75 protein-coding genes and 4 pseudogenes (2 of these 79 only partly in view) are annotated in these 115,343 nt (G+C 69.8%); 37 read left to right on the top strand and 42 right to left on the bottom strand.

The features are described 5' to 3' along the window. Nucleotides 1–2,215: the 5' portion of a LamG-like jellyroll fold domain-containing protein gene (locus tag K1J60_RS11105; RefSeq protein WP_220646075.1), read on the bottom strand. It extends 1,439 nt beyond the left edge of the window; only the first 2,215 of its 3,654 coding nucleotides appear in the window; it begins with the start codon at nt 2,213–2,215; its stop codon lies beyond the left edge, outside the window. Between the two features lie 505 nt (nt 2,216–2,720). On the opposite strand from K1J60_RS11105, the gene K1J60_RS11100 reads away from it, so the two are divergent. The 5 genes from K1J60_RS11100 (at nt 2,721) to K1J60_RS11080 (ending at nt 8,893) form a co-directional block, all read left to right on the top strand. Next, complete coding sequence (locus tag K1J60_RS11100) at nt 2,721–3,737, top strand: LacI family DNA-binding transcriptional regulator (RefSeq protein ID WP_220646074.1); 1,017 nt, start codon at nt 2,721–2,723, stop codon at nt 3,735–3,737. Nucleotides 3,738–3,977: 240 nt separating this feature from the next. Next, nucleotides 3,978–5,225, top strand: coding sequence for a sugar ABC transporter substrate-binding protein (locus K1J60_RS11095; RefSeq protein WP_220646073.1), 1,248 nt, complete (start codon nt 3,978–3,980; stop codon nt 5,223–5,225). Nucleotides 5,226–5,246: 21 nt separating this feature from the next. Then, nucleotides 5,247–6,230: a carbohydrate ABC transporter permease gene (locus tag K1J60_RS11090; RefSeq protein ID WP_220646072.1), complete on the top strand. Its 984-nt coding sequence runs from the start codon at nt 5,247–5,249 to the stop codon at nt 6,228–6,230. Continuing rightward, on the top strand, nt 6,227–7,051 hold the full coding sequence (locus K1J60_RS11085; RefSeq protein ID WP_220646071.1) for a carbohydrate ABC transporter permease: 825 nt from the start codon (nt 6,227–6,229) through the stop codon (nt 7,049–7,051). Before K1J60_RS11090 ends, K1J60_RS11085 begins: the two co-directional genes overlap by 4 nt. Before the next feature lie 99 nt (nt 7,052–7,150). After that, nucleotides 7,151–8,893 carry an amylo-alpha-1,6-glucosidase gene (locus K1J60_RS11080; RefSeq protein WP_220646070.1) on the top strand — a complete coding sequence of 581 codons (1,743 nt, stop codon included), beginning with the start codon at nt 7,151–7,153 and terminating at the stop codon, nt 8,891–8,893. A gap of 121 nt (nt 8,894–9,014) precedes the next feature. On the opposite strand, the gene K1J60_RS11075 is transcribed toward K1J60_RS11080, so the two are convergent. After that, nucleotides 9,015–10,721 (bottom strand): TIGR04141 family sporadically distributed protein, encoded by a 1,707-nt coding sequence (locus tag K1J60_RS11075; RefSeq protein WP_220646069.1) that lies wholly within the window; start codon nt 10,719–10,721, stop codon nt 9,015–9,017. Nucleotides 10,722–10,876: 155 nt separating this feature from the next. Here K1J60_RS11075 and K1J60_RS11070 point away from each other — a divergent pair, with 155 nt between their 5' ends. Further along, nucleotides 10,877–12,532, top strand: a complete 1,656-nt coding sequence (locus K1J60_RS11070; protein ID WP_220646068.1) for an N-6 DNA methylase — start codon at nt 10,877–10,879, stop codon at nt 12,530–12,532. 20 nt (nt 12,533–12,552) lie between these two features. On the opposite strand, the gene K1J60_RS11065 is transcribed toward K1J60_RS11070, so the two are convergent. Genes K1J60_RS11065 through K1J60_RS11055 form a run of 3 tightly spaced genes read right to left on the bottom strand, consistent with a single transcriptional unit; the run spans nt 12,553 to nt 17,800 of the window. Then, entirely contained in the window at nt 12,553–14,697 is a 2,145-nt protein-coding gene (locus K1J60_RS11065; protein WP_220646067.1) for a DEAD/DEAH box helicase, read from the bottom strand. Beyond that, the gene (locus K1J60_RS11060; protein WP_220646066.1) at nt 14,697–15,965 is read right to left on the bottom strand and encodes an McrC family protein; all 1,269 of its coding nucleotides are present in this window, start codon (nt 15,963–15,965) and stop codon (nt 14,697–14,699) included. The genes K1J60_RS11065 and K1J60_RS11060 overlap by 1 nt, the downstream gene beginning before the upstream one ends. 11 nt (nt 15,966–15,976) lie before the next feature. Then, entirely contained in the window at nt 15,977–17,800 is a 1,824-nt protein-coding gene (locus tag K1J60_RS11055) for an AAA family ATPase (RefSeq protein WP_220646065.1), read from the bottom strand. A gap of 573 nt (nt 17,801–18,373) precedes the next feature. On the opposite strand from K1J60_RS11055, the gene K1J60_RS11050 reads away from it, so the two are divergent. The 6 genes and pseudogenes from K1J60_RS11050 to K1J60_RS11025 all read left to right on the top strand — a co-directional run bounded on the left by K1J60_RS11050 (nt 18,374) and on the right by K1J60_RS11025 (nt 29,085). Then, entirely contained in the window at nt 18,374–19,576 is a 1,203-nt protein-coding gene (locus K1J60_RS11050; protein WP_259407673.1) for a sigma-70 family RNA polymerase sigma factor, read from the top strand. 58 nt (nt 19,577–19,634) lie between these two features. Then, nucleotides 19,635–22,784: a helicase-related protein gene (locus K1J60_RS11045; RefSeq protein WP_220646063.1), complete on the top strand. Its 3,150-nt coding sequence runs from the start codon at nt 19,635–19,637 to the stop codon at nt 22,782–22,784. Next, nucleotides 22,781–24,664 carry a DUF1998 domain-containing protein gene (gene drmB, locus K1J60_RS11040; protein WP_220646062.1) on the top strand — a complete coding sequence of 628 codons (1,884 nt, stop codon included), beginning with the start codon at nt 22,781–22,783 and terminating at the stop codon, nt 24,662–24,664. The genes K1J60_RS11045 and drmB overlap by 4 nt, the downstream gene beginning before the upstream one ends. Nucleotides 24,665–24,669: 5 nt before the next feature. Beyond that, a complete protein-coding gene (locus tag K1J60_RS11035; RefSeq protein ID WP_220646061.1) occupies nt 24,670–25,782 on the top strand; it encodes a DEAD/DEAH box helicase in 1,113 nt (370 codons plus the stop codon). Between the two features lie 46 nt (nt 25,783–25,828). Then, nucleotides 25,829–27,139, top strand: a pseudogene (locus K1J60_RS11030) (hypothetical protein). Nucleotides 27,140–27,429: 290 nt separating this feature from the next. Then, nucleotides 27,430–29,085: a PspA/IM30 family protein gene (locus K1J60_RS11025; protein WP_220646060.1), complete on the top strand. Its 1,656-nt coding sequence runs from the start codon at nt 27,430–27,432 to the stop codon at nt 29,083–29,085. Nucleotides 29,086–29,161: 76 nt separating this feature from the next. Here the strand turns inward: K1J60_RS11025 and K1J60_RS45740 are convergent. Further along, nucleotides 29,162–29,269 (bottom strand): annotated as a pseudogene (locus K1J60_RS45740) (transferase); the annotation flags it as partial. A gap of 47 nt (nt 29,270–29,316) precedes the next feature. Here K1J60_RS45740 and K1J60_RS11020 point away from each other — a divergent pair. Next, nucleotides 29,317–29,682 (top strand): hypothetical protein, encoded by a 366-nt coding sequence (locus tag K1J60_RS11020; RefSeq protein ID WP_259407672.1) that lies wholly within the window; start codon nt 29,317–29,319, stop codon nt 29,680–29,682. Next, a pseudogene (locus K1J60_RS11015) lies at nt 29,679–30,332 on the top strand (nucleotidyl transferase AbiEii/AbiGii toxin family protein). Before K1J60_RS11020 ends, K1J60_RS11015 begins: the two are co-directional and overlap by 4 nt. 82 nt (nt 30,333–30,414) lie before the next feature. On the opposite strand, the gene K1J60_RS11010 reads toward K1J60_RS11015, so the two are convergent. Both K1J60_RS11010 and K1J60_RS11005 read right to left on the bottom strand, forming a co-directional pair. Next, nucleotides 30,415–31,878, bottom strand: a complete 1,464-nt coding sequence (locus K1J60_RS11010; RefSeq protein WP_220646059.1) for a hypothetical protein — start codon at nt 31,876–31,878, stop codon at nt 30,415–30,417. 24 nt (nt 31,879–31,902) lie between these two features. Then, nucleotides 31,903–32,187, bottom strand: a complete 285-nt coding sequence (locus K1J60_RS11005; protein ID WP_220646058.1) for a hypothetical protein — start codon at nt 32,185–32,187, stop codon at nt 31,903–31,905. An 832-nt stretch (nt 32,188–33,019) separates the two neighbouring features. Here K1J60_RS11005 and K1J60_RS11000 point away from each other — a divergent pair. Further along, the gene (locus tag K1J60_RS11000) at nt 33,020–33,274 is read left to right on the top strand and encodes a hypothetical protein (protein WP_317619707.1); all 255 of its coding nucleotides are present in this window, start codon (nt 33,020–33,022) and stop codon (nt 33,272–33,274) included. 63 nt (nt 33,275–33,337) lie between these two features. Here K1J60_RS11000 and K1J60_RS10995 read toward each other — a convergent pair whose 3' ends face one another. From K1J60_RS10995 to K1J60_RS10985, 3 genes are all read right to left on the bottom strand, one after another. Then, complete coding sequence (locus tag K1J60_RS10995) at nt 33,338–33,541, bottom strand: hypothetical protein (protein WP_220646057.1); 204 nt, start codon at nt 33,539–33,541, stop codon at nt 33,338–33,340. 144 nt (nt 33,542–33,685) lie between these two features. Then, on the bottom strand, nt 33,686–33,937 hold the full coding sequence (locus tag K1J60_RS10990) for a hypothetical protein (protein ID WP_220651998.1): 252 nt from the start codon (nt 33,935–33,937) through the stop codon (nt 33,686–33,688). After that, a complete protein-coding gene (locus K1J60_RS10985) occupies nt 33,937–34,293 on the bottom strand; it encodes a hypothetical protein (protein ID WP_220646056.1) in 357 nt (118 codons plus the stop codon). The genes K1J60_RS10990 and K1J60_RS10985 overlap by 1 nt, the downstream gene beginning before the upstream one ends. 158 nt (nt 34,294–34,451) lie before the next feature. Here K1J60_RS10985 and K1J60_RS10980 point away from each other — a divergent pair, with 158 nt between their 5' ends. Continuing rightward, nucleotides 34,452–34,724 carry a GntR family transcriptional regulator gene (locus K1J60_RS10980; protein ID WP_220646055.1) on the top strand — a complete coding sequence of 91 codons (273 nt, stop codon included), beginning with the start codon at nt 34,452–34,454 and terminating at the stop codon, nt 34,722–34,724. A gap of 347 nt (nt 34,725–35,071) precedes the next feature. Here K1J60_RS10980 and K1J60_RS47120 read toward each other — a convergent pair. Next, nucleotides 35,072–35,654, bottom strand: a pseudogene (locus K1J60_RS47120) (hypothetical protein); the annotation flags it as partial. A 223-nt stretch (nt 35,655–35,877) separates the two neighbouring features. On the opposite strand from K1J60_RS47120, the gene K1J60_RS45735 reads away from it, so the two are divergent. Next, the gene (locus tag K1J60_RS45735; RefSeq protein WP_259407670.1) at nt 35,878–37,245 is read left to right on the top strand and encodes a NucA/NucB deoxyribonuclease domain-containing protein; all 1,368 of its coding nucleotides are present in this window, start codon (nt 35,878–35,880) and stop codon (nt 37,243–37,245) included. Between the two features lie 51 nt (nt 37,246–37,296). On the opposite strand, the gene K1J60_RS10965 is transcribed toward K1J60_RS45735, so the two are convergent. The 9 genes from K1J60_RS10965 to K1J60_RS10925 all read right to left on the bottom strand — a co-directional run bounded on the left by K1J60_RS10965 (nt 37,297) and on the right by K1J60_RS10925 (nt 56,341). Next, complete coding sequence (locus K1J60_RS10965) at nt 37,297–37,755, bottom strand: hypothetical protein (RefSeq protein WP_220646054.1); 459 nt, start codon at nt 37,753–37,755, stop codon at nt 37,297–37,299. Between the two features lie 158 nt (nt 37,756–37,913). Beyond that, nucleotides 37,914–38,282, bottom strand: a complete 369-nt coding sequence (locus K1J60_RS10960) for a hypothetical protein (RefSeq protein ID WP_220646053.1) — start codon at nt 38,280–38,282, stop codon at nt 37,914–37,916. 33 nt (nt 38,283–38,315) lie between these two features. Then, nucleotides 38,316–39,413, bottom strand: coding sequence for a PASTA domain-containing protein (locus K1J60_RS10955; protein WP_220646052.1), 1,098 nt, complete (start codon nt 39,411–39,413; stop codon nt 38,316–38,318). Nucleotides 39,414–39,493: 80 nt separating this feature from the next. Beyond that, complete coding sequence (locus tag K1J60_RS10950) at nt 39,494–43,618, bottom strand: Eco57I restriction-modification methylase domain-containing protein (RefSeq protein WP_220646051.1); 4,125 nt, start codon at nt 43,616–43,618, stop codon at nt 39,494–39,496. Beyond that, a complete protein-coding gene (locus K1J60_RS10945; protein WP_220646050.1) occupies nt 43,618–46,575 on the bottom strand; it encodes a DEAD/DEAH box helicase in 2,958 nt (985 codons plus the stop codon). The genes K1J60_RS10950 and K1J60_RS10945 overlap by 1 nt, the downstream gene beginning before the upstream one ends. A gap of 52 nt (nt 46,576–46,627) precedes the next feature. Then, nucleotides 46,628–52,915, bottom strand: a complete 6,288-nt coding sequence (locus K1J60_RS10940) for a protein kinase domain-containing protein (RefSeq protein WP_450167239.1) — start codon at nt 52,913–52,915, stop codon at nt 46,628–46,630. Nucleotides 52,916–53,685: 770 nt separating this feature from the next. Beyond that, entirely contained in the window at nt 53,686–55,215 is a 1,530-nt protein-coding gene (locus K1J60_RS10935; protein WP_220646048.1) for a helix-turn-helix domain-containing protein, read from the bottom strand. Between the two features lie 105 nt (nt 55,216–55,320). Beyond that, entirely contained in the window at nt 55,321–55,518 is a 198-nt protein-coding gene (locus K1J60_RS10930) for a DUF4236 domain-containing protein (RefSeq protein ID WP_012999948.1), read from the bottom strand. A 100-nt stretch (nt 55,519–55,618) separates the two neighbouring features. Then, on the bottom strand, nt 55,619–56,341 hold the full coding sequence (locus tag K1J60_RS10925; protein ID WP_220646047.1) for a VOC family protein: 723 nt from the start codon (nt 56,339–56,341) through the stop codon (nt 55,619–55,621). 341 nt (nt 56,342–56,682) lie between these two features. On the opposite strand from K1J60_RS10925, the gene acnA reads away from it, so the two are divergent. Then, nucleotides 56,683–59,400, top strand: coding sequence for an aconitate hydratase AcnA (gene acnA / locus K1J60_RS10920; protein WP_317619706.1), 2,718 nt, complete (start codon nt 56,683–56,685; stop codon nt 59,398–59,400). 76 nt (nt 59,401–59,476) lie between these two features. On the opposite strand, the gene K1J60_RS10915 is transcribed toward acnA, so the two are convergent. From K1J60_RS10915 to K1J60_RS10900, 4 genes are all read right to left on the bottom strand, one after another. Further along, nucleotides 59,477–60,418 (bottom strand): helix-turn-helix transcriptional regulator, encoded by a 942-nt coding sequence (locus K1J60_RS10915; protein WP_259407669.1) that lies wholly within the window; start codon nt 60,416–60,418, stop codon nt 59,477–59,479. Nucleotides 60,419–60,570: 152 nt separating this feature from the next. Beyond that, a complete protein-coding gene (locus K1J60_RS10910; protein ID WP_220646044.1) occupies nt 60,571–64,257 on the bottom strand; it encodes a S8 family serine peptidase in 3,687 nt (1,228 codons plus the stop codon). 1,044 nt (nt 64,258–65,301) lie between these two features. Further along, nucleotides 65,302–66,759 carry an IS607 family element RNA-guided endonuclease TnpB gene (tnpB, locus tag K1J60_RS10905; protein WP_220646043.1) on the bottom strand — a complete coding sequence of 486 codons (1,458 nt, stop codon included), beginning with the start codon at nt 66,757–66,759 and terminating at the stop codon, nt 65,302–65,304. Next, on the bottom strand, nt 66,756–67,340 hold the full coding sequence (locus tag K1J60_RS10900; RefSeq protein ID WP_220646042.1) for an IS607 family transposase: 585 nt from the start codon (nt 67,338–67,340) through the stop codon (nt 66,756–66,758). The genes tnpB and K1J60_RS10900 overlap by 4 nt, the downstream gene beginning before the upstream one ends. Nucleotides 67,341–67,637: 297 nt before the next feature. Here K1J60_RS10900 and K1J60_RS10895 point away from each other — a divergent pair, with 297 nt between their 5' ends. Both K1J60_RS10895 and K1J60_RS10890 read left to right on the top strand, forming a co-directional pair. Beyond that, nucleotides 67,638–68,126, top strand: coding sequence for a hypothetical protein (locus K1J60_RS10895; RefSeq protein ID WP_259407668.1), 489 nt, complete (start codon nt 67,638–67,640; stop codon nt 68,124–68,126). Between the two features lie 489 nt (nt 68,127–68,615). Next, complete coding sequence (locus K1J60_RS10890) at nt 68,616–69,689, top strand: lytic polysaccharide monooxygenase auxiliary activity family 9 protein (RefSeq protein WP_220646041.1); 1,074 nt, start codon at nt 68,616–68,618, stop codon at nt 69,687–69,689. 255 nt (nt 69,690–69,944) lie between these two features. Here the strand turns inward: K1J60_RS10890 and K1J60_RS10885 are convergent, their stop codons facing one another. Beyond that, complete coding sequence (locus tag K1J60_RS10885; RefSeq protein ID WP_220646040.1) at nt 69,945–73,742, bottom strand: GH92 family glycosyl hydrolase; 3,798 nt, start codon at nt 73,740–73,742, stop codon at nt 69,945–69,947. A 471-nt stretch (nt 73,743–74,213) separates the two neighbouring features. Here K1J60_RS10885 and ngcE point away from each other — a divergent pair, with 471 nt between their 5' ends. The 9 genes from ngcE (at nt 74,214) to K1J60_RS10840 (ending at nt 86,568) form a co-directional block, all read left to right on the top strand. Continuing rightward, nucleotides 74,214–75,689, top strand: a complete 1,476-nt coding sequence (gene ngcE, locus K1J60_RS10880; protein WP_220646039.1) for an N-acetylglucosamine/diacetylchitobiose ABC transporter substrate-binding protein — start codon at nt 74,214–74,216, stop codon at nt 75,687–75,689. Nucleotides 75,690–75,824: 135 nt separating this feature from the next. Then, entirely contained in the window at nt 75,825–76,754 is a 930-nt protein-coding gene (locus K1J60_RS10875; protein WP_220646038.1) for a carbohydrate ABC transporter permease, read from the top strand. Nucleotides 76,755–76,773: 19 nt separating this feature from the next. Next, on the top strand, nt 76,774–77,706 hold the full coding sequence (locus K1J60_RS10870; RefSeq protein ID WP_220646037.1) for a carbohydrate ABC transporter permease: 933 nt from the start codon (nt 76,774–76,776) through the stop codon (nt 77,704–77,706). Between the two features lie 203 nt (nt 77,707–77,909). After that, nucleotides 77,910–79,109: an ROK family transcriptional regulator gene (locus K1J60_RS10865; RefSeq protein ID WP_220646036.1), complete on the top strand. Its 1,200-nt coding sequence runs from the start codon at nt 77,910–77,912 to the stop codon at nt 79,107–79,109. A 137-nt stretch (nt 79,110–79,246) separates the two neighbouring features. Further along, complete coding sequence (locus tag K1J60_RS10860) at nt 79,247–80,332, top strand: sugar ABC transporter substrate-binding protein (protein ID WP_220646035.1); 1,086 nt, start codon at nt 79,247–79,249, stop codon at nt 80,330–80,332. Nucleotides 80,333–80,586: 254 nt separating this feature from the next. Continuing rightward, entirely contained in the window at nt 80,587–81,378 is a 792-nt protein-coding gene (locus K1J60_RS10855) for an ATP-binding cassette domain-containing protein (RefSeq protein ID WP_078853670.1), read from the top strand. Next, the gene (locus K1J60_RS10850; protein ID WP_220646034.1) at nt 81,375–82,694 is read left to right on the top strand and encodes a sugar ABC transporter permease; all 1,320 of its coding nucleotides are present in this window, start codon (nt 81,375–81,377) and stop codon (nt 82,692–82,694) included. The genes K1J60_RS10855 and K1J60_RS10850 overlap by 4 nt, the downstream gene beginning before the upstream one ends. A gap of 213 nt (nt 82,695–82,907) precedes the next feature. After that, on the top strand, nt 82,908–84,827 hold the full coding sequence (gene dxs / locus K1J60_RS10845; RefSeq protein WP_220646033.1) for a 1-deoxy-D-xylulose-5-phosphate synthase: 1,920 nt from the start codon (nt 82,908–82,910) through the stop codon (nt 84,825–84,827). 217 nt (nt 84,828–85,044) lie between these two features. Further along, on the top strand, nt 85,045–86,568 hold the full coding sequence (locus K1J60_RS10840) for an amino acid permease (protein ID WP_220646032.1): 1,524 nt from the start codon (nt 85,045–85,047) through the stop codon (nt 86,566–86,568). Between the two features lie 177 nt (nt 86,569–86,745). Here K1J60_RS10840 and K1J60_RS10835 read toward each other — a convergent pair whose 3' ends face one another. Next, on the bottom strand, nt 86,746–87,120 hold the full coding sequence (locus tag K1J60_RS10835; protein WP_220646031.1) for an NTP pyrophosphohydrolase: 375 nt from the start codon (nt 87,118–87,120) through the stop codon (nt 86,746–86,748). A 159-nt stretch (nt 87,121–87,279) separates the two neighbouring features. Here K1J60_RS10835 and K1J60_RS10830 point away from each other — a divergent pair, with 159 nt between their 5' ends. Beyond that, on the top strand, nt 87,280–88,401 hold the full coding sequence (locus tag K1J60_RS10830; protein WP_220646030.1) for a hypothetical protein: 1,122 nt from the start codon (nt 87,280–87,282) through the stop codon (nt 88,399–88,401). Between the two features lie 185 nt (nt 88,402–88,586). On the opposite strand, the gene K1J60_RS10825 is transcribed toward K1J60_RS10830, so the two are convergent. From K1J60_RS10825 to K1J60_RS10810, 4 genes are all read right to left on the bottom strand, one after another. Further along, nucleotides 88,587–90,716 carry a 3-hydroxyacyl-CoA dehydrogenase NAD-binding domain-containing protein gene (locus tag K1J60_RS10825; RefSeq protein ID WP_220646029.1) on the bottom strand — a complete coding sequence of 710 codons (2,130 nt, stop codon included), beginning with the start codon at nt 90,714–90,716 and terminating at the stop codon, nt 88,587–88,589. Continuing rightward, entirely contained in the window at nt 90,713–91,939 is a 1,227-nt protein-coding gene (locus K1J60_RS10820) for a thiolase family protein (protein WP_045559888.1), read from the bottom strand. The genes K1J60_RS10825 and K1J60_RS10820 overlap by 4 nt, the downstream gene beginning before the upstream one ends. Nucleotides 91,940–92,165: 226 nt before the next feature. Then, nucleotides 92,166–93,233 carry a LacI family DNA-binding transcriptional regulator gene (locus K1J60_RS10815; RefSeq protein WP_220646028.1) on the bottom strand — a complete coding sequence of 356 codons (1,068 nt, stop codon included), beginning with the start codon at nt 93,231–93,233 and terminating at the stop codon, nt 92,166–92,168. Continuing rightward, on the bottom strand, nt 93,230–95,626 hold the full coding sequence (locus tag K1J60_RS10810) for a glycoside hydrolase family 2 protein (protein ID WP_220646027.1): 2,397 nt from the start codon (nt 95,624–95,626) through the stop codon (nt 93,230–93,232). The genes K1J60_RS10815 and K1J60_RS10810 overlap by 4 nt, the downstream gene beginning before the upstream one ends. A 161-nt stretch (nt 95,627–95,787) precedes the next feature. Between K1J60_RS10810 and K1J60_RS10805 the strand changes: the two genes are divergently transcribed. From K1J60_RS10805 to K1J60_RS10795, 3 genes are read left to right on the top strand one after another with little or no spacing between them, the layout of a single operon-like run. Next, on the top strand, nt 95,788–97,104 hold the full coding sequence (locus K1J60_RS10805; RefSeq protein ID WP_220646026.1) for an ABC transporter substrate-binding protein: 1,317 nt from the start codon (nt 95,788–95,790) through the stop codon (nt 97,102–97,104). Next, a complete protein-coding gene (locus K1J60_RS10800; protein WP_220646025.1) occupies nt 97,104–98,075 on the top strand; it encodes a carbohydrate ABC transporter permease in 972 nt (323 codons plus the stop codon). Before K1J60_RS10805 ends, K1J60_RS10800 begins: the two co-directional genes overlap by 1 nt. Further along, nucleotides 98,072–98,929, top strand: a complete 858-nt coding sequence (locus tag K1J60_RS10795; protein ID WP_259407667.1) for a carbohydrate ABC transporter permease — start codon at nt 98,072–98,074, stop codon at nt 98,927–98,929. The genes K1J60_RS10800 and K1J60_RS10795 overlap by 4 nt, the downstream gene beginning before the upstream one ends. A gap of 108 nt (nt 98,930–99,037) precedes the next feature. On the opposite strand, the gene K1J60_RS10790 is transcribed toward K1J60_RS10795, so the two are convergent. From K1J60_RS10790 to K1J60_RS10780, 3 genes are all read right to left on the bottom strand, one after another. Next, nucleotides 99,038–100,339, bottom strand: coding sequence for an HRDC domain-containing protein (locus K1J60_RS10790; RefSeq protein WP_220646024.1), 1,302 nt, complete (start codon nt 100,337–100,339; stop codon nt 99,038–99,040). A 176-nt stretch (nt 100,340–100,515) separates the two neighbouring features. Then, on the bottom strand, nt 100,516–101,175 hold the full coding sequence (locus K1J60_RS10785) for a helix-turn-helix transcriptional regulator (RefSeq protein WP_033529424.1): 660 nt from the start codon (nt 101,173–101,175) through the stop codon (nt 100,516–100,518). 319 nt (nt 101,176–101,494) lie between these two features. Continuing rightward, nucleotides 101,495–102,166: a DUF3000 domain-containing protein gene (locus tag K1J60_RS10780; protein ID WP_220646023.1), complete on the bottom strand. Its 672-nt coding sequence runs from the start codon at nt 102,164–102,166 to the stop codon at nt 101,495–101,497. 186 nt (nt 102,167–102,352) lie between these two features. Here K1J60_RS10780 and hemE point away from each other — a divergent pair, with 186 nt between their 5' ends. After that, the gene (gene hemE / locus K1J60_RS10775; protein ID WP_220646022.1) at nt 102,353–103,432 is read left to right on the top strand and encodes a uroporphyrinogen decarboxylase; all 1,080 of its coding nucleotides are present in this window, start codon (nt 102,353–102,355) and stop codon (nt 103,430–103,432) included. A gap of 10 nt (nt 103,433–103,442) precedes the next feature. Here hemE and K1J60_RS10770 read toward each other — a convergent pair whose 3' ends face one another. Then, complete coding sequence (locus K1J60_RS10770) at nt 103,443–104,252, bottom strand: rhomboid family intramembrane serine protease (RefSeq protein ID WP_220646021.1); 810 nt, start codon at nt 104,250–104,252, stop codon at nt 103,443–103,445. A gap of 122 nt (nt 104,253–104,374) precedes the next feature. Here K1J60_RS10770 and K1J60_RS10765 point away from each other — a divergent pair, with 122 nt between their 5' ends. Continuing rightward, on the top strand, nt 104,375–104,725 hold the full coding sequence (locus K1J60_RS10765) for a hypothetical protein (RefSeq protein ID WP_220646020.1): 351 nt from the start codon (nt 104,375–104,377) through the stop codon (nt 104,723–104,725). Between the two features lie 118 nt (nt 104,726–104,843). On the opposite strand, the gene K1J60_RS10760 is transcribed toward K1J60_RS10765, so the two are convergent. Both K1J60_RS10760 and K1J60_RS10755 read right to left on the bottom strand, forming a co-directional pair. Continuing rightward, entirely contained in the window at nt 104,844–106,244 is a 1,401-nt protein-coding gene (locus K1J60_RS10760; RefSeq protein ID WP_220646019.1) for an FAD-dependent oxidoreductase, read from the bottom strand. A 36-nt stretch (nt 106,245–106,280) separates the two neighbouring features. Further along, nucleotides 106,281–107,279 (bottom strand): DUF4349 domain-containing protein, encoded by a 999-nt coding sequence (locus K1J60_RS10755; protein ID WP_220646018.1) that lies wholly within the window; start codon nt 107,277–107,279, stop codon nt 106,281–106,283. 193 nt (nt 107,280–107,472) lie between these two features. On the opposite strand from K1J60_RS10755, the gene hemG reads away from it, so the two are divergent. After that, nucleotides 107,473–108,978 (top strand): protoporphyrinogen oxidase, encoded by a 1,506-nt coding sequence (gene hemG, locus K1J60_RS10750; RefSeq protein WP_220646017.1) that lies wholly within the window; start codon nt 107,473–107,475, stop codon nt 108,976–108,978. Nucleotides 108,979–108,983: 5 nt separating this feature from the next. Beyond that, nucleotides 108,984–109,715 (top strand): hydrogen peroxide-dependent heme synthase, encoded by a 732-nt coding sequence (gene hemQ, locus K1J60_RS10745; RefSeq protein ID WP_220646016.1) that lies wholly within the window; start codon nt 108,984–108,986, stop codon nt 109,713–109,715. Between the two features lie 30 nt (nt 109,716–109,745). On the opposite strand, the gene K1J60_RS10740 is transcribed toward hemQ, so the two are convergent. The 5 genes from K1J60_RS10740 to K1J60_RS10720 all read right to left on the bottom strand — a co-directional run. Then, nucleotides 109,746–111,344, bottom strand: coding sequence for an alpha/beta hydrolase (locus tag K1J60_RS10740; RefSeq protein WP_220646015.1), 1,599 nt, complete (start codon nt 111,342–111,344; stop codon nt 109,746–109,748). A 90-nt stretch (nt 111,345–111,434) separates the two neighbouring features. Then, on the bottom strand, nt 111,435–112,202 hold the full coding sequence (locus K1J60_RS10735; RefSeq protein WP_220646014.1) for a TIGR04222 domain-containing membrane protein: 768 nt from the start codon (nt 112,200–112,202) through the stop codon (nt 111,435–111,437). Nucleotides 112,203–112,371: 169 nt separating this feature from the next. After that, a complete protein-coding gene (locus tag K1J60_RS10730) occupies nt 112,372–113,163 on the bottom strand; it encodes a DUF4142 domain-containing protein (RefSeq protein ID WP_220646013.1) in 792 nt (263 codons plus the stop codon). Between the two features lie 251 nt (nt 113,164–113,414). Next, nucleotides 113,415–114,836 carry a DUF692 domain-containing protein gene (locus K1J60_RS10725; protein WP_220651409.1) on the bottom strand — a complete coding sequence of 474 codons (1,422 nt, stop codon included), beginning with the start codon at nt 114,834–114,836 and terminating at the stop codon, nt 113,415–113,417. A 156-nt stretch (nt 114,837–114,992) separates the two neighbouring features. Then, nucleotides 114,993–115,343, bottom strand: partial view of a DUF4142 domain-containing protein gene (locus tag K1J60_RS10720; protein WP_220646012.1) — the 3' portion only. It continues 456 nt past the right edge of the window; only the last 351 of its 807 coding nucleotides appear in the window; the start codon falls outside the window, past its right edge; it ends in the stop codon at nt 114,993–114,995.

Raw genomic sequence — 115,343 nt, 5'->3', positions numbered from 1 at the left:
AGACCGTGCCGTCGTCGGCGACCTCCAGGTCCGTCTCCGTGAGCAGCTTCGGGCCGGAGCTGTCGCCGAGCTGCCCGCTCCACTCGATCTCGCGGACCCAGGCGTGGACAGCGCTGCCGAAGATCTTCTTCGGGACGCCGGCGAAGGTGATGTGTCCCTTGCCGGTGGAACCGCCGAAGATCAGCCGGGCCTGCTTCTTCCTCTCGTCGAGCGTGCCGACGCCCTGCATGGTGTAGTTCTCGCCGGGGAACGGCGGGTCCACCTTCACCGTGTGCCCGCTCATCGAGGCGTACGCGTTGAGCAGCCACCACTGGCCGTTGCCGCGGCCCGACTGCACGGCGGAGTCGGAGAGGTTGCCGTCGATGTTCCAGTACGCGATGTCGGCGTCCACCTTGGACTCCTCGATCGCGGACACCCACTGGATCATCTGGCCGGGGACCGAGGTGTGGTAGTTGAAGGCGTACTCGTTGATGTTGATGGGCAGTTCGGTGCCCTCGCGCGAGGTGCCCTCGAACAGGTCCTTCTCCCATCCCCGGTACTTGGCGACGCTGTCGCGCACCGCCTCCGGGTGGCTCAGCTCGTGCCAGGTGACGACCTCGGGGAGGGTGCCTTCGGCCAGGGCGTGCGCCATGAAGCCCTTCACCTGGTCGTACAGGACGCTGGTGTTGGGGCCCGCGATCCGGGCGTCCGGCATCTTCTTCTTGATCAGCCTGTACGCGGAGTCCCAGGCGGCGAAGAAGGCGTCGGGGTCGTCGAGCCAGCTGACCTTGTCGTAGCTCCACTCGCCGGTGCCGAACATGTTGCCTTCGGGCTCGTTGAACGGCACGAAGACGATGTTGTCCTGGTACTCCTCGGGCAGTCGGAGAACCTGGTCGACCTGGTGGGCGATCTTCTCCTCGTAGAGGCCGACCTTCTCGGCGGGGGTGTCGCCCGGCCACTGGTACGGGAAGCCGCGGTGGATGTCGGTCATGTAGATGTACACATCGCCGTCGGTGGAGTCCGCCAGCGGCTTCACCACCTCCAGCGCGTCGGCGCCCGGGTGCTGCGGGCCGTCCTGCGCCTTGGTGGAGACCGTGCGCAGCCCCATGCCCTCGATGAGGTTGTTGGTGGGCACGTCCGGCCCGTACACGCCGTAGAGGGTGCCGGAGGCGCCGCCGTGGAACGCGCCGGTGTCCGAGGCGAGGTCGACGGTGAGCTGACCCTCCCGCACCACGGCCACGGTCGCCCTCACCTCCCGTCCGGCCGCGAGTCCGGCCACCGTGAACGTACCGGGCCGGGCGTACTTCTCCTCGGGCACGGCGTCCCAGACGATCGGTGTGTCACGGTCGTAGTCGTCGGAGTAGGAGGAGCGGACCGACGCGGGCAGGGACGGAGCGGTGCCGGTGGTGGTGCGCACCTCGAAGGACGTCCGTGACAGGGCCCGGAGTGCGGGGACGTCGCCGACCACCTGCGCCACCTGCTCGGCGCTCAGCGCCGAGTGCCACACCGTGAAGTCGTCGATCACGCCCTTGAGCAGCGGGTCCGGCCAGAAGGACTTGCCGATGTAACCGGCCGCGGTGGCCGAGGCGTCCAGCAGCTCCTTGGCCTTGATACCGGTCTTCGCGGAGGAGACGGCCACACCGTCGAGGTAGGTGGTGACCCGTCCGGCGGCGGTGTCGAGGGTGACCGTGACCGTCCGCCAGGCATCGGCGGGGAGCGCCGCGTACCCGGAGACCTGGGACTCCGCGCCCCCGCCGCCGGTGGTCACGGCGGTGCGCAGCACGCCGCCGTTGTTGGAGGGGGTGGTGAAGAGGTACTTCGTGGTGTCGGTGCCCAGGTCGAAGATCCGCTGCCAGGACGAGTTGTCGCCGCCCCATTTCAGGCGTGCCGACACCGTCAGGTCGGTCGCGTCGCCGACCACGCCCCGGGGCAGGCGCACGTACGCGCCGTCGGAGGTGGGCGCTCCGCCGGGCAGGGCGAGCGCCTTGCCGCCGCCCGTGCCCTCGACGGACCGCGCGGTGGAGCCGTTGACCAGGCTCGCCGTCAGACCGTTGCCGGAGACATCCGTGATCCTCCCGGACGTGAGGTCGTCCTCGTCGAAGGTGTAGCGGGCCGTGGGCTCGGGCGCGTCGGCCGCCTGGGCGGGGACGGCCGGCGCTACCAGCACGCCCGCGCCGAGGGCCAGTGCCACGGCGGCCGGGGCCCGGCGCCGGGCAGATCTGTCAGCGGATGACATGGAGTGCTTCCTCGATCCTTTGAGTGACGGGGTCCGGTCGGCCCGCCTCGGCCCGGCCCGGCTGTTCGTGCGCGCGCCGGGGCGGTGAGGCGGGTTCGAGGGGCGGGCGATGCGGAATCGGTTCGATCGGCCACGCTCCGCGGCGGGGCTGCCGGCCCGACTGGCCGTGACGGCGCTCCGCACACCAGGAGTTGTGCGGAGCGGGGCCCCGGCCGCCGGAGGATCACTTCGTCGAACCGGTTCGCAGGAAGTTAGCACCGGAGAAATCGCGCAGCAATACCTTCGACACGGGCAAGGCTGCGGCGGCGCAGGGGACGTCCGGATTGCCGCGCTGTGATGCGAAGTGCCGTGCGAGGTGTTGACAGCCGCCCGGCCTGTTCCTACCTTCACTTCACGCGAACCGGTTCGACAACCGGGGAGCGCGCCCTCCTCGGCCCACCCATCCACGCGGTTCGCGAGCTCCGCTACCGTGGAGCGCCGAACCGGTTCGAGCAAGGAGCCCTCCGTGAACATCGGTGAGATCGCCCGGCGAGCCGGTGTCTCGCGGAGCACCGTGTCCTACGCGCTGAGCGGCAAACGCCCCGTGTCGGACGACACCCGCCGGAAGATCCAGCAGGTCATCGACCAGCTGGGCTACCGGCCCAACGCCAGCGCCCGGGCCCTGGCCAACGGGCGGACCAGCACGATCGGCCTGGTCTTCCCACCGGCCGGCAACCACTACACGGGCATGCAACTGGACTTCATCGGCAGCGTGGTGGAGGCCGCCGCGGCCCACGACTACGACGTGCTGCTGTCGCCCAGCGGCGTCGACAGCGACCGTTCCTTCCAGCGGCTGCTGGGGGAGCGGCGGGTCGACGGCGCGATCCTCATGGAGATCAGGCTGGAGGACGACCGGGTCGATCACCTGGCCGACCTGGACTTCCCCTCCGTCGCCATCGGCCGCACCGCACGGCCGGAGGGCGGCTGGTGGGTGGGCCTGGACCACACCGCGCTGGCGGAGGCGTGCGTCCATCACCTCGCGGACCTCGGCCATCGCAGGGTCGCCTTCGTCAACCGCCCCGAACAGCTCCTGCGGGCCGGGTACGAGTCCGCGCACCGCGGGCTGGACGGGTTCACCAAGGCCGCGGCCGAGCGTGGACTGACCGTGCGGTCGTACACCTGCGGGGACGACGCCCGCTCCGGGCAGGCGTGCCTGGAGCGGATCCTGCGCGACGACCCGGCGACCACGGGCCTGGTCACGCTGAACGAGGCGGCGCTGGGCGGCTTGTACCGGGGGCTCGCCCAGGCCGGCCGCCATGTGCCGCGCGACTTCTCCGTCACCGGGGTGGTCGCCGGCCGGTGGGCGGAGACGGTGACCCCGCAGCTCACCGCGGCGGACGTACCGGCGGAGGAGATGGGCCGTCTCGCCGTCGACCTCCTCGTCGAGCGGCTGGACGACCCCGAGGCGTCACCCCGTAACCACCTGCTCGTACCGCCGATCTCCCTGCGGGCCAGCACCGGCCCCGCCCTCGGCCTCACCTGAACCCGACCCGACCTCCCGCCCGCCACCGGCCCTGACCTCCCGCCCGCCGCAGGCCCCGACTTCCCGCCACGCCGGCCTCCTGACCTGCCGAAGGCCTGCACCTCCTGACCGGCCCAGGGCGTCAACCTCCTGACGTACCGAAGGCCCCACCGGCCCCACCGCCGCCGTTCGGCGTACCCCGGTTCCCCCGTCATCCCTCCCTCTCACGGCACACCCATGCCAGAAACTAAGGAACCCGCCATGCACAGCACCTCCAGACAGCGCCGTCTGACCGCCGCGGCGCTGACGGCCCTGGCCGTGGCCGTCAGCGCCACCGCCTGCTCCTCCGGCTCGGGCAGCACCGGCGCCAAGGACGCGGACAGCGGCACGTACACCGTCTGGGACCCGTACCCGCAGTTCGCAAAGGGCTCGGCGTGGACGAAGCTGCTGGACAAGTGCGGCACCGACGCGGGCGTGAAGATCAAGCGGACCGGCTTCGACACCAGCGACCTGCCCAACAAGACCCTGCTGGCGGCACAGCAGGGCAACTCCCCGGACGTCCTCATCGTCGACAACCCGGTGGTCTCGACCCTGGCCGAGGCGGGCGTGCTCACCACGACCGACGACAACAAGCTCGACACCTCGGCGGTGGACCCCAACCTGCTCGCGGCCGGCCAGTCCGGCGGCAAGACCTACGGCATGCCGATCGGCGCCAACACCCTCGCCCTCTACTACAACAAGGAGGTGCTGAAGAAGGCGGGCGTCGACATCGCCTCGGTCAAGGACTGGAAGTCGCTGACGGCGGCGCTGGCGAAGGTCAAGAAGGCCGGCAAGAAGGGGATCACCTTCTCGGCGATCGGCACGGAGGAGGGCAGCTTCCAGTTCCTGCCCTGGTTCTGGGGCTCGGGCGCACAGCTCACCGCACTCGACTCCGCCGAGGCCGCCTCCGCGCTGTCCCTCTGGAAGGGCTGGCTCGACAAGGGCTACGCCCCCAACTCGGTCATCAACAACACCCAGACCACCAGCTGGCAGGAGTTCGCCACCGGTGACTACGCGTTCAGCGAGAACGGCACCTGGCAGCTCGCAGGCGCCGACAAGGCAGGCTTCGACTACGGCGTGATACCCGTCCCGGCCGCCACGGGCGGCAACGCGGCGGCCCCGACCGGTGGCGAGTTCGTGACCGTCCCGGTCCAGAAGGACGCCGCCCGCTACGCCACCTCGCAGAAGCTGGTCACCTGCCTCACCAGCACCGACAACCTCTACGACACCGACACCACCCTGTCCTACGTCGCTCCCACCACCGAAGTCCAGGACAAGCAGGTCGCGGCGAACGCCGACCTGAAGCCGTGGGTCGAGGCGGTCAAGGCGGCCAAGGGCCGTACCAGTGACGACCTGGGCACCAAGTACCCCAAGATCTCCGAGCAGATGTGGAAGGCCGTCCAGTCCGCCCTCAGCGGCGCCGAGTCGCCGAAGGACGCGCTGGCCAAGGCCCAGTCGGCCGTCAAGTAACCAAGGATTCGCGGGCCGACGATGAACGACACGAAACAGCTCTCGGACCGCCGGTCCGCGCACGACCTGAGCGGGGCGGCCACCGCCGCCCCGCCACGGGCCCGCGCGCGAGAGAGGCGCCGTCCGACCTCCTCGCAGTGGGCCGCCTGGGCCTTCCTCGCCCCGGTCACCCTCTACCTCGCCCTCTTCTACGCCTATCCCCTCTACCGCAACCTCGACCTGAGCCTGCGCGACTACACCGTCCGCTCCTTCGTCGAGGGCGACGCGCCCTTCACCGGCCTGGCGAACTACCAGAAGGTCTTCGACGACCCGACCTTCGCGTCCGCCCTGCTGCACACCGTCGTCTTCACCACCGTGTGCCTGGTCCTCCAGTACGCCATCGGCCTGGCCCTCGCGGTCTTCTTCAACCAGCACTTCCGGCTCTCCACCACCCTGCGGGCCCTGTTCCTGGTGCCCTGGCTGCTGCCGCTGATCGTGTCGGCCTCCACCTGGTCGTGGATGCTCAACAGCGACTCCGGCATCGTCAACACCGCCCTGCACGCCGTCGGTATCGGCCCGGTGAACTGGCTGACCTCACCGGACTGGTCACTGCCCTCGGTGATCATCGCGAACATCTGGATCGGCGTCCCGTTCAACCTGGTGGTGCTCTACAGCGGTCTGCAGTCCGTCCCCGGATCGCTGTACGAGGCCGCGGCCCTTGACGGGGCGAACGCCTGGCAGCGCTTCTGGCGCATCACCTTCCCCCTGCTGCGCCCGGTCTCCGCGATCACCCTGCTGCTGGGCCTCGTCTACACCCTCAAGGTCTTCGACATCATCTGGATCATGACCAAGGGCGGCCCGGCGGACTCGTCCACCACCTTCGCCACCTGGTCCTACCAACTCGGCTTCGGCAACCTTCTGCCCGCCTTCGGCCCCGGCGCGGCCGTCGGCAACCTGCTCGTGGTCGCCGCCCTGGTGTTCGGCCTGGTGTACGTCCGGGTCCAGCGGAAGCAGGCACTGTCATGAACCGAAGCGCCGCACGCTCCTGGTGGAAGACGGCCGTCGGCCTGCTGCTGACCGGGGTCATGCTGTTCCCGGTCTACTGGATGGTCAACGTGTCCTTCACCCGCGACCAGGACATGCGCAAGAGCCCACCCGACCTGTTCCCGACCCACGGCACCCTGGCCGGCTACCGCACCGTGCTCGACGAGCAACTGCCCTACCTCGGCACCAGCCTTGTCGTCGCCCTCGGCACCGTCGTACTGACCGTGGCCCTGGCCGCGCCCGCCGGCTACGCCCTGGCCAAGCTGCGCCCACGCGGCGGCGGTCTGCTGAGCTTCGTCCTGCTGGCCGCCCAGATGATCCCCGGCATCATCATGGCGATGGGCTTCTACGCCATCTACCTCCAGCTCGGCCTGCTCCAGTCCGTCCCCGGCCTGATCGTCGCCGACTCCACCCTGGCCGTCCCCTTCGCGGTGCTCATCTTCACCGCGTTCATGTCCGGCATCCCCGGCGAACTGCTCCAGGCCGCGCAGATGGACGGAGCACGGGCACTGCGCACCTTCTGGTCGATCGTCCTGCCGATGAGCCGCAACGCCGTCGTCACGGTCTCGCTGTTCGCGTTCCTGTGGTCCTGGTCGGACTTCGTCTTCGCCAACACCCTGGTCAACGGCGGCGCCCACGAACCGATCACCCTCGGCATCTACCACTACATCGGCAACAACAACCAGGAGTGGAACGCCATCATGGCCACCGCCGTCGTGGCGTCACTGCCCGCCGCGGTCATCCTCGTCCTCGCCCAGCGCTATGTGGCGGCCGGTGTCACCACCGGCGCCGTCAAGGACTGAGCCACCGTCAAGGACTGAGCCCCCCGACCCGCCATGACGACCGGCGCCCTCCCGCGCCGGCCGGTCGGCACCCCCTGCTCCAGAAACGAGTCACGCCACATGACCGCCGCCCGATCCGGCCCGGCCTTCTCCGTCCACGACATCCCGTTCAGCGCGTACGGATCCTGGTTCGACATCTCCCCCGTGGTGGCGGAGAAGACCTACGCCGAGGACCTCCACCTCGTCTCGCACCAGAACGGCATGCACGGCGTCCTGCGCCTGGTCCCCGTGGACCCGGCGACGGGCGAGCGGGCCGAGACCCGCGTCGAGGCGGTACCGGGCCTGCTCACCTGGACCGACGGGAAGGGACGGGTCGAACTCGCCTACGAGACACCGGACACCGTACGCCTGCGGGGCAGCGGCCCGGACTTCGCCGTCCTCGCCGCCGCGCGGACCCTGACCCCGTTCAGCGGCACGTACTTCTTCCACGACCCGGCGGCGAACGCGCACGTCTTCACCTCGTACGAGACCGGCCGCCGCTACCGCGTCACCCTGCTGTCCGGCGTCCTCGCCGACACGGTCGGGGCACAGGCCCTGGGCGGCGCCGACCGAGGTGTCACCGTGTCCGCGCGGGGGGACGGCGACTGGGAGATCGCGATCGAGGAGTTCGACACCGCCCGCCCCCCGTACGTGTCCTCGGCGCCCTTCGACGCCGTCGTGGCCGCCGCGCGCACCGCCTTCGCGGACTTCGTCGACGCCGTGGCTCCCTGGCGTTCGGATGACACCCCGGCCGCGGAACTCGCCGCCTACGTCGTCTGGTCGGCGACCGTGGCGGCGAAGGGCCTGGTCACCCGGCCGGGCGTGCTGATGTCCAAGCACTGGATGGACAAGGTCTGGAGCTGGGACCACTGCTTCAACGCCCTTGCCCTCGCGCCCGGTCGGCCCGAGCTGGCCCGGGACCAATTCCACCTGCCTTTCGACCACCAGGACGAGAGCGGCGCCCTGCCGGACTCGGTCACCCACTCCGAGGTCCTCCACAACTTTGTCAAGCCACCCATCCACGGCTGGGCCTTCGGCCGGCTGCGCCGCACCCTGCCGACACCTCCGGACCGCACCGAACTGACCCTGACGTACGAGCGCCTGGAGCGCTGGACCGGCTTCTGGCTCACCGCCCGGCGCGTCCCCGGTGCCGATCTGCCCCACTACCAGCACGGCAACGACAGCGGCTGGGACAACGCCACCACCTTCGACCCCGAGCGGGTCGTCGTCACCGCCGATCTCGCGGCCTTCCTCGTCCTCCAGCTCCATGAACTCACCTTTCTGGCAAAGGAGTTGGGAATGGAAAACGAGGCCGCACGGTGGAGGCGCACGGCCGCGGAGATCCAGGCCGCGCTGTTGGACCAGCTGTGGAACGGGGACAGGTTCGTCGCCCGCTCGGCCGTCACCGGGGACACCTGGAGCAGCGCCGGCCTCCTCGACCTGATGCCCATCGCGCTGGGCGAGCATCTACCCGCCGAGGTCGCCGGCGCGCTCGCCGACCACATCAAGGCCCACCTGACCCCGTACGGTCTCGCCACCGAACTGCCCACCTCACCGCACTACCTCGCCGACGGGTACTGGCGCGGCCCGATCTGGGCCCCTGCCACCGTCCTCGTCGAGGACGGCCTGCGCCGCGCCGGCCACGAACGCCTCGCGGACGACGTCAGCGCCCGCTTCCGCGCCCTGTGCGAGACCCACGGGTTCGCCGAGAACTTCGACGCCCTCACCGGCACCGGCCTGCGCGACCGCGCCTACACCTGGACCGCGAGCAGCTACCTCCTGCTCGCTCGGGAACACCACCTGCGCGGCACCGACGAGGACTGAGCCGACCGGCGACGGCTCAGGAGAGCCGACGCGCCGCCCCGCCCCGTCCGGCCGGGGTGGGGCGACACCCGCACATGATGTGAACGGTCGCTCTGGCGTGCGGAGGGGTGGTTTGTAGGACTCAGCCAGGGACTGCCGTACGCATTCCCGCGTCGTGCAAAGGTGGAGAAAGTGGGTCAGTATCGACTTGCGGGATGCCGACGACCTCGACAGTCACTCCGCGTGCTGCCAGGGCCTTCGAGGTCTGGGCGATGGTGATCTGGGAGAACCCGAAGACGGAATCCGGGGTCAGGTTCTCGCGCTTCTTGAGGAGCATCGCAAGGACGATCCGCTTGGGCGTGTAGTCATTCGGAAGCAGGCGTGCGCCGCCACTCAGCCCGGCCACCTTCGCGGTGAAGTCCGCGCGGACCTGGGCGGACTCCTGGAGCAGTTCCACCGCCACCCTGGCCTGGCTGAACAGGTGACTCAGCGGACCGGAACCGCCTGCGCGCTTGACGAGGATCAGGGTGCCGTCAGGCGTGAGCAGATCGCAGATCTCGACCTGGTCCCTGGGCCGGAGAGGATTGGCGACGTTCTTGGTGTCGAGGCAGAGCCAGTCGGGCCGGTCGGCAGCCACCCTGTTGTTGTAGGTGTTCTCCGACTCACCGTCCGCCCAGGAGGGAAGGGAGACGGAGGGTGAAGGTGAGAACAGCGCCCGTACGGCGGCCTGGCACTCTTCGACATAGGCGGCCCCTGCCTCGTACCACTCGCCGTCCATCAGGAAGAACCGTCTGGGGCCGAGCGAGACGCCGGTCTCCAGCCACGTCAGCGCGCTGGTGACGGCGAGAGTGTCGGCGGCCCTCACTCGGCGGTCCCTGGCAAGGGTCACGGTTCCCTCGCGCAGCGCCTTGAGGCGTTGCCCAGGCTGTGCGAGGCGGGCCCGGGTGAGTACGTACCCGAGGTCGAAGTCGTCGGAGCGCAGGGCACCGTTGCTGCTGTTGATCTGCGTCATGTACGTGGTGGCCTCCGCGTAAGCCATGTGATGTTCGGAGGGGACACAGACGGAGATGCTTCCGTCGGCGGGTCGGCCGAGACGGTCGTCCAGGGCCTCGTCGAGCGCGTCGAGGGTCGTCGGAGCGCTGACCGGGACGATGTGGTCGACGAACTCCAGTTCCTGGTTCGGGATGTCCTCGCGGCAGATTCTGGTGATGGTCCGCAGGTCGGAGAGCAGGGCCTCGGGCTCGACTCCGAGGGCGATCCGCAGTCCGCACCCGCCCTGGGCACTCACGGCCTTTCCGCGCGAGTAGCGCGACCGGGTGAGCGGCAGGTCGTCGAGGTATCCGCCCAGGCTGCGCACGATGCGCGAGTGGTCACGGATGCCCAGCAGCGGGACCGGGGCGCCGCCCGGAACCAAGGAGATGTCGGTGCGTGCCTGCCCGAGAGACCTCGACACGGCTCCGCGGATCAGGCTCGGGTCCATCTGCCGGATGGCGAACGAGAGGCCGAAGCGCCTGTCCTTGAGGTGGTCGGGGATCAGCCGGTACCCCTGGTCACAGCCGATGGCGTACACCGTGTCGTCGACGGCGAGCAGAAGCACGGCGGCGGTGCGCCGGACACTCTCGCTGACCGTGATGCCGGTGCTGCGCGACATGGGTTCGCACCAAGGGGCCTCGGTGTGCTCCATTCCGCAGGTGATGTACACGGCCGGGACCCCGAGCGCCTCCGGTAAATGCGGATCGGCACCGAGTCTGTCCAGAAGTTCGAGGTCGAGGGCGTACAGCATGGCTTCCGTGGTGGGGGTGACGCCGGACAGTCGGTAAACGGTGCGTACTGCGGTGTTCGATGCCAAGGGGTGCCTCCGTGGACAACTGTGACCGGGACACGCTCTGCGGCGTGCGGGTTCAGGGGCGAATCAAGTACACGGATGAGAGTGGCATCGGCATGTGTACATTGTCAACGTAGTCGACTCTGGAAAGAAGGTGCCGGTCCGTGTACGCTGAGGCTATGACGGACAATGCCGCTCCATCGGTCGGCCCACTGGTCACCGGCGCCGAGATCGCCCGGCTGGCCGGAGTCACTCGGGCCGCTGTCTCCAACTGGCGTCGGCGCTACGACGACTTCCCCGCGCCGGCGGGAGGTGGCGCGAACAGTCCGCTCTACGCACTCGCGGAGGTCCAGGAATGGCTGGACCGGCAACGCAAGGGCCAGGAGGTGTCACCCGAGGTCGAGTTGTGGCAGGCCATGAGGGCCGCCTACGGGGAGCAGATGGTCGCGGGCCTGGCGCAGGTCGCCGCGGCGCTGGCCGACCGAACCGGACCGGAGCTGCCGGACGACGTCGCCGCCCGGGTACGCGAGCTCGCCCGAACCGGATCGCCCGTCGACCTTGTGAACGGACTGACCGAACGGTTCATGGACTCCGCTCGGCGCGCGGGGTCCGACCAGGTGACTTCCGAGCGTGTGGTGCGTGCCGTGTGCCACTTCGCTCCCGAGCTGCCGTCCGATGCCACGGTCTTCGATCCGGCCTGTGGAATCGGGGTGCTGCTCCTGTCCGTCGCTTCCGAGGCCGGGATTCTCTGCCGCGGCCAGGAGCTGGATACCGACAGTGCCCGCTTCGCGCAGCTCCGCGCCGACCTGCTGGGCCGATCGGGCGTGCGCATCGTGGCCGGCGATTCCCTGCGCGCGGATGAATGGCAGGACCTCAAGGCGGATCTGGTCGTCTGCGACCCTCCGGCCGGCGTGACCGAGTGGGGGCGGGAGGAACTGCTGCTCGACGCCCGCTGGGACCTCGGCACCCCGTCCAAGGCCGAAGGTGAGCTCGCGTGGCTTCAGCACGCTTACGCCCACACCGTGGCCGGCGGCCAGGTCCTCATGGTCATGCCGGCTTCGGTCGCCTACCGCAAGGCAGGTCGCCGCATCCGATCGGAACTCGTGCGCCGGGGCATCGTGCGCCAAGTGGTCGCCCTGCCGCCAGGTACGGCGACCTCGCACGCCCTGCCTGTCCATCTGTGGTGTCTGCAGCGTCCCGAGAGTCCGGGAGGGGCGGACACGCAGCACACGGTGCGCATGGTCGACCTGACGGACAACAGCCCCGACGGGGACCTGGAACCACGCCCCGACCAGGTTGCCGACGTACCGCTGATCGAACTCCTCGACGACACCGTCGACCTGACACCCGGGAGCCATCTTCGTTCCCGGCATCGCGACTACCCCGGTGAGTACGCTGCTTTGCGCAAGGAACTGGAGGACCAGATCCGTCGACTCGCCGCCCTTCTGCCCGAGCTGGCGACGGGCGGCGGGCCGGGGTCACTGGACGGAGCCACCACCAGCGTCGCGGATCTCGCCCGCGCCGGGCTCGTGGCGTACGACGGTCCGGAGCCGGTCTCGGCGAGCGAGCAGCTCGACACGGACTATCTGCAGGGCTTCCTGCGCAGCTCCGCCAACGTCCGCAGATCCACGAGCGCGAGCGGGACCTACCGCTTTGACGGCAGGGGCTCACGCATCCCCCGTATGGGCATCGACGAGCAGCGTCGGTACGGCTCTGCCTTCCGGGCCCTGTCCGCGTTCGAGGAGGGAATGCGCAAGGTCGACGAGCTGAGTCGGCAGCTCGCCGAGGTCGCCCGTGACGGTCTCGCAACGGGCGCCCTGACGCCGGAGGAATGAGGACCGAGCCGGGCTGCCGATCAGACGACGGGCGGAAGGAAGGGACTCGCGGTCCCGCTCCACGTGACACTCAGGGTTTCGCGAGCACGCGTGCAGGCGACGAAGAGCAGACAGCGCTCACGGAGCAGGTCGGCATTGTGCTGGAGCGGGTCCGCCTCACGCGGAGTGATCTCACGGGCGAACGGGACGGTGCCCTCGGCGACACCTAGCACGGACACCGCCCGGAACTCCAGCCCCTTCATCGCGTGCATGGTCGCCAGCCGCACCCCCTCGGATCCCTGAGTGACCTGCGTGACCTGCCCTTTGACCCGTAGTACCGGGATGCCCGCGGCCTTCAGTTTCTCCTCCGCCGTGTCCAGGGCGAGGTTGAAGCGTGCGCACACCCCGATCTCGTGCGGTGCGAGGCCCTCGGCGAGCAGGGTTCGGACCCGCTCCACCAGCGCTTCGGTCTCCTCCTGCCGGGTGGCGTAGCCCCGCACCCGAGGGCGGCTGCCGTGGAGCAGGGAGCGGTAGCCGGCCAGCGAGTCCGTTCCCTCGCCCTCCAGCGCGTCGACGGTGACGGATGCGAGGAGCCGGGCCGACCAGGCGAGGATCTCCTCCGTGGAGCGGTAGTTGACGCGCAACCGGAAGCTGCGGCCGACCGTGGCGATGCCCAACGAGCCCAGCGACACCCGGGAGTCGTAGATCCGCTGATGCGGGTCGCCGGTGACGAACAGGTCGTCGGGGCCGGGGGAGACGGCGGCGCGCAGCACCCGCCACTGCGCGGGATGCAGGTCCTGTGCCTCGTCGACGACGACATGGGCGTACGGAGTCGGCGCGTCGGCCAGGAGCTCGGCCGCGCGGGAGCAGATGCGCAGGTGTGTGGTCTCGCCGCGGTCGCGCAGCAACTGTTCGAACCGTTCCACGCCGCTCCACACCTCCCGCCGGCGCGCGGGACCGAGACCGGTACCGCGGCCACGGCGGCTGGCGCCGAGGTAGGCGTCGAGGTCGCGGAGGTTCTGGCCGAGCACGACGTGCCGGTACTCCTGGGCCAGGAACTGGGCGGTGAACGGCAGGTCGAGTTGCCTGACCGCCTTCTCCCACAACTGCCGCTGTTCCCGGTCCCCGATCGGTTTGGGCACGGCCGCCGAGTGCGCGCGCACGACGCCGTTCGCACAGGCGTCGACCGTCGTCACATCGACCCGCGCCAGCAGCTTCTCGTCCTCGTCGAGGAGCAGGCCGAGCATCTCGCGCAGTCCGGCGGCGAGCGCGTTCGTGTACGTGGTGAGCAGGATGCGGCCGTCCTCGGAGCGGTCGAGCAGATGCCTGACCCGGTGCAGGGCAGCCACGGTCTTGCCCGTGCCGGGTCCCCCGGTGACCTGGACGGGACCGCCGTACGAGGTGCGGTAGGCGACGCGCCGCTGGGAGGGGTGGAGGAAGACGCGCCAGGCAGCGAACGGTTTCGCCAGCATCTCCTCCAACTCCCGTGGCCCGGTGACCAGTCGGATGCGGGCGGACGTGTTGGTGATCACCGTGGCCAGGTCCTCGACCGGTTCGGCGGGCGCGTCGGCGGGGCGACGTACCGCCACGACATCCCGGTAGACCTCTTCCGGGCTGAAGCCCTCGGCGAGGTACTGGAGCACCTCCAGCTGGTCCTCCGGCAGCAGAGTGGAGAAAGCCTCCAGTTGAGCCTTGTCCACCAGTGAACGCGCGGCGCGCAGTACCTGGTCGTCGATACCGAGTTCGCGCAGTGTGCCGTCGGAGACGTCCGCGAACAGCAGCCGGGGAGCCGTGCGTGCGGCCGTCTCGTACAGCGGTGTCAGCTCGTCCAGGGCGACGGCGTTGCGCACCTCCAGGGCCCGTGTCGCGGAGTTCGCGCTGTACAGACGCTTCGCCGCCCAGGTATAGGCATCGTCGTGCGGCAGGACATTGACGAGGAGGAACATGTCGCTGCCGTCGTCCGGGGCGAGAACGACCCCGCGCCAGAAGTCGGTGATGCGAATGGTGCGCATCCGCGGGTCACGGGCGTTCTGGACGGACTCCAGGTGCAGTCCCTTGTCCGCGTTGAGTTCGGCGGCGCTCATGGCCTGGAATTTCGCCATGGCCTTGCGCACTCCGGCCCGGACCGGCTTCTCCAAGGTGTCGTAGCCGTCCCAGAAGCTCTGGGCGAAGGCGAGCCGGGGCATCAGGTCCCTTCCTTTCTTCCGGACGCCAGTTGTCCGGCGATCTCCCGGAAAGCTGTGAGGAGTTGTTCCGGTTCGCGAGAGATGTCGAGGCTGTGCTGGTGGATCCGCACTCCCCGTCCGTCCGGTCCCGCCGCCGTTCCCCGCACCTCGTGGAAGCGCACGGGCTGTCGTCCGGCCGCGTACACCAGGTGCGCCTCGCGCAGACCGAGCACGGTGGCGTACGCGAGCGCCTGGTAAAGGTCGGCGTTGAGGAGTCCGTCTGCCTTCTCGACCTTGTACTTGGCATCGACGACGGCGAGCGGGGTACGGCCGTCGCCGGTGCGGACGACCAGGTCGGGACGCATGCCCACGAGACCCGCGATGTCGAGGTGATGGGGGTCCTGGAGGCGTGCGGTCAGGCCGTGCTCCCTGAGCGCCTCGCGCAGGGCGACGGTCACGAAGTCCTCGAAGAGCTTGTTCATGTCGAGCAGGAAGCCGTCCATGGCGAGCGGCTCGGCCCCGGCCGGCCGGTGCTCCGGAGAGGTTCCGTGCAGGACTGCTTCGGCGAGCCGCAGCGCGGGATGGTAGCGGGAGTTGAGGCGTGAGGGCTGCCAACGCGGCAGTTCCTGCCCTCGTATCAACGGCAGCGCGTCGGCCAGACGTACGCGCTGATGGGCGAGGCGCCGCCGGACGGGACCGGGAACGTCCGGCAGCCGCAGCAACCGCTCGGCGGCGGCGCGCAGGATCCGGTTCTCGGCCGTGTCGGCGGTGTACGCGTCGTAGGCGATCTCCACGGGCGGCGTACGGCCGAAGTGTCGCCGGATTTGCTCGGCCTCTCGCAGTCTGCCGCGCACGACCAGCGCGGACTCCTCCACTTCCCGGTAGCCCTGGAGGACCCCCCGCCGCAGTGCCCCGTCCATCTGCCGCTCCACGGCGTGGGCGAGTGCGGGGACGACGTCGGCGTACGCGCCGGTGTCGATGGTGCCTTCCCGGCTGTCACGCCAGGCGCGGGCGGGGTCGAGGCTGAAGCCGAGGAGGAAGAACAGCCGGCTCACCGAGGTCTTGGGCATGATCCGTACGACCGGACCTTCAGGCATGCGCACGGCGCCGACCCGGCTGCCCGCCCGCAGCAGCCAGTGCCCGTTCCGGCGCGGATCAGGGGTCGCGCTCTGGAGGATGCCGGAGGCAGCGAGGGCCTGTCCGGCTTCGGCGCCCAGGGGGACGGAGACGGCGGGCCCGTACTCGCGCAGCGACACCTCGGCCGCGGGCACGGCCGCGGACCCGGTCATGGACCCCCCGGTCACGGGTGCTGCTCGCGCAGCGAGTCGAGGCCGTAGCGTGCGGTGACGTCGAGGCCCTCGCCGTAGTGGTGTTCCTCCAGGAGCGGCAGGATCTTCGTGCGCCAGGTCCGTTCGAGGCCGCCGTCGCGGTACACGCCCGGCTTCATCAGGTACGACGGCCCGATGGCGAAGTCGGCGTCGTCGATACGGGCGTTGAGAGCGTCGAGAAGGCGGGCGGGCTCCACGTCCCGGCCTTCACGCTTCAGCCAGCGCGCGAGCAGGCCGGCGGTCGGTTCGGTGCGCGGGGACAGCTCCACGAACGCGAAGCGGCGCCGCATCGCCGCGTCCACGAGGGCGATCGACCGGTCGGCGGTGTTCATCGTGCCGATCACGAAGAGGTTGGGCGGTAGCGCGAAGTCGTCTCCGGAGTAGGTGAGACGCACCGACCGCGTCCGGTACTCCAGAAGGAAGTACAGCTCGCCGAAGACCTTCGCCAGATTGGCACGGTTGATCTCGTCGATGATCAGGAAGTGCGGGACGTGCCGGTTGCCCTCTCGGAGGGCGAGATCGGCGAGTTCCCTGAGCGGGCCCGCCGTCAGCCGGAAGGCCACCTCCCTGGTCTCGGGGTCCTCCACGGGCCGGAACCCCTCGAAGAAGTCCTCGTAGGCGTACGAGGGATGGAACTGCACGATCTTGACCTGCTCCGGGCCGCCACCGAAGTACTCGGCGAGTTTCATCGCCAGATACGTCTTACCGGTGCCCGGTGGGCCGTAGAACACCAACTGCCGCTCGTCAAGGAGGAGTTCGCGCATCTCCTCCAACCAGGAGTGATCGTGGACGAGGAGGTCGGTGGCGAGTTCCTCGGTGATGTGCGGCAGCGACAGCTCGCGTTGCCCCGGTCGTTCCACGGCGGGGTGCTCGCCGGTGTCGCCGGCCGCAGCCTGGTTCGGGGGGGCACTGCGCCCTGTGAGTCCGTCGAGCGCGTCCAGGACACCGGTCAGATCGACGACGTCGTGCTGGACGGACAGCTTCTGCTGGACCTCCTCCGGCAGCTCCTCGTACGCATGGCTCCGCGGCGTCCAGGCGACGGCCCTCCGCAGATTAGACAACCCGCCCGGCGACGAGGTCTGTACTGCATCCCCGGTGATCCGCCCGATGTGCAGCCATCCGTCGCCGATGGTGGCGACGGTGTCACCGATGCGCATCTGCGTCAGGAAGGCGTGCAGTTCGTCGACGAGGCCCCGCTTCTGGTTGTACGAGGCAGCCCCCTCGTACCCGTCCTCCACGAAGCGGCGCAGCGTGCTCTTGGTCGGGTCCGTCTCCTCCAGGGGTGGCAGATGCGCGGCCGTGAGAGAGACGAAACCCTCCGTCAGCCACAGCTGCCGTACCAGGTTGTGCCCGGAGACATTGGAGCCGCGCACCAGCCACGCCTTGCGCGGGGCGCGCCAGCCTGTGGACAGATAGTCGGCGAGCGGGTGGCCCTCCGCGGTGCGCCAGGACTCGGGACCGGAGGCGTCGTAGCCGTACACGAGCGCGGCGGCGGCCGAGGAAGAGTTGCACTCGATGTCCCGAATCGCCACCCAACGGCGCTCCGCCTGCGGCAAGCTGGGATCGGCGGGAGCGTCGACGAGGCCGCCGCTCGCGCGCAGCTCCGTGCGGTTGCGGCGGGCATGGTCGCCGAGCCCGGGCCAGGCGTGGGCGTCCAGCACGGAACCCTCCCGCAGAAGGAACTTGTGGGTGCCGTTGCCGCCGAACTCGGCGAGGAGGTGCCCGCGCGCCTCACCGCCCTTGGGCAGCTTGATACGGAACTCGGGTGTACCGGGGAGGAGTTCGGGCTGGGACACGGGTGACCTTCCGGGAGTCGCGAGGCCTGGGCCAACGCGCCCAGCCTACCTGTTGACGTCGTCAAGCGATCCTACGGTAAGTAAACAAATCAATGAAACGCGTTGACAGTGTAAACGTGCCGGTTCTAGAGTGTTTGTTGTGTCCGGCCAACCCTTCGAGGGAAGTCCGGGTGCTCGAACGCTCAAGTGGGGGGCACTATGGGTGGGGAGTCGACGGCCGAGGCCAGACGGCGCACGATCGAGGCGGAGTTGCCGTCGGTCATGGAGAGGTTGAGACGTTCCGCGTCTCGTTCGGGCCTGGTGAGTCATCGGGCCTTCGCCCTGGAGGCGGATCGGCTAGGGCTCACGAGCGACGAGCAGCAGCGAAGGCTGCGCAACGGGCTCGCCGCTGTTGGTCTTCACGTGAAGCCGTCGCGCCGGAAACCGGGTCGGACCTCCGCCGCGGCACTCGTCGCTGTGCCGGACACGGGAGCCGCCAGGCCCGTGCTGCCCCCAGAGCCGCGGGGGAAGGCCGTCCCTGATTCAGCGGCCGTCCCTAGTGAAGCAGCCCGACGCCTGGCCCAGGCCCGGCGGATGCTGTCCCGCTACGCCGACGCCGACGGCACCGTCAGCAAGCTCGCCCACGACGGTGTCGTACGGCTCCACGGGCTGAGCCCCGCCGAGGGGCGCGAGTTGTCCGCCGACTTCCCGATCACCCGTCCCCGCCCGCCCGTCGCGCCTGTCCGGGCGGTGACGGCCGGTCGCACCCGGCCCACGGCGCCCGCATCCGGTGCGTCGCCGAGCGCCGCACCGGCGAAGGCGCCGGCCGGTAGGAAGCCCGACCGCTCCGCTGTTTCCGCCGAAGCCCCGCGACTGGCCGAGGCCGTGCTCGCTGCCCGGGCGGTGCTGGAGGCGGATCGGTGGCGGCGGGGCGGGGCCAAGGTGCTGCTCAAGGCGGAAGAGGAGGTCGGCCTTGCCGTACTCCTGCGCGGCGGTGAAGACCGCCTTGGCCGTAGCGACCGCCTTGGCCGCGATGTTCCGGTCGAGGAGATCGCCGCCCTGCCCCGCGACGGCGAGCGGTGGCGTGCGTACGAGTGCCTCGTCCTGCACAACCAGCGGCTCGTCTGGAAGATCGCTCTCGGCTACCAGGGACGCGGACTGGACGCCGACGATCTGGTCCAACACGGAAGCATCGGACTCCTGCGCGCGGCGCGCCGGTTCGACGCCACCAAGGGCTTCAAGTTCTCGACCTACGCGACCTGGTGGATCAAGCAGGCCATCACGAGGGCCATCGCCGACGAAGGCACCCTGATCCGACTGCCCGTGTACATCCACGAAAGGGTCAGTAAGGTCGCCGTCGCCGAGCGCAAGCTCCTGAACGAAGGCCGCCCCAGGACCGTCGACAACGTGGCGTACGCCAGCGGCCTCACCTTCGCCGAAGTGGAGGAGGTGCGCCGGATCAGCCGCCCCACCGACTCCCTGGACCGGATCATCGGCGACGACACCGCGCTTGGCGACCTGATCATCGGGCCGAGCCGCCTGCCTGGCCCTGATGTCGTTCTGATCCGCAAGGAGTTGATGGCGCGGCTGCGCGTCGTCCTGGAGGAACTCTCCGAGCGCGAGCGGCATGTGCTCGTGCGGCGCACCGGACTCGACGGTGACGACCCCAACACGTTGGAGGAGATCGGCGTCGTCTTCGGAGTCACCCGTGAGCGCATCCGCCAGATCGAATCGAAGGCCAGGGCGAAGTTCTACGGTCACGCGGCCCGCCACGGATTGGTGCCGCCGCCCCCCTGAACCCGCGCACACACCGCCGCCCCCGTTCCACTCTCCACTCTCGTCCGAAGGAACGCACATGGACCCGCGCCAGGAGCTGGTCGACTACCTCACCCGCCAGCTCGTCGGCCCCGTCGGCGGTGACGACGAGGTGCTCGACGCGCCACCGGACCGGCAGTACCTGATGGGCACGCTCTACCCGCAACAGGCCGACCGCCGGCGCCGGCTCGACCTCGCCGCCGACGACCCCGAGGCACCCGGCGCCGAGCAGGACGCCCCCGATGTGGACCCGGCCGCCGACCCCGTGCCCGAGACGAACAGCTGGCTGCCCGCGTCGCTCGGCATCAGCTTCTACACCGACGCAGTGGACGTCGAGGTCAGCTGTGCTGCCGCCCGCTACGAGACGCAGCGAGGCGAAGCCGGGCGCGGACGGCGCTGGCAGCGCATCCCCCTCACGGCCGAGACACACACCATCGGCCCCGACCGGGAGGAGGTGCCCGTCTTCGACCGCCGCGCGAAGATCCAGCTGACCCGCCGCTCCTACGGCGCGGGCACGCTCATCACCGTGGCCCTGGTCAACGAGAAACGCCACGACGGTGCCGACGACAAGGCGCCGAACTGGGACGACATGCTGTTCCAGTGCCGTCTCAGCGTCCGCCCCGCCGAGGGCGCCGTGCTGCCGTATCCCAGCGTCCGGCTCGCCAGTCGCGATCCCGAGGAACGCGAACTGCGCCTTCAGTACCGGCACGTCGTCACCCATGCCGTCGGCCACGGCTGCGCCGTCCGCGAGGACCGCGGCGAGCACGGTGATGTCGAACTCCTCACCTGCGAAGCTCTGCCGCGCGCCGAGGTACCCGCCGTCCGGGCCGGCGGCCCGCTCGACGCCCCCGCGCTCACGATCGCCCACCTGGCCGACCCAGCCGTCGGCAGGGACCAACTCCGCGAGGAACTCGCCGAGTTCGCCGCCTCGTACCACGCCTGGTACGTGGGCCAGCGATCCGTCGAGGTGCCGCCCTGGGGGCGCGAGGCCGCGGAGCGGATCCTCGACCGCGTCCGCCAGGCGGTCACCCGCATCGAGGCCGGTGTGCGTACCCTGTGCGACCCCGACCGCCCCGAACTTCTCGACGCCTTCCGTATCGCCCAGCGCGCCATGCTGCTGCAGATGCGGCACTCCGCCCCCGACCAGGCCGGGCAGAGATGGCACCGCTCCGACCCCGTGGCACTCGACCCGCCCGTCGACCCCGAGGCCACCTGGCGTCCGTTCCAGCTCGCCTTCTTCCTCCTCGCCCTCGACGGCGTCGCCGAACCCGGACACCGCGACCGTGAGACCACCGACCTGATCTGGTTCCCCACCGGTGGTGGCAAGACCGAGGCGTATCTGCTCCTGGCCGCCTTCACCATCGCCCTGCGCCGGATCCGCGGCGAAGGCGGCGGGACCACCGTGCTCAGCCGCTACACCCTCAGTCTGCTCACCACCCAGCAGTTCCAGCGCGCCGCCACCACGATCTGCGCCCTGGAGCACCTTCGCCGCACCGAACCCCAACTCGGCCTCGGCGGCGAACCCATCACCATCGGCCTGTGGGTCGGCGACACCACCACCCCGAACAAGTTCGAGGCGGCCAAAGTCGCCTTCGACGAGCAGCGCGAGGCCAGCCACCCCGAGGACGTCTTCATTCTCGACCGCTGCCCGTGGTGCGGCACCCGCATCCTGCCGCCCACCAAGTCCAGCGTCCGCTCCGACTACGGAGTCCGCGCCGAGCCGGGCGAGTTCGCCTTCCACTGCACCCGTGACGAGTGCGCCTTCCACGACCTCCTGCCCGTCGCCGTCGTCGACCAGCACCTCTACGAGGATCCGCCCACCTTCGTCCTGGGCACCGTCGACAAGTTCGCCCGGCTCGCCTGGGAGCCCGACTCCGGCAGCCTCTTCGGCGCGGGCACCGGCCACCGGCCCCCGTCCCTGATCATCCAGGACGAGCTGCACCTGCTCACCGGACCGCTCGGCACCACGGTCGGCCTCTACGAGGCGGCCATCCTGGAGATGTGCACCGGCCCGGACGGCCGCCCGCCCAAGATCGTCGCCGCCACGGCCACCATCCGGCGCTCCGCCGAACAGGTCCGAGCCCTGCACCACCAGGACGTCCAGCTCTTCCCGCCGTCCGGGCTCGACGCCCGCGACAGCTTCTTCGCCGTCCCCGACACCGGAAGCCCCGGCCGCCTCTACCTCGGCGTCATGGCACAGGGCCACACCGCCGGCCGAGGCGCCGTCGCCACCACCGCGGCCATGCTCCAGGGCGTTCACCAGCTCCCCGAGGAACACCGCGACGACTACTGGACCCTGGTCGCCTACCACCACAGCCTGCGTGAGCTCGGCCGTACGGTCACCGCGGCCGGAGACGACATCCCCGCCCAGCTCCGGGGCCTCAACGAGGGCGCGGGCACGCGCGAGCTGGTCGGCGAACAGGTGCAGCAGCTCGACAGCAGCGTGAAGCGCGCCGATCAGCCCATCCTCCTCGACCGCCTCGAAAAGCCCTGGACGGACCCCCGGTCGGTGTCCTTCCTGCCGTGCACCAACATGCTCTCCGTCGGCGTCGACGTGAAGCGGCTCGCCTACATGCTCATGCAGGGGCAGCCCAAGACCACCGCCGAGTACATCCAGGCCACCAGCCGCGTCGGCCGCCACCAGGTGCCCGGACTCGTCGTCACCTACTTCAACGCCACGCGCCCGCGCGACCGGTCCCACTACGAGACCTTCATGGACTACCACCGGGCGCTCTACCGCTACGTCGAACCCGCCAGCGTCACCCCCTGGTCCCTGCCCGCCCGCCGCCGTGCCCTGCACGCCGCGCTCGTCATCCTGGTCCGCCACCGGCTCGGCCTGGCCGCCGAGAACCGGGCCGGACGGATCACCGACCACAAGGACGAGGCAGGGAAGATCGCCGACGCCCTCGCCGAGCGCGCCGCGACCGCCGAGCACGGCGCCACAGGAGCCGACGCGGACGCCGTACGCACCGACGTACGAGCGGAACTCGGCTACCTCCTGGACGACTGGTACCGGCAGGCCGACACCGCCGCCGCCGAGGGCAAGGACCTCTACTACCGAAGTCAGGGCAAGGGCCAGCACAACCTGCTCAAGGGCTTCGAGCAGCGTTACGGCCTGTGGGAGACCCTCAACTCGATGCGCAGCGTGGACCGCGAGTGCCAGATCACCGTGACGGGAGCAGGAAAGTGAAGCGCAAACTCCGGGTCCGCCAGGCGCAGACCGTGCTGCCGTTCGGCGTGGGCGCGGTACTCGACGTCCAGGGAGAGTCGTTCGTCGCCACCGGTATCGAGAGGTGGCCGGACCTCAAGACCTCGGTCCCTTCTGAACGGCTCGCCACCCGTCTCGGCGTCAAGGGCTTCTACGCCGCGCCCCACACCCTCAACGACCGCTACGACAAGGCTGATCGTCCCGGCGTGCCCTATGTGCGCTTCCCCGGCTGGCTGTTCTGCGGCTCCTGCCGGGCCATGGTCCGCTTTCTGCGCGAGCACGAGAAGCCGGGCGAGCCACCCGTCTGCACGTCCTGCGCCGCCGCACCCCGTCTCACCCCGATGCGGTTCGTCCGCATCTGCCCGGACGGACACCTCGACGACGTCGACTGGTGGTACTGGGCCCACTTCAAGCTCGCGCCCGAACTGCGCGACTCCTGCTCCGAGTCGAAGCAGGCATGGAGGGCGCGCCGGCTCAGCTTCCGCGTCGCCGACCGCGCCTCCGGACTCGAAGCGCTCTCGGTGCGCTGCGACGCGATCAGGGAGGGCGGCAAGCCCTGCGGCGCCGAACGCGACCTCCTCGACATCCTCGGACCCCAGGGCGGACGCTGTTCCGGCCGCAACCCCTGGCAGCACTGGGACGCGAGGACTTCCTGCGGCCAGCAGGTGCACAACGTGCAGCGCACCGCCGGAAACGTCTACTACCCGGTCGTCTACTCGGCTCTCGACATCCCGCAGACCGCCGAAGCCCCGCGCGCGGAGCGGAACCTGGCGGAGGCCGTCCTGGGCCACGACTACTGGCCGCTCCTGCTCGACGCACTCGGCAAGCCCAGGGCCGACATCTTCCGCGACATGATCAGGGAGGACACCGAAGCCCCGGACAGCCTTATCGACCAGCTCGTCGCGGAGGCCACCGGCGCCTCGGCGCAGCCGTCCCCCGACCGGCACGAGTTCGGGAAGTCGGGAAAGGTCGACCTGAGCCGCGACGAGTGGTACGCCTTCGACGCCGTACAACTCCCCGAACCCACAACGGAGTTCGCGATCCGCCGCGGCGGACTCGGCCTCGACGGCGAGAAGGAGGAGCCCTGGGCCACCCTCGACACGCACATCGGCGGCATCGTCCTGGCCGACCGTCTGCGCGAAGTCCGGGCGCTGACCGGTTTCCGGCGCCATTCCCCGGGCGGCACCCTCGTACGAGCCGACACCAGCGGCCGTCTGCGCTGGCTGCCCGCGACCGAGGTATACGGCGAGGGCATCGTCCTCACCCTCGACGAACAGCGCCTCACCGCCTGGGAGAACGACCCCCGCGTACGGGCCCACGTCCACGGTGTCCGTACGGACCTCGACGCGTCGTTCCGCGACGAACAGCTCGCCGAGACGACCGGCAGCGAGCTCTCGCCCCGCTTCTTGCTCCTGCACACCGTCGCCCACCTCCTCATCCGCCAGCTCTCCTTCGACTCCGGTTACACCACCGCCAGCCTGCGCGAGCGCGTCTACGGCCGCCCCGAGTACGGCCAGCACGGACTTCTGATCTACACGGCCGCCGGCGACGCGGAGGGAACGCTCGGCGGCCTGGTCCGGCAGGGTGAGGCACCGCACTTCGCCGAGACGCTCATCCGGATGCTGGAGGCGGCCGCCTGGTGCTCCGCCGACCCGCTGTGCGCCGAGCACACCGGCCAGGGCTTCGGCAACCTCAACCGAGCCGCCTGCCACGCCTGCACCCTGCTGCCCGAGACGAGCTGCCAGACCGGCAACACCCTGCTCGACCGTGCCCTGGTCGTCGGCTCCGCCCGGGTCCCCGGCTACTTCACCGACGTCCTCACCGCGAGCCGCGAGTCCGCCGCCGCCATCGCCCAGGGATGACACCCATGACCACCGCGAACACCCCCGTGCTCCACCCCGACCTCACCCCGGCCCAGCGCGACTGCCTGGACGCCCTGCCGCTGACCGGCAACTACGTCGTCAGCGGCCCGCCCGGCAGCGGCAAGAGCCTGCTTGCCGCGCACCGCGCCGTGCACCTCGCCCTCACCGGCCGCCACACCTTCCTGATCTCGCGCTCCAACCTCCTGCGCCAGCTCCTGCGCGGAACCCTCCAGGGCCTCGCTGTCCCGGGCGCGCCCGTCGACGCCGCCACCGGACACACCTGGATCCATCGCCGCTTCGGCCACGACGCACCGCGCACCGAGGACGGCTGGTTCGACTGGGCGGAACTCACCCGTCGAGCCGCCGCCACCCTCGGGGAGGACGACGCGGCGACCCCCCATCTCGTCATCGACGAGGGCCAGGACCTGCCGCCGGGCTTCTACCGATTGGTCCGCCTCGCCGCCGCCTCCGTCACGGTCTTCGCCGACGAGTGCCAGCGCCTCACCGAGACGAACTCCACCCTCACCGAGATCACCGACAACCTCGGCCGCTCCACCGCACGTGCCGAGATCTCCGGCAACCACCGGAACACCCGCGAAATCGCTTCCCTCGCCGAGTACTTCCGCACCGGCGGCGCCCGCCCCGACCTGCCCTCGCGCGGCGGCTCCCTGCCCGTGGTGCGCCATTACATGGGCAACAAGGATCTCGCCGACGACATCGTGACCATGGCCGCCCGACAGCCGCGGCAGCGCATCGGCGTGATCGTCAACCATCTGCCCACCGCGGCCGATCTGATGAGGCGCCTCGAACGGGCCGGTCTCGCCCGCGAGCCCCAGCTCTACAGCTCGGCGGCCTCCTCCGGCCGCTACCGCGACCTGGACCTGGCCCGCCCGGGCGTCGTCCTCGTCCATCGCGCCAGCGCCAAGGGCCTCGACTTCGACACCGTCGTCGTCGCCGACGCGGAATCCGACTCCGCCACCGACCCCACGTCTGCGACGCTGCGCATGGCGTACTACGTGATGATCACCCGTGCGCGGGAGCGGCTGGTGTTGGGTTGGCAGGGAGGCCGGTTGCCGCGGCATCTGGAGGGGCTGCACGGCTGGGTGCAGATGCGGTGACGACGCCACCGAGGCTACGAACATGTGGGAAGAACAAGGGGAGACGATGACTGACGACAGCAAGGCGATCGTGCCGGTGTGGACGCTGGCGACCGGCGATGTCCGGGTGCCCGCACTGATCGGGGACGAGCCGATGACGCCTGAGCGTCTGACTGAACTCCGCGGTGTGCTGGCCGCCCTGGCCGACCAGCCGATCGCCACACTTGAGGCACATCCGCTGCCCGAAAAGGTCGACCGCAGCCGAGGCATTTCGCTCGATGCCGCGAGTCCGTTGGCGCAGCACCTGTCGCAGCTCATCACGCAGACGGCACAAGGTTCTTCCGCCGCTGCCAAGGCGACCGCCTCCGGCGAGTGCCTGTATCGCATGGTGATTCCGGCGAAGGTGGCCGCCCAGGTCGCGCAGGGCGTCGTGCGCCCGATGGCGGTGAAGGGGGCGAACGGTGAGGTCTATTCGGCACTGGTGAACTCGACGGGGTGCATCGTCAGCCAGGCGAAGCTCGTGCCGGTCGGTCCAGCGGCAGCCGCAGGCGCGGCCGGTGGCGCCGGTGCCACCGCCGGCGTCGCGGTCGCCGGCAGTGCGGCGCTCACCGTGGCCGCGCCCCTCGTGCTCATGGCCGTGGCGGTGGGGGTGAGCGCGCATGCCGACCGACAGCGCCAGCAGGCCATCGAACGCATCACGGAACTGCTGGAGCAGCTGCAGGAAGACAAGCTCAAGGATGAGCGCCGCGAACTCGACGGCTGCCGCTTCGCCATCGACAAAGCCACCGCCATCCTGCTCGACTAGGGCAAGCTCGGCGTCTCGCTGGGACTGGACTCGGCGGCGCATGCCATCGGCAAGGCGCTGATCGACGCCGCCGACCGTCTTGGTGGATGGCAGGACGCACTCGACGAACTGCCCGACGGCAAGGCCGTTGAGATCGCGACGCTGGTGAAGTCGTTCCCCGGCATCGACGACCACGGTGGCACGTTCCGCACGCATCTCGAAATCGCCGCCTTGGCCATCGCGCTGCAGCGTCGGGTCATCATTCTGCAGGCTGTCGAGCATGCCCAGAGCGACCCCGACAACGTGTTCGAGAACTTCACCCGCGAACTCAAGCGCGACCAACAGCGCCTCGATGAACTGGAGTCGGGCATCGCCGGTGTCCTGGTACGCCTGTCGGCGCTGGAGCTGGCACGCCCGAGCGGAAGGCGCCCCGTCTTCACGAGCAACGAAGTGGACCGCCTGATGCGCGTGGCACACCAGATTCGCCAGCTGGGCGACGGTGTTACGACCACCGGCCGTGCGACGGACGTGGCGATCGAGATCGCACGCGACACGGACGGCTCGGTGGTCGTGTTCCCCGCGCTGCCCGTGTAGGGGTTGTCGCGCTCGCACTCACTCGGTGAGCGGTGTGAGGCTGCCGGAAACCTCGAAGGTTGCTGTGGCTCTCAAGCTCGCGAATCACTGGTGTGCGGGGTATCGCTTCCATTCGTCGATCAAGCCGGAGGTCAGCGTTGAGACCCACTCCCTTGGTGATGCCCAGCCGCAAGCCCGCGCCGCAGGTTCCGCGATGGGGTCGGAGCGGGTTCGTCCGAGACGAGCCGCGTGCTGAGAACCCGCTGGTCTACCGGGCGGTACTACCGATCCCCGAGGACGAGCAGGAGCAGATGTTCGCCGGGGCCCGCTCGTGCTTCACCTCCTGGCTGGAGAGCAAGGACCTGGCGACGCAACTCTCTTCGGGCGTCCATCGGCTCACGGACACCTACACCCTCACCGTGACCGACTCCTACGACACCGACGGCCACCAGACCGCGCTGCGGCTTCGTCTACGGGAGAGCAAGGAGGACAAGCAGGAGGGGACTTGGCAGACGACACTCACGTCCGCAGTCGACCGTGAGTCGACAGCGGCGTACGTCGGTGTCGACCTGGAGCACTACCCCAGCCCGGGCAGACGGCAGTCCACACCGGTCCCTCCTCGGCTTGTCCGTGAGATTCTCGATCACTTCACCGTGCCGGATGGGACGATTCGGCTCTCCACGGCGCCTCACCTGATCGGCCCCGACTCGGTCGGCCAGCTCACGTCCGCCCTCACCGATCCCACGCGACAACTGCCACTGGTCCTCGTGGCGGAGCCGTCCCACGACGATCCGGCCTGGGAGGGACTGCTGACCAGGGTTGTCAGGAATCTGGTCGGAATCGCCTCAGTGTTCCGGTTGGAACGGGAGGCCGTCCCCGCCTTCCGCGACGCGGCCGGAGACCGGCACGACGTGTTCCCCGGCCAGATACGCACGTATCTTCCGGGCGTCGTCCTCGGCTCCGCCGAGGACAGTCGGCGGCACCGCCTGCTGACGTACCGGCGGCTCAGCGACCCGACCTTCCGTAACGCGGACATCCGGATCTCCAGGTACCCGCGCCAGCACGCTGCCACCACACCGCAGCCCGCCCTGCTCGCCGAGCCCGCGTTTCCAGGTATCGAGGAGGTCCTCAAGGGTCTGCGCGCGGCGCGGTCCCAGACGGCTGAGTCCTTGGGGAATGAGACCGTTGACTCCCTGCGTGCTCAGCTGAACACGGCGAACGAGACGATCGACAAAGCGCTGGAAGAGCTGAGCGAGGCTGCCAGTGCCCGGGACCTGGCGGAGCGCGGCAGACGCGCGCTCGATGAGCAGCTGAGGGACGCGACCGACCGCTACGAGGACGAGATCGCCGACCACGATGCCACCCAGGCGCAGCTGTCCGCCCTGCGCCATCAAGTGGCGTTTCTTCAGCAGAGACTGGTGGAGGCCGGCCGGGCCGAGGACGCCTACACACCTCCCGTCGAAGAGTCGACACCGATGTCCTTCGCCGAACTGAACGAACGCGTGCACGAGCGGATGAATCATCTCGTTCTGACCTACGACACGAGCAAGGCCGAGGATCTCGACGACGACATGAAGAGCTCGACCTGGGCGTCGAAGGTGTGGGACGCGCTGCTGGCGCTGGATTCCTACGGGTCGAGCAGTGCCAGTGACCAGGGATTCGACGGAACCTTTCGCGATTTCTGCGAGGCTTCCCCACAGGGCATGCGTACCTATCCGGTGACGCGTGTGGCCATGGTGGAGTCCGATTCCGTGCGCAACGACAAGAAGTTCCGGCAGCAGCGAATGCTCCCTGTACCGGCGGAAGTCGATACTTCGGGCATGGTGTTCATGGAAGCCCACATAAAGATCGACAACAAAGGAAGGATTGCGCCTCGCGTTCACTTCTATGACGACACAGCGGGCGCCACGGGCAAGGTGATAATCGGCTACGTGGGGCCGCATTTGTCCAACACTCGTACGAACTGAGTACCTTTCTCTCAGCCCGAGTGGGTTTGTCGAGTCGGCGGCAGGCGCTCCTTGGCCGTGGAGCGCAGCGCGCCGCTGCCCTGACACCGGCCGCTCGACGGGCCAGCTCCCCGTCACGCTCCACGGTCACCAGGCGGGCACCGGCGCCGAGGCCACTGTGCAGCCAAGCAGTGCCCACTCCCGAGCGGCCTGGCGAAGCTTCCCGGTCAAAGCACCTAGGAGCGATACTGGATGCATGGATGCGACGACCACCGCCCCCGCGCCCAGGTGCTGAGGGACCGCTACCGCAGCCGGCTGCCCGAGCGCCTGCAGGAGCTGGCCGGCCCCGTCGAGGGCACCGTCGACCTGCCGCTTCACATCGCCTGGTCAGGGCGGACGAGCTACAGCCTGGACCGCCCGAAGTCCCGCATGACGCTCTACCGGACCGTCCTCGCCGAGGGCCTGCGCGAGGACCTGGCGGCTTTCCTGCACCACAGGCTGCTCACCGAGCAGTGGCCCGTGCTACGTCGCTTGGTCAGCCCCTACATCCGCGAGGTCTGGGAAGATGCCTTCCCGGAGCTCCCCCGCACCGCTCCGGCTGACGCGACCGCCGCGTGAAGCTCACGCCGCTCCACGAGCGTTTCCTCTCCGACATCCTCGACCTCGGCTCCCTACCCTCTGCTCCTCACCGGTGGATACGCCGTGCAGGCCCACGGCCTGGTCGAACGCTTCAGCCGCGATCTCGACGTCGCCACCGAGAACCCCGCCCCGATGGACGAGATCGTCGCCTCCTCACAGCAGGTCTCGTAGCGCGCGGATGGCGGACCACGCATGTCCAGACCGACCCGCTCAGTGGACGGTTCCTCGTCACCGACCCGGACACTGGCGAGGAGTGCGAGGTCGACATCCTCAAAGAGGCGTTCTGGACCCCACCCGCCCAGACCCCCTACGGTCCCGTCCTCCTCCTCGACGACGTGATCGGTACCAAGGCCAGGGCCCTCGCCGACCGCGGTACCGTCCGCGACCTCATCGACGTCCAGGCGGCCTCCCGCCACCGGTCCACCGCCGACCTCGAATCTCTCGGCCGCCGCCGTGACCACGAGTTCAGCCTTGAGGACCTCTATGGCCGGCTCACCGGTGCGGACTGGTACGAGGACGAGGACTACGCCGCATACGGGCTCACCGCCCAGCAGATCGAAGAACTCAAGATGTGGGCGCTGGAGTGGGCGGAGGACCTGGGGGCGCGGATCCACGACGACCACGCCTGACAGGACTCAGGGTCGTGACGGACCCCCTATCCCGATATGGGGTAGGAGTCGCGGGTGATGTCCCGGGCGGAGTTCGTTCGACTTACGTCCATCCGATATTCACTCCTAGGTGATAGCGGGCCATGTCGTTCAGCGCTGCGGTTTCATCTGGGTCACGAAATGGGGCCGCCGGTAGGTGATCGCGGCCGAGAGGGCCGACGCCGTGCACGACGTCGTCGTATGCCGATGAGATGGCGGAACCGATGAGTAGGTCAGAGGCTTCGTCGAGAGAAAGGCGCTTGGCAGGCCAGCCGTATACTCCGTCGTTGATGACTTTCAGGGGAGGGAAGAACCACCATGGGTAGTCCGGAGCTTCTGGGTCCAGCAGGCGATATCCGTCCATGTCGATCAACATGGAGCCGAAGTGAGATATTGATCTGACATCCGCGCGCCGCTCTCCGTGAAGTCGATCGGCTGAGAGAAGTGGGACGCCCATCATCCTTCGCGCAAAGGAGCGTCTGGGGTCCGCGATGTCACGCAGATCTGAGTCCTCTGTCAGTTGGCAATCGATCGACCCCACGCGGATATCAGTCTCTCGAGTGACCGTGCTGTAGAAATTGCTGACGTGGTCAATTGTGGGCCGTGCATTGACTGCCTCTGAATGCTTGTAGGTGCGTCGCTCTGCCATTTCTGCTGCGGCAAAGAGGAATCGATATGGCGGGTAGAGTTCGCGCCAGTCAATAGTGCTTACGCCCTTTTGTAGGCCAGGCAGTGGAGGGTTCAAGGCGAAGTCGATAAGGGTCAGGACTTCAGAATGAGAGAGGCTCCGGCCTGCCATGGATTCTGCGAGGCGGTAAGGTTTCCCGTATTCTCCTCTCCGGTTTATGTCCCACATTCTCTGGAGTCCTCGATCCATGATTCCTGGATGAGGCCCGCGGAAGAGATAGCCCTCGTCCAGTAGGCCCGCGCATTCAAAGAGGAGTCGCGTTGTGATCGGCTCGTCGCCTCCAAGGAGGGGTCCGAAACTGTGCACGCGGGCGTAGTCCTCACTTTCCAGAGGCAACATTCCCCTTCCAGTCCATTGGCTCCAGGTGGTATGGAGAGCCAAGGTCAGTGAGTCCTGCATGGCTTCCTGGTCAATGTTCGACCAGTTGAGAGGCTCGAAGCCCAGGAGGATCGTGTAGGCGCGGTGCAGGGAAAGCCAGGTGAGGCAGTTGTTCGCTATTTCACGTCCGAGTGAATAGGCGCTGGCCTTAGTATTCCAGGCGAATAGGGGAATGCCATCGTTGCGGTGCTTCTCGAAAGCGGCTCGGTCGTTACTGTCGAGGTTGCGGATCGAATAGTCGGCCAGGGTGTCACGGGTAGCGCGTAGAAACGTGAGAAGCACGCCGATGGTAGAGCCGTGAAATCGGACCCAGTGGCTCGTCTCGTGCGCGTGGACCAAGTTCCATGACATGAGCGACGTGACCAGGTCGTTGGGCTTGTCGCGCATATTGTCGTGGAATAAGAGCTGGCTTCTCAGATTGAGTTGAGCGCCAGTTGTGCTGTGCAGGACCGGAGAGCTCATTGGGAATCCTGTTCTCTGCTACGGCTACTCGCCGCCCTCGCGTTCGAGTGGATCGACGGGTTCTACAGAGCCACGGTCACGCGCTCGGTCAATGAGAGCCCGGATCGCTTCATACAGGCCATTGGTGGCAACTCCTGCCGCTACCGAGATGGCAATGTCCGCCAACTGCCCGTGGTGCAGTGAATCGCTCTGCGTCTCTTGGTACGTGATTTCGACCGTGCATTGCCGGCTCAGTTCTGGGGCTTCCCGGATCTCTTCGGCCAGGAGTTGCAGGTTGGCGGCCCCTCCGCGGTACATCAGCTTGATCATGAGTGGAGCATACGAGGGGCACGGATAGTGAGTCGGAGGATCACGAAATCCGGTGGACGGGCAATCCGGGTGAATCTGCCGATTTTGCGCTTCTTTGCAGTACGGCCTCAGGTGTGACAGTTGGCCCTGCTGCCATGCTCGCCCGAACCTCCATCTCCACGCGCATTCGACGCCGCGGCGTTCCGGAATCTGATCGAGCCCGGATGTGGCGCGGCGGCGAGGTCAATGCGTGATCGGGTGGGGTGGCTGGTTGTCGCGGGGTGGCCCTTCAGGCGGGACAGGCCAGCTCGGTCCGCACGGTCTGGCCGCTGGGCGGACAGGGGAGTGTCTCCTGGTGGTCGACGGGCGCGGCGACGAGCGAGAGGCCGTGTCCGTCGTCGTGAAGCGCTGCGCCAGGTACGGCGCTCGTGGGGCGAACCAACGGCCATCTGTCTCCACGTGCGTCGGTGACATCGACGCGAAGGCGACCGGTTGAAGCGTCGAACAAGAGAGTCAACCGAAAGCTGTGACCGGGCAGGCGCCCGGGGAGTACGGCGTTCGCGCAAGCTCCGCACCGACGATTTCAGGACGCTCCGTGAGGTTCTGCGGGCGTCCCAGGACTGGAGTTGGCTCATGGTGAGCAGCGGGCGAGCCGAGCGCCGCGCCGTAAGGAGGGGAACAGCTGCGTGAAGGTGAGCGGGGAGGCGGTGAGTTGGGGAGCGTGGCCGGCAGCTGACATGCGTCGCGCGCGCGTCATCCACGAGGGAGACCACCGGTTCGCGACCCTGGTCGAGGAGAACGTCCTCCATCACCGGATCGGCGATCAGGGCGTGATGGCAACCTGCTCGCCGCGATGTCCCTGCCGTCCATGTCGCTCGGCATCAGCCTGGCTGCGACCGCGTGGGAGGCGGTCATGTGGCCGCTGGAGCAGTTCACGGTCTTCGACGACTCGCGGATCCATGTGGAGTTGCTCGCCGCGAAGGTGACCGTCACGGCGCCGGGGGAACTGGACATGTACCTGCGGGCGTTCGCTCGGCTCACAGAACTGGCCGTGTACGGGGCTGATGCGCGGGCCCTGATCGTGCAGGCCATCGAAGCCCTGAGCTGACCCGGGGGCCCGTGGACGCTGTCCACGGGCCCCCGGCGGGCCGTCCGCAGGGGGCGCTAGGCGCTACAGGCCGCGTGGACCGTGGCCGGTCCGGCAGCGTGGGCAGCGGCACGGGGGCCATGCGAGGGACACCGGCGGGAGGGCGGCCGTGCCCGGGGCGTACGCGGTCGGCTCCGCCGCGCCGACCCGGCGCCCGTCGCCGTCGAGGTGGTAGGTGCTGATGGTCAGGCGGGACTTGCCCGGTTCGGGGCGGGTTCCGGCGATCATCGCTCACCGCCCGACGTGTGGGAGGGGCACAGGCAGTGCCGGATCGGCGGGAAGCCGGCCGAGCCGGGCCGGGGCGCGTCGCGGGTCCGGCGGCGTACCTCGTGCACCGGGGCGCGGTCGAGGGCCGGCGCCCTCACCGCGCGCTCACCGCTCGCCGCCGCTGGGGCGGGACGTCGGCGGCAGCGACAGCACATCCGGCACGCGCGGGAAGTGCGGGGCGCAGTCCCGGCACGCGTACACCGTGAAGCCGGGACCGGTGCCCTGGTGCACCTCGGAGACGACGACGGGCGTATCGGTGATCGCACAGCAGCGCACACACATACGCACCGGCGCACGCGTCCCACCCGGGACGGACTCGGGGCGCTCGCTCGGCTCACTCCGCTCATCCGTCTCCATCAGGCCACCGCCTCGGCGCCGACCACATGCCGGTCGAGGTCGATGCCGAAGTCGGCGGCCAGGACCATGGCGATACGGCGCTGCCGCTGCAGCGCCCGCTCACCCGACCGCTCGCGCTCCCGCTCAGCGAGAACGACGTACGGTCGGACCACGGCCGTCGCCTCGCCGGGCAGCGGCTCTTCGACGCCGTACGGCGACCGCCGCAGGGGAGGCCACGGCACCGTCGCACGGGGCGCCTCCGGCGTACGCGCGAGGGTCCGCCCGGCGGGGCGTGTGTCCGCCCGGCGCCTGCCGGTACCGGGCGCGAGCACGCCCAGGATCCACAGCGTGAGGGTGTGGATAATGCTCACTGTCATCAGCTCCTTGGAGGCTGGTGGCCATGCCCCCGGACGTTCGCCGCGTCGCGGGGGTCCTTGCGTCATGAGGACCGTACCGGCAACTTGTCTACCTCGTCTAGGACGTCTACAACGTTGCCAATATGCGCAGCGTATGGAACATATCTAACGTCCAGGTCATGGAAATTGATCGCTTCGATCCGACACCCATCTACAAACAGGTGGCGCGAGTTATCCGCGGCAGGATCGAGTCCGGCGAACTCCGACCGAAGGACCCGATCCCGTCTGAGTCGAAGATGGTCTCCGACTACGGCATCGCCAGGGACACCGCGCGGCAGGCCGTTGCGCTACTGCGCTCCGAAGGGTGGGTGATCACCCTTCCCCAGCGAGGCACGTTCGTTGCCCAGCAGCCGCCCGCCAGTGCGCCTGGGAGCGGTGAGTCCACCGACTGACGTACGGTGTTCGGCCCGGTCCGCACTGGCGAGACGGTATGGGCGGGGCCGACGTGGACCATCGGCGGGACGGGGCTCGCCGGGTTGAGGTGCGGCTACAGCGCATGGCGGCAGTCGTGTAGAGGTTCGCGGGGGCGCTGTTCGCCGCCGTCGTCTGGCTGGGCGCGGTTCATGCGGATTTCGCCGGGGCACTGAGCGGTGTGTGTCGCCCGCCGACTTCGGGGGTGCGGGCGGGGCGGGCGGGGCACCGCGTAGTCGCCGCCGAAGCCATCGGCGTCCGCTACCCCTCCACCTTGCGACGGTCACCTGTCTGTGGCCGCGCTTGTGGGAGGAGGCGTATGACGATGTCAGCCTCGATGGCAGCGACCTTGAAGCTCGGAGATGACAGCTCTCTCGCGTCCGTTGACGTCACCGTCCACGGCGGCCACCCGGTTGGCCACGTCGAGGAGGTCCCTCGTACCCCCTGACTCGGCGTCCAGGCGTCGCCACACCTCGGCGCGGTCGATGTCGAAAAGGTGAGCGAGCTGTTCGTCGACGACCTGATGCTGCTCCCGGACCAGCCTCACCAGATGGCGCATCAACAGCACCTCATTGTCGGCGGCCGCGAGGTCGAAGAAGGCATTGATGGCGCTGGTGCGGCGTTCATGACATACGTGTGAGTCGATTGACGGCGTTCTGTCAGGCATGGGTGCGCTCCGCGAGCCCTGGGCGGCCTGGATGAGGACTTTCTCGCCCTTGTACGTGATCCGGCCCCGTAGTCCGCGCGCGTGTCGCGGGTGTTGTGGATCCTGCCCGAGTCGTTGCCGGGCGGAAGTCGTCCAGCAGGTCCAGAGCCAGGGCGAGCAGCGGCGAGTCGTGGGCAGTTGGCTCCGGCCAGGACCACCCCAGCGGGATTCCGTAACCGTCCGTCATGCCCGCGCGAGGCTGCCCGCTCACGTAGATGGGGGCTACTGCTTGTGGCCTATTGCCCGTCAACCACGCCGCGGTGCGCAGTTGGCTCAAATCGCCTTGATTAGCGCGTGTGTTCGATGAGAGTGTGGCGCTCCCGGGTGGGCCTGAGCCCCCGGGGACTGTCGTCATCCTTTGCTGCGCGCCGGATGAGTCTCCGTGCCGACTGTTCCACGGGGGTGTTGCGGGTGTGCAGCCTCATCAGGTGAACGGGGACTATGAAGTGACGTTTCGTCGAACTTTTTCCGTCACTGCGGCGATTGGCGTTCTGGCGGCTGCTGTTCTGCCGGTGGCGTCACCGGCTGCGGCCGCATCGCAAAGCAGAGAAATGCACACGAGTGTCCTGCCGGTGGGAACGCGGCTTCCCTCACTGTCCGATCTTCAGCGGGCGGGGAGTAAAGACCTGCTCGTCAAGGAGCGTGAAGCGTTCGCTGGTTCCGAGCATGCGCCGGAGGTTGTCGGTCCGGCGGCCACGTACGGCCGCGTCAGCGACCAGCGATCCGCGGTGGCGGATCCGCCGGTGACCTATCCCGAGCCCGCCCGTACGATGACACCTCAGGAATGCATCAAGGGCTTGGGCACGGACAAGAAGTTCTTCTTCAAATCGCGTTTCGCTTCCTGCTCCGGTGCGGTGTTCTTCACCGTGTGGTCGCAGAACGGCCGCCCCGTGGGTGAGACCCAGTTCGTCTACCTGTCGGTCGGGACGATAGCGAAGGACAGCCGCGACGTACGCATCACCCAGTACTTCACCAAGATGCAGAAGACTGGTGCCGTGCCGACGTCGGCCATGATGATCAAGCCGTCGGTGAAAATACCCCAGGTGTGGCCGAAGACCGCGAAGGTCACCCAGACCGGTGCGGTGCCTGGGGCTCGGAGCTTCGATGTCATCGCCGCTCAGCAGCCTGCGGGATTCACGCGTGTCCTGAAGGCTGCCGCAGGACAAGGGTCCAAGCCCGCCGACGCCGTCGCCTCTGTCTTCGAAGCGTCGGCTGTGATCACCCCGCCTCCCGGCTATACGGCGGCAGGGGAACTGAGCGGAACGCTGTTCTTCCTGCCGCCGCGGTGGGACAAGGCTTCGTATCTCCCCAAGTCAGCCCAGGGTGGTGCGGTTTTCACCTATCTCGTCCCGCTCGTCTACAGCACCAAGGCGGGCTCTCCGGAGAAAGCAGTCGCCAACCACATAAAGACCGCTTTCACCAAACCGGGCAGCACCAAGCCGGCCAACGCCAGCAAGAAGGTTCCTGGGTCGAGCGCGCAGTCGCCTCTGCACCGGCTTTACCACGACAACGCACGACGCAAGAAGAACCGTTCGACCGCGGTGAGCGCGTGCAAGAAGGTGTTCGGCAAGGACTACGCCAAGGGCGGGAAGGAGTGCGACGAGTACCCCTTCGCAACCACCTATGAGGGCTGCGCCCAGAACACGTACGAGCCTTCCGCCCCGAAGAACAACTTCTCCGTCCGGCCCCTGGCGAAGAAGGACAACGGTAACGCCGGCAACCTTCTCGGTCAGTTCATGACGGTCAACCGCATACTCGACGGCGACGACGACGGCTTCTACGTCACCATCAAATAGCGGAGCGAGTGCCAGGCAAGGCCCTGGGGGCGAAGGCCCCCAGGGCGGTTCTCATGCCGACTGGGGCCAAAACTGCACGAGGTAGCGCTCGACGCCCTCGGCAATTCCTTCCTCCTCGATGACGCGAACCACCTCATCGCGGCCGGAGCAGTAGACCCGCACATACCAGTCCCGGTCGGAAGCCCCCAGTTCGATCACATCCTCGATCGGGCCGTACGCCACCGCCCACACCTGCAGGGTGCCCGTCGCGGACCGCACAGTGGTCTCGGCCTGTTGGTCCCACACGCGACTTGTGTCAACGGGCGGTTCACCGTCCCAGACCTGGGCGGTCATCGTCGGTGTGTGAGTATGACCAGCACTCTCGATATCAACCCGTCCAGGGTGAGCGGTCAAAAACACGCCCTCGTCCATGACTCGGCCGCCTGGATACGCAACCTGGACAGAATCCGCATCCTGTAGGCACATCCCGTAGAAATCCACCTCGGGTTCGAGTTCCTGCTCCTTCAGCATCCGGGGCCCAGACATAGCACTCCTATTCATCTATAGTCAGGCACTCACACCGGCTGATGCCGCGCCTCCTATGGGTCCTTCCGCGTAACAGCGTGCAACGAACACTGGCTACCGGCGAACCCTACGCGTACCCAATCGAGCTCTCTAAGGACCGGGAGTTACGGGTAGTACATGCCGATCCGCTGCACTGCTGCGACGGCATCGCGGACCTGGTGTCCCTTGGGCTTGTAGACGGGACGCACCGCCTGCTGCCCCTGCTGCCCCTGCTGCCCCTGCTGCTTCAGCCAGTCGGCGACAGCCCGCCCGATGTAGAGGTGATCGTTGCTGTCCTCACTGGTCTCCGTGCGGCGGCAGTTCACGGGTGGCCGGTGCGAGAAGCGGCCCTTCTTGAAGTCATCGCGCCTCCGACTCCGCATGAACCGGTCGAAGTCGTCAGGGTCGTACGGCAGGAACACCGGCCAGTCCGACTCGGCCCGGCCGACGACTGCGGTCTGTACCTTGCGCGAGTCTTCCTCTGCGTACGGCAACGGGGCTCCTGGTGACGGGGGACGCGACGAGGGTCAGGCGCTACGCCAGCGGTTGCGGCCGTCGGAGCCGGGGCCGCAGACCATGGGGGTTTCTGCTTCGGTGACGCCGGTCGCTCCGCGCGGGGAGCAGAACGAGCCGGGGTGGACCGTGCCTACGCTGCTGCCGCCGCCGGTGGAACCGCCGGAGGACGACGAGGAGCCACCGTCGGCCGAACCGCTGCCTTCGGTGGTGTCGTTGTCGTAGTCGGGATCGTTGGCGGTGATCTTGTAGGTCGTGTCCTTCGCCGACGGGCAATGCTGGATGAGGTCGGCGTCGGTCCACTCGCCCAGGTCGAGGCGGACCGTGGTGGCGGAGTCGACCTTGGTTCCTTCGTCCGGGGACTGGAAGCACACCCGCCACTCGTCGCCGTCCTCCGCGGCCTCCTCGGCGGTCGGAGTGTCGATGTCGAGGTAGACGTCGTCGAGCGTGACGCGGTCGAGGTCGATACCGGCCTGCTTCAGATCCTCGACGGCCGTGTTGTAGGTGGCTCCGACGACGTCCGGCATCTTCGGCCACGGGAGCGGGCCACCGTCCTTCGCAGGGCACGGCTCAGCACTCTTGACGGCCGCGAAGCCGATGTTCATCGCGGCCGTGTCGGCCTTCTGGAAGCACACGGTCCATCCGGACCTCAGGACGATCGTGCGATCCTCGTCGGCCGCGTCATGGTGGGCAGCGGTGTAGCCGGCGGAGCGGGCCTGCTTCTCGGCCTTGTCCAGTCGCTGGCCGACATAGTCAGCGGCCTTGGCGGGCTTGGACGTGGACGCGGCCGGGGATGCCGAGACGGATTCGGTGCTTGCCCCGCCCGCGCCCGCTGACTTGGCGTCGGACTTGCCTGTCCCGCTGTCGTCGAGCTGTCCACCCAGGGCCGCGCCGACCGTCAGGAGCACAAAGGCTCCGAACGTCGCGCCGAGCCTGGCGAACCAGCGCCACGGTGGCAGCACCCATACGGCCACCATGGCGGCGATCATCACGAGGAAACCCAGGGCGAAGCTGAACGCGCCGAGCAGGGCGACCAGTGCGAGGACGCCGAGCACGGCCGGTGTGGTCTTCCACCAGGGGCGGGACGGGGCTGGAGTGTTGTACGGGTTCATGTGGTGCTCAACTCCTCAAGTGCGGGCCCAGGCACGGTGGGCGGGCCCGCACAGGCCCTCGAACGGAGAGGGATCGGGCCTCAGGCGGGGTGCCTGGGGCCGTGGCCCGGGGGCGGGGTGAGGGTGGAGCGGTAGGTGCCGGACTCGCCCTCGGTGAGCGGGTTCTCCAGGGTGAGGCCGGCGGCGGCCATGCGGTCGTATTCGGCGAGGATCAGGTTCTTGGTGCGGTACTCGCCGTGCGCCTTGATGTCGTTGTCGCGGGTGACGTTGAAGGTGTCAAGGATGTACGCGGTGTCATCGCGGGTGATGCCGTAGAGGTGGAAGAAGAGGGCGTCCAGTTCGGCGCGGATGATGGCGCGGCGGTCCTCGTCCCACTGGAAGGGGGCGCCGGTGTCACCGAGGTCGCTAGCGAACGGGCGTATGTCGTTTGCGGTGTAGGTGAGTTCGAGGATGCGCGTGGTGACGAACTCTGCGTGGGGCGCGAGCTGGTCGGGAGTGGGGACCGGAACCTGCTGGACGTAGCCGTAGGTGAGGTGCGTGCCGCCGATCTTCTGGCGAACGGCGTAGTCGCAAGCCATGGACGACCAGACTGCGGAAAGCAGCGGAGCGTGGCTCGGCAGGGCGGGGAGGGCCAGAGGATAAGGGTGGCCGAAGCCGTGGGCCGGAGCAGCTGCCGTGATCAGGGTGCGTTCATCGCTGGCCCGGGCGATGTCACGCCAGCCGAAGAGCCACTCCCGGTTCCACCCCTTGGCGGCCAGACGGCTGCGGACGCCAGGCTCCATAACGGGCTTGCCGTTCTTGTCGACTTCGCCAGTCGGAACATCCTGTTCCGGCACCCAGTAGCGAGGCAGCGGTACGGCGGAGGCGTCCTGGTGCTGGTCCACGGTAAAGCGGGGAAGGGTGCGCTCGTTGAGTTGCTTCTCCGTGGCGTCCTCGTACGTGGAAAAGCGGTGGTCGTAGTGGTGCAGCATCTTCGCCTCGTACAGCGGGAGCAGGCGCTCATTGCCACGGGTGAGAACGTTGGCGTCGAGGGTCCATCCTGCTTTGAGGAGATCGTCGAAGGTCTCGCCGTTCTGGGCGGCGGGGCGGAACAGGTGGGAGTCGTTCGACATGTCGAGCATGCGCGTGAACGAGATGTCCCAGGGGTTCCCGCCCACTTCATTCGTCTCGTTGATCAGGACTGGTACTCGGCGGTAAATGCCGAGCGTGATGTCTGCATCCCGACGGGACGAGAAGATGGGACACGTCCCCGTGTTCGGGTTGACGCGGAGGATGTCGCGCGAGGTCAGGGTGTACGCGCGGTCGGCGATCTGCGCAACCTGGCGGACCTTGGCAACCATGGAGATGGGGGCGTCAGGGGCGCCCTGGCTGCGCATCGTGAGGAGGACGAAGCGCACGTAGTCCTTGACCGCGGCGAAAAGCTTTTCTTCGTTTCCGAACTCGAACAAGCTGGCCAAGGACCCTCGCTCGACCAAGTCCTTGAAGAAGAACTGCGTCGTCGCATCCGTAGCGATTCCCGTCGGAACGATCACGCCCGTCCGGCCGCGCGGCCCCGTCAGCATGCGGTCGGTTTCCGTGAACACGGCGTACGTGTTGATGTCACCCCGCCCCGTCAGCGGGAATCGGACGCTGGTGCGCAGGAAGTGACTCTCGCCCTCCGAGCGGCGCTTGGCAGCCTCGAACTCGGCGTACAGGCGCGCGCCGTCAGGATCGTCCCGCAGTTCGGCAATGAGCCTCTTCCGGGCCGCCGCGTTCTTGGCCTCAGCAATCCGCGGATCCCGCTGAGCAAAGAACTCTTGCTCCTGAAGCTTCACCCGCTCCCAAGGCGGATTCCCCACCACCGCATCGAACCCCCCAGCCCAGCCCGTACCCCGCTGAACCCCAACCCCCGACTCCGGGACGGAGAAAGCCTCCGGAAACTCCAAGTGCCAGTGAAAGAAGCTGTACTGATACCGAAGCCGCAGAATCTCCTCATGCGTACTGTCCGGCACCACAGACTTGTCACGACCACGCAGCGCCCGAAACACCTGGTCCGTCGGCGCCTCCGGCGCCCCCTCATGCTTGGGCCACACAAACGCGGCACACCACGCGTCAGCGGCATGCAGGTCCTGCACATACGCGCTCGACTCCACGTACGCCTGATACGCGGACTCCTGCGCCCGCACCTGCTTCAGGGAGTTGGCCGGAGCAGCGGTGATCCGGGCCAACTCAGCGGCGTAACGCTCGTTGCCGGGCAGAGCATCCGCATCAAACAGAAGCTCGTCCTGCCCACCCCGCTGGGCCTTGTTCCGCTTGACGAGCCCAGCCGCATACTTCCGGTCATCACCCTCGATCGGCTTGAAGGCGTCGTCCGGAACACCGTCCGCCAGCAGCTTCGGCGTCGCCCCGATCAAGCCGTTCCCGTGTTTGACATGGGCGTCCAGGAACCCGAGCGGCTTCCCCGGCTCCATGGCTTCGATCCACAGCGAGACCTTGGCCAGCTCCACGGCCATGGGGTTGAGGTCGACGCCGTAAATGCACCGCGCGACAACCTCGTGCAACGCATGCCGCATCGCATCGACCGTCGGCTCAGGGTTGCGCTCCCGCACCGACGCCACCCGCTTGGCGATACGGCGCGCCGAAGCAACCAGGAAGTGCCCGGACCCACAAGCCGGGTCGCACACCGTAAGCGACAGCAGCTCATCGACGATGTCGTCGGCCGGGTCGGTACGACCGGCCTCGGTCGCCCGCTGCTCGCCTCGCTTGACCGCGTCGTCTATGACCGGGTCGAGTGTCGTGTCCAGCAGGCACTCAATGAGCGAGGACGGGGTGTAGTAACTTCCCGTCGTCTTACGGCTGTTGCCCGCCACCTCGATCAACTCGAACGAGCGGTCCGTCGCCGAGTGCTTCGGCTCCAACTCCAGCAGGGACTCGTACACCGAGCCCAGTTCCTCGGCATCCAGGTGCCGGTAGTCCACCGCCCGCCAGCGCCGCGCGCCCGGGTCGCGGACCTGCGCGAGGTGCCGTACGGCAGCGAGCAGTGACTCGTTGGACAGCTTCAGGCCGTCCAGCGGCGCGTCGGCCTCCTTGTGGGAGAACAAGCCGCCGAGGCCCGGCAGGCCCAGCTCCGGACGGCCACCCTCCGTTCCCAGGGCGTCGAGGACGATCCGTAGAGCCTCGTACTGATCACCATGAGCCGTGCCCTGCCGCCGCCGGGCCCGCTCACGCAACCGCGCCGAGGAGAAGTACCGCTCGTACGCCTCCCGTTGCCGCTCACCGGCATCGGGGTCGAGCAGCGCATCGCGGTCCTCGGCCACGAAGACGAACAGCAGACGGTAGACGAGCCGCAGCAGAGCGTCCCGAAGCGCCTTCGGGTCGACGTCCTCCCGCAGCCGGACGTTCTCCGGATGCCGAAGGAACCCGGTACCAAGCACCGTCAGCGCGTTCTGCACCCCCAGCCGCAGCTGATCCAACGCCCGCGCCCCCGAAGTGACGGCCTCCGCACGCCACTTCTCCAGCCAGCACCCCGCAGCCGCCGCCCCCTCCGGCACCTCGAACCGCGACGCGTGCAGCAGGCTGTACAGCAGCACGAACTCGCTGAACAGCTCACCGTCGAACAACGCCTCCAGGTCGAACTCGACGTAGGCGGCCGTGGAGAAGGACGACGAGTCGCGCAGCAGGCGCAGGCGGCGGCCGTTGGTGAGGACCGCCCACAGGTGGGCCTCGGTGCGGTTGAGGCAGTCCTGGAGCATGGACTGGGCCGGGACCTGGCCGGCTGCCGGGCGCTTGTCCAACTCCTGGTTCCACGGCACCAGATGGACCAGCGCCGGGCCGTGGCGGTGGGAGACCGGGAACCGCTTCTCCGGGTCCGAGTCGGCCGGGATGCCCGCCGCCCCGACCTCCGTCAGCGCGCCGAAGTCCAGCTTGCGGAAGAGCTGGGCGAGCCAGTCCGTCCCGGCCCGGCCGGTCGGGTCGGCGGCGGGCGCCCCCGTCGTCGGGTCCGAGGGCAGGGCCGTGCGCAGGTCGCGCCAGAGCGGCTTGAGGTACTCCCAGGCGCGCTCGGCCTCGTCGCGCACGGGGACGGAGGCGGGCAGGCCGTAGTCGGCGGACTTGGTGCCGGGCAGGTTCCGCGCCTCGGCGATGCGCAGCAGCATGTCGGCGGGGAGCAGGCCGCCGACCGTGGTGACGGAGGTGAAGGCCAGGGCGGTGCGGGTGGCGGCGGACATCAGGCTTCGGCTCCGGTCATGGTGGGAACGGGCTGCTGCGGCAGGTAGACGTACACGCCGAGGACGTCGGCCGGCTCCTGCGGGACGACCTTCAGGCCGCGGACGATCTCCTCGTTGGCCTTGCGGACGCGGCGGTGCGAGGCGTCGAGCTCGGCGGCCAGGCGCGTGCCGTACTCGGTGAGGTGCGCGGACAGGTCCGGCAGGCCGTCCAGGGCGCGGGTGATCTGGTTGCGGGCGAGCTGCTCGTGGGTGTTGGCGGCGGCGCGGGCCGAGAGGAGCGCGGCGGCAGCGTCGTCGTCCAGCCAGCGGGCGCGCGACGGCATCCCCTCGTAGGCGAGCAGCCGGGCGTCCTCCGCGACCAGCTGCCGCTCGCCGGTACGGGAGGGCAGGGTGAGGTGGAAGCGGTAGCGGACCAGGAGGAGCGTCGTGCGGATGCCGACCGCGTTCGTGGTCACCACGCCGCAGCGGCGGGCCGGGCGGGGGCCCGGGGTGTTCGCGTCGAGCGCCGAGTCCAGGACGTACGAGGCGATGGCGCCGATCGCCGGGTCGGTGCGGACCAGCGCCGCCTCGCCGCGGGCGATCGCCGGTGTCGTACGGAACGGGATCTCCCGGTCCTCCTCGATCAGCCGTCCGCCGAGGGTGGCGGCCAGCGCGTCGCGCAGGCCGGCCGGGGCGCCGCCGGCCTGAGCGGTGAAGTCGCCGTTGCCGTCGCGAGGTTCGCGGACGAGGGCGTCCAGATCGCGCAGCGCCTCCAGGGCGAAACCGCGCACCTCGTCGGCGCCGCCGAGCGCGGCCCGTACGGCGGTGACCTCTCGGGCCACCTCCTCCGGGTGGATGGCGCGCTGGGCGTACTTGGAGCGGGAGGTCTTCTCCCGCTCGGCGGCCGAGTTCCACTCGCGCTCGATACGGTCCAACGACTCCTGGTGGCCGCCCAGGTCGAACAGGCTCTCCTGGCTGCCCTGCCGCCCGTGCAGCAGCAGCCACTCCACGACGGCGTCGGTGACACCGGAGGCGGTCTCGTCGGGGACGGAGACGGAGATGCCCAGGTCCTTCTTGATCTGCCGGTGCTTCTTGAACAGCACCTCCAGGACCTTGCCGTCGATGCCGTTGTCCTCGCCGTACATGGTGATGACACGGACCTGGTCGCGCTTCTGGCCGTAGCGGTCGACGCGGCCTTCGCGCTGGTCGTGGCGGGTCGGGTTCCAGGCGAGGTCGTAGTGGACCACGGCGTCGAAGTGGTGCTGGAGGTTGACGCCCTCGGAGAGGCAGTCCGTGGCGATCAGCACCCGGCGGACGGCCGGGTCGCCGGTCTCCGCGCCCGCTGCGGCGGACTCGGCGGCGAGCTGCTCGATGCGCTCCAGACGCTGCTGCGGGGAGAGGGTGCCCGTCACCGCGGCGATCTTCGTCTTCTTGCCGAGCTTGCCCTCCAGCTGCGTGGCCAGGTACTCGGCGGTGGGGATGTAACGGCAGAAGACGATCGGGTGGTAGCCGTCGGCGATCAGGCCCTTCAGATGCCGGGTGAGCGCCTTCAGCTTCGCGTCCTCGGCCGGACCCATCAACTGCGCCGCCCGCTGGGAGAGTTCGAGCAGCCGGGCACCCGCCTCCTCCGACTCGGCGGCGCCCGGCGCCACGTCCATGCCCTCCAGCCGGTCGTTCTCGGCGGAGTCGGCCGCCACCGGGGCACCAAGCGCGTCCGCCTCCTGCGCGGTGCGGGCGGTGGCGGACTCCGAACGCGTCTTCAGGGTCTGCGCGGCCGCCGCCGGGGAGGACACCATCGAGCGCAGCAGCGCGATCACCGACCACCAGGCGATCCGGGCCTCACGCTTGCCCTGCTCCCCGGCCTCCGTGACGCGGTCCCGCGCATAGGCGATGGCGTCGTCGAGCAGCGCCCGGTAGGCGGGCGTCAGCTTGTACGGCTCGTCCTTGGTCCAGCGGTCGGACGGGAAGGCGGTCCGCTCGGCCAGGGAGTCGTCGGCGAGGCCGTCCTCCTTGGTGAGATAGTCGCGGACGTCGGCGCGCTTGCGGGCCACGAAGTGCTCGGCGAGCTTCGCGCGCCCCGCCGGGGACTCCAGGTCCAGCGTGGCGAGTTCTGGACGCACCAGGCCGAGCAGGTTGCGGAACGCGGACTCCTTGCCGGAGTGCGGGGTCGCGGTCAGCAGGAGCAGGTGCCGGTCGGCCTTGGCGGAGACCCTGCGCAGCAGCTCGTACCGGAGCTGGTTCGCGGCGGACGACGTGCCGCCCTGCGTGGTGTCGTCGGCCGCCACGCAGGCGTGGGCCTCGTCGACGATCACCAGGTCGGGGCAGTTGCGTACGAAGTCCTCGCGGTGGCGGGTCGACTTGATGAAGTCCGTCGAGATGATCGTGCAGGAGTGCTTGTCGAACAGGGACTGGCCCAGCTCCAGGCCGCGCTCCAGGCGCGACACCGTGGAGGCCAGGACCAGTTCGGCGTCGATACCGAACTTCTCCCGCAGCTCGCCCTGCCACTGCTCGGCCAGGGCGGGGGAGCAGAGCACTGCCAGCCGGGTCGCCTCGCCCTGGGCGAGCAGCTCCTTGGCGATCAGACCCGCCTCGACCGTCTTGCCGATGCCCACGTCGTCCGAGATCAGCAGCCGTACCGTGCGCTGCCGCAGGGCCATCAGCAGCGGGACCAGCTGGTACGCCCTGGGCTCCACCGCTATTGACGCCAGTGAACGGAACGGGCCCGCACCCGAGCGGAACCCGATGCGCAGCGCCGTACGGAGCAGACCGGCGGCCCGCTGGTCGCCCAGGTCGGCCGGGCTCGGCGCCGCGAACTCGGCCGGCCGCACCTCCTCGAAGGTGGGGAACACGGCCGCGATGTCGTCCTCGCTCCCGCCCAGGGGGCGCAGCACCAGCATGTCGGGGGCGCTCTCGGGCAGCACCACCCATTCCCGGCCACGGGCGGCGACCAGGGAGCCGGCTGTGTACGTGAGGCTCATGGGATGTCTCAGTTCCTAGAGGTCGAGAGGAGGTCGAGAGGGGGCGAGGCGGTCAACGGAGATGGAAGTAGGCGGCGTTGCGGTCCGCGATGGCGTCCCAGTCAGTGTCCGCCGGGAAGCGCAGGACGTCCCAGCCCGCGTCCTCCAGGCGGTACCCGGCCTCGACGTCACGGGTGGAGTCGGCGGCGTGGCCGGGGACGTCGACGAACACGGCGAGGTTGGCGCCGTCCAGGCGGAAGACCAGGTCGGGGCAGGCCCCGGCCTCCGGGACGAGGACGTCCACCTCGTCCGGCAGCCGATAGCCCTTCGCCCTCAGCCAGCCCAACAGGTCACCCTGCGCGACCAGCTCCGCGAGGTCCGCCTCCACCGGGGTCGGCGAGGCCGCCGGGGCCAGCCTGCGGAACCGCTCGCTGCGGGACTCGCCACGGTCCTCCCGCTCGGTGCGGGAGGCGGCCAGCCGCACCAGCAGCGGCTGGGCGGCATGCCGGCTCAGCTGACGGTGGTGGGTCTGGTTGGCGTAGGTCAGCAGACAGGCGTAGCAGCCGCGGGCGCACCTCTCGCCGTCCGCCGGTCCGCCCTCGTCGTCGCCGGTCTCCGGGTCGAAGTGGCAGATGTCCAGGGCGGTTTCGGCGGCCTTGGCGAGAGCGTCCCTGTCGTGCTGGATCCGGCGCAGCACACCGGCGCCGCCCTCGGCGGCCTCCGTGAACAGCATGCGGCGGCGTGGCCCCTCGTCCGGCGGCAGCAGCTCCGCGGTCAGTTCGGAGTCCTCCAGCTCGAACGCCGCCTCGATGCCCCGCTCCAGCGCGTACAGGAACGACAGCGCCACCGGCTCGGGCAGCGGCTCCTCCAGGGTGACCACGAGGATGTTGCGGCGGTCCTCCACGAACGGGAGCACCCGCTTCTTGCGGCGCTTCTCGTTGCCGTCATCGTCGACCACCGGCATGCCGGTGCCCTCGATGGCGTCCGCCGCGGCCCGGTCGTTGAGCCAGCGGCCGTCGCCCAGGTCCAGCCAGTAGCCGTCCGGCTCGCCCTCCTTGTCGCGGACGCGGCCGAGGTTGGTGATGCGCACGGTCGCCGAGTCGCCGTAGTCCAGGTCGAGGACGGGCGCCCCGTCGGCGTCGGCGACATGCGAGGTGAGGCGTCCCTTGCGGGCGCCGTGGTCCTGGAACGCGTACGAGGTCTCCAGGCGGAAACCGGCCCGGCGGCGCTCCTCCTCGTCGGAGGAGATCCGCTCGCGCGGCGTGGTGTACACCGTGTGCAGGTGGAGCAGGCCCGTGCGCTTGCCGCGCAGCTCCTCTCCGCACATCGTGCACGTGTCGGAGCCGGGCTTGACGACGTAGTGGTAACCGCAGCCGTCGCAGCGCCTGGCCTCCGCCGTCGCCAGATCGCCCGAGGCGTCCGGCGGCAGCTGAACCCGCGTGACCTGATAGCGGGCGCCCTCGTGGTAGATGAGCGCGCCGGGGCCGAACTCGCGGATCGCGAGGAACCGCGGACGCTGGAGATAGTCGCCGTCGGCGTTGCGACGGTTGCCGGAGCGCGGGATGTACGCGGCCAGCGGCAGCCGCGGGAAGCTGTAGCCCGGCAGGAACCCCTCGGACGCCAGATAGCGGTACGGATTGAAGTCGCTCATCACCGACTTGTTGTCGGTGGAGCGGTTCAGCAGCAGGTTCGTCTGCGTCTCGGCCTCCCGGCGGCGGCTGCGCGCCCGGCTCTGCTCGCCCTGGGTGAGGGTGTGGTCGACGACGCGCTTGTTCTGCTCGTACTGGTCGATGACGGCCGCCCGGAACAGATCCCGCCACCGGTCGAAGGAGGCGTCGAACTCCTGCGGAGCCCGCTCGATCCGGTCCTCGATCCACTCGTCGTACCACCAGGTGGTCGACTCGAAGTCCGCGATCAGCGGGGCGAGGACGGTACGGGCGGTGGCGGCCGCGCGTGTACGGGCGTCCTCGTCCAGGGACAGGGTGAGGATCTCGGAGCGGAGCGGCAGCGGCATCAGCGGGTCGGGGCGGTCGTCGCCGTCGGGGTCGTAGGCGACATCGACGACCTCCGGGATCGCGGTGCCCAGCTTCATGCCGGTCTCCGCCAGCCAGATGCCCTGGAGATGCGAGCGGACCAGATCCTCGTTGGCCAGGTCCAGCCGCGGCGGGGCCACCTGGCCCGACACCATGTCCTGGGAGCGGCGGAAGTAGTACTGGTCGTGGCTGTTGCCGGTCGCGCAGTACGTCGTCACCAGCGCGGGCTGACCGGAACGGCCCGCCCGGCCCGAGCGCTGTGCGTAGTTCGCCGGGGTCGGCGGGACATTGCGCATCATCACGGCGTTGAGCGAGGAGATGTCGACGCCGAGCTCCATCGTCGGCGAGCAGTACAGCAGAGGCAGTTTGGCCTGCCGGAACTGCTCCTCGCGCTCCAGCCGGTCCTCCGGAAGGACCTGAGCGGTGTGCTCCCGTGCGAACAGACCGGCCAGCTCGGCCGCCGCGGCCCGGTACAGGTCCCGGAAGAACGGGTTGACGCGCGGGCCCTCTCCGCTGCTGTAGGTGCGCGCGAGCGGGTCGACCGCGCCGCGTTCACCGTTCCCCGCACGCCAGATCAGGTGGGCGGCGGACACCCGGTAGCCGGTGCGCTTCTGCGCCGCACGGCGGCGGTAGGCCGGACCGGAGGACTCGGGGGTCGCGTCCACCTCGCGCACCAGGTCGGCGTCGCGCAACACCTTCAGCAGGTCTTCGATGACGGACTGGACGTCGTCCAGGCTCACGGACGCCTCGCGCAGCTCGGGCATGTTGCGCCGCAGGTACTTGCCGAACTTGCCGCGGGCCGACAGGAACAGCGCGGAGCGTTCCATACCCGGTCGTGAGCCGTACGGGTAGGCGGTTCCGACGACCGGCCGGTCGCTCTCGCTCAGCACCCACGCCCCGGTCAGCCGCTCCTCGCTCGCCCGCTGAAGGGTGTCGAAGTCGTCGCGGAAGTACTGCACGTCGATGGCCAGAGCCCGGCGCATGAAGTCGAGCAGCGTACGGGCGATCTCCTCGCGCAGCGCCGGATCGGCGTCGCGCAGCACGGCGTGCGCGGACTGCCAGCGCTCGTCGGTGGCGGCGAGCCAGTCCAGGTCCTCGTAGTCGATCCGTAGCAGTCCCGTCTGCTCCAGGTTCGGCATCGTGATGCGCCAGCCGCGCTCCAGGTCGCGGTAGAGGCGGTATCCGACGACGTCCCGGAAGGCCTTCACCGCCCGGCGCTCCATGGCAGGAGTCAGGTCCGCGCCGTCCGTGTACTCGCGGGGTGTCAGGCCCATCACCTCGGTCACGGCCTCGGCGAGGTCGTCGTGGTTCAGCCCTTCCTCACCGGAACGCACAGCCGCCTGGTAGAGGGCGCCACGCAACTGGGTCACCTGAGCGAAGTCGTTGAAGTGCCCGGCCTGGAGCGAGGCGTCCTGTCGGTTGTCGACGAAGGTGAGAAGCTTGCGCGCTTCCTTGCTGAGGCTCTCCTCCGGCACGGCCCGCAGCGACTTCACGATCGACGCGGAGATCAGCGAGGTCGCCGAGGAACGGCCCTCCTGGTCCAGGGTGGCCAGCTTGGCGAAGTCCCGGCCGCGGGTCTGCTCGTAGGAGACCTGGCAGTGCACGCAGAACAGGAACGGCGCCGGGACGAACGCCGCCACCAGCCCTTCGCCCGCTTCGTTTCCGTGGGCGTCCACGACGACACGTTTGGGCAGACGCGGTCGGTAGGACTTCTTGACGACCGTCATGCCCTGCGCGTCCGGCTCCAGCCACGACTCCGGCAACCGCCTGTCGTCCACGGCCTTCTGCGGATCGGCCGGCCACTCGTAGTCCTCCCCGGGCATGCCCAGGTACAGGTAGCCCTCGCCCGCGCGGCCCCCGGAGGCGGAGGTGTCCCGTCGCGGCTCGTACCGGAACGCGCCGCCGTCCTCGGTGCGCCAGACCGTCAGGTACTCCTGGCCACACTCGCGGCAGAACGCCAGTGGGAACAGCGGCTTGCCGTCGCTGTCCGGCTGCTCCAGCTGGTAGGTGCGGGTCAGCGGCCGGGTGAGCGGATCCTCCAGCGTCGTGTAGACCGTGTCGCCCTTGGAGAGGAACTGGTGCAGCCGGAACGCGAACAGCGGCCGCTCCGTCACCGGGTGCTTGGCCTGTGCGCCCGCCTCCAGGGTCGTGCGGATCGCCTCGCGCACGCTCTCCTCGGGCACCCCGGACTCTTCGGCCAGCTCGGTCGCCGCCTCCTCGACAGTGCCCGGAGGGCAGCGCCGCAACCGCCCCGTGCCTTCCTCCTGCTCCAGGCCGAACCGGGACTCCACCCAGCGGGCCAGCGGATCCTTCGTCAGCGCCTCGTACGAGCGGGGCGCCGCCGGCACCCGCAGCCGCTCGGCGGGCACGGACTCGGGGGCCTCCCCGGTCGCCCGGACCAGGGTCTCCCCGATGACCCGCTTGGGCAGCACCGTCGTACCGAACAACCGGCCCGCGACCCTGGCCACCTCACGCCGCTGGTCCTCCCAGGAGCCTTCGGTGGACATGGTCGCCGAGGTACCGATGCACTGCAGCGTCGTGGACGCGCGGCAGGCCTCACGTACCCGGCGGATCAGGAACGCCACGTCCGCGCCCTGTCGGCCCCGGTAGGTGTGCAGCTCGTCGAAGACGAGGAACTGGAGCCCCTCGGCCATGCGGATCAGGCTGGACCGGTCGTCCGGCCGGGTCAGCATCAGCTCCAGCATCACGTAGTTGGTCAGCAGGATGTCCGGGGGGTTCTTGCGCAGCTGTCGGCGGTCCTCGTCGGACTCCTGCCCGGTGTAGCGGGCGAAGGTGACCGGCTCGCGGCCCTTGCCGAATCCGTGCCGCAGGTACTTCTCCAGCTCCCCCAGCTGCGAGTTGGCCAGCGCGTTCATCGGGTAGACGACGATCGCGCGCACCCGGCCGCCGGCGCCCGGCCCCGCCGCCTGACGCTCCTTCAGTACGTGGTTCACGATCGGGACGATGTACGACAGGGACTTCCCGGAACCGGTGCCGGTCGTCAGCACATAGGAGTCGCCCGCCTGGGCGGCCTCGATCGCCTGCCGCTGGTGGAGGTGGAACGTCAGCGGCCGGCCGTCCGGGCGCTGCGAGGTCTCCTTCTTGTCGGCCTGGAAGATCTCCGCGCACTTCGGGTGCAGCATTCCGTCGCGCACGAGGTCGGTGACCTGCCCACCGTCGGCGAAGAACGGATTCAGCGACAGCCACGGGTCGGGCCATTGCGACTTCGCCGCCAGGTCCTCCTCGACGAAGTTGTCGATCCGGGCGTCCCGGATCACCGTCGCGCTCTTGGTGAAGTTCTTGTACTCGCTGATCAGGTCGGCATGGATGCCGAAGACGTCCATCGCCTCGGGCAGGCGCGGTTCCCTGCGCGGCACGGGTGCGGGGGCGGCCGGGACAGGCTCGGGGAGCATGGCACGCAGCCGCGCCACCGGGTCCATCACCTGCCAGTGCGGAGCCAGCAGAGCGGCCGTGTCGTCCGGCGCGAGCGCGAGCGGGACCAGCGTCTCACGGACCAGGGCGGCGTTCTCGGGCCGCAGTTCGGAGTCCTTCTCCAGGAGGCGGTCCACCAGCCGGACCAGTTCGGCGGGCAGGTCCGGCCGCACCAGAGTGAGCCGCGGTGGCTTCTCGTGCTGGTGCTGTTCGGAGAGTTCGTAGGGGGTTCTGGCGGAGAACGGCGGCCGCCCTATCAGCAGCTCGTACAGGATGCAGCCGAGCGCGTAGAGGTCGGCCGACGCGGAGACCCGTTCGGCACGGAACTGTTCGGGCGCCATGTAGCGAGCCGTGCCGACGCTGACGCCCGTACTGGTCAGACGGGTCTGGTCGGGATCGTCGACGACCGAACCCATGCCGAAGTCGAGGACCTTGATGGTGCCGTCGCGGGTCAGCATCGCATTGGCCGGCTTCAGATCGCGGTGGACGACCCCGGCGGTGTGCGCGGCGGCTAGGCCGGCGGCGAGCTGCGCCCCGATGGCGGCGACCCAGGAGACCGGCAGCTGAGGTTCCTCGTCGATGAGGTCCGCGAGCGGATGGCCGTCCAGCAACTCCATGGCCAGGTAGGGCAGGCCGCTGCCGTCCGGCGCCCGGTCCACGCCACCGTCGATCAGCAGGGTGAGGTTCGGGTGGCCCTGGGAGAGCATGCGCATGATCCGCACTTCGCGGCGGAAGCGGTCGATCTCCTTGCCGGACCCGGAGGTGTCGACGGCGACTCCGGTACGGCTGCGCAGCACGGTCTTGACGGCGACTTCCCGGTGCGGGGAGTCCGCGGCCGCCTGAAGGTCTTCGGCCCGGTGCACCTCGCCCATGTTCCCGCGGCCCAGGATCCCCATGATCCGGAACCGTCCGTCGACCGTCTCCAGGCGCACTTGCCCTCCCCGTCTCACCCGTCGCATACAAGGTGGGTACATTCCGTAGGGAGCGTATACCTTCACCTGTTGCGAGCATCACATCATCCTGTTGACGTTGTCAACGCGTCTCCCTTGTAGGCTTGGCCGGAAAGCCTCGCTCCTTTGTTCCCCGTACTTACGGTCATCTTCTTCGGCGCAGGTCTCAAGGGATGCGGGGCCGGCCAGGGCTGTGGTGCGAGGGAGCGGGATTGGACGAGGCCGCAGGATCGCCGTATCCGGTCAGGGAACTGCTGACGCCGCGCGATGGGAAGTCGCCGCGTGACTGCGCAGCGACGGCGAGGGCCGCAGCAAGGTCTCGCGCTCGGTGGGGCGCCGAGTATCCACTGCCGACAGCAGGCAGGAGTGCCTCCTCGACTGCAAGGGGCCGTGGCGCAACGGCGCGAGGACGGGCCTGGATCGCGGGTCGGGCTTCTGGTGCGTGGAACGACAGCATGACTTCGGAAGTCCTTGACCTGCTCGATCGACTTCCGTCGAGGTGCCCCGTCGACGTCCTCCTCGACCTCGGCACATTCCTGCCTGACCGCCCGCGGTGCGGCCAAGGGGGCTTGCGAGCCCTGAGTGCCCTCGTCCCGCTCACCTCGTGGCGCACGTGATCGTGATGGCCGGCGGCTTCCCAGAGGCACCGCCGCATCCACCCCGACCTTTGTATGTACGGGTCGGGGTGGATACAGCAGTGTTCACGCGGAGCTGGGTCAGATGTCCCTGAAGATCTCGATCTGCGCCCCCACAGTGTTGAGGCGCTCCGCGAGGTCCTCGTACCCGCGGTTGATGACGTAGACGTTGCGGAGCACGGACGTGCCCTCGGCGGCCATCATCGCCAGCAGGACGACCACGGCCGGGCGGAGGGCCGGTGGGCACATCATCTCGGCCGCGCGCCAGCGGGTGGGGCCCTCGACCAGGACGCGGTGGGGGTCCAGGAGTTGGAGGCGGCCACCGAGGCGGTTGAGGTCCGTCAGGTAGATCGCCCGGTTGTCGTAGACCCAGTCGTGGATGAGCGTCTGGCCCTGCGCGGCGGCGGCGATGGCCGCGAAGAAGGGGACGTTGTCGATGTTCAGGCCGGGGAACGGCATGGGGTGGATCTTGTCGATGGGCGCCTGGAGTTTCGAGGGACGGACGGTGAGGTCCACCAGGCGCGTACGGCCGTTGTCGGCGACGTACTCCGGTGAGCGGTCGTGGTCGAGCCCCATCTCCTCCAGGACCGCCAGCTCGATCTCCAGGAACTCGATCGGCACCCGGCGGACGGTCAGTTCGGACTCGGTGACGACCGCCGCGGCGAGCAGGCTCATCGCCTCGACCGGGTCCTCGGAGGGGGAGTAGTCGACGTCCACGTCGATGTGCGGCACCCCGTGCACGGTGAGCGTGGTGGTGCCGATGCCCTCCACCCTTACGCCGAGGGCCTCCAGGAAGAAGCAGAGGTCCTGGACCATGTAGTTCGACGAGGCGTTGCGGATGACGGTGACGCCGTCGTGGCGGGCGGCCGCGAGCAGCGCGTTCTCGGTCACGGTGTCCCCGCGCTCGGTCAGCACGATCGGACGGCCGGGGGTGACGGAGCGGTCCACCTCGGCGTGGTACAGCCCCTCGGTGGCCGTGATGTCGAGGCCGAACCGGCGCAGGGCGATCATGTGCGGCTCGATCGTCCGCGTCCCGAGGTCGCAACCGCCCGCGTACGGCAGCTTGAAGTGGTCCATGCGGTGCAGCAGCGGGCCGAGGAACATGATGATCGAGCGGGTGCGGCGCGCCGCCTCCGCGTCGATGGCGTCGAGGTCCACCTCGGCGGGCGGCACGATCTCCAGGTCGACCCCGCCGTTGATCCACCGGGTGCGTACGCCGATGGAGCCGAGCACCTCCAGAAGGCGGTACACCTCCTCGATGCGGGCCACCCGGCGCAGCACTGTGCGCCCCTTGTTCAACAAGGTGGCGCACAGCAGCGCGACACACGCGTTCTTGCTGGTCTTCACGTCGATCGCGCCCGACAGCCGACGTCCGCCGACCACCCGCAGATGCATCGGACCCGCGTAGCCCAGTGAGACGATCTCACTGTCGAGGGCTTCACCGATTCGGGCGATCATCTCAAGGCTGATGTTTTGATTACCGCGCTCGATACGATTCACCGCGCTCTGGCTCGTCCCGAGCGCCTCCGCCAACTGCGACTGTGTCCAGCCACGGTGCTGTCGGGCGTCACGGATGAGCTTGCCGATGCGTTCGAGGTAGTCGTCTGCCATGAGGGAGAGGTTATCTCAGATATGAGATGACGCCTCTTGGGGGGTCCGTTGGGGGTGTGGCACGGGCCCGTTCGGGTGATGGGCGTGATGGCCCGTCAGTCGGGCTCAGTGGCGCCGCGCGTTGCGGGTGCGGCGCCAGCCGAAGGGTCCGGGCAGGTCCATCGAGGTCGTCCGGCGTCCGGTGCTGCTGTGGGTGTGGCGGGGGCCGTTGCGGCCGCCGGTGGTGATGGACCAGGAGCGCTTGTTGATGTTCAGTCGCACACCCGGCAGGATCCGAAAGCTCTTGCGGAACGTGAGCGGCATGTCTGCTTCCTTCCCTTCCCGATGTACGACGGGTACCCCGCTCTTCGGTCCGCATCCCCGCCCGCGGCCGGCAACTGGGCTCTCCCGGGCGGCGATTGCCTCAGCGCGGCGGCAGTACGCAGAACTCGTGGCCGTCGGGGTCGACCAGTACCGCCCAGTCGGCCGGGCCCTGGCCGATGTCGGCGGGGGCCGCGCCGAGGGAGACGAGGCGGTCGATCTCGCTCTGCTGGTCACTGTCGGCGGACGGCACGAGGTCGAAGTGGAGGCGGTACTTCCCGGCCTTCGGGGCCAGCGGCGGACCGCCCCAGGTGATCTTCGTGCCTCCCTGTGGCGACTGGATCGCGGTCTCCTCGTCCTGGTCCCAGACCAGGGGCCAGCCGAGGGCCCGGCTCCAGAAGTACCCGACCTCCTGCGAACCGTCGCTCGCGAGCGCGCCGATGAAGCCGCAGCCGGCGAGGAAGTCGTTGCCCGGCGGGATGACGCAGAACTCGTTGCCTTCGGGGTCGGCGAGGACCACGTGCTTCTCTTCCGGGAGCTGGCCGATGTCGATGTGCCGGCCGCCGAGCTCCAGTGCCCGTTCCACGACCCGCCGCTGGTCGTCGAGGGACGTGCTGGTCAGGTCGAAGTGCATTTGGTTGGGGGCGGTCTTCTTCTCCTGGCTGGGCAGGAAGCGCAGCCGTAGCCCGGTGTCGTCGTTCGGTGCGAGCGCGATGCCCCCGTACGGGTCCTCGGTCGTCTCCCGGTCCAGGACGCCGGCCCAGAAGCGCGCGAGACCGGCGGGGTCGTTCGCGTCGAAGCTGAGCGCGTGGAGGTGGGACGTCATCGCGGGGGATCTCCGATCCGTCGGCACGGCCGAGGACAGGGCTCGGCCCCCGGCCATGAGGAACGGCCATGCTAGGAAGCCCGGGAAACGACCCGCAACGCAATAAGAGGCCCGCGCGCCCGGACTGCCGGAGCGGAGATTGGCGCACGCCACATCGGGCCGGGCATGACCAGCCCGCGCCCATGTACTACTGTTATCTCGACATCGAGATATCTGCCGAGGCGCACTGCGGCCGCCACCCCGGTAAGGGGTACCTAACTTAGCCTTACCTTAGCGGATCGGCCAAGGAGGCGTGGCGGCAGGATGCGGTGGTACGCGCACATGGAATGAAGGAGACTGTCGTGTCGGCGAACAGCTTCGACGCCCGCAGCACGCTGCAGGTGGGCGACGAGTCGTACGAGATCTTCCGGCTGGACAAGGTGGAGGGCTCGGCTCGCCTGCCCTACAGCCTCAAGGTCCTGCTGGAGAACCTGCTCCGCACGGAGGACGGCGCGAACATCACCGCCGACCACATCCGTGCCCTCGGCGGCTGGGACTCGCAGGCCCAGCCCAGCCAGGAGATCCAGTTCACCCCGGCCCGCGTGATCATGCAGGACTTCACGGGTGTGCCCTGTGTCGTGGACCTCGCCACCATGCGTGAGGCCGTGAAGGAGCTCGGCGGCGACCCGGCGAAGGTCAACCCGCTCTCCCCGGCCGAGCTGGTCATCGACCACTCCGTCATCGCCGACAAGTTCGGCACCAACGAGGCCTTCGCGCAGAACGTCGAGCTGGAGTACGGCCGCAACAAGGAGCGCTACCAGTTCCTGCGCTGGGGCCAGACCGCCTTCGACGACTTCAAGGTCGTACCGCCCGGCACCGGCATCGTGCACCAGGTGAACATCGAGCACCTGGCTCGGACCGTCATGGTGCGCAACGGGCAGGCCTACCCCGACACCCTCGTCGGCACCGACTCGCACACCACCATGGTCAACGGCCTCGGCGTCCTCGGCTGGGGCGTCGGCGGCATCGAGGCCGAGGCCGCCATGCTCGGCCAGCCGGTCTCCATGCTCATCCCGCGCGTCGTCGGCTTCAAGCTGACCGGTGAGCTCACCCCCGGCACCACCGCCACCGACCTCGTGCTCACGATCACCGAGATGCTGCGCAAGCACGGTGTCGTCGGCAAGTTCGTCGAGTTCTACGGTGAGGGCGTGGCCGCCACCTCCCTCGCCAACCGCGCCACCATCGGCAACATGTCGCCGGAGTTCGGCTCGACCGCCGCGATCTTCCCGATCGACGGCGAGACCATCAAGTACCTGAAGCTCACGGGCCGCAGCGAGCAGCAGCTCGCGCTCGTCGAGGCCTACGCCAAGGAGCAGGGCCTCTGGCTGGACCCGGCCGCCGAGCCGGACTTCTCCGAGAAGCTGGAGCTGGACCTCGCCACGGTCGTCCCCTCCATCGCTGGCCCGAAGCGCCCGCAGGACCGCATCGTCCTCGCGAACGCCGCCGAGCAGTTCAAGCAGGACGTCCTCAACTACGTCGACAGCGTGGACGAGTCCGGCAAGGAGTCCTTCCCGGCCTCCGACTCCCCGGCCGTCGCCCCGAACGGCGCCCCGTCCAACCCGGTCACCGTGACCGCCCCCGACGGCTCGACGTACGAGATCGACCACGGTGCCGTGACGGTCGCGGCCATCACCTCCTGCACCAACACCTCCAACCCGTACGTCATGGTCGCCGCCGCGCTCGTCGCGAAGAAGGCCGTGGAGAAGGGCCTGACCCGCAAGCCGTGGGTCAAGACCACCCTCGCCCCGGGCTCCAAGGTCGTCACCGACTACTTCGACAAGGCCGGGCTCACCCCGTACCTCGACAAGGTCGGCTTCAACCTCGTCGGCTACGGCTGCACCACCTGCATCGGCAACTCCGGCCCGCTGCCGGAGGAGGTCTCCAAGGCCGTCAACGACCACGACCTCGCGGTCACCTCGGTCCTCTCGGGCAACCGCAACTTCGAGGGCCGGATCAACCCCGACGTCAAGATGAACTACCTGGCCTCCCCGCCGCTGGTCGTCGCGTACGCCCTCGCGGGCTCCATGAAGGTGGACATCACGCGCGACGCCCTCGGCACGGACCAGGAGGGCAAGCCGGTCTTCCTGTCCGACATCTGGCCCTCCGAGGCCGAGGTCAACGACGTCGTGGCCAACGCCATCGGTGAGGACATGTTCAACAAGTCCTACCAGGACGTCTTCGCGGGCGACGCCCAGTGGCAGGCCCTGCCGATCCCCGAGGGCAACACCTTCGAGTGGGACCCGCAGTCGACGTACGTTCGCAAGCCCCCGTACTTCGAGGGCATGACGATGGAGACCACCCCGGTCTCGGACATCGCCGGCGCCCGCGTCCTGGCCAAGCTGGGCGACTCGGTCACCACCGACCACATCTCCCCGGCCGGTGCGATCAAGGCCGACACCCCCGGAGGCAAGTACCTCACGGAGCACGGTGTCGAGCGTCGTGACTTCAACAGCTACGGCTCGCGCCGAGGCAACCACGAGGTCATGATCCGCGGCACGTTCGCCAACATCCGTCTGCGCAACCAGATCGCGCCGGGGACGGAAGGCGGTTACACCCGCGACTTCACCGTCGACGGCGGCCCGGTCTCCTTCATCTACGACGCCTCGCGCAACTACATCGAGCAGGGCATCCCGCTGGTCATCCTGGCCGGCAAGGAGTACGGCTCCGGCTCGTCCCGCGACTGGGCGGCCAAGGGCACGGCCCTCCTCGGCGTCAAGGCCGTCATCGCCGAGTCCTACGAGCGCATCCACCGCTCGAACCTCATCGGCATGGGCGTCCTCCCGCTGCAGTTCCCCGAGGGCGCCTCGGCCCAGTCCCTCGGCCTGAGCGGCGAGGAGACCTTCTCCATCACGGGTGTCACCGAGCTCAACGACGGCACCACGCCCCGCACGGTCAAGGTCACCACCGACAGCGGCGTCGAGTTCGACGCGGTCGTCCGCATCGACACCCCCGGTGAGGCCGACTACTACCGCAACGGCGGCATCATGCAGTACGTGCTGCGCAACCTGATCCGCAACTAAGCGGCCAGGCAGGGCGGTTGAGGGCCGCATCCCCGGTGACGGGGGTGCGGCCCTTCGCATGGCCGCGTCGCGTGCCCTACAGCCAGCCGCGCTGCGCCGCCCGCGCCCCCAGCTGGAAGCGACTGGCCGCGCCGAGCCTGTCCTGCAGCTCGCTCACCCGGCGCCGCAGGGTCCGCAGGCTCACCCCGAGATGGCGGGCCACCGCCTCGTCCTTCATCCCGGCCGCCAGCAGACGGGTCAACGTCCGCTCCCCCTCGGAGAGTTCCCCCTCACCGACCGGCTGACCCAGTGGCGTCGCCTGCTGCCAGGCCAGGTCGAACAGCTTCTGCAGCGCCTCGGTGACCGCCGAGTGCCTGACGACCGCCGCGCAGTAGCCGCCCGCCTCGGACGCGGTCAGCGGCAGCATCGCCCGACGTCCGTCGACCACCAGCAACTTGACCGGCACCGAGGGCAACACCCGGGCCTGCTCGCCGAGTTCGACCATCTTCCAGGCGTGGTGGAGGACGTCCGGATCCTCCAGGGCGGTCGCCGCGTACACCGTGCGATAGGTGATGCCGCGGCTGAGCAGGTCCGACTGGAGGTCCAACTGCGGGGTGCGCGGGGCCAGGTACGGGGGAGTGTCGAAGACACACACCTCCTGCTCGGCACGCGCGTACAGCTCTTCCAGACGGGCCGCGTTGGCCCCCTCGCCGGAGACCACCTCGACCAGCCGGGACGGCTCCTCGCGCAGCAGTCCGGCCTCGTGCGCGGTGGCCATCTCATCGGCGGTGGCGGCCAGCAGTTCGGACTCGGTCTCGCGTCGCCGGATCAGCGCCCGGATCGCCACCCGGGGGTCGACCGCGCGTAACCCGCCCATGGAGTCCGGCGGTTGGAGCAGACCGAGCGCGAGCAGCCGGTCGCAGGAGTCGTGGACCAGGGCCGGGGTGGCACCGGTCAGCAGCGCCCAGCCGGCCGCGCCCGCGTCGGGCTGGTGGAGGATCGACCGGTACACCAGCTCGTCGAAGGCGGAGACCCCCACCGCGGACCAAGGGCTCGCGGCAGGGGTCGGTCTTGCCGTGTCATGTGCTGGGTCATGCGCTGATGCGTGCGCCGTGTCGTGTGCCGTGTTCACCATGTCCGGGCACGGTAGACGAACTCTGTTAACGCCGACGCACAGGTGGCGGGTGGCGCCTACTTCAGGCCGAACGCCCGCAGCACGGTCTGGTCGATCCCGTTGCCGTCGCGGTCGGTGGCCCGCACCCGCAGCGACACCGACTCGGCGCCCGCCGCCGGCTTGAACCGTGCCTCGCCGCTCTTCACCTTCACCTCCTTCCAGGACGTGCCGTCGTCGTAGGAGACCCAGGCCCGCAGGCTGCTCGCCCGCACCCCGCCCAGCTGGTCGGCGACCGGCAGATCGACCTTCAACTCCCGCCCGCTCTTGGCCCGGTTGAGGAGGTCGAGGCCCTTCGGGGCGATGCCGACCGTGAGCAGCGGCAGGGCCGTCTCGGCGGCGGTGTGCGCCGAGGCGAAGGTCCACTCCGTGTGCGTGCTCGTGGAGTACTTGGCCCAGGCCGCCCGGCGCCGCACATCAAGCTCGAAGCGGTACGAGGCCTTGTCCGCCGCCACGTCGAACGTGCCGTAGCCGCCGAGCGTCGAGTCCCCGACCAGCTTCCCGTCCGCGTAGAGCCTGCCCTTGCCGGTGCTGTCGGTGCCGTCGATGTAGCCGTAGTGACCCGGTGTGGAGTCGGTCAGCTCCGCGACGGAGAAGGCGAGTCTGTCGCCGGTGCGGGTGGAGAGGCCGTACTCCTCGCTGGTCCCCGGGCGGACGACCTGGCGCAGCCAGTTCTCGGTGGGTTCCGTGGCCGGTTCGGTGAAGGTCCGCAGCGGGCTCCACTGGCCCCTGAACGTGTTCCAGTTCGGGTAGACGACGTGCCAGGTACGGGTGTCGGGGTCGACGTAGTAGTACTCGTCGCGTTCCGTGCCCAGCTCCATGTAGTGGCTGTTCTCGATGCCGAAGAGCTGCCAGGGGCGGTAGGTGTACAGGGCGTCCGCGCCCATCTCGCCGGCCGTGGCCCCGTGGTAACGGGCCTTCCGCTTCACCGTGTTGGAGCGGTCGAGGTCGTAGGTCTGATCCGCGGAGATGGCGCCGCTCTGGGCGGCGAGCAGGTTGTAGACGTACGGGCTGGCCGGTGTGCCGTCCAGCTTCAGCGTGACCTTCTTGCCGGTCCTCAGCAGGGCGGTGAGCCGGGCACCCTCCTCACCGGTGGCGATCATCAGCGGGACGGTGGTGGCGCGGTCCACGGCCTCGATCCAGAAGCCGGGCGTCTTGCGATACGCGATGAGGTAACCCGCCCCGGCCTTGGTGGCGTTGTCCAGGGCGTTCTGCGCCCGCTCCGTGGCGCCGAGCGCGACCACCGCCACCTTGCCCTTGACGTCGAGCCCCGCGAAGTCGGCCTCGGTACCGCCGCCCGCGTCCACCGCACGGACCTTGTGCTTCCCACTGATCCTCAGGGGGAAGTCCTCGTAGGTCTGCGAGTAGTAGAGCGAGGACAGTTCGGTCTTCTCCGGGCTGGTGAAGCTCGCCGTCAACTCCTTGGCGTACAGCCGGAACTTGGCGGAGAACTCCAGGCTCCCCTCGGTGACCCGCTCGGTCGGCGTCACATAGAGGTGGTCGGTCCAGAAGCCCTGGCTGTAGGTGAGTCCCCAGCCGCCGCCGGGCCCTTCGCGGTGCACATTGGTGCTGAAGCCCTGGAACTCGGAGTCCTGCTTCGTCCTCGGCTTGATCTCCACCGCCTTGCGGGCGTCCAGGACGACCTTGGTGTCGCCGTTCACCTTGATCTCGGGGGCGACGACCACCGAGGTGCCGACGGCGATGCCGCCCGCGTCGCGGTCCGGGATCCAGGTCGAGATGGAGTAGGTGCCGGCCGGGACCTGCCAGGTCCAGCCGGTGCCGAGGAAGCCGTACTGGTCGGGGATGGCGTTGCTCAGTTCCATGAGGGTGTAGATCGACCCGCCGGTGGGCGCCTTGCCGTCCCGGCCCAGGAGGGAGACGGCGAGGTCGTACGTCTTCGGTGCCTTCTCGAAGCCGACGCCCGTGGTGATCCGTACGCCGTCGTCGGCGGTCGCCGTGATGTGGCCCGCGTACCGGCCTTCGGCCTTCTCCGCGGGGTCGACGCCGACCGGGAGCGTGGCGGTGCCCCGCGCGGGCACGGTCAGGGTGCCGTCGACCGGGGTGACCTCGGCGAGCGACGACGAGATCTTCAACTCCACCGCTTTGTCAGTGGTGTTGGTGTAGGTGATGTCCTTGGTGGCGACCCCCGTGTCGCCGTCCTCGAACTTGCCGAAGCTCAGCGTCGGGGTCGCGAACACGTTCTGGCCGACGGCCCGTACGGCGTCGACCCGCCCGTTGCCCTGCTCGAACACGGAGTCGTCGGTGTTCGTCTTCGCCGTGGTGGCCAGGGCTTCCTTGATCTGCCGGCCGGTCCAGTCCGGATGCGCCTGCGCGACCAGCGCCGCCGCGCCCGCGACATGCGGGGTCGCCATCGACGTACCGTTCGCCGCCGTGTAGTGGTCGTCGACCGGCGCCCCCATGGAGGTGCCGGCGGCACGCGCCGCGATGATGCCCACGCCCGGCGCGGTGATCTCCGGCTTGACCGCGAAGTCACCGGGACGCGGGCCGCGTCCGGAGAACGGGGCCAGCCGGTCCGACTTGTCGACCGCGCCCACGGTGAGCGCCGAGTCGGCGATGCCCGGGGTGCCCACGGTCTGCTCGCCGGGGCCCGCGTTGCCCGACGCGATCACGAAGAGGGCGCCGGTGGACGCGGACAACTCGTCGACGGTCTCACTGAGCACGTCGGAGGGGCCGGTCGCGGTGCCGCCCAGCGACATGGAGACGATCTTCGCGCCGGAGTTCGCGGCCCACTCCATGCCCGCGATGATCCAGGAGGACTGGCCCCGGCCGTCGTTGCCCAGCACCTTGCCGACCAGCAGCTCCGCGCCCGGCGCCACGCCCTTGCGCAGGCCGTCCGAGGCCGCGCCCGAGCCGGCGATCGTGGCCGCCACATGGGTGCCGTGGCCGTGACCGTCCTGCACCGACTGCTCCGGCACGAACGTCCGGGACTCGCCGAGCCTGCCCGCGAGATCCGGGTGCCCGGTGTCCACGCCCGTGTCCAGGACCGCGACCTTCACGCCCTTGCCGTCGTGACCCGACCGCCACACCTCGGGTGCGCCGATCTGCGGGACGCTCGTCTCCAGGGACACCTTCACCTGGGCGTCCAGCCAGAGCTTGTCGATGCCCTCGCCGAGTTGCCGCGCGGCCTTCGTGGTGGGTTCGGTGCCGAGGGCGGGGGCGATGTCCGCCCAGAACGCGGTCGACTTCTCCGCGCTCAGCGCCGCGCCGTCGATCCCGGGCAACGCCCGCGTGCGCCGGGCGCCTTCGGGCGTCGCACCGCCCTTCGCGTAGGTCGCGATCAGAGGGGTGGCGCCGGTCCTGTCGTCGCCGTACCCCTGCTTCACCAGCCGGGTGACGTTGAACAGTGCCGGGTCGAGGCGGCCCGCCCGTACCAGCGGGACGGCGTCCGTCGGCAGGACGCTGACCTCGCCGTCCCGTTCGCTGGACAGGAACGTGGCGGCCTCCCGGCCCGCGCCGCGCCGTACGTCGACGGCGTACTTGCCGTCCGGTCCGGCGGTGAGCGAGACGGTGTCGCCGGTGATGAGGGTGACAGTCCGGGTGGCGGGGGCACTTGAGGTGGCGGGGGCACTTGAGGTGTCGGTGCTCGCGCCGGGTGCGGTGCCGGGGCCGGCCGTCGCGGGCGTGATCGCCGCCGCGAGCAGACCGGCCGCTCCCGCCACGGCACCGAGGGCATGGAGTCTTCGCATGGGTGGTGCGTCCTCCCCTGAATTCGCTGATGAACGCTTCCGGCCCGATGGGCGGAAGCCAGTGATCAGAGTGGGCGGCGCGCCAAGAGAGGCTCAAGGGGTTCCTGTGGCCGGTCCGTGCCAACGCCCTCATCGGTCAGGGAAGTTGGCGGTCCCGTACGTCTGCGTCTGCGTGCGGGGTACCGTCCGCACCCGACGACCAGGTCGCACGGCTCCGGCTCAGCCGGAACACAGGCTTCCCCCAGGCAAGAGGGACAGATCAGGACATGGCTGGTCCGGCCGGTCCGCCCCTTCCGGCCCGTCGGATTCGTCGTATCCGTCGTATCCGTCGGTTCCGGTGTGACCGTCGGCCTACTCTGACCCGATGGTGGGGGAACACGACTTCGGTGCGCGGTTGCGGCGGCTGCTCGATCGCCGGAGGCTGCACCCGACGTCCCTGTCCCGTCTCGCCGACGTCCCCGAGCCCGAACTGACGGCTGTGCTCCGGGCCCACCAGACCCCGACGCCACCCCTCCTGCGGCGGCTCGCACCCGCCCTCGGCCTGCACACGGCGGACGTTTTCGCGATCGCGGGCGCCGACCTCCCCGAAGACCTCGCTCCACTGGACGCGACGGCCGGGCGTGACGTCCCTCGTGTCATCCGGGAGGCCGCCGGTCTCCCGCCGGAGCACAGGGGCACCCTGCGCCGATTCGTCGCGTCCCTGCCCCAGGCACAGCGGACGCGGCCCGTCCCGGACACCCCTCCGGGCCGCCGCTACCCCCCCGGGGCCCGGCGCCCTCCTCATGCGCATGCTGCACAACCGGAATCTCAACCTGCCGGCCACGGCCCACACGTTCGGGACGGTCACCGACCGCTACTGGGCGGCGGCCACCTTCGGGCCAGGTGGGGCACGGCCGCAAGCCGCTCCCCCCGGACCTGTTGGCGGACTGCGCGACGCTGCTCGACGTTCCCGCCGACGACCTCTCCGCGCTGACCGGCATCCGTTGCTGAGTCCGTAGTCAGGTCTCAGCATTCCGGGCATTTCGGCCCGGAAGGTCCGTCACATCACCAGAGCGTCAGGGGCCCGGCTTGAGTACGGTCTCTCGCTTCCTCCTGCCGCTGCTGCGGCAGGGTTGCGCCACCTGCCCGCCCCGCACTCGCCTTGCGGCGGGTGCGGGTGGCGCGGGTCTTCTGGTCGGCTCCACGAGGCTTCGACACCGCCGGGGCGGTGTTCTGGTCTCCGGCCACTCCGGGACCAGTCACGCAGGCCGCCGCGAGGGCGGCGAGGTTGAGTGCGGCGTTGTCGTCCCGGTCGATGACCAGGCCGCAGGCGTCGCATTCGTAGGTCCGGACGTGCAGCGGCAGCTTGGCTTTCGCCGCGCCGCACCCGGAACAGGTCTTGGAAGAGGGGTACCAGCGGTTCGCCACGATGGTGCGGGTGGCGTGGCGCTGGCGGGTCTTGTAGTCGAGCTGGCGGCGGATCTCGCCGAATCCGGCGTCGGCGATGCGGCGGGCCAGGCGCCGGTTCTTCAACATGCCGGCGACGTTGAGGTCTTCGATCACGACGGTGCCGTACTCGGCCGCCACGGCGGTGGTGAGCTTGTGCAGGGCGTCTTCGCGGAGGTTCGCGACCCGGTGGTGGATCTTGTTGCGGGCGGCGTTGGCCTTCTCCCAGCGGCGGGAGGGCTGTTGTCCGGTGCGCAGGTCGGGACCCTGGCGGCGGGACACGACGCGGGAGGCGCGGCGCAGTTGCCTGCGCGCGGCGTCGTAGTGGCCGGGACTGGGCGCGGTGCGGATCTCGCCGGTGCTGTCGGCCATGACCGCGAGGGTCTTCACCCCCAGGTCGATACCGACCGCCACGTCCGGCCGGGCGACGCGCTTGAGGTCGCGTTTGACCTCGGCCTGGAAGGACACGAACCAGCGTCCGCGTTCGTGCCGCACCGTCGCGGACAGGATGCGTGCCGTCCCGGCCTGCACCCGGGTGAGGAGGCCGCCGGTGGGCTCGTGGGTGCGGATCGTGCCCAAGCGGGGCAATGTGACGTGCCGACCGTCGGTGTCCACGCGGATCGTGCCAGTGGTGAACCGGCAGGACAGGCGCGCCTTCCGCTTCGACTTGAACCGCGGCATACCCACCGCGCGGCCCTTGCGCTTGCCTCGCTTGGACTTGGCGTAATTGTCGAACGCGGCGGCGGCGTTCGCGAGACCGTTGGAGTACGCCTCCTTGGAGTTCTCCTCCCACCAGCCGGCGAAGCGCGGGTCGGTGTGCTTGGCCTGGTTGAACGCCTTGCGGAGCGCGGGCAGCGACCACGGCCGCCACTTGGTCAGCTCCGCCTCGGCGACGCCGTACGTCTCCTCCGCACGGCGCTGCCACCACGACGCCTCGACCCAGCCGACCGCCCAGTTGTATGCGGCACGCGCCGCGCCGCAGTGCGAACGCAGCATGTGCTCCTGGGAGGCGTTCGGGTCGAGCGCGAACCGGTACGCCTGCACCACGAAACCGGGCTGCGGCCTGAACTTCTTCACTCGGCGGCCTCGCCGGTCGCCACCGCCACCGCGCGGGCGGCCCGGTTCTGCGCCGCCCGCCGCCCGTACAGGCGGGCGCACATCGAGGTGAGCACCTCGGTGATGTCCCGCACCAGGTCGTCAGCGGTCTCGGCGGGGTCGAGGACGACCAGACGCCGCCCCGATGCGGACAGGACGGCTTCGAGATGCTCGACACCGAACCGGGCCAGCCGGTCACGATGCTCCACCACGATTACCGCCGCTTGCGGGTCGGACAGCACCCGGTGCAGTTTGCGGCGCCGTCCGTCCAGCCCCGAGCCGACCTCGGTGACGACCTCGGCGACGGCCAGGCCCAGCCCGTTCGCACCGGCCACGACCCGGGCGGCCTGCCGGTCAAGGTCGGCCTTCTGGTCGGCGCACGACACGCGGCAGTACGCGACCACCCGCCCCGGGGCCGCAGGGACGACCGGAACTGGCTCAGCGACCAGCCACGTCCCGGACGGCGCCTGGCGGACCGGAACGGGCATCTTCCCGTCCTTCACCCACCGCCAGGCGGTCTGGTAGCTCACGCCCTGCTGCCGGGCCCACTCCGAAAGCTTCACCGGGCCAATGTATTCGAGATGAACGACTAAAGATGTCTATGAATGACTAGAAAATCTGTAGCAGCTTTCACCCCCCCACCCTCGGAACACCGAAGCGCGACGCGCGCGAGATCGCCGAACTCATCTGGGAGTTGCGCCGCCTCACCGCGAGCCAGCTCCGCCAGGTCACCGACACGGCGAAGGCCCTGCGGGAACGACAGCCGGACGCATAGCCGCGAACCCGCCCGCCCCCGTCGCGCACGTTCCCCGCACGGCAACCCTGGCGATCGGGAGGCCGGAGGGCGAAGACTGGCACCCATGGATGCACCGATGCGCCGCCGCACCCCGCTCCCGTACGTCGACGAGCACACGATCCTCGTCGAGGCGGACGCCGACGAGGTCTGGTGGGCCCTGGCCGAGGCGCTCGACTGGGCCTTCTCCCGCCCCGCCGCGGTCCGTTACGCCAAGCTCGTGGGCTGCGCCGACCACACGGCGTCCGGGCCGCGCCCGCCCGTCGAGGGCGCGACGACCTTCCCCGGCTTCCGCACGCTGACCGCGATCCCGGCCAGGCAACTGACCCTCCTGGGCCGCCACCGCTTCTCCTCCTACACCCTGACCTTCCACCTCGACGCGGCGGGGCCGGACCACGTCCGGCTGCGTGCCGAGACCCGTGCGGCCTTCCCCGGCCCGGCCGGCGGACTGTACCGCCTCCTCGCCGTGGGCACCGGCACCCACGCGAAGCTCACCCGCCGACTGCTGACGACCGCCCGGCTGCAGGCCGAACGCCCCTGGAGAAGGGCCGGATGAGTCGCGGAGCACCGGATCGGCCCTCGCGCCGTCGATCCCGGGCCGGAGCCGGAGCCGGAGCCGGAGCCGGAGCCGGAGCCGCGCGCACGCCGCCGTCAGAGGGTTCCACCGGTACCCGCGGGATTCAGGATCCGCTCAGCTTCCACGCGCAGAGTCGTCCCGTACGGCGGCGCTCCCGGCGTACGAGTGTGTTCCCGTCATTGCGGGGGCCGCGCCCGCCCGGGTGCGGCCCCCGCGCGTCGGTACGTGACAGCCGTTTACAACCACGTCGCCGCGCGCTAGCTTCCGAAGCAGGTGGGGTGGGAGCGCTCCCATATGGCGGCGTGGCGGACCGGAACCCGTCACCCCCGGATCCGCTCCCACCCGCACCACTCACCCGCACCACTCATCCGCACCGGCACCTCGCACCGGCACGTCCGCACCGGCACCTGCACATCGGCACGCGCACGTTCCCCCCACTTCAAGCCGTACACGCAAGGAGCTCCTGTCATGCACGTGACAAATTTGCGGTTAAGACTGCCCCGGCGCCACAGGGCGCTTCTTCTCGTCCTGCTCGCCCTCGTCACCACGATCCCCGCGCTCGGCCTCGTCGTCACCGCCGGCAGCGGCAAGGCGGAGGCGCACGGCACCCCGATGAAGCCCGGCAGCCGTACGTTCCTCTGCTGGCAGGACGGGCTGACCGACACCGGTGAGATCAAACCGATCAACCCGGCCTGTCGTTCCGCGCAGCAGGTCAGCGGGACGACCCCGTTCTACAACTGGTTCTCGGTGCTGCGCTCGGACGGCGCCGGCCGCACCCGCGGCTTCGTCCCGGACGGCCAGCTGTGCAGCGGCGGCAACACCAACTTCACCGGGTTCAACACGCCCAGCGCCGACTGGCCGCTGACCCACCTCACCTCCGGTGCGACCGTCGACTTCTCGTACAACGCGTGGGCGGCGCACCCGGGTTGGTTCTACGTCTACATCACCAAGGACGGCTTCGATCCGACGAAGACGCTCACGTGGAACGACATGGAGGCACAGCCGTTCCTGAGCGTCGACCACCCGCCGCTGAACGGCAGTCCGGGCACGGTCGAGGCCAACTACTCCTGGCGGGGCCAGCTGCCCGCGAACAAGTCGGGCCGCCACCTCATCTACATGGTCTGGCAGCGCTCCGACAGCCAGGAGACCTTCTACTCCTGCTCCGACGTCGTCTTCGACGGTGGCAACGGTGAGGTGACCGGCATCAAGCAGCCCGGCGACCCCACCGATCCGGTGCAGGGCGAGTGCGCCGCGACCCGGCGTACGACGGGCAGTTGGACCGGTGGCTACCAGTCCGAGGTCGTCGTCACCAACACCGGCGACGTGCCGATGCTCGGCTGGATGGTCAACTGGACGTTGCCCGCCGGGCAGAAGGTCGACAGCCTCTGGAGCGGCAGCGCGACCTACACCGGGCAGAACGTGATGGTGCACAACGCGGACTGGAACGGGTCGCTGGATCCCGGTGAAACCGCCACCTTCGGCTATGTGGTGCAAGGGTCGGGAGGTGATCCCGCGACCACGCTGCCCTGCCGGGTGGGCTGAGACCCGGCCCGTGCCGCGGCGCCGGCCCTGTGCGGGGGCGGGCGTCGCGCTCGGGGCGGACCGGGTGGGCGGTGCGGTGCGTGCCCACCCGGTCCGCGAGCCGCGTCCCGGTACGGGGGAGACCGGGCGCGGTGGGAGTGTGGCTTGTGAACCCCCCGACAGGACAACGTTGTCGAGTGGTCTGGACAAGACTCTATCGTTCCCACGGGCAACCAAGTCAAGCCGGTTGGGCCGGGGCCCCGGTCAGGCTCAGGGTCAGGACAGCAGCTCCACCTCCGCGAGCGTCGCCGTGTCCTCCAGGACGAGCCGGTAGTGGTCGTACGCCTTCGGGGCCGGGACGGAGAAGGCCCGGGTCTGGCGGTCCCAGGCGAAGGACTCACCGGAGCGTCTGTCGAGGGTCTTCCAGGTCGTGCCGTCCGTGGAGGCCTGCAAGGTCCAGCCGTCCGGGGCCTCGGCGCGGTCGGCGGAGGTGAGCGTGTACTGAACCGCCCGGGTCCGGGCGGGAGTCGGCAGCGGCACCGTCCGCACGGCTGCCTTCGTGGACGACGTGTCGTCGAAGAGCGCCCCGTCCCCCACGACGGCGTCCGAACGGGGGGACGGCACCCTGTCGTTCTTCGTGATCGACACCGGGGCCGCGCTCTCACCGGTGCCCCAGCGGGAGGGCTTCGGGCCCATGTCGAACTTCAGCACACCGCCACGGGAGATGAGGGAGTGCGGCAGTGAAGTCGACGTCCAGGCCTTGCCGTTGACCTTCAGACCCTGCACGTACACGTTCCTGGCGCTGTTCCTCGGTGCCTCGACGACCAGGTCCCGGCCGTTCTCCAGATGGACGGTCGCCTTGGTGAACAGCGGGGAGCCGACGGCGTACTCGCCGCTGCCCATCACCAGCGGGTAGAAGCCGAGCGCGGAGAAGAGGTACCAGGCGGACTGCTCGCCGTTGTCCTCGTCGCCGTGGTAGCCCTGGCCGATGTCGCTGCCGACGTAGAGGCGGGAGAGCACCTCGCGGACCTTCTCCTGGGCCTTCCAGGGCTGCCCGGCGGCGTCGTACATGTAGATCGCGTGGTGGGCGACCTGGTTGGAGTGGCCGTACATGCCCATCCGCACGTCACGGGCCTCCGTCATCTCGTGGATGACGCCGTTGTAGGAGCCGACGAGGTCGGGGGAGGCCGTCTCCGGGGTGGAGAAGTAGGTGTCCAGCTTCTTCGCCAGCCCGCCGCGACCGCCGTACAGGTTGGCCAGGCCCTTGCTGTCCTGGGGTGCGGTGAAGGCGTATCCCCAGCCGTTGGTCTCGGTGTAGTCGTGGCCCCAGACCCGGGGGTCGTAGGTCGCGGAGTCGACCCGCCAGGCACCGGTGCCGTCGCGGCCCTGGAAGAAGCCGGCCTTCTCGTCGAACAACTCGACGTAGTCGCGAGCCCTGTTGAGGAAGTACGTCGCCTCCTCCCGGTAGCGCTTCTCGCCGGTCTTCCGGTACAGCGCCTGACCCATGCGCGCGATGCCGTAGTCGTTGAGGTAGCCCTCCAGCGCCCACGACAGGCCCTCGTGGGTGTCGGTGGAGGTGTAGCCGAGGAAGGGGGAGGTGGCCATGCCCTTGCGGCCGACGCCCGCCGACGGCGGCACGACGGTGGCGTTCTTCAGGGCCGCCTCGTACGCCGACTTCGCGTCGAAGTCCACACCCTTCACGTATGCGTCCGCGAACGCCACGTCCGACGAGGTGCCGGTCATCAGGTCCGCGTAGCCGGGGGAGGACCACCGCGAGGTCCAGCCGCCGTCCTTGTACTGCTGCACGAAACCGTCGACCATCTCACCGGCCCGACCGGGCGTCAGCAGCGAGTAGGCGGGCCAGGTGGTCCGGTAGGTGTCCCAGAAGCCGTTGTTGACGTAGACCTTGCCGTCGACGATCTTCGCGCCGGTGTGGGTCGGGGTGTCCGGACCGGTCATCGGGGAGAACGGCGAGGCGTACCGGTACGTCGATCCCACCTTCTCGAAGCCGGAGTTGGGGTACAGGTAGAGCCGGTAGAGGCTGGAGTACAGCGTCGTCAGCTGGTCGGGGGTGGCGCCCTCGACCTCCACCTTGCCCAGGACACGGTCCCACCGCGCCCGTGCCCGGTTCTTCACCGCGTCGAACGACGTGCCCTCCGGGATCTCCTGGCGCAGGTTGTCCTTCGCCTGGTCCAGGCTGATGAGGGAGGTGGCGAGACGGAGGGTCACCGTGCGGTCCGCGCCCGCGTCGAAGCGGAGGTGGCCCTTCACCCCGGTCGAGCCGCCGTCCGTGACCGGCGCGTCGAAGACCCCGTACACGAAGAGGCGGGTCGCGCCCGCCGACAGACCGGACTTCACATCCGAGAATCCCGTGACCACCCCGGCGTCCTTGTCCAGGGTCAGCCCCGCCTGGTCGGTCACGTTGTCGAAGATCACGCCGGCGTCGTCGCCGGGGTAGGTGAAGCGCAGCGCCGCCGCGTGGTCCGTGGGCGCCATCTCGGCCCTGACGCCGTTCTCGAAGCGCACCCCGTAGTAGTACGGCCGGGCCGTCTCGTTCTCGTGCCGGAAGGCCAACGCTCTTGAGGTGCGGCTCAGTTCGGGCGTGCCGGTGGCTGCGGAGGGCATCACCTGGAAGGTCTGCCGGTCACCCATCCAGGGGCTCGGCTCGTGACTTGCGCTGAACGCCTGGATGGTCGGCAGGTTGTCCGCGTTGTTGGCCCGCGCGTAGTCGTACAGCCAGCTCAGGGAACCCGCGTTGGTCACCGGCGTCCAGAAGTTGAAGCCATGGGGCACCGCCGTCGCCGGGAAGTTGTTGCCGCGGGAGAATCCGCCGCTGGAGTTCGTTCCCCTGGTGGTCACCGCGTAGTCGGACAGATGTGCCTTCGGCCGCTCGGGCGCCCGGACACGCAGCGTGACGTCGTCGATCCAGCCGCGGAACCTCGCCGGGCCCTTCGGGGAGTCGTAGGCCACCAGGATCCGGTCCACGGTCCGCCCGGCCGCGACCGACCCGATCCGCGCGACCACGTCGTTCCACTGGTTGACGTACAGCACCTTGGCCGCGCCCTGCCCGCGCGGCGACAGCGGGAACCCATGGTTGTCCACCGCCCGCAGTTCGCTGAGGGAGGTGCCGTCGGTGAAGACCAGGTCGACGGAGACGTTGGTGGCGTCGTAGTCCAGATCACCGTCCGCCATCGACGGGAAGATCCGGTAGGCCAGCTCGGTGTCGCGTTCGACGGCCACGTGCACGTCGAAGATCTTGTTGTACGAGTGCGCCGGTCCGTCCGCCGTGTGGCGGCCCGCGTACCGCAGGGCCCGCTTGCCGGTGAAGCCCGCGCCGGCCTTCGCGGTCGCCGAGCCGCTCGGGCCCCGGTCGACCAGCGACAGCATCTCCTTCGGCGGGGGCGTCTGCCCGCCGCCCGTGGAGAACTGCACATCGGCGAGCTGGGTGATCATCGAGGCGCCGTTGTTCCGGGTGATGTCGAGCCGGAAGTGCCGGTACCCGGCCACGGCGTCGCCGGGGATGTCGTACGACTTCGTCTGGAACCGTTCGGTGAAGCTCTCGCCGGAGCGGGTGTCGAGGGTCTTCCACTCCTTGCCGTCGGTGGAGCCCTTGAGGGTCCAGTCCTTCGGGTCGCGGGTCTCGAAGTCGTTCGCCGACGTCAACGCGTAGGTCACCACCTCGGCCGGTCCGGCGAGGTCGAACTCGGCCCAGCCGGTGGGCTGGAAGGTGAGCCACTTGGTGCCGGACTCGCCGTCGACGAGGTTCTCCTTCACCTCGCCGCCGTCGGCGTTCTCGCCGCTGGCGCGGACCTCGGTGACCCGGTCGGTGATGTTGCCCGGGATACCGGTGGTGTAGCCGCCGTCGACCCCGGAGGCCCGCGGGGACCCGTCCGGTGCGGTGTCGACCGTGCTGATCCAGTCCGGGGCCGGGTCGTCCGGTTCGAACGACGAGCCGAACTCCCGCGCACCGGCCGCCGGTCGGTCCGGTAACGCGACGGCCGCGCCCTGCGAGGCCACCACCAGAGCGAATGCGACGGCGCCGAGCACCGCCGTGGATCTCCGTCTGTGCCGCATCAGCGAGCACCCTCCCTACGTCCGACAGACTGTTTCCGATCAAGAAGTGATCGAAAGAGGACAACGTTGTCGACTGGGCAACGCGGGGACCAGTAGGGGTTGAAGTGGCGAGTGGTGTCAAGGGTGTTGGCTGCGTCATCCGGGCCGAATGGCGGGGATTTTCCGGTCAGGTGGCGCAAGGCCGCTCATATTTCCGAGAGGTCTCAACTCGGAAAAGACCGAAGGCGAACCTTGCATTCGATCTTGCCCCCCTGGCGGGAAGTGGACTATACCTGTCGGCGTCCGCATAGTGGTCGCACGACCGTGGACGGTACTACCTGGGGGGAATTACCGGTGGTCGCGGACGTGTCCGCGCGCCGACCGCCGTCTTGCCCCTGTTGAATCCTCACGCATGACCCCAGCTTGAACCGACCGCGGTGCCGGGAGGATCCGGTTCACCGCCTGAGTCCTGGAGAAGGCGAGGACTTGAGCATGGGATCCACTACCGCTGAGCACGAGCACGGCCCCGACGGCGTCGACACCACCCACCCCGAGGGCGTCGGCCGCCGCGATCTGATCAAGCGTTCCGCCGCGCTGGGCCTGATCACCGTTCCCACGATGAGCTTCCTGTCCGCGTGCGCCAGCGGGGGCGGCGGGGACGACGACACCTCCGAGGACACCCAGGGCGAGACCTCCGAGTCGAACCCCTTCGGCGTCAAGAAGGGCAGCAAGCTCGACGTCGTCATCTTCAAGGGCGGCTACGGCGACGCCTACGCCAAGGCCTGGGAGGCCGCCTTCCAGAAGAAGTGGGGGGTCACCTCCACCCACACCGGCACCCAGGAGATCACCGGCAAGCTCCAGCCGCGGTTCAACGCGGGCAACCCGCCGGACATCGTCGACGACTCCGGCGCCCAGCAGATCCCGATCGACGTCCTCTACAAGAACGACCAGCTCCTCGACCTCGCCGCGGTGCTGGACGCCCCCTCGATCGACGACCCGGCCAAGAAGGTCCGCGACACCCTCATCCCCGGCACGCTCGACGCGGGCATGCAGGAGGACAAGGTCGTCGCCCTCAACTACATCTACACGGTGTGGGGCCTGTGGTACTCCGGCAAGCTCTTCAAGGAGAACGGCTGGGAGGAGCCCAAGACCTGGGCCGACTTCCTGACCATCTGCAAGGAGGCCAAGGCCAAGGACATCGGCGGCCTCGCGCACCAGGGCAAGTACCCGTACTACATCAACGTCGCCATCATGGACCTGATCGCCAAGACGGGCGGACTGGACGCCATGAAGGCGATCGACAACCTCGACCCGAAGGCGTTCGTCGGCTCCGACGCCGCGAAGGCCGGGGTCGAGGCGATCTACGAGATCGTCGAGAAGGGCTATCTGATGCCCGGCACCAACGGCCTCACCCACACCGAGTCCCAGACCCGCTGGAACCAGTACAAGGCCGTGTTCATCACCTCCGGCTCCTGGCTGGAGAACGAGCAGCTCAAGCAGACACCGGACGACTTCGACATGAAGTTCATGCCGATGCCGCTGCTGCCGGACAGCGTGATGCCGTTCGAGGCGATCCGGGCCGGCTCCGGCGAGCCGTTCATCATCCCGTCCAAGGCCAAGAACCTGCCGGCCGCCAAGGAGTTCATGCGGATGATGCTTTCCAAGGAATGGTCGACGCTGTTCGCCAAGGAGGCCAACTCGCTGACCATCCTCAAGGACGGCGTCGACCCCGGCGTGCAACTGCGGCCGGGCACGCAGTCGACGGTCGAGGCCTCCCAGGCCGCCGGTGACAACACGTTCCGTTACCTGTACACCGAGTGGTACAGCGAGATGGACACGGCGATCCAGAACGCGTCGAACGAACTGATGGCGAAGCGGATCCAGCCGGCCGAGTGGTTGAAGCGGGCGCAGGCCGCGGTGGACAAGCAGGCGAAGGACCCGGATTCCAAGAAGAACCGCCGGGATTAGGGGGCGTCGGAGCGTCGTGGGGGCTGCGCACTGTGGTGAGCTGCGGGTTCGTCGTGGCTTGTCGCGCAGTTCCCCGCGCCCCTGAAGGACGGGGCGCGCCTTTCGTCTCATGGAACCCGAGGCAGGAAAACGCCAATGCGTAAAGGGCAGAACCGGTTCGTCGTGGGGTTTCTCCTGGTCCCCGTGGCGCTTTATCTGATCTTCGTGATCTGGCCGTACATCCAGACATTCGGCTATTCGCTGACGGACTGGAAGGGACAGTCGCAGACCTTCGCTTTCATCGGCCTGGACAACTACACCGCGTTGTTCGAGGACGACATCTTCCTCCAGGCGATCTGGCACAACATCCTGTTCCTGGTGTTCATCCCGGTCATCACCATCCTGCTCGCGCTGTTCTTCGCGTTCATGCTGAACGCGGGCGGGCGCGGCCGGGCCGGCGGCGTCTCGGGGGTCGCCGGGTCGGGCTTCTACAAGATCGTGTACTTCTTCCCGCAGGTGCTGTCGCTGGCGATCCTCGCGGTGCTGTTCGGCGCCGTGTACCGCAGCGACAGCGGCGGCATGCTCAACGGCCTCCTGATGAAACTGGGACTGGTCGACGAGAGCGCTCCCATCGAGTGGCTGAACGAGCCGAACATGGTGCTCTGGGCCCTCATCCTGGTGGTCGTCTGGCACGGTGTCGGCTTCTACCTGGTGCTGTTCTCCGCCGCCATGCAGGCCATCCCGAGAGACATCTACGAGGCCGCGCTGATCGACGGCGCCGGACGCGCCCACACCTTCTTCCGCATCACCCTGCCGCTGCTGTGGGACTCCGTGCAGACCGCCTGGGTCTATCTCGGCATCGCGGCGATGGACATGTTCATCCTGGTCTCGACCATGACCGCGGGGGAGTACGGAGGCGGCCCCGACCACCACAGCGAGGTCATGGCGACCGTGATGATGCGGAACTTCCTGCTGTACGGCAGGAGCGGCTACGCCTGCGCGATGGGCGTCGTGATGCTGCTCCTCACCCTGATCGTGTCGGTGGTCATGCTGCGGGCCACCCGTCGCGAGCGCGTCGAGTTCTGAGCGGGAGAGACGACAGAAGATGAGTGCACCCCTCAAGACCGCCTCGCGCGGCGACTCGGTCCCCACCGGACCGACGGTGAACAAGGGCCGGACCGGGCCCGGCGACGAGCGCGGCGAAGGCGTCGTCCTGAACGTCTTCTCGCACGGCTTCCTCGCCCTGTGGGCCCTGCTGATCGTGCTGCCGCTGCTGTGGCTGGTGCTCAGCTCCTTCAAGACCGACGCCCAGATCGGCGGCTCGGCCTTCGGCTGGCCCGAGAACTGGTCCTTCGACGTCTTCTCCCGCGCCTGGGACAAGGGCATCGGCGACTACTTCGTCAACACGGTCATCGTGCTGGTCTTCTCCGTGCCGCTGACCATGCTGTTCGGCTCCATGGCCGCGTACGTCCTGGCCCGCTACCCCTTCACGGGAAACCGGCTGCTGTACTACTTCTTCGTCGCCGGTGCGATGTTCCCCGTGTTCCTCGCCCTGGTGCCGTTGTTCTTCATGGTCAAGCGGCTGGACATGCTGAACACCTACCAGGGGTTGATCCTGGTGTACGTCGCCTACTCGCTGCCGTTCACCGTGTTCTTCATGCACGCGTTCTTCCGGACGCTGCCCACCGCCGTGTTCGAGGCGGCCATCCTCGACGGGGCCTCGCACACCCGGACGTTCTTCCAGGTCATGCTGCCGATGGCGAAGCCCGGGCTGATCAGTGTCGGGATCTTCAACACCTTGGGGCAGTGGAACCAGTTCATCCTGCCCACGGTCCTCATGCAGCCGCAGAGCGGCGACGATCCCGAGCGGTACGTCCTCACCCAGGGCCTCATCCAGCTCCAGCAGCAGCAGGGCTACGCCTCCGACCTGCCCGTCCTCTTCGCCGGTGTCACCATCGCCATGATCCCCATGCTCGTGGTCTACCTCTCCTTCCAGCGGCAGGTGCAGGCGGGGCTCACCTCGGCCACCCTCAAGTAGCCCGTCCCGGGACCTCAAGTAGCCGCAGAGTGACATTTAGTGGTCATTCGGCGGTCTCAGTTTCCCTCAAGGACTTGACTGCGGTAACCCGTTCAGCGGAGCTTGGAGTTCACAACTTGTAAGTGACCCGGCTCCGTGGCTGTGATCTGGGTCACCCGGGCGGCGTGCGGGCCGCCCGGTCTGGGACGGGAGTGGATGAGTCGATGGAGACTCCGGGGTCGCAGTCGTCGCTGCACCGAGCAAATCTCGAGCGCGTCGTACGGGCGGTGCGTCTCGCCGGGTCGCTCACGCAGGCGGAGATCGCCAGGACCACCGGCCTGTCCGCGGCCACGGTCTCGAACATCGTGCGCGAGCTCAAGGACGGGGGAACCGTCGAGGTCACCCCCACTTCGGCGGGCGGCCGCCGGGCGCGCGCGGTCTCGTTGAGCGGGGACGCCGGAATCGTGATCGGCGTGGACTTCGGGCACACGCATTTGCGCGTCGCGATCGGGAATCTCGCCCACCAGGTGCTCGCCGAGGAAGCCGAGCCGCTGGACGTGGACGCCTCCTCGGCGCAGGGTTTCGACCGGGCGGAACAGCTGGTCACCCGATTGATCGAGGCCACCGGGGTGGATCCTACGAAGATCGCGGGTGTCGGCCTCGGGGTGCCCGGCCCGATCGACGTGGAGTCCGGGACGCTCGGCTCCACCGCGATCCTGCCGGGCTGGACCGGCACCAAGCCCGCCGCCGAGATGCGTGACCGCCTCGGCGTCGCCGTGCACGTGGACAACGACGCCAACCTCGGCGCCCTCGGTGAGCTGGTCTGGGGCAGCGGCCGGGGAGTGCGGGACCTGGCCTACATCAAGGTCTCCAGCGGCGTTGGTGCCGGTCTGGTCATCGATGGCAAGATCTACAGGGGCCCGGGTGGCACAGCGGGAGAAATCGGGCATATTACTCTTGATGAATCCGGCCCGGTCTGCCGCTGCGGAAACCGAGGCTGTCTGGAGACCTTCGCTGCCGCGCGCTATGTGCTGCCGCTCCTCCAGTCCAGCCACGGCACCGACCTGACCATGGAAGGGGTCGTGCGGTTGGCGAGGGACGGTGATCCGGGCTGCCGTCGGGTGATCGCCGACGTCGGTCGACACATCGGAAGTGGAGTGGCCAATCTCTGCAATCTGTTGAACCCGAGCCGCGTGGTCCTCGGCGGCGATCTCGCCGAGGCCGGAGAGCTGGTTCTCGGGCCCATAAGGGAGTCGGTCGGCCGGTACGCGATCCCGAGTGCCGCACGTCAACTCTCAGTGCTGCCAGGGGCACTTGGTGGCCGCGCCGAGGTCCTCGGGGCCCTGGCGCTGGCCCTCAGCGAGATGGGTGATTCAACCCTTTTGGACGGGACCCTCACCGCGGCAACCCCTGCCTTCACTTAGAGAACGAAACACGCCGTTGCCAACCCGTTAAGGATTTACTTCTTGACGTCGCACGTGTGGCCGAGTTGACTTCCAGCCACCTCGGCCGCAGCGCTGCGGCCCGTGTCAGGGAGGCACAACCCAAAATGAACGCAACGATGCGTAGAGTCGTGATCGGCGCCACCGCGGTTTCGCTGGCGCTCTCCGTGGCCGCCTGTGGCAAGGCCGGCGACGACAACGACTCGGACAGCGGCAGCGGCTCGGACAGCAAGTCCATCGGCTTGCTCCTGCCCGACTCGGTCACCGCGCGGTACGAGAAGTTCGACAAGCCTTACTTCGAGGCCAAGGTCAAGGAACTCTGCGACGACTGCGATGTCCAGTACGCGAACGCCGCGGCTGACCCGAACAAGCAGGCTCAGCAGATGAGCACCATGGTGACCAAGGGCGTCAAGGTCATCGTCGTCTCCGCCCAGGACTCCGCCGCCATCAAGTCCTCCATCCAGTCCGCGGTGGACAAGGGCGTCAAGGTCGTCGCCTACGACCGTCTCGCCCAGGGTCCGGTCTCGGCCTACGTCTCCTTCGACAACGTCAAGGTCGGCGAGCTCCAGGGACAGGCCCTCCTCGACGCCCTCGGCGACAAGGCGACCCCCAAGTCCAAGGTCGTCATGATCAACGGTGACGACGCCGACCCGAACGCCGGCCAGTTCAAGGAGGGCGCGCACAAGGCCCTCGACGGCAAGGTCGACATCGCCTACGAGCAGTCCGGCCTCTGGAAGGACACCGTCGCCGCCGAGAAGATGTCCGCGGCGATCACCCAGCTGGGCGCCAAGAACATCGCCGGCGTCTACGCGGCCAACGACGGCATGGCCGGTGGCATCGCCAACACCCTCAAGGGTGCGAAGATCAGCAACATCCCCCTGACCGGCCAGGACGCCGAGCTCGCGGCCATCCAGCGGATCGTCGCCGGCACGCAGTCCTCCACGGTCTACAAGGCCTACAAGCCGGAGGCCGACACGGCCGCCGAGCTCGCGGTCAACCTGCTGGAGGGCAAGGACATCAAGTCCCTGGCCGACACCGAGGTGACCAGCGGCTCCGGCGACAAGGTCCCGGCGAAGCTGCTGACCCCGGTCTCCGTCACCAAGGAGAACATCAAGGACACGGTGGTGAAGGACGGCCTCTACACGGTCGCCGACATCTGCACCGCCGAGTACGCCAAGGCCTGCAAGGAGGCCGGCCTCGAGTAGTCACTCGGGCCCGGGCCGCGAGCGGTCACCCGCGTCACGACCGCTCGCGACCCCCTGAACCTGTCCGGCGCCCGCCCCGTCTTCAGACCCCGCTTCCGGGGCGGGCGCCGGACGGAACCGCTGCCGAAAGAGCAGCGGCCATACGCATGTCCACCTTGTAAGCCTTGTGTGACGGCCCCCACCCACGGGGCCAGGCACATTCCTCCGCGCCTGGTTCAAGGCGCGGCATCCCCGCCGGTCAGGCGGCGAAGGAGATGGTTCACGTGTCCGCTACGCCCGTGCTGGCGTTGCGCGGAGTCTCCAAGCGATTCGGTGCGGTGCAGGCACTCACCGACGTCGAGCTGGAGGTCCACGCCGGTGAAGTGGTCGCCCTGGTGGGCGACAACGGCGCAGGAAAGTCCACCCTGGTCAAGACCATCGCGGGTGTCCACCCCATCGATGAGGGCGTCATCGAGTGGCAGGGCGACCCGGTCAAGATCAACAAGCCGCACGACGCCCAGGGCCTCGGTGTCGCGACGGTCTACCAGGACCTCGCGCTCTGCGACAACCTCGATGTCGTCGGCAACCTCTACCTCGGTCGCGAACTGCTGCACCGGGGCGTCATCGACGAGGTGACGATGGAGAAGAACTCCCGGGAACTGCTGTCGACGCTCTCCATCCGGATCCCGAGCGTACGGATCCCGATCGCGAGCCTCTCCGGCGGTCAGCGCCAGGTCGTCGCCATCGCCCGCGCCCTCATCGGTGACCCCAAGCTCGTCATCCTGGACGAGCCCACCGCCGCCCTCGGCGTCGAGCAGACCGCGCAGGTCCTCGACCTGGTCGAACGGCTGCGCGAGCGCAACCTCGCCGTCATCCTCATCAGCCACAACATGGCCGATGTCAAGGCGGTCGCGGACACCGTCGCGGTCCTGCGTCTGGGCAAGAACAACGGCTCCTTCTCCGTGAAGGACACCAGCCACGAAGAGATCATCGCCGCGATCACGGGTGCCACGGACAACGCCGTGACCCGTCGCGCGGGGCGGCGCACCACGGAGGCGGCAAAGTGAGCGACACGTCCAAGACCGTGAAGAGCGATTCCCCCCAGGACCAGACCACGGTCGCTCCCGCCGACGACCCCACGGCCGCGCCGGTCACCGTCGTCGACCCGCGTCTGCTGGTCCGTGAAGAGGGCCTCAAGGGCTACGTCACCGAGTTCAAGCGCAAGGTGAAGGGCGGCGAGCTGGGCTCGCTGCCGGTGGTCATCGGCCTGATCGTCATCTGGACGATCTTCCAGCTCCAGAACGATCGTTTCCTCAGCGCCGACAACCTCTCGAACATCAGCTACTTCCTCTCGGCCACCGGCATGCTCGCCATCGGCCTGGTGTTCGTGCTGCTGCTCGGCGAGATCGACCTGTCCGTGGGTTCGGTCAGCGGTCTGGCCTCCACCGTGTTCGCCGTGTTCGCGGTGAACAACGGTATGAACGCCTGGTTGTCGCTGATCCTCGCGGTCCTCACCGGTATCGCCATCGGCGCGCTGCACGGCTGGTTCTTCGCCAAGATCGGCGTACCCGCGTTCGTCGTCACCCTGGCCGGCTTCCTCGGCTGGAACGGCCTGATGCTGTGGCTGCTGGGCGAGAGCGGCACGATCAACATCCCCTCCGACGAGGGCCCGGTCCGCCTGCTCGGCCAGAGCTCCTTCTTCATGGACCAGGCCATCATCGGCGCCTACATCCTGGCCGGCCTCGCCGTGGCGCTCTCCCTCGTCGGCAACATCAGCGAGCAGCGCCGCCGTCGGGCCGCGGGTGTGCCGTTCCGGCCGACCAGCGAGATCCTGCTGCGCGTCGGCGCGCTCGCCCTCGCGTCCTTCGCCGCCGCCGCCGTCCTCAACAACGCGTCCGGTGTCTCCAACGCGCTGGTGATCTTCCTCGCGGCGCTGGTGATCGTCGACTTCGTGCTGCGCCGTACGACCTACGGCCGCCAGGTGTTCGCGGTCGGTGGCGGCATCGAGGCCGCCCGCCGTGCCGGTATCAACGTGCCGATGATCCGGATCACCGTGTTCGCCATCTCCGGTGGCTTCGCGGCGATCGGCGGCATGTTCTTCGTCGGCCAGACCGCGAGCGCGACACTGTCCGCCGGTGGTGGCAACGTCCTGATGCTCGCGATCGCCGCGGCCGTCATCGGTGGCACCAGCCTCTTCGGCGGGCGGGGGTCGGTGTGGTCCGCGCTGCTGGGCATGCTCGTCATCCAGTCGATCCAGACGGGCCTCAACCTGCTGAACATGAACACCTCGATCCAGTACATGATCACGGGTGCGGTGCTGCTGGGCGCGGTCGTCATCGACTCCGTCAGCCGTAGGAGCCAGAAGGCTGCGGGTCGCGCCTAGCCTCCGTCGGGGCGCACATGTGCCCGGTGCCTTCAAGGCACCGGGCACTTCTCCATGTTGTCGGACGTTTCGTACGGGTACGTCTGCGCAGGATGGTTTACGGCCGGTTGCGTGACACGGGACCCGACCGCCCGGCGGTCGGCCCGGTGCGCGGAAGATTAGACTTCGTCGAGCCCGGTAACGCTCGAACAGCACTATCGCAAGGAGGCACGGGTGCCGCTGCTGACCCGCATCAGGGGACCGCGCGATCTGGACCGGCTCAGCCTGGAGGAGTTGGACCAGCTGGCGGAGGAGATCCGGACCTTCCTCGTGGAGGCGGTGTCGAAGACCGGCGGTCACCTCGGCCCGAACCTCGGCGTGGTCGAGCTCACCATCGCCCTGCACCGGGTCTTCGACTCGCCCAAGGACAAGGTGCTGTGGGACACGGGCCACCAGTCCTACGTCCACAAGCTGCTGACCGGCCGCCAGGACTTCTCCAAGCTGAAGATGAAGGGCGGCCTGTCCGGCTACCCCTCGCAGGCGGAGTCCGAGCACGACGTCATCGAGAACAGCCACGCCTCCACCGTGCTGGGCTGGGCCGACGGCCTCGCGAAGGCCAACCAGGTCCTGAAACGCGACGACCACGTGGTCGCGGTCATCGGCGACGGCGCGCTGACCGGCGGTATGGCCTGGGAAGCGCTCAACAACATCGCCGACGCCAAGGACCGCCCGCTGGTCATCGTCGTCAACGACAACGAGCGCTCGTACGCGCCGACCATCGGCGGCCTCGCCAACCACCTGGCCACGCTGCGGACGACGGACGGCTACGAGCGGTTCCTCGCCCGCGGCAAGGACCTGCTGGAGCGGACGCCGGTCGTCGGCCGGCCGCTCTACGAGACGCTGCACGGCGCCAAGAAGGGGCTGAAGGACTTCATTGCCCCCCAGGGCATGTTCGAGGACCTCGGCCTGAAGTACGTCGGCCCGATCGACGGGCACGACATCGAGGCCCTGGAGTCCGCGCTCGCCCGCGCCAAGCGGTTCGGCGGACCGGTCATCGTGCACTGCCTCACCGAGAAGGGCCGCGGCTACCAGCCCGCCCTCCAGGACGAGGCGGACCGCTTCCACGCCGTCGGCAAGATCCACCCGGACACGGGTCTGCCCATCGCCTCCTCCGGCGCCGACTGGACCTCCGTCTTCGGCGAGGAGATGGTCAAGCTCGGCAAGGAGCGCGAGGACATCGTCGCCATCACGGCGGCCATGCTCCAGCCGGTCGGACTCGACCGGTTCGCCAAGGCCTTCCCCGAGCGCGTGTACGACGTCGGCATCGCCGAGCAGCACGGCGCGGTGTCCGCCGCGGGCCTCGCGACGGGCGGTCTGCACCCCGTCTTCGCGGTGTACGCCACCTTCCTCAACCGTGCCTTCGACCAGGTCCTGATGGACGTCGCCCTGCACAAGTGCGGTGTGACGTTCGTCCTGGACCGGGCCGGCGTCACCGGCACCGACGGGGCCTCGCACAACGGCATGTGGGACATGTCGATCCTCCAGGTCGTCCCGGGCCTCAGGCTGGCCGCGCCGCGGGACGCCGACCAGGTCCGCGCCCAGCTGCGCGAGGCCGTCGACGTCACCGACGCGCCGACCGTGGTGCGCTTCTCCAAGGGCGCCGTCGGCCCCGCCGTACCGGCCCTGCGCCGCGTCGGCGGCATGGACGTGCTGCGCGAGCCGGGCACGGACACCCCGGACGTGCTCCTCGTCTCCGTCGGTGCCCTCGCACCGATGTGCCTGGAGATCGCCGACCTGCTCGACAAGCAGGGCATCACGACGACCGTCGTCGACCCGCGCTGGGTCAAGCCGGTCGACGAGCACATGGCGCCGCTCGCGGACAAGCACCGCGTCGTCGTCACCGTCGAGGACAACTCCCGTGTCGGCGGCGTCGGCTCGGCCGTCGCCCAGGCGCTGCGTGACGCCGGCGTGGACATCCCGCTGCGTGACTTCGGCATCCCGCCGCGCTTCCTCGACCACGCCTCCCGCGCCGAGGTCCTGGCCGAGATCGGGCTCACCGCGCCCGACATCGCCCGCCAGGTCACCGGGCTGGTCTCCAAGCTCGACGGCCGCCTCGACGGCGCGCCCGCCGAGGCGGAACCCGCGCGTGACTGACGTACCGGCGCGAGGCTGACGCTCCGCGCGACCGACGTACCCCCTTGGGCCGCTCGGGCCGGTTTCGCCATCCTTTACGGTGGTGAGACCGGCCCGTTCGCGTGAAACCGCTCGCGCCGGGGCAAACGCTCCCCCAGTCTCGGCTTCGCTCGACCGGGGGGACCCCCTTCGCCCCCTCTCGGCCATGTCGAGGACGACAAGCGTGGGAGGTACGCCCGTGAGCAGCACACTCTTTCGGACCAAGAAGGTCGAGCAGTCCATCCTCGATACCGAGGAACCAGAGCACGCGCTCAAGAAATCCTTGTCCGCGCTGGATCTGACGGTCTTCGGCGTCGGTGTCATCATCGGCACCGGCATCTTCGTCCTCACCGGCACGGTGGCCAAGAACAACGCCGGTCCCGCCGTCGCCCTCGCCTTCGTCGTGGCCGGCGTCGTCTGCGCGCTCGCGGCCCTCTGCTACGCGGAGTTCGCCTCCACGGTCCCGGTCGCCGGATCCGCGTACACCTTCAGTTACGCCTCCCTCGGGGAACTGCCCGCCTGGATCATCGGCTGGGACCTGGTGCTGGAGTTCGCGCTGGGGACGGCGGTGGTGGCCGTCGGCTGGTCCGGCTACATCCACTCGCTGATGGACAACGCCGGCTGGGACCTGCCGGCCGCGCTCGGCACGAGAGACGGGGCCGACGGCTTCGGCTTCGACATCCTCGCCGCCGCGCTCGTCCTGATCCTCACCGCCATCCTCGTGGCCGGCACCAAGCTCTCCGCGCGGGTCACCTCGGTCGTCGTCGCCATCAAGGTGACGGTCGTCCTCACCGTGATCATCGCGGGCTCCTTCTTCGTCGTCGGCGACAACTACGACCCGTTCATCCCCAAGGCGCAGGAGGTACCGGCGGGCGACAGCCTCCAGTCCCCGCTGATCCAGCTGATGTTCGGCTGGGCACCGGCCAACTTCGGTGTGATGGGCATCTTCACAGCCGCCTCCGTCGTCTTCTTCGCGTTCATCGGCTTCGACGTCGTCGCCACGGCCGCCGAGGAGACGAGGAACCCGCAGCGGGACATGCCCCGGGGCATCCTCGGCTCCCTCCTGATCTGCACCACGCTGTACGTGGCGGTGTCGATCGTCGTCACCGGCATGCAGCACTACACCGACCTCTCGGTGACCGCGCCGCTCGCCGACGCCTTCAAGGCCACCGGGCATCCGTGGTTCGCGGGCTTCATCAGCTTCGGCGCCGCCGTCGGTCTGACGACCGTGTGCATGATCCTGTTGCTCGGTCAGACCCGGGTGTTCTTCGCGATGAGCCGCGACGGACTGCTGCCGCGCTTCTTCTCCCGCGTCCACCCCCGGTTCAAGACCCCGCACCGGCCGACCATCCTGCTCGGTGTGGTCATCGCGATCGTCGCGGGCTTCACCCCGCTGAGCGAGCTGGCCGAGCTGGTGAACATCGGCACGCTGTTCGCCTTCGTGGTCGTCGCGATCGGTGTCGTCATCCTGCGCCGGACCCGCCCCGACCTGCCCCGGTCGTTCCGCACCCCCTGGGTGCCCGTCATCCCGATCCTCTCGGTGTGCGCCTCGCTGTGGCTGATGCTCAACCTGCCCACCGAGACCTGGCTCCGCTTCGCCGCCTGGATGGCCCTCGGAATCGTCGTCTACTTCGTCTACGGCCGCACGCACAGCCGGCTCGCGCGGCACGAGGAACTGCCCGCCGACGAGGTCGGGGGGCCGCCGGGACGAGGCACTCCGTAGCCGCCCCCCGAGGCCCGGTGACTCTCCGGCCCTGCGGCCCCGCTTCCGGCGGGACCGCAGGGCCGTGGTCTGCTCTCTCGGATGCCCGGCATGGGTGAGGTCAATTCCCGCCGGTGGGCTCGGACATGAAGGACGCGCTCCCCTCGGCCAGGTCCTGCGACGGGCACCACCAGCGGCTCAGGACCCGCCCCGCACCGTCCGCGGCCCGGTCACCTCGGCGCCCAACTCGCCCACCCTGCGCCGTAGTTCGCGGTCGGCGGTGACGACGAGGCAGGGGCGGTCGTGCGCCTCCTCGGCGACGAGTTCCACGATGCGGTCGTCACCGCTGCCAGGTGCCGCCTCGACCCGTACGCCGGGCACCGGCTCCACGCCTCGGGCCGCGCCCTCGACGACCATCACGAGTTCGACGGGCCCGTCCCGACCGGGGATCCCGTCCCGGGCCAGGCGGTCGCGCAGCCGCTCCGCGGCACCGCGTCGGTCGCGCCACCAGCCGTCGGGGACGGAGCCGATGACGTTGGCGGCGTCGACGATCACGAGCAGGGGGGCGTCCATGGGGGACAGGGTCGCATGCCGGGCGGCCACGCCGGATCGGTAAAACGTTCATCCTATGATGGGGTCCGCTCGGCCTTCCGTGTCGCGTGCGAGAAGGCGGCCGGAGAGCCGCGCCGAGCGTCATCGCGCCGAGCGTCATCGGAAGGGGCAGGTCACGTCATGCGGACCAGATCCGGGCGCGCCGCGGCCCAGGGGGCGGCGACCGGCATTTCGGCGAACGGCGGGAGCGCGCGGCACAGGGCCGAGACGACGCTCGCCGGTTCCTGGCTCGTCCTCGGCAAGGACGGCAGGCTCACCGCGTACGCCCGCGCGCGCACGGGGCTGCTGCGCTGGACGCAGACGCGGCCCGGCGGCGCCGAGTGGACGGGCCCGGACCTCTTCCCCGTGTCGGGGCTGACCGACCTTCACATCGTGCAGGGCGCGGACACCTATGTGCACTTCCTCGGCCGCCGTGAGGTCCCCACGGCAGACGGCCCGCCCGCCGTGGACATCGTGCACGCCATCCAGTACCAGACCGGCCGACCGGTCACCGAATGGCGTTCGCTGGGCAATCCGCACAAGGACGCGGCGAAGGCGGCGCGCTTCGGGATGCCCACCGGCGCGGTGAGTGCCGGCGGCAACGTCCATGTCTTCGCACGCAACGCGGGTGGCGGCGTCATGCTGCGCCGGGAGCTGGCGGGCGGCAAGTGGAGTGCGTGGACCGACCTCAAGGGCAGTCTGGTGCAGGATCCCGTGGCCGTGGTCGCGTACACGTCCGGGCACGTCGAGGCGCTGGTCGGCGGACAGGACCTCATCATGCGCTGGACGCAGGAGAAGCCCGACGGGGCCTTCGGCCAGGCGCCCACCATTCCGCTCTCGGTGGCCGGTGGCAGCGCGGTGGGTCTGGAGACCGGGCCCGACCGGGCGACGTACTACTGGACCGACCCGGCGACCGGAGGCGTCGTCGCCCACCGGCCGGGCGGCGACGTGATCCCGCTGGGCGGGGCTCCGGCCGAGGGCCCGGGTGCCGTGCTGCGGGTGCCGCTCGACGGGTACGACTGTACGGTCCTGGCCCATCGCGACGTCGAGGGGCGGGTCGTGCTGGCGGCCTGCGGTACGGAGAACGAGCAGGCCGGGGTGTGGTGGTCGCCGACCCGTGAGCGCTGTGTGGGGGCGCCGGCGTTGGCTCGGGACGCCGACGGGCGGGTGGTGCTCGGGTTGATCGACGCGGCGGGCGCGTTGCGCATGGCCCGGCAGAACGATGAGCCGGGCTTGGCGTTGGCGCCGTCGGTCGCCGTCTGACGGGGCGTTCGCGCCCGCGTGTATGCGCCCACGCCTCTGCCGGGGTGCTGGTTCGGCGGGTGCGGGTCGTGGGGAGGGTCGCTCGCGCGGTTCCCCGCGCCCCTCAGGGGCCGCTGAGGGGCGCGGCGGACACATGGGAAGAGGGCCTCCGCCCGCAGGCGGAGGCCCTCACCCGTGTCCGGTGGTTACGCGGGGACCGAAGCCACCCCGTCCTCCAGGAACTTCTTGCCGTTGACCCGCTCGCTGACGCCCTCGCGGTCCAGGTACGGCGTGATGCCGCCCAGGTGGAAGGGCCAGCCGGCGCCGGTGATCAGGCAGAGGTCGATGTCCTGCGCCTCGGCGACGACACCCTCGTCGAGCATGAGCCCGATCTCCTGGGCGACGGCGTCGAGCACACGGGCCCGCACCTGCTCCTCGGACAGGACGGAGTCGCCCTGCTTGAGGAGCGCGGCGACCTCGGGGTCCAGCTCCGGCTTGCCGGAGTCGTAGACGTAGAACCCGCGCTTGCCGGCCTTGACGACCGCGGCGAGGTTCGCGGAGACCGTGAAGCGGTCCGGGAAGGCCCGGTTGAGGGTCTCCGAGACGTGCAGACCGATGGCCGGGCCGACCAGCTCCAGGAGGACCAGCGGCGACATCGGCAGACCCAGCGGCTCGACCGCCTTCTCGGCGACCTCGACCGGCGTGCCCTCGTCGATGACGTTCTGGATCTCGCCCATGAAGCGGGTGAGGATGCGGTTGACGACGAACGCCGGGGCGTCCTTCACCAGCACCGCGGTCTTCTTCAGCTTCTTGGCGACGGCGAAGGCCGTGGCGAGGGAGGCGTCGTCGGTGGCCTCGCCCCGGACGATCTCCAGCAGCGGCAGGATCGCGACCGGGTTGAAGAAGTGGAAGCCGACGACCCGCTCGGGGTTCTTCAGCTTCGACGCCATCTCCGTCACCGACAGCGAGGAGGTGTTGGTGGCGAGGATCGCGTGCGCCGGGGCGACCGCCTCGACCTCCGCGAACACCTGCTGCTTGACGCCGATCTCCTCGAACACGGCCTCGATGATGAAGTCCGCGTCCGCGAAGCCCTCGGCCTTGTCGAGCACACCGGTGACCAGGGCCTTGAGACGGTTGGCCTTGTCCTGGTTGATCCGGCCCTTGAGCAGCAGCTTGTCGATCTCGGCGTGGACGTAGCCCACACCCTTGTCGACGCGCTCCTGGTCGATGTCGGTCAGTACGACCGGCACCTCCAGGCGGCGCAGGAAGAGCAGCGCGAGCTGGGAGGCCATCAGACCGGCGCCGACGACACCGACCTTGGTGACCGGGCGGGCCAGGTTCTTGTCCGGGGCACCGGCGGGGCGCTTGCCGCGCTTCTGCACCAGGTTGAAGGCGTAGATGCCGGCGCGCAGCTCGCCACCCATGATCAGGTCGGCGAGGGCGACGTCCTCGGCGTCGAAGCCCTGCTGGAGGTCGCCGTTCTTCGCGGCGGCGATGATGTCCAGCGCGCGGTACGCGGCCGGGGCCGCCCCGTGCACCTTGGAGTCCGCGATGAACCGGCCCTTGGCGACGGCCTGGTCCCAGGCCTCACCGCGGTCGATCACCGGGCGGTCGATGACGATCTCGCCCTTGAGGACGGACGCCGTCCAGATCAGCGACTGCTCCAGGAAGTCGGCGCCCTCGAACAGGGCGTCGGCGATCCCGAGCTCGTAGACCTGCTTGCCCTTGAGCTGCTTGTTCTGGTTGAGGCTGTTCTCGATGATCACCGAGACGGCCTTGTCGGCACCGATCAGGTTCGGCAGGATCGTGCAGCCGCCCCAGCCCGGGACCAGGCCCAGGAACACCTCGGGGAGCGAGAACGCGGGCAGGGCCGCGGAGACGGTCCGGTAGGAGCAGTGCAGACCGACCTCGACGCCACCGCCCATCGCGGCACCGTTGTAGTACGCGAAGGTCGGGACGGCGAGCGCGGACAGACGCTTGAAGACCTCGTGGCCGCCCTTGCCGATGGCGAGCGCGTGCTCGTGCTCCTTCAGCAGCTCGACGCCCTTGAGGTCGGCGCCGACGGCGAAGATGAACGGCTTGCCGGTGACACCGACACCGACGATCTCGCCGGCCGTGGCCTCCTTCTCCACCTGGTCGATGGCGGTGTTCAGGTTCGCCAGCGACGCCGGGCCGAAGGTGGTCGGCTTGGTGTGGTCGAAGCCGTTGTCCAGTGTGATGAGCGCGAAGCGCCCGGCACCGAACGGCAGGTCGAGGTGGCGTACGTGCGCGGACGTCACGACCTCGTCGGGGAACAGCTCGGCCGCGCCCTTGAGAAGCTCAGCGGTGGTGCTCACTTGTCGCCTCCGGCGTCCTTGTGGTGCGGGTTCTCCCAGATGACGGTGGCGCCCATGCCGAAGCCGACGCACATGGTGGTGAGGCCGTAGCGGACCTCCGGCTGCTCCTCGAACTGGCGGGCGAGCTGCGTCATCAGACGCACACCCGAGGAGGCCAGCGGGTGACCGAAGGCGATGGCGCCGCCGTACTGGTTGACGCGCGCGTCGTCGTCGGCGATGCCGTAGTGCTCCAGGAAGGCGAGCACCTGCACGGCGAAGGCCTCGTTGATCTCGAACAGGCCGATGTCGTCGATCGACAGACCCGCCTGGGCGAGCGCCTTCTCCGTCGCCGGGATCGGGCCGTAGCCCATGACCTCCGGCTCGACACCCGCGAAGGAGTACGAGACGAGGCGCATCTTCACCGGGAGGTTGTTCTCGCGGGCGAAGTCCTCGGACGCGATGAGCGAGGCGGTGGCGCCGTCGTTCAGACCGGCCGCGTTACCGGCGGTGACCCGGCCGTGCACGCGGAACGGCGTCTTGAGGCCTGTCAGGTTCTCGATGGTCGTGCCCGGACGCATCGGCTCGTCGGCGGTGACCAGGCCCCAGCCGGTCTCGCCGGCCTCGGCGTTGGTGCGGCGCACCGAGATCGGTACCAGGTCGGCCTGGATCTTGCCGTTGGCGTACGCCTTGGCGGCCTTCTCCTGGGAGCGCACGGCGTACTCGTCGGCGCGCTGCTTGGTGATCGTCGGGTAGCGGTCGTGCAGGTTCTCGGCGGTCATGCCCATGAACAGGGCGGACTCGTCGACCAGCTTCTCGCTGACGAAGCGCGGGTTCGGGTCGACGCCCTCACCCATCGGGTGGCGGCCCATGTGCTCGACACCACCGGCGATGGCGACGTCGTACGCGCCGAAGGCGACGGAACCGGCGACCGAGGTGACGGCGGTCAGGGCGCCGGCGCACATCCGGTCGATGGAGTAACCGGGCACCGACTGCGGCAGACCGGCGAGGATGCCCGCCGTGCGGCCGATGGTGAGGCCCTGGTCACCGATCTGCGTGGTCGCGGCGATGGCGACCTCGTCGATCTTCGCGGGCTCCAGACCGGGGTTGCGGCGCAGCAGCTCCCGGATCGCCTTCACGACGAGGTCGTCGGCGCGGGTCTCGTGGTAGATGCCCTTCGGGCCCGCCTTGCCGAACGGGGTGCGGACGCCGTCGACGAAGACGACTTCCTTGACGGTACGAGGCACGATGGCTCTCCTCCAGAGGTGCGGGACGGCACTGCTGCGACGCGCAACCGCTGAGCGCGCGCTCAGGCCCATGCTACTTGCGAGTAACTGTGCTGCCCACCCCTGGGGAGGGGAGCGGCGAACGTCACACGCCTTCTGCATGTTACCGCCGGTTACACAAAGTCGCCCGAAGGGCACGAGGAACCGCGCGACCAGCCCCGACGCACCCCCTGTCCCCGTACGGCGGTCAAGGGGCGGTCGCGGTCGACCCTCGCGGAACCAGCACGGGCGTGGCCGCCGGACGGGAAGCCCCACCTCCGGCGATCACCTCGAACAACGTCCGCGCCACATCCGCCCCGAACCCGTGCACGTCATGACTCATCGCGGACAGGGTCGGCCGCGTCAGCCGGCACAACTGGGAGTCGTCCCAGGCCAGCAGGGACACCTCCTCCGGCACCCGCACGCCCATCTCCGCCGCCACCGACAACCCCGCCACCGCCATGATGTCGTTGTCGTAGACGATCGCCGTGGGCCGGTCGTCCCCCGCCCCGGTCAGCAGCGACCGCGTCGCCCGCGCCCCCGCCTCCCCCGAGAAATCGGTCGCCACCTGCCAGGCCCCGGCCAGCCGCAGCTCCCGCGCCGCCTGATCGAACGCCGCCGTACGAATGGCCGTGTGCCCCAGCGCGGCCGCGCCCCCCACCCGGGCGATCCGCCGATGCCCCAGCGCCGCCAGATACCGCACCGCCTCCGTCACGGCGGTCGCGTCGTCCGTCCACACCGACGTGAGCCCGCCGGTCAGCGACGGATGCCCGACGGCCACCACCGGCACCCCCAGCCGTCCCACCGCGGCCACTCTCGGATCGTCCGCGCGGAAGTCGACGAGGATCGACCCACTGACCTGCCGCCCCCGCCACCACGCGTCCTGGAGCCCCACCTCCTCCTCCAGATTCCGCACCAGCCGCAGCAGCAGGGAGCAGGACCGCTCGGTCAGCACGCTCTCCACGCCGGAGATGAACTCCATGTAGAACGGTTCGAGCCCGAGCTGCTTGGCGGGCCGGCAGATCGCCAGCCCCACCACGTCGACCCGCTGGCTCGACAACGACCGCGCCGCCAGGTTCGGCGCCCACCCGAGCTCCCGTGCCGCCGCGAAGATCCGGTCCCGCGTGGCGTCGGACAGCCCCGGCTTCCGGTTGAAGGCGAGCGACACCGCGCCCTTGGACACCCCGGCGAGCGCGGCGACGTCCTTGATGGTCACGCGCGGGGCCGGGGGCGGACCCGACGGTTGGGGCGGTGGCGGAGTCGGTGAGGTGCTCATCGGGCGGGCTCCACGCAGTACAGGGCCCGTCGCACGTCCGCCACGTCGGGCACGGCCTCCAGCCCGCGCACCCCGATGGTCACCCGCTCCCCCGGCAACAGGGTAACCAGCCCGGTGTCGGCACGCGCCGCCGGCCCCAGCCGGTCCGCCTGGAGCAGCAGGTCGCGCAGCAGCGTCCTGGCCGTCACGGTCACCGCGCCGGGACCGACCTCTACATCGAACTCCGGCCTCGGATAAGGCACTTCACGATCCGGCAGCGGGAAGTGCACCGCCCGCAGCGGCCCCTGACCGTCCCGCCCGTCCGCCACCAGGAACTCCTTCGCCCCCACGGGCTCCACCTCTTGCGGCACCCGTACCTCGGCCACCGTACGCGCGGCGGCGGACACCTCCACCGCCACCTCGGCGACGACGGCCCCCTCCACGGACATCCGCCGCAACCGCAGCCCACCCGGGACCCATCGGTCGCCCGCCTGGTTCACGACGGCCAACACCAGCCCTTCCCCGCGCACGTGAAGCGTCAGCAGCCGGTCCGCGTACAGCCGGCGCAGCTCGTGGTACAGCGGCTTCTCCCGCCCGTCCCCGTCGACCGCCGCCCACGAGGTCACCGGCCAGCAGTCGTTGAGCTGCCACACGACCGTGCCCGCGCACACCGGCCAGTGGGACCGCCAGTGCTCGATCCCGGCCGCGATCGCGCGCGCCTGGTTGACCTGCGTCAGATAGTGCCAGCGGTCGAAGTCCCCCTCCGGCACCACGAAATGACGCGCGAGCCCCCGCTCCAGCTTGCCGTTCCCGTCCTCGGCCTTCTGGTGGTGCAGCATGCCGGGGGAGTCGGACGCGAGCTCCTCACCGGGCAGCGCCCGCCGCAGGGTCGCGTACGCGGGCGGCGCCTGCCACCCGAACTCGGCGACGAACCGCGGCACGCTCGCCCGGTACTCGGCGTAGTCCCGCCGGTTCCACACCTCCCAGGAGTGGTGCGTGCCGTGCGCGGGGTCGTTCGGATGCCGGTCCCACGAACCCGACCACGGACTGCCCGCCGTGTAGGGCCGGGTCGGGTCCAGCTCCGCGACCACGCGCGGCAGCAGCCCCAGGTAGTACCCCTCGCCCCACGACTCCCCGGCGAGCCGCTCCTCCCAGCCCCAGTCCCTGAACCCCCACAGGTTCTCGTTGTTGCCGTTCCACAGCACCAGCGACGGGTGCGGCATCAGCCGTACGACGTTCTCCCGCGCCTCGGCCTCCACCTCGCCCCGCAGCGGCTGCTCCTCCGGGTAGGCCGCGCACGCGAACGGGAAGTCCTGCCAGACCAGCAGCCCCGACTCGTCGCAGACGTCGTAGAAGTCCTCGCTCTCGTAGATCCCGCCGCCCCAGATCCGTACGAGATCGACACCGGCCCCGGCCGCCTGCCGCAGCCGCTCCCGGTACCGCTCGCGCGTGACGCGGGAGGGGAACACGTCGTCCGGGATCCAGTTCACCCCGCGCGCGAACAGCCGCTCCCCGTTGACGACGAGCGTGAACCCGGTCCCGTGCTCATCGGCGCCCCGGTCCAGTTCCACGGTCCGGAACCCGACCCGCCGCCGCCACACATCGAGCGCGTCACCTTCGCCGTGCAGGGTCAACTCCACCTCGTACAGCGGCTGTTCACCGTAACCTCGGGGCCACCACAGCTCCACGCCCGGCACCTCCAGCCGTACGACGCCGCTCGTCCCCTCGACCTCCGCGGCCGCGGTGACCCCTCCCACCCGGGCCTCCAGGCGCAGCCCCGCCTCCACGGCCGCCCGCTCCACGTCGACGAGCAGCTCCACCCGCCCCGTCGTGCCGTCGACGGTCACCAGCGGCCGTACGCGGGCGATCCGTGCCGTGGACCACCTCTCCAGCCGGACGGGCCGCCAGATGCCGGCCGTCACGAGGGTCGGCCCCCAGTCCCAGCCGAAGGAGCAGGCCATCTTCCGGATGAACTGGAACGGCTGCGGATAGGCGCCTGGCCGGTCGCCGAGCCGCTCGCGCACCGCCTCGGCCTCGGCGTACGCGGAGGCGAAGCGCACCGAGAGCAGACCGCTCATGCCGGTGATGTCGAAGCGGTAGGAGCGGTGCATGTTCCGTACCGAGCCGAGGAGCCGCCCGTCGAGCCGGATCTCGGCGGCGGTGTCGAGCCCGTCGAAGACCAGATCGGTCTGGTCGTGGCCGCCGGCCGCGCCGCCCCCGGGCAACTCGATCTCGTACGTCCACTCCCGGCGGCCCACCCACGCCACCTCGTCCTCGGCGCGTCCGAGGAAGGGATCCGGGATCAGTCCCGCGGCCAGCAGATCGGTGTGCACGCACCCGGGCACCACGGCGGCGAGCGGTCCCTGCTCGTGCCGGAGGATCCAGCCCTCGGTGAGCGGTGTGGCGTCCAGCATGCGCACTCCCTAAACCGGTCGAGTCAGATGCCTCGACACGATCGCGAAATCTTTCGGCAGCCTTGGCGAAATAGGGACTTTACCGGTTCAGTGACAGGCTGCCAGAGTGCCGAACCAGCCATCCCACCCGTGCTCGTCCGTCCCGAACGGAGCTGGTGCACATGAACCACCGGAAGACGCTCACCGGAACACTGCTGGCGGCCGCGCTTCTCGCGTCGGGCTGCACCGGCGGCGGCGGAAGCTCGAAGGGCGCCGACGCCGAGGCGGCCGACGACCCGGCACAGGTGTCCGGATCCATCACGGTCCTCACCCACCGGACGGACATCGTGCAGGACGGCACGATGAAGAAGTACGCCGACGACTTCAACAAGACCTATCCGAAGGTGAAGGTGAAGTTCGACGCGATCACCGACTACGAGGCCGAAGTCAAGATCCGGATGAACACGGACAACTACGGCGACGTGCTCATGATCCCGGCCGTCATCAAGAAGAACGACTACCCCAAGTTCTTCGCTTCGCTCGGCACCCAGAAGGAGCTGAGCGAGAAGTACCGCTTCACCGACTTCACCGCCGTCGACGGCAAGGTCTACGGCCAGAGTCCGATGGGCGCGGCCCCCGGCTTCCTCTACAACAAGCGGATCTGGGCCGAGGCCGGCGTCACCGACTGGCCCACCACCCCGGCGGAGTTCCTCACCGCGCTCAAGGCCATCAAGTCCAAGACCGACGCCGTCCCGTACTACACCAACTTCGCGGCCCAGTGGCCGCTCAGCCAGTGGACCGCCGTGAACGGCTCGGTGAGCTGCGACACCGAGGCCACCACCCGCCTCGCGGAGGGCAACCCCTGGGGCGAGGACGGCGAACTGCGCGTCGCCGACCAGCTGTTGTACGACATCGTGCACCAGGGCCTGATCGAGAAGGACCCGACGACCACCAACTGGGAGAACTCCAAGCCCCAGTTGGCCAAGGGCGAGATCGCGACGGCCTGGCTCGGCAGCTGGGCGGTCATCCAGTTCCGGCAGGCCGCCGAGAAGGCCGGGGCCGACCCCGACGACATAGGGTTCATGCCCTTCCCCGCCCGGGTCGACGGCAAGGCCTGCGCGACCGTCAACCCCGACTACAACCAGGCCGTCAGCATCCACTCCCAGCACAAGGAGGCGGCCCGCGCCTGGATCGACTGGTTCACCGACAAGTCGGGCTACGCGCAGGACAACCTCTCGATCTCCACGCTCAAGGACGCACCCTTGCCCGAGGTCCTGAAGCCGTACGAGGAGCAGGGCGTCGAACTCATCGAACTCGACGACGCCAAGGGCGGGACGGTCAAGGAGATCGACAACGCCTCGGAGGTCGGCATCAACGCGCCGGCCTACCGCCAGGAACTGGTCGACATCGCCCGGGGCGCCAAGGACGGCGACGTCGACGACTTCCTCGACGACCTCGGCAGGCGCTGGACCGAGGCAGCGAAGACCGTGGGGTCCTGATGCCCCAGGCGCGTACGACACCCCCCTCGCACGCGACGGAGAAGGCGGCGCGGCCCCGGGCGGCCGCGCCCCGGCCCCCCACGCCCCGGCGCGCCCCTCGCGGGGTGCGCCTGTGGCGCGGCCTCACCCCCTGGCTCTTCCTGGCCGTCCCGCTGGCCCTGCTGATCACCTTCACCTACGTGCCGGTCGCCAACATGCTGGCGTACAGCTTCACCGACTGGGACGGCGTCAGCCCCGAGCTGAACTACACCGGCACCGACAACTACGTCGAGATCTTCACCCGGCCCGAACTGTTCCGGGTCTTCTTCGTCAGCGCCTACTACCTGGCCGCGTCCGCCGTGCAGATCGTGGCAGCCCTCTACTTCGCGACGGTCCTCAGCTTCAACCTCCGCTTCCGGAACGTCTTCAAGGGCATCCTCTTCTTCCCCTACCTGATCAACGGTGTCGCGATCGGCTTCGTCTTCCTCTACTTCTTCCAGGACGGCGGCACCCTCGACTCGGTCCTCGCCCTGTTCGGACACGAGTCGGACCGCGCCTGGCTCGGCACGGAGACCTCCGCGAACGTCTCTCTCGCCGGCGTCTCGGTGTGGCGCTACATGGGCCTGAACTTCGTGCTCTTCCTCGGCGCGATCCAGTCGATCCCGGGGGAGCTGTACGAGGCCGCCGAACTCGACGGCGCGAACCGCTGGCACCAGTTCCGGTACATCATCGCGCCCGGCATCCGACCGGTGCTGAGCCTGAGCGTGATCCTCTCGATCTCCGGCTCGCTCTCGGTCTTCGAGATCCCGTACATCATGACGGGCGGCGCCACCGGCACCGAGACCTTCGTGATCCAGACCGTCAAGCTCGCCTTCCAGTTCAACAAGACGGGCCTCGCGTCCGCCGCCGCGGTCGTCCTGCTGCTGATCATCCTGGCGGTGACGTGGCTGCAACGCCGGCTGGTCCCCGACGACAGGGTGGACCTCGTATGACGACGCTGACGACCCCAACCCCGGTGACCCGCGGGCGAGTCGCCCGCACGCTCACCTATCTGTCCCTGGTCGGCGCGTCGGTCGTGGTCCTGCTGCCCCTGCTCGTGGTGCTGCTGACCTCGCTCAAGACCGAACGGGAGATGGCGGACGACAGCGGCGCCCTCACCCTGCCGGACGACTTCCTGAACCTGGAGAACTACGCCACGGCCTTCCGCGACGGCGAGATGCTCGCCGCCTTCGGCAACACGGCCTTCATCCTTCTCTTCGCCATCACCGGAACGGTCCTCATCGGCTCGATGGCGGCCTACGCGATCGACCGCTTCACCTTCCGCTTCCGGAAACCGGTCCTCGCCCTGTTCCTCGTCGCGACCCTCGTCCCCGGCGTCACCACGCAGGTCGCGACCTTCCAGATCGTCGACAGCTTCGGCATGTTCGACACCCTCTGGGCGCCGATCGCCCTCTACATGGGCACCGACATCGTCTCGATCTACATCTTCCTGCAGTTCGTGCGGTCGATCCCGGTCTCCCTCGACGAGGCCGCCCGCCTGGACGGTGCCAACGCCTTCACCATCTACCGGAAGATCATCTTCCCGCTGCTCAAACCGGCGATCGCCACCGTCGTCATCGTCAAGGGGATCACGGTCTACAACGACTTCTACATCCCCTTCCTCTACCTGCCCTCCGACGACCGCGGTGTCATCTCCACGTCCCTCTTCCGTTTCAAGGGCCCCTTCGGAGCCCACTGGGAGACGATCTCGGCAGGAGCGGTCCTGGTGATCCTGCCGACCCTGATCGCCTTCCTGCTGCTCCAGAGGTTCATCTACAACGGCTTCATGAGGGGGGCGACGAAGTAGGTATCACGGCTGGCCGACGGGGGCGGCAGGCTCTTGTGGGGCGCGGGGAACCGCGCGAGCAACCACACGCGACCCGCACCCGCCCACACACAGAGGCCCCTGCGGCGCCTATGCCTTCTTCACCTTCGCCGCGGCGGACAGCGCCCCCACCAGAACCGGTGTGACCAGCTCCACCTGCCAGGCCCGCGCCCCGTACCCGGCCAGCGCAGCGGAGATCGACTCGGCGTCGGCCGTGACCGGCGGCTCCCAGCACAACCGCCGAACGGTGTCCGGAGTGATCAGATTCTCCTGCGGCATGGTGAGCTGCTCCGCCAGCGCGGACACCCCGGCCCGCGCCGCGGACAGCCGCGCCGCCGCCGCCGGATCCTTGTCGGCCCACGCCTTCGGCGGCGGCGGGCCCGTCACCGGCTGCCCGTGCGCCGGCAGCGCGGAGTCCGGCAGGGCCCTGGCCCGGTCCACCGCGGCCTGCCACTGCTCCAGCTGCCGCCGTCCCATCCGATGCCCGAACCCGGTCAGCGCGGCCAGCGCGTGCGCGTTGACCGGCAGGGCCAGGGCCGCCTCCACGATCGCCGCGTCGCTCAGCACCTTCCCCGGCGACACGTCCCGCCGCCGGGCGATGCGGTCCCGCGCCTCCCACATCTCGCGCACGACCGCCATCTGCCGGCGCCGCCGCACCTTGTGCATCCCGGACGTCCGCCGCCACGGGTCCTTGCGCGGTTCGGCGGGCGGCGCGGACGCGATCGCGTCGAACTCCTGCCGCGCCCACTCCAGCTTCCCCTGCCGCTCCAGCTCCTTCTCCAGGGCGTCCCGCAGGTCCACGAGGAGCTCCACGTCGAGCGCGGCGTAGCGCAGCCACGGCTCGGGCAGCGGGCGGGTGGACCAGTCGACCGCGGAGTGGCCCTTCTCCAGGACGTAGCCGAGCACGCCCTCGACCATCGCGCCGAGGCCGACCCGGGGGAACCCGGCGAGCCGCCCGGCCAGCTCGGTGTCGAAGATCCGCGTCGGCACCATGTCTATCTCGCGCAGACAGGGCAGGTCCTGGGTGGCCGCGTGCAGCACCCACTCCACGCCGGAGAGCGCCTCGCCGAGGCCGGAGAGGTCCGGGCAGGCGACGGGATCGATGAGCGCGGTGCCCGCGCCCTCACGGCGCAGCTGCACCAGATAGGCCCGCTGACCGTAGCGGTAACCGGACGCGCGTTCGGCGTCCACGGCGACGGGGCCGGAGCCGGCGGCGAAGTCGGCGATCACCGCGGCGAGCGAGGACTCGTCGGCGATCACGGCCGGAATTCCGTCCCTCGGCTCCAGCAGAGGGATCGGCGCCCCCGCTTCAGAGGATCCGCCGTCGTCCGGAGGGGCGCCTCCGGTGGTTCGCAGGGTCCTGTCTGCTGCGGTCTCTTGGGCGTCGGTCACCTGTCAAGGGTATCCGTGTATGGACAAGGCCCGCCGACGGAACGTTCCGCCGACGGGCCTTGCGGGGTCGTAAACCAGTCACGTGTCACACGTGTCAGTGAATGTTTCCGGCGAACCGGGAGAGCCCGGACGTGCCGGGATAATCCCGGCCTCTTGCCGCTCCAGGGCCCTCCGCGTCAGTGGATGATCCCGGTGCGCAGGGCCACCGCCACCATTCCGGCGCGGTCGCCGGTGCCGAGCTTGCGTGCGATTCGGGCCAAGTGGCTCTTGACCGTGAGCGCGGACAGGCCCATGGAGACGCCGATCGCCTTGTTCGACTGCCCCTCCGCGACCAGGCGCAGCACCTCGACCTCGCGTCCCGAGAGCTCCCGGTAGCCGCCCGGGTGGCTCGGGGCGCCCGGGGGACGGCGGTGCATACGGGCGGCGGAGCCGATGGGGGCGGCACCCGGGCGGGTGGGCAGTCCGATGTTGGTACGGGTGCCGGTGACGACGTATCCCTTCACGCCGCCCGCGAGGGCGTTGCGTACGGCGCCGATGTCGTCGGCGGCGGAGAGGGCGAGGCCGTTGGGCCACCCCGCCGCGCGGGTCTCGGAGAGGAGGGTCAGGCCGGAACCGTCCGGCAGGTGGACGTCTGCGACGCAGATGTCACGGGGGTTGCCGACGCGGGGACGGGCCTCGGCGATGGACGAGGCCTCGATCACGTCGCGGACCCCGAGGGCCCACAGGTGGCGGGTCACGGTGGACCGGACCCGGGGATCCGCCACCACCACCATCGCGGTCGGCTTGTTCGGACGGTAGGCGACCAGGCTTGCGGGCTGCTCGAGGAGAACGGACACCAGGCCTCCTGGGGTGCGGGACGGGGGGCGATTCGCTGGGCTCGTGGGGTCGAAGCCGGGGACGAACCGTGCTTTCAAGGTCACAGAGGTCTTCGGCACCAAACCTCTGCTCCTTTAGAGAATGATCACGATTTGGTGAGTAACAATACGTTCAATTCGGACAAATCTTCGATCATTCGAAGATCGAACGGTGTCGCTTCATGTCGATACGAGGCCGAAAGTGGCCGTATCGACAAAGTGACGGTTTTGATCGGCGTGGTAGCTCGCACACGAAAAAGGACCGTGCTCCGCGGAGCACGGTCCTGGGGACGAGAAGGGTTCAGCGGGACTGCGGCCCCCGCCGCTGCGGCAACGACACCACCGCCGCGTCCCCGGGGTCGACCGCCGGAGGCAGGCCCGCGATCTGGGCGAGCAGGTCGCACCACGACGCGAGATGCGCGGCGGTGTCGGGAACCCCGCCCAGGACCTCGCGCGGTGTCCACGAGGCCCGGATCTCGATCTGCGACGCGGCCGGCCGTGCCGCCAGCCCGCCGTAGTAGTGCGAACTGGCCCGCGTCACCGTCCCGCTCGGCTCCCCGTACGACAGCCCCCGGGACTGCAGCGCCCCGGTCAGCCACGACCAGCACACCTCCGGCAGCAGCGGATCGGCCGCCATCTCGGGTTCCAGCTCGGCCCGGACCAGGGTCACCAGCCGGAACGTGCCCTGCCAGGCGTCGTGTCCCGCCGGGTCGTGCAGCAGCACCAGCCGGCCGTCGGCCAGATCCTCGTCGCCCTCCACGACCGCGGCCTCCAGGGCGTACGCGTACGGGGCGAGCCGCTGCGGCGGCTTGGTCGACTCGATCTCGATCTCCGGCCGCAGCCGTGTGGACCTCAGCGCTTCGACGGCGGAGCGGAACGGCAGCGGTGCCGTCTCCTTCGCATCGCCCTCCCCCTCCTTCGCGTCGTCCATCCCGCCAGCGCCGTCCGACAGTCGTCCCTGAGCCGCAGCCATGCCGGAACATTAAGGGGAACGGGGCCCCGGCGCAGGGCAAGACACCCGTGCGCTGGGTCACGGTCGCATCGCGCTGAGCGAACGCGGGCCCCGCCGACGCGTGCCGGCGCCGACCGCCGAAGCGCGGGCCCCGCTCGGCGACGACCCGGGCCGTCACTGTCAAGCGGGCGTGCGAGACTTTGCCTCGTGAGTGCCAACGCCAGCCCCTCGGGCCACCAGCCGACCGCCACCCGCGACACCGTCAAGAACTCCGCCTTCCTGAAGGCGTGCAGGCGCGAGCCCGTGCCGCACACACCGGTGTGGTTCATGCGGCAGGCCGGGCGCTCGCTCCCCGAGTACCTGAAGGTACGCGAGGGCATCGGGATGCTGGAGTCGTGCATGCGGCCCGAGCTGGTCACGGAGATCACCCTCCAACCGGTCCGTCGGCACCGGGTGGACGCGGCGATCTACTTCAGCGACATCGTCGTCCCGCTCAAGGCCATCGGCATCGACCTCGACATCAAGCCCGGCGTCGGCCCCGTCGTCGAGAAGCCGATCCGCAGCCGCGCCGACCTCGCCCAGCTGCGCGACCTGACCCCCGAGGACGTCTCCTACGTCACCGAGGCCATCGGGCTGCTCACCGCCGAACTCGGCGAGACCCCCCTCATCGGTTTCGCCGGTGCCCCCTTCACCCTCGCCAGCTACCTGGTCGAGGGCGGCCCGTCCCGCACGTACGAGAACGCCAAGGCGATGATGTACGGCGACCCCGAGCTCTGGGCCGACCTGCTCGACCGCCTCGCCGGGATCACCTCCGCGTTCCTGAAGGTCCAGATCGAGGCGGGCGCCTCCGCCGTGCAGCTCTTCGACTCCTGGGCCGGCGCGCTGGCCCCCGCGGACTACCGCCGCTCGGTGCTGCCCGCCTCCGCGAAGGTCTTCCGGGCCGTCGAGTCCTACGGCGTCCCGCGCATCCACTTCGGCGTCGGCACCGGTGAGCTGCTGGGCCTCATGGGCGAGGCCGGGGCGGACGTCGTCGGCGTCGACTGGCGCGTCCCGCTCGACGAGGCCGCCCGCCGCGTCGGCCCCGGCAAGGCGCTCCAGGGCAACCTCGACCCGACCGTCCTGTTCGCCGGCACGGAGGCCGTCGAGGCCAAGACCCGCGAGGTCCTCGACGCCGCCGCCGGTCTTGAGGGCCACGTCTTCAACCTCGGCCACGGCGTCATGCCCAGCACCGACCCGGACTCCCTGACCCGCCTCGTGGAGTACGTCCACACCCGGACCGCCCGGTAGCGCTCCCGGGTCACCAGCCCGGCCGTGCCCGTCTGCCGAACAGCAGGCCGCGCGGCTCGGGCGGGGGCGGGGTGCCCGGGCGCAGGGGCCAGGCGAGGATCATGCCGGCGACGAAGCCGACGAGGTGGGCCGCGTACGCCACCGTGCCGACGTCCGAGACACCTTCGCCCGACGAGTAGACGGCCTGCAGCACGAACCAGGAGCCCAGCACCAGCCAGGCCGGCAGTCTCAGGGGCAGGAAGACCAGGAACGGGACGAGGACCCAGACCCTGGCCTTCGGGTAGAGCACGAGATAGGCGCCGAGGACCCCGGCGATCGCCCCGGACGCGCCGATCAGGGGGTCGCCGGAGTCGGCGTTCAGGAACGCGTAGCCGTACGACGCCGCGTATCCGCAGGCCACGTAGAAGAGAGCGAACCGTACGCGGCCCAGCCGGTCCTCGATGTTGTTGCCGAAGATCAGCAGGAACAGCATGTTGCCCACCAGATGCAGCCAGCCGCCGTGCAGGAACAGCGCGGTGAGGACGGACAGCGCGGGTGACTTGTCGTAGCCCGGCGGGCCCAGCGCGCAGCCGCCCGACGGGGCGAGTTCACCGGTGGGCACCAGCCGCGGCAGCTGATGGCGGATCAACTCCTGGGGTATCGCCGCGTACTGCTCCAGGAACGCCTGTGTATGGCACAGCCGGGCCACTTCGCTGTCACCCGGCACGGAGCCGGCGAGACCCGGCATGAAGACGAAGACGAAGACGTTCGCGGCGATCAGTGCGTATGTCACGTAGGGCGTGCGGCCCACGGGGTTCACGTCATGGACGGGGATGACCACACCGGACTTGTGCCCGGGATACGGGGCCGGAATCAGGCGGGCCGGGGTTCGGTGAACGTGCGGGGTGGGTGGTGCGTATGAGTTCTCAACCGCGGATCTACGTACTACGTGAGGAACAGGCGATGAACGACCGAGTTGCCCCGGCGATGCACGCCACCCCTGATGGTGAGGCCGAGATCTCGCTGGTGGTGCGGCTGCCCTGGGAAGACGTGGCCGCGCTCGGCCAGGAGGCCGGGCGGTTGGCCGCGCGGATGCAGCGGCCGGTGACCCTGGACGAGGCCGTGAGCCATCGGTTGCGGTCGGCTCGGCCGGCGGCGGCCCACGCGAAGCCGACAGCGGCGCCGACGTCCGCGCCGGCCGCGGTGACGTCCGCGGTGACATCCGCCGCGTCGGTGTCCTCGTTGCCGTCGCGGCCGCCGACGGAGCAGGCTCGGCAGGCGATCGACCGGATCACCGGCACGTCGGCGGTGTGACGGGGGAGTGCCGTGGGGGTGCTGTGCGACGCCGGGCGCGGGAGCGTCGTGGCCGGTCGCGCGGTTTCCCCGCGCCCCTGATGGAGCCGGGGCGCGGCCCCGTCGGCAGGCACTCACCTCATGAGGTGCCCGACCTCACCGCCGCCGTCGCCTTTCTCGCCGCCACCAGGACCGGGTCCCAGACGGGGGAGAAGGGCGGGGCGTAGCCGAGGTCGAGCGCGGTCATCTGTTCCACCGTCATGCCCGCGGTGAGGGCCACCGCCGCGATGTCGACGCGCTTGCCCGCGCCCTCCCGGCCGACGATCTGGACGCCGAGGAGGCGGCCGGTGCGGCGTTCGGCGAGCATCTTCACGGTCATGGGGGCGGCGCCGGGGTAGTAGCCCGCGCGGCTCGTGGACTCGATGGTGACGGTGACGTACTGGAGGCCGGCCCGGTCGGCGTCCTTCTCCCGGAGGCCGGTGCGGGCGATCTCCAGGTCGCAGACCTTGCTGACGGCGGTGCCGACGACACCGGGGAACGTGGCGTAGTCGCCGCCGACGTTGGCGCCGATGATCTGGCCGTGCTTGTTGGCGTGGGTGCCGAGCGGGATGTGCCGCTCACGGCCCGAGACCAGGTCGAGCACCTCGACGCAGTCGCCGCCGGCCCAGATGTTCGCGTGGCCCCGCACACGCAGGGCGAGATCGGTGAGCAGGCCGCCGTGATCGCCCACGGGCAGGCCCGCCGCGCGCGCCAGCTCCGTCTCAGGGCGGACGCCGATGCCCAGCACCACCACGTCCGCCGGGTACTCGGCGTCCTCGGTGGCGACCGCGCGGACGCGGCCGTCGTCGGTGCGCAGGGCGGTGACCTCGGCGTCGTCCACCATGGTGATGCCCATGCCCTCCATGGCCTTGTGCACCAGCCGACCCATGTCCGGGTCCAGGGTGGACATCGGTTCCCTGCCGCGGTTGACGACCGTGACCTCGTACCCCCGGTTGATGAGCGCCTCGGCCATCTCCACGCCGATGTATCCCGCGCCGACGACCACCGCGCGACGGCCCTCGGTGGCGGTCAGCGTGTCCAGCAGGGCCTGGCCGTCGTCCAGGGTCTGCACGCCGTGCACCCCGTCCGCGTCGACACCGGGCAGGTCGGGGCGGACGGGGCGGGCGCCGGTCGCGATGACGAGCTTGTCGTACGCGGTCCAGGACTCGGTGCCCGCGTCGAGGTCCCGCGCACGGACGCGGGAGCCCTCGACGTCGATCTCGACGACCTCCGTACGCATGCGGAGGTCGATGTCCCGGGCCCGGTGCTCCTCCGGCGAGCGGGCGATGAGCCGGTCCCGTTCGGGGACGTCGCCGCCCACCCAGTAGGGGATGCCGCACGCCGAGAACGAGGTGAAGTGGCCCCGCTCGAACGCCACGATCTCCAGGGCGTCGGGGCCCTTCAGCCGACGTGCCTGCGACGCGGCGGACATGCCCGCCGCGTCGCCTCCGACGACCACCAGGCGTTCTCTCGAACGTTGTTCAGCGCGGCTCGTGTTCATGGGGACACGCTACGGGGCCCGCATCCCGAGCCCGCGTCACTCCCGCTCCTCCCGCTCCTCCTTCTCCTCCGTGTCCGGCGCGGCGGCCGGCAGCGGAGCGGCCGCTCCCGCTCCCGCCGTCGCCGTCGCGGGCCGGCGGGAGCGGTTGAGGCGGTACCACACGAGCACGACGAGAGCCGCGGCCACCGCGAAGGGGAGGACCGCGGCGAGCGCCAGGCCCAGCCAGCGGAAGACGGCGACGAACGCGCTCCAGCCGCCCGCCAGCGCGTCCATGAAGCCGGGGTCGTCGTTCTCGGGGGTCTTCTTCACCGCGGTCTCGGACAGGGTCAGCGTGATGGTGGCCAGGCTGGTGCGGTCCTTCAGGGACTTCTGCTGGGCCAGCAGCGACTCCAGGTCGGCCTGACGGGTGCTCAACTCGCCCTCCAGGGTGACCACGTCACCGAGCTTGGTCGCCCGGTCCATCAACTCGCGGATCCTGGCCACACTCGCCTTCTGCGTCTTGATGCGGCTCTCCACGTCGACGACCTGGTCCGTGACGTCCTCGGCCTTCGTCTTCCGCTCGATCAGCTTGCCGGTGCCCTCCAGCTCGGTCAGGACCTCGTCGTACTTCTCGGCGGGCACGCGCAGGACGACACGGGTGCGCTCGCGGTCCTTGCCGTCCCGGGTGGTGGACTCGCTGCCGACGAAGCCGCCCACGCCCTCGACGGCGGTGCGGGCGTCGTCCAGGGCCTTCGGCACGTCCTTGACCCGCACGGTCAGGGTGGCGGTGCGGATGATGTGGCTCGGGCTGACGCTCGGCGGCGCGTCGGAGGCCTTGCCCTTGCCGGTGTGGTCGCTGTTGCCGCTCTGCTCGGAGAGGGCGCCCTCCGGTTGGGCCATGCTGTCGTCGGCCCGGCCCCCGTCCGCGGCGCTCTTGGCCGAGCCGGTTGCGTCGTCGCCGGCGCCGCAGCCCGTGACGGCCAGGGCGGCGGCGAGGAACAGGGCGGCCAGGGCCCCTGCGGGCCGCCGGGAACGTCGTACACGTGTTTCGGCCATTGCGGTGTCCCCCCGAGGGTCGAGAACTGCCTGTCTGCCTTGCTGACGGTCCTTTGACGCCGGAGCGGGCCGGAACGTTGGGCGGGGGCGGTCGCGAAGCGGTCACGGTCGGGACTCGGCGGGGCCACGACGGCGCCGCCCGGCGGGCGGGACCGGCGTCATGACTGTCAGTGACGTCTGAGAGGGTGGAACCATGAGCGGATCACCTTCGGACGTCGGGCGCGACGCCGGGCATGTCGTCGTCATCGGGGCCGGTATCGCGGGACTCGCCGCCGCGCACGGGCTGCTGGACCGGGGTGCGAGAGTGACCGTCCTGGAGGCCTCGGAGCGGGTCGGCGGCAAGCTGTTGCCGGGCGAGATCGCGGGTGCCCGCGTCGACCTCGGCGCCGAGTCGATCCTGGCCCGCCGGCCCGAGGCGGTCGCCCTCGCCCGGCAGGTCGGCCTCGCCGACCGGCTCCAGCCGCCCGCCACCGCCACCGCCTCCCTCTGGACCCGGGGCGCCCTGCGCCCCATGCCCAAGGGCCACGTCATGGGTGTCCCCGGCACCGCGTCCGCCCTCGCCGGGGTTCTGTCCGACGAGGGGCTGGCCCGCATCGAGCGCGACGCCGACCTGCCGCGCACCGAGATCGGCGACGACGTGGCAGTGGGGGAGTACGTGGCCGCCCGCCTCGGCCGCGAGGTCGTCGACCGCCTGGTGGAGCCGCTGCTGGGCGGGGTCTACGCGGGCGACGCGTACCGCATCTCGATGCGCTCGGCCGTCCCGCAGCTCTTCGAGGCCGCGCGGACCCACGCCTCCCTCACCGAGGCCGTCCGGGGCATCCAGGAGCGGGCGGCCGCCGCCGGGCAGACCGGGCCGGTCTTCATGGGCATCCAGGGCGGTGTGGGGCGACTGCCGCTCGCGGTCGCCGAGTCGGTGCGGGCACGCGGCGCCGAGATCCTCACCCGCACCCCCGTCACGGAACTGCGCCGTCAGGCGGCGGGCGGCTGGCGCGTCGTCGCCGGAGGCGGTGCGGGCGGCGCGGGGAGCGCCGAGGCCGCCGACGCCCGTGTCCTGCACGCCGACGCCGTCGTCGTGGCCGTCCCCGCCCCGGTCGCCGCCGGCCTGCTGCGGGCCGAGGCGCCCGAGGCCGCCGCCGAGCTGGCCGCTGTCGAGTACGCCTCGATGGCCCTGGTCACCCTCGCCTACCGCCGCGCCGACGTCACCCTCCCCGAGGGCAGCGGCTTCCTGGTGCCGCCGGTCGACGGCCGCACCATCAAGGCGTCCACCTTCGCCTCCCGGAAGTGGGGCTGGATCGCCGACGAGAACCCGGACCTGCTGGTCCTGCGCACCTCGGTCGGCCGGTACGGCGAGACGGCGATCCTGGAGCGCGACGACGCCCACCTGGTGGAGGTGTCGAGAACCGACCTGCACGAGGCCACCGGTCTGTCCGCCGTCCCCCTGGAGACCCGCGTCACCCGCTGGGACGACGGCCTGCCGCAGTACCCGGTCGGCCACCACGCGCGCGTGGCGCGCCTGCGCGAGCACCTCGGCAAGCTGCCGGGCCTCGCGGTCTGCGGCGCGGCGTACGACGGCGTCGGCATCCCGGCGTGCGTCGCGAGCGCCGCTGCCGCGGTCGACCAGATCCACGGTGACCTGCGCGCGGTGCGGCGCCTCACCGCCCACCCGGTGCAGAGCCTCCACGGCGGAGCGGGAGAATGAGACCCATGAGCGACGACGCCCCCACCACCGAGTCCGGCCGGATCCCGAACAAGGGCAAGCTGGCCAAGGACCTCAACGAAGTCATCCGTTACACGCTGTGGTCCGTCTTCAGGCTGAAGGACGTGCTGCCGGAGGACCGCGCCGGTTACGCCGACGAGGTCCAGGAGCTGTTCGACCAGCTCGCCGCCAAGGACGTGACCATCCGCGGTACGTACGACGTGTCGGGCCTGCGCGCCGACGCCGACGTCATGATCTGGTGGCACGCCGAGACCAGCGACCAGCTCCAGGAGGCGTACAACCTCTTCCGCCGCACCCGGCTGGGTCGCGCGCTCGCCCCGGTGTGGTCGAACATGGCGCTGCACCGCCCCGCCGAGTTCAACCGGTCGCACATCCCGGCGTTCCTCGCCGACGAGACGCCCCGCGACTACGTCAGCGTCTACCCCTTCGTGCGCTCCTACGACTGGTACCTGCTGCCCGACGAGGACCGCCGCCGCATGCTCGCCGACCACGGCAAGATGGCCCGCGGCTACCCCGACGTCCGGGCCAACACGGTCGCCTCCTTCTCACTGGGCGACTACGAGTGGATCCTCGCCTTCGAGGCCGACGAGCTGTACCGCATCGTCGACCTCATGCGGCACCTGCGTGCCTCGGAGGCCCGGATGCACGTCCGCGAGGAGGTCCCGTTCTACACGGGCCGCCGCAAGTCGGTGGCGGAGCTGGTGGCGGGCCTCGCCTAGGCCCCGTAAGGGGCGCGGGGAACTGCGCGATCAGCTACCGACGACCCGCAGTTCCCCGACAGCCTCGCGCCGAGCGGCGCTCGGCTCCGGCCGCCCCGCGCACGCGGCCCTCCGCACGGGCGCCCGCCCCTGCAGCAGGTACGCCTCCAGGTACCCGTTGACGCAGGTGTTGGACCCGCCCGCGACCCCGTGGTTCCCCGCGTCCCGCTCGGTCACCAGTACCGAACCCCACAGCCGCCGGTGCAGCTCGATCGCTCCGTCGTACGGCGCGGCCGCGTCCCGCTCGGCCGCCAGGATCAGCGTCGGCGGCAGCTCGCCGGGGCCGGTCCGCACGTCGAGCGGTCGTTGACGCGGACCGCTCCAGTAGGCGCACGGCAGGTTCGTCCACACGTTGTCCCACGTCTCGAAGGGCGCGGTCCGCGCGAGCCGGGTGTTGTCGCGGTCCCAGACGCTCCACCGTGTCGGCCAGGGCGCGTCGTTGCACTCGACGGCCGTGTAGACGGCCTTCGCGTTCTCCTGTTCGACGGCGGCTTCCGGGTACGGGCCGGCGATCCGGACGAGCGGCTTCGGGTCGCCCCTCAGATACGCCGAGAGCGCCAGGGCACGCTGCGGCCAGTGGTCGTCGTGGTACGCGGCCTGGAGGAACGCGCCCTGCAGCTGGCCCGGGCCCACCTTGCCGGCGGCGGGCCGGGCGGCCAGCCGCGCCGCCGCCCGCTCGTAGCTCCGCAGCACCTTCTGCGGGGTGTCACCCAGCCCGTAGACCCGGTGGTGCCTGGCGACCCAGGCCCGGAAGTCCGCCCAGCGCCCCTCGAACGCGGCCGACTGGTCGAGGTTGTTGCGGTACCAGATCTGCTCGGGGGCCGGGTTCACGGCCGAGTCGAAGACCATCCGGCGTACGTGCGAGGGGAACAGGGCCGCGTACAGCGCCCCGATGTACGTCCCGTACGACGCCCCCATGAACGTCAGTCGTGGCTCGCCGAGCGCGGCGCGCAGCACGTCCAGGTCACGGGCGTTGTTGAGGGAGTGGTAGTGCCGCAGCGCGCTCCCGCCCCGCCGTGCACAGCCTCGCGCGTACGCCTTGGCCCGTGCGACGCGTTCCTTCTTGTACGTCTCCGAGGGGTGCGTCGGCGCCGGTGCGGGCCCCCGGTGCAGTCGCTTCGGGTCCTGGCAGGACAGCGGTGCCGAGCGGCCGACCCCGCGCGGGGCGTAGCCGACTAGGTCGTAGGCGGCGCCGATGCGCTTCCAGCCCGGGAGGTAGCCGGCGAGCGGGAAATACATCCCGGAGGCGCCGGGCCCGCCCGGGTTGAACACGAGCGCCCCCTGCCGGGCGACCTTCCTGCCCTTCGCGTCCTTGCCCTTGGCCGCGATCCGGCTGACGGTCAGTGAGATCTGCCGGCCGTCGGGCCGTGCGTAGTCGAGCGGCACCTCGACCGTCCCGCACCGCACCCCGTCCGGCAGCCCCTCCGCCGCCGGGCACTTACCGAACCGGATGCCCTCGTCCGCGGCCCGCTCGGCCGCGAGGGCGACCGACTGCGCCGCCGTCCGGCTCATGTCCCCCTCGGCCGGCGCGGCCCCGAGGCCACTCAGCACCACCGCCCCGACAGTCCCGTAGAGAACGGCAGCCCGCATGGCGAATCCCTCCGAAGCACGACAGCGACAAAGGGATGTTTGGCGTTAAATAGGGCGAATGTAAAGGACTGTCGGGGAGTGTCGCCGTCGCTATCGCTGCCCGAACGCCGCCCGCAGCTCCGCGGACCCCACCGCCCCCACGCCCCAGACGGCCACGGAGACGAGATCCGCCAGGTCACCTCCGCCCCGGCCCACGACGGTCCGCAGCACCCGCACCCCCTCCGGTGTCGCCCAGCGCGTACCGGGATGCCTGTCGACCCGCACGATGACCAGACAGCTGAGCGTCAGCACCAGCGGCAACGCGAACCACAGCGCGACCAGCACGTGATGCTCCCCGTACCCCTGCGAGGGCAGCATCAACGCCAGCGCCCCCAGTCCGCACACGCCCAGCGCGGCGCCCCGTACCTGGGTGACCGCGTCGGCCACGGCCGTGCGCGCGGCGTAGGGCACGGCCAGCCCCGCCGCGACGAGCCGGTCGGAGAGGCGGCGTACGGGGTCCGCGGCTGCGGCGGTCCGGCGTACGGGCGCTATCCGGGACTGCCCGCCGGGGCCTATCGCGCCGATCACGGAGCGTTCCATGTCGTCCCGGCCGTCCGGGTCCACCACCGTCACCCAACCGGTGTGCGCGAGCAGGAGTCCGCGCCGGCCGGCCATGGAGACCAGGGTGAGGTCGGCGACGCGTGCCGGGCCGCCGGACAGGAACGCCGCCTCGTACAGCGTGAGCCGGTGGCAGTGGTGGGCGTGGTCGACGTGGACGTCGGAGTCGGCCGCCGCCGCACGCATCGAGGTCAGACAGAGTCGGGCACAGGACACGCCGGCGGCGGCCCAGGCCAGCAGGAGGAAGAGGACCCAGATCATGGCGTGTTTCTATGCGCCTGCCCCGGGCCGCATCGCGCGATGTCCGTAATCCGCAGGGAAGGTGGCCGCTCTGTTCCGATTGTTCGCCGTCGCGGCCCGCATTTGCCAGGACCCGGCAGGGGCGGGCGGCCGGAGCCTTCGGGTCCGGCCGGTGCCCTGTCGTCCGTCCTCAGTCGTCGTCCGCCGGGCCGTTGGCGGCCGGAGGCAGGGCGTACGTCGGTGACGGGTCCGGCCGGGTCGGCGTGGGCGAGGGGGTCACCGGGACGGGGGAGCCGGGGTCGTCCAACGGGGTCGGCGGCGTGGGGGAGTTGGTGAGCGGCGGGGCGCTCGCGGAGGCGGCGTCGCGGGCGATCGCGTCGTAGTCGACGAACCCGGTGGCCTCCAGCACCTTGATGTGGTCGAGAACGGTGGTGTTGGCGTCGTCGGCGAGGTCACGCACCAGCGAGTTGCGGGTGGTGGCCCGGACCTGGGCGACGACGGAGAAGACCTTGCCGTGTGCCAGCCGCAGGATGTTGGCGAACTCGCGGTCGTAGGTCTCGCCCTGCGCCGCCGTCAGGGTGTCCAGCCACGCCTTCTGCTGGTCGCTCGGCTGGTTGGGCAGGGGCAGGGCGAGGCGCGCGGCGACCTTGCGGACCCGCGCGTCGAGGAAGGTGTGCCCCTCGACGAGATGCTCCCCCGCGGTGCGTACGGCCAGGGTGGAGCCCTTCGTCTGGGCCTGCTGCCCGGCCGGCAGCTCCCACAGCCCCGCCAGTCTGACCTTGGTGACGAAGTCGCGGTCCAGGGCGGACAGCGGGCCGTACTGCGTCGTCACGGTGGACGCGTTGAGCACGCTCACGCCGGTGCCCGAGCGGTCCGCGTACGACCAGATCGGGAAGAGCAAGGCGACGAGCGTCGCCGTCAGTCCGGCGACGATGAGTCCTGTGCCACTGAACAGTCCTCCTCTGCCGTTGGTGGTTCGCATGGTGCCTCCTGCTCGCGGCACCGCACGCTAGTGCGCAACGGGTGCTGATCGGCCTACACACTGGCATGTTACTGCCCGGTCTACGCCAACTGCCGTATGAGGAGGAACGGTTGAGGAGGGGACAAAGCGCGCCGGATGGGGTACGCGAAGGGCCGGATGAACCGCGACAAAACATGGCGCACAGGGCGGCAAACCCGTGCGGGAGGCACGGGTCTGTTAATCGCAGCACATCCGGGGGTGAACGCCCCGGCTCACCGGCGTAGCAGGACCCTGCGGGTCGCGCGGGCCAGCCGGGCCGTCGGCCGCTGGGAGAGCGGCGCGGGGCCCGATCGCTCCAGCCACCAGCGGCGCACCTCGCGCCGGACGTCCGCGTCCTCCGGGCGGCCCGTGAGCAGCACGTGCTCGGCGAAGGACAGGGCGTCCCGCCGGTAACCGTCGGTCATCGGGTGCCCCTGTGCGTACGCGACAAAGGTCGGCCGGTACGACGATCCGAGGATCTCCGGGAGCTCCGGCGCGACCTTGGCCACCACGTCCGCCCGCTTGGCCGCGAGGGCCCGCGCCTGGACGCCCAGCCGCACCCGGTCGAACCCCTCGGGCACCGGGGTCCCCGCGACCAGCGCGGACAGCAGCGCCGCCTGCGCGAGCCCGAGCCGCTGCCGGGCTGCGGGCTCGGCCTCGGTGACGGGTACGGCCTCGGCGGCGGGCTCGGTCTCCGCGACGGCCTTCGCCCGGGCCGTGGCCGCCTTCCGCCCGGGGACCCGCTCACCCCTGTCGGTCTCGCGCGCACCCTTCTCGGGCTCCCGTACATCCTTGCCGGGGCCCCGCACCTCCACCTTCTCCAGCACACCCCGGATCGCCGTCAGCTCGCGCTCCAGCTCCCCCGGCTCGGGGAAGTTGTCGTCGCGCTCCAGGAGCACGCCCGGCGGGGCGATCCGGGAGGCGAGGTCGGCGAGGACGTCGAGGACCTGCTGCGGGACGGGGTGGGCGTGGCTGTCGTGCCAGACCCCGTCGCGCTCGAAGCCGCCCGCGACATGGACGTACGCGATGGCCTCGACCGGCAGCTCGTCGAGCGCCTTCGCGGGGTCCTCGCCCCGGTTGACATGATTGGTGTGCAGGTTCGCCACGTCGATGAGGAGCCGGACGCCGGTGCGGTCGACGAGGTCGTAGAGGAACTGCCCCTCGGTCATCTCCTCGCCCGGCCAGTTGATGAGCGCCGCGATGTTCTCCAGCGCGAGCGGCACCGGCAGCGCGTCCTGGGCGATCCGGACGTTCTCGCACAGCACGTCCAGGGCGTCCCGGGTGCGCGGCACCGGCAGCAGGTGACCGGCCTCCAGCAACGGCGACGCGGTGAGGGCGCCGCCCGCCCGGACGAAGGCGATGTGCTCGGTGACGAGGGGGGCGCCCAACGCCTCCGCGCGCTCGGCAAGGGAGCGCAGGCGCTGCTCGTCGGGGCGGTCGGCGCCGCCGAGACCGAGGGAGACACCGTGCGGCACGACCGTGACGCCCCGCTCGCGCAGGCGCAGCAACGACTCGGCGATGTGGCCGGGACAGACGTTCTCGGCGACGACCTCGACCCAGTCGACACCGCCGTCCGCACCGGCCATGCGCTCCACGGCGTCGGCGATCTCCGGCCGCCAGCCGATCCCCGTCCCCAACTGTGCGATCTGCTCCATCGTCCCCGTCCCCTCCTCGGTCACGTCGGTCACGGCTTCACCAGGACCCTGTGTGTCTCCTTACGGCGGACCTGTGTTCCGGCGTGACGGAGTCATGGCCCCGACAGCCGGGGCCGAACCCCGTGGAGGGGACCTTCAGAGCAACATTTGAGCTTTCTACTGGACCTGCGGCTGACCCTGGTCCTTGTTGATCTCCTCCGGGTCCGGACGCCCGGTGGGGACGTTCCCGGACTCGAAGGGGGACGGCTTCGACTGCACGTCAGGGTTGGTGGACGGCACGGCCGGGGGCGCGGCGGGCGGCACCTGGCCGGGGACGGGCGGCGGCGGGCCGGTCGGGCTGGCGGTACCGCTCACCGAGTTGTCGGCGATCGTCGCGAAGTCGACCTCGCCGGTCTTCTCCAGGATCGTGATGTGGTCCAGCACGGTCTGGTTGGCGTCGGAGGCCAGCTGGCGGATCAGCGTGTTGCGGGTGGAGTTCCGCACGCTGGCGATCGCCGGGAAGATCTT

The organism is Streptomyces akebiae (genome assembly GCF_019599145.1).
Classification (GTDB): Bacteria; Actinomycetota; Actinomycetes; order Streptomycetales; family Streptomycetaceae; genus Streptomyces; species Streptomyces akebiae.
This window is presented reverse-complemented; position numbering and strand designations above follow the sequence as displayed.

Bases quoted from the DNA above. Each gene is read 5' to 3' on its own strand.
- K1J60_RS11050 (WP_259407673.1), top strand. From the start codon at position 18,374: ATGCTGTCCCGCTACGCCGACGCCGACGGCACCGTCAGCAAGCTCGCC.
- K1J60_RS10830 (WP_220646030.1), top strand. From the start codon at position 87,280: ATGCGGACCAGATCCGGGCGCGCCGCGGCCCAGGGGGCGGCGACCGGC.
- K1J60_RS10885 (WP_220646040.1), bottom strand. From the start codon at position 73,742: ATGCGGCACAGACGGAGATCCACGGCGGTGCTCGGCGCCGTCGCATTC.
- K1J60_RS10795 (WP_259407667.1), top strand. From the start codon at position 98,072: ATGACGACGCTGACGACCCCAACCCCGGTGACCCGCGGGCGAGTCGCC.
- K1J60_RS10730 (WP_220646013.1), bottom strand. From the start codon at position 113,163: ATGCGAACCACCAACGGCAGAGGAGGACTGTTCAGTGGCACAGGACTC.
- K1J60_RS10955 (WP_220646052.1), bottom strand. From the start codon at position 39,413: ATGAACCCGTACAACACTCCAGCCCCGTCCCGCCCCTGGTGGAAGACC.
- K1J60_RS11035 (WP_220646061.1), top strand. From the start codon at position 24,670: ATGACCACCGCGAACACCCCCGTGCTCCACCCCGACCTCACCCCGGCC.
- K1J60_RS10815 (WP_220646028.1), bottom strand. From the start codon at position 93,233: ATGAGCACCTCACCGACTCCGCCACCGCCCCAACCGTCGGGTCCGCCC.
- K1J60_RS10875 (WP_220646038.1), top strand. From the start codon at position 75,825: ATGCGTAAAGGGCAGAACCGGTTCGTCGTGGGGTTTCTCCTGGTCCCC.
- K1J60_RS11020 (WP_259407672.1), top strand. From the start codon at position 29,317: ATGCATGGATGCGACGACCACCGCCCCCGCGCCCAGGTGCTGAGGGAC.
- K1J60_RS10925 (WP_220646047.1), bottom strand. From the start codon at position 56,341: ATGACGTCCCACCTCCACGCGCTCAGCTTCGACGCGAACGACCCCGCC.
- K1J60_RS10725 (WP_220651409.1), bottom strand. From the start codon at position 114,836: ATGGAGCAGATCGCACAGTTGGGGACGGGGATCGGCTGGCGGCCGGAG.
- K1J60_RS11025 (WP_220646060.1), top strand. From the start codon at position 27,430: ATGTTCGCCGGGGCCCGCTCGTGCTTCACCTCCTGGCTGGAGAGCAAG.
- K1J60_RS11060 (WP_220646066.1), bottom strand. From the start codon at position 15,965: ATGACCGGGTCCGCGGCCGTGCCCGCGGCCGAGGTGTCGCTGCGCGAG.
- K1J60_RS11090 (WP_220646072.1), top strand. From the start codon at position 5,247: ATGAACGACACGAAACAGCTCTCGGACCGCCGGTCCGCGCACGACCTG.
- K1J60_RS10760 (WP_220646019.1), bottom strand. From the start codon at position 106,244: ATGAACACGAGCCGCGCTGAACAACGTTCGAGAGAACGCCTGGTGGTC.
- K1J60_RS10990 (WP_220651998.1), bottom strand. From the start codon at position 33,937: ATGGAGACGGATGAGCGGAGTGAGCCGAGCGAGCGCCCCGAGTCCGTC.
- K1J60_RS10980 (WP_220646055.1), top strand. From the start codon at position 34,452: ATGGAAATTGATCGCTTCGATCCGACACCCATCTACAAACAGGTGGCG.
- K1J60_RS10965 (WP_220646054.1), bottom strand. From the start codon at position 37,755: ATGCTGAAGGAGCAGGAACTCGAACCCGAGGTGGATTTCTACGGGATG.
- hemG (WP_220646017.1), top strand. From the start codon at position 107,473: ATGAGCGGATCACCTTCGGACGTCGGGCGCGACGCCGGGCATGTCGTC.
- K1J60_RS10945 (WP_220646050.1), bottom strand. From the start codon at position 46,575: ATGAGCCTCACGTACACAGCCGGCTCCCTGGTCGCCGCCCGTGGCCGG.
- K1J60_RS10995 (WP_220646057.1), bottom strand. From the start codon at position 33,541: ATGATCGCCGGAACCCGCCCCGAACCGGGCAAGTCCCGCCTGACCATC.
- K1J60_RS10985 (WP_220646056.1), bottom strand. From the start codon at position 34,293: ATGACAGTGAGCATTATCCACACCCTCACGCTGTGGATCCTGGGCGTG.
- K1J60_RS11085 (WP_220646071.1), top strand. From the start codon at position 6,227: ATGAACCGAAGCGCCGCACGCTCCTGGTGGAAGACGGCCGTCGGCCTG.
- K1J60_RS10895 (WP_259407668.1), top strand. From the start codon at position 67,638: ATGGATGCACCGATGCGCCGCCGCACCCCGCTCCCGTACGTCGACGAG.
- K1J60_RS10800 (WP_220646025.1), top strand. From the start codon at position 97,104: ATGCCCCAGGCGCGTACGACACCCCCCTCGCACGCGACGGAGAAGGCG.
- K1J60_RS11095 (WP_220646073.1), top strand. From the start codon at position 3,978: ATGCACAGCACCTCCAGACAGCGCCGTCTGACCGCCGCGGCGCTGACG.
- hemQ (WP_220646016.1), top strand. From the start codon at position 108,984: ATGAGCGACGACGCCCCCACCACCGAGTCCGGCCGGATCCCGAACAAG.
- K1J60_RS10735 (WP_220646014.1), bottom strand. From the start codon at position 112,202: ATGATCTGGGTCCTCTTCCTCCTGCTGGCCTGGGCCGCCGCCGGCGTG.
- ngcE (WP_220646039.1), top strand. From the start codon at position 74,214: ATGGGATCCACTACCGCTGAGCACGAGCACGGCCCCGACGGCGTCGAC.
- K1J60_RS10930 (WP_012999948.1), bottom strand. From the start codon at position 55,518: ATGCCGCTCACGTTCCGCAAGAGCTTTCGGATCCTGCCGGGTGTGCGA.
- K1J60_RS10860 (WP_220646035.1), top strand. From the start codon at position 79,247: ATGCGTAGAGTCGTGATCGGCGCCACCGCGGTTTCGCTGGCGCTCTCC.
- K1J60_RS10855 (WP_078853670.1), top strand. From the start codon at position 80,587: ATGGTTCACGTGTCCGCTACGCCCGTGCTGGCGTTGCGCGGAGTCTCC.
- K1J60_RS10740 (WP_220646015.1), bottom strand. From the start codon at position 111,344: ATGCGGGCTGCCGTTCTCTACGGGACTGTCGGGGCGGTGGTGCTGAGT.
- K1J60_RS10805 (WP_220646026.1), top strand. From the start codon at position 95,788: ATGAACCACCGGAAGACGCTCACCGGAACACTGCTGGCGGCCGCGCTT.
- K1J60_RS10755 (WP_220646018.1), bottom strand. From the start codon at position 107,279: ATGGCCGAAACACGTGTACGACGTTCCCGGCGGCCCGCAGGGGCCCTG.
- K1J60_RS10940 (WP_450167239.1), bottom strand. From the start codon at position 52,915: ATGGGGATCCTGGGCCGCGGGAACATGGGCGAGGTGCACCGGGCCGAA.
- K1J60_RS11005 (WP_220646058.1), bottom strand. From the start codon at position 32,187: ATGATCAAGCTGATGTACCGCGGAGGGGCCGCCAACCTGCAACTCCTG.
- K1J60_RS10935 (WP_220646048.1), bottom strand. From the start codon at position 55,215: ATGGCAGACGACTACCTCGAACGCATCGGCAAGCTCATCCGTGACGCC.
- K1J60_RS11080 (WP_220646070.1), top strand. From the start codon at position 7,151: ATGACCGCCGCCCGATCCGGCCCGGCCTTCTCCGTCCACGACATCCCG.
- K1J60_RS10780 (WP_220646023.1), bottom strand. From the start codon at position 102,166: ATGGCTGCGGCTCAGGGACGACTGTCGGACGGCGCTGGCGGGATGGAC.
- K1J60_RS10835 (WP_220646031.1), bottom strand. From the start codon at position 87,120: ATGGACGCCCCCCTGCTCGTGATCGTCGACGCCGCCAACGTCATCGGC.
- K1J60_RS10765 (WP_220646020.1), top strand. From the start codon at position 104,375: ATGAACGACCGAGTTGCCCCGGCGATGCACGCCACCCCTGATGGTGAG.
- K1J60_RS11010 (WP_220646059.1), bottom strand. From the start codon at position 31,878: ATGAGCTCTCCGGTCCTGCACAGCACAACTGGCGCTCAACTCAATCTG.
- K1J60_RS11065 (WP_220646067.1), bottom strand. From the start codon at position 14,697: ATGCCCCGGCTCGCCTTCGCCCAGAGCTTCTGGGACGGCTACGACACC.
- K1J60_RS10810 (WP_220646027.1), bottom strand. From the start codon at position 95,626: ATGCTGGACGCCACACCGCTCACCGAGGGCTGGATCCTCCGGCACGAG.
- K1J60_RS11000 (WP_317619707.1), top strand. From the start codon at position 33,020: ATGTCCCTGCCGTCCATGTCGCTCGGCATCAGCCTGGCTGCGACCGCG.
- K1J60_RS10890 (WP_220646041.1), top strand. From the start codon at position 68,616: ATGCACGTGACAAATTTGCGGTTAAGACTGCCCCGGCGCCACAGGGCG.
- K1J60_RS10870 (WP_220646037.1), top strand. From the start codon at position 76,774: ATGAGTGCACCCCTCAAGACCGCCTCGCGCGGCGACTCGGTCCCCACC.
- K1J60_RS11070 (WP_220646068.1), top strand. From the start codon at position 10,877: ATGACGGACAATGCCGCTCCATCGGTCGGCCCACTGGTCACCGGCGCC.
- K1J60_RS10865 (WP_220646036.1), top strand. From the start codon at position 77,910: ATGGAGACTCCGGGGTCGCAGTCGTCGCTGCACCGAGCAAATCTCGAG.
- K1J60_RS11045 (WP_220646063.1), top strand. From the start codon at position 19,635: ATGGACCCGCGCCAGGAGCTGGTCGACTACCTCACCCGCCAGCTCGTC.
- K1J60_RS10910 (WP_220646044.1), bottom strand. From the start codon at position 64,257: ATGCGAAGACTCCATGCCCTCGGTGCCGTGGCGGGAGCGGCCGGTCTG.
- K1J60_RS10950 (WP_220646051.1), bottom strand. From the start codon at position 43,618: ATGTCCGCCGCCACCCGCACCGCCCTGGCCTTCACCTCCGTCACCACG.